We start from the raw sequence: 88,562 nt of genomic DNA, 5'->3' as shown, positions 1-88,562 counted from the left end.
TACAACGCCCAAGAAGCTTTAGGCTTTTGAAGTGTTGTAGACAAGCTAAAGTAAGCAAGTAAGAGTAAAAAGCAGTTACTCACTGATTGAATTAATATTATCTTTCTTAAATTGTTAGTTATTAAGCAACGATGATTAAACATGCTCCTAAGAGTACTGTTGGTCCTCCTTGCGCAGAAGTCATGATAAAAAGCAATCATGATTCTGCACTAAAAGTTTTTCCTGGCAGCCATAGCGATACGGTACCACCTGATTCCATTCCGAACTCAGAAGTGAAACGTATTAGCGCCGATGGTAGTGTGGGGTTTCCCCATGTGAGAGTAGGACACTGCCAGGTCCCATTAAGAAGAACCCGCCTAACGGCGGGTTTTTTGCTTTCTGCAGCAAAGAAAAAGTAATGGGGTCAGAGTACATTAATCCCCACTCTCCCAGTAAAACCTAAAAATAGGGTCAGAGTACTTTATTAGTTTATACATCAGAACATAGTTATTCCCTTATCCCCCAGTGCCTCTAATTTAGAGAAATGTACTCTGACCCCATAATTACAGAATGTTAGGTATTTCAAGCTTGAAAAGGGTATTGTAAGAAACCTCAAATTTATCCAAGACATATTGCTATTACTGGATTAACAGTCCGTCATTTAAAATAGTGATGAACTAAACGCTTTAATAGTTATTAAGAAAGGGAGCTAATTATGTCTGAAAAGATAATTTTAAATGCCACGTTTGACCCAGCGGTAAAAACCTATTGGCTTATAAATTTGTTGTTATTGTCTACGATTACTGTAGTAGGCATTCCTTTTTTGATCATATCTATTCCTCTATTCTTCCTGATAAGTAGCAAAATATTGGCTGCTATGTCAGCAACAGTGACAGAGCGAAAACTTGTCGTTAAACGGGGTGTGTTCCAAAAAGAAGAGAAATCTATCCCTTTAGAAAAGATAACGGATGTTGCTATGGTGCAAGGGCCATTAATGCGATTGTTCAACTTATATAGACTTTCATTTGAAACAGCAGGGCAGTCTGCGCAAGGCGCCTTAGTCTCGCTAATTGGTATCAATGATGCTGAAACATTTAGAGAAACTATCCTGGCACAAAAAGATAAGTTGTTAACGGGTAATAGTGAAGTACCAAAACATGAAAACAATGATTTAAAAACGCTTATCGAGAGCGTTAAGCGAATAGAATTACTGCTTGAGAAAGCGCTAAAAGAGCAATAACGGCAGATACGGGTTGTTGTCAGTATTTCTAGACATTCTTATTCGATAAAAGCCTTAATAGAATCGACTTACTTTTAGCAAAGTGAAGGTTTTTTGGTAAACTCATTGGGTATTTTTTTAGTCGAAGTAAATAGGACGAACTAATGGCCGTATTCGGTACAGTATTTATGCCACAAATGGCACTTGCTACTTTTGTCAACGATAAGTGGACTGACACCGAATTTGTCAGTGCAGATAGTATTCAGCTTCACCCTGGTGCTCACGTGCTTCATTATTCAAGTACTTGTTTTGAAGGCTTGAAGGCATTTAAACATGAAGATGGAAGTATCAATATTTTTAGAATGGACAAAAACATTGAGCGTTTTGCTCAAAGTAGTCGTCTTTTAAATTTGCCTGAAATAGATAAAAAGCAAGTTGAAAAGATGATCATTGATATTGTTGCAAAGTACGCCTCTGAGGTTCCAGAGCCTCCAGGTTCTATGTATATTCGTCCTACTCACATTGGTACAGAAGCGTCTATTGGAAAAGCTGCAGCACCGTCAGCAGATTCGATGCTGTACGTATTATTGTCTCCGGTAGGTGATTACTTTGCGGGCGGAGCAAAGCCGCTTCGCCTGTTACTAGACGAAACAGGGATGCGCTGTGCACCGCATATGGGAATGGTAAAAAGCGGCGGTAATTATGCCAGTGCATTACCACCTATCCTCAAAGCCCGCGCAGAAGTTCAGGCTGATCAAATACTGTTTTGTCCTAATGGTGACGTTCAAGAAACCGGTGCAGCAAACTTCTTACTTATTGACGGTGACGAGGTCATTACAAAAGGGTTGGACTCTAGCTTCTTACACGGAGTAACTCGCGCAACCGTTCTTCAAATTGCTAAAGACCAAGGCATGAAAGTAAGTGAGCGTGATATTACAGTTGAAGAGCTATTAGAACGCTCTGCAAAACCAAATACAGAAGCTGCGCTGTCTGGTACAGCGGCTGTGCTTACGCCAGTGGGTACTTTTATTCATAACGATAAAGAGTATCAGGTTGGAAGCGGCGAAGCTGGCCCGGTGACAATGAAACTTAGACAGGCGTTAAATGATATCCAATGGGGTAAAGCCGAAGATACCCACAACTGGCTAGTCAAGGTGCCAAACTAGTCTAATACCCAAAAAAAAGCCTGCTTAAGCAGGCTTTTTAGTATTTAAAAGGTTTATGCTTATTTCGCTTGGCCTTGTTTAGCAACTGCATCCATCATTGCTTTAATTGCATCAGCATCGCCAAGATACTCTTTAGAGATTGGCTTAAGGTTTTCATCTAGTTCGTAGACTAGTGGCACACCTGTAGGGATGTTAAGACTTAATACTTCTTCGTCTGACATACCATCTAAATACTTAACAAGCGCGCGAAGGCTGTTGCCGTGGGCCGCTATAATTACACGCTTACCAGCTTGGATGTCTGGGCGAATAACATCGTGCCAGTAAGGTAATACACGTTCGATAGTAAGTTTTAGACTTTCACCACGTGGCAAAATATCAGCATCTACATTGTTATAACGTGGGTCGTGACCAGGGAAGTGTTCACTGTCGTCTTCAACTGCCGGAGGTGGAATATCGAAGCTACGACGCCAGATTTTCACTTGCTCTTCGCCGTGCTTAGCAGCAGTTTCCGCTTTGTCTAGACCGGTCAGGGCACCGTAGTGACGCTCGTTTAGGCGCCAGTGACGCTCTACAGGAAGGTAGTGTTGACCCATGTCTTCAAGGGCAATATTAAGCGTTTTGATTGCACGAAGGAGTACAGACGTATATGCCTGATCAAATGTAAATCCAGCATCTTTAAGAAGCTGACCTGCGGTCTTTGCTTGTGCTACACCAGTGTCGGTCAAGTCAACGTCGTGCCAGCCTGTGAAACGGTTTTCCAAGTTCCACTGACTTTCTCCATGACGAATAAGTACCAATTTATACATAGTTGGGTTACCTGCGGCGTTAGAGTGAAATAGTCTGAGATAATTCCAGAAGTTGGACGTTCAGACGTATATTTAAAAAACTGCTGTTATCATCCTTGATTAGCGCTTAAAAATCCAGTTTAAGCGGTTATAAAATCGCAGGTAAGACGTGTATGTAGTAAATGACTTTATCTATATAAATTTAGCGAGATCGGGATGGGCGACCTTTATCCATTCCTGCATTGAAGGTTCTTCAATAAAGCTAAAGTCTTGAAAATCAAAGCCAGGCGCTACCGAGCAACCTACTAAGGAATAATCGCCCATTGTTGTGGCTGCTTGAAAGTTACCTGCATTTACGATTTCAACGTATTCGTGGTTCGGTCCTCCTATGCGGCGCTCTGACACCTGTTGATTCTCAAGTTGAAATAACTGTAGAGGCGCGCCCTCGTAGTGATTCCATACTTCGTCGTGCAACACTCGATGAAAACGACTGACTTGCCCTCTTAATAGCAGGAAATAAATATGTGTCAGTGCAGGTCGACTTTTATTGTGTACATAGGAAGTTGTTTCGTTTTTAGAACGAAAAACCTGGCGATAAAACCCACCTTCAGGATGAGGCTCTAAATTGTATTTTCTAACTAAATGATTCGTCATTCTGGTTTCATTATTATTGTAAAGTCTGATGAGTCACATTATTTGCTATCAGATGAAATATACTTTTTGGGCACTTCTGTTAAGCATAACCGCTGATGATATATAAGAAAATAGAAATGTTGCGTTATTGTAAACGCTAAAGGATGGCCTAGGATTTACAAAATAGAAATATCAGCAATAAAAATGTAATCAATATGCTTAAGTGATTTTGAAACCGGATGATCGACAGTGTGGTTAGTAAAAGTCAGTTTATGACGTCCTGTATAGCTCTTACGTTTAAAGGAATTAGCCTGATTGAAAGCGAAGCTAACAAACCAAGGTGAACTTTTTTTCATGATCACTGCGTACAAATCAGTAAATAAGGGCGAGGTGCAAAAGTATTTCCGATCGCCACTGACGGTAACTCTAAAAACGTCTACATAATCTATGAACAGGCAAATAAGGATGGAGAGCGTATGACTTATAAGTCTTTTTCGCAGCTTGAGGTCAATGGTAAACACTTCAAGGCGGTTAATTTCGACAGCATAGGTAAGCAGTATGCGCTCGACAGGCTACCTTTTTGTATCAAGATTCTTCTAGAGAACCTAATTCGCCATGAAGACGAAGAGTTCGTTTCGAGCAATGATATTGAACAGGTCGCTAAGTGGGATACGGAAAACCATGCAGACCACGAAGTTTCATTCGTGCCTGCACGCGTAATTCTACAAGATTTTACTGGGGTGCCAGCTATTGTAGATTTAGCTGCCATGCGAGATGCAGTTAATCGCTTAGGTGGCGATGCACAAGCAATCAACCCTCTTAATCCTGTAGAACTTGTCATCGACCATTCCGTAATGGTTGATCATTTCGCTGAAGAGAATGCACTAGAAAAGAATACTGATATTGAGATAGAGCGAAATAGGGAACGATATCAGTTCTTAAAGTGGGGGCAGTTGAGTTTTGATAATTTCAAAGTGGTTCCCCCTGGTCGAGGAATAGTTCATCAAGTTAACTTGGAGTACCTTGCTCGCTGTGCTTTTACGAAACAGCAAGATGGTGAAAACCTAGTCTACCCAGATACATTAGTGGGAACCGATTCACACACAACTATGATTAATGGTCTTGGTGTATTAGGTTGGGGTGTAGGTGGTATCGAAGCCGAAGCTGCAATGCTTGGCCAGCCAGTGACAATGCTGTTACCTAAGGTTGTAGGTTTCAGGTTGTCAGGCAAGTTGCCTGCGGGCGTTACCGCCACCGATATGGTACTTACAATTACGCAGCAATTGCGTGAGCACGGTGTTGTAGGGAAGTTTGTAGAGTTCTATGGGCCAGGCCTTAAACACTTAACAACGGCTGATCGTGCAACCATCGCTAATATGGCACCAGAGTATGGAGCTACCTGTGGCATCTTCCCCATTGATGATGTAGCGCTAGATTACCTTCGCTTAACAGGTAGAGAGGAAGAGCAAATCTCTCTTGTGGAAGAGTATGCTAAGTTCAGCCACCTGTGGCATGATGACCATTCAAAAGATGCCCAATATCATGAAACATTAGAGTTAAGTTTAGATGACGTTGTGCCATCTATTGCGGGCCCTAAACGTCCTCAAGATAGAATTGCCTTAGATAAAGCGGCAGAAGCGTTTAACGAATGGCATCGTTCGCAAATCGATGTAAAAGTACTAGATGAAGAAACTGATTTAATTGCCGAGGCCGGGCTGGGCAGTAGTGATGATGTTGATGAAGAGCATGACTCTTTTGTTGAGTTCAGAGGAAACAAGTTCAACTTAGAAGACGGATCAATAGTTATTGCTGCCATCACAAGCTGTACTAATACTTCTAACCCATCAGTACTTGTTGGCGCGGGCTTACTTGCTAAGAAAGCCGCGGAAAAAGGGCTAACCCGTAAGCCGTGGGTTAAAACCTCACTAGCACCTGGTTCTCAGGTTGTTACTCAGTACTTAGAAGATGCCGGCCTTATGGACCCGTTAGAGTCACTAGGTTTTAACTTGGTGGGCTATGGCTGTACAACCTGTATCGGCAACTCTGGGCCTCTCCCGGATGCCATTACTGATGCTATTAGAAAGGCTAAACTTACGGTTACGTCAGTGCTATCTGGTAATCGTAACTTCGAAGGTCGTATTCACCCTGATGTAGCAGCAAACTATCTTGCATCGCCACCGCTAGTAGTCGCGTATGCCCTAGCAGGGAACATGAATGTAGATATCACCAAAGAGCCACTGGGGCAGGCGAGTGACGGTTCCCCAATATACTTAAGAGACATCTGGCCTACCGAAGACGAGATACAGAAATACATCGCGGAAAATGTTACCGGCGATCTGTTTAAAGAAAAGTATGCAGATGTATTCAAAGGTAGCGGTGAATGGAATGAACTGCAGGTCAGTAAAACGTCAGTGTATGATTGGCCGGACTCGACTTATATTAAGCATCCGCCATTTTTCGAAGTGATGGGTGAAGAGCCCGAAGCGCTTACAGCGATTGAAAATGCGCGATGCTTGGTTAAGGTTGGCGATTCAATTACAACCGATCACATTTCACCAGCAGGTGCCATTGCTAACGATAGTCCTGCTGGAGAGTATTTACAGGCTCAAGGCGTTGAGCCTAAAGACTTCAATTCATACGGTTCTCGTCGTGGTAACCACGAGGTAATGATGAGAGGTACGTTTGCTAACGTCCGTCTTCAAAATCAATTGGCGCCAGGCACGAGAGGTAGCGCTACAACCCATTACCCAAGTGGTGATAGTATGTCTATTTTCCACGCTGCTATGCGATATAAGGACGATGGTGTTCCTGCCATTGTCATTGGAGGCAAAGAGTATGGAACTGGGTCAAGTAGAGATTGGGCTGCAAAAGGCCCATCTTTAATGGGCGTAAAAGCTGTATTAGCAGAAAGCTATGAGAGAATTCACCGTTCTAACTTAATTGGTATGGGTATTTTGCCACTTCAGTTTAAGCCGGGTGAAAGTGCTAGTGCTCTAGATTTGAGAGGCAATGAAACTTTTTCAATTGGCGCAGTAGAGCGTGGGCAATCAGAGGTAGAAGTAAATGTGGTTACTGATGAAGGAGAAAGTAAATCCTTCATGATGGATATTAGAATTGACACCTCTAACGAGTTCACTTACTTCGAACATGGTGGCATTCTCCATTACGTCATTAGAGAGTATTTGAAGAAGTAGCATTACAGGTTTCTAACAATGAACCCAAGACTAAGCGACCCTTTAAAAGGGTCGCTTATTTTTTAGAACTAGTAATAACGTTTTTCGCAAATAATTTCTTTAATATTAGAGCCAATAGCGGCGCGCTTTTCACATCGTAAATCTTGCGCTTTTGCGCCATACAGTGAAATGTATTCGTCTACGTAAGGTTTCAAAGCGGTTATGTAGTCGTCAGGAAGCGCGTCTTTAATTTGTCGGTATGAACGATTCCACTCAGCCGTTTTCTGCTCCATAGCTACGCTCAACCATAACCAACCTTCTTCGTAATTTACTGGTGTGCCCCATCCTTGGAAGTACATCTGTGCCAAATAATATTGACCTTCTTTATTTCCCATTTTTGCTGAAGCAGTCAGCTTTTCCATAGCCTTATCGTATTTTTCAGCTTTCAAGGCATGAAGGCCTAACTCTAAAGTTGATAAGTATTCTGATTTCCAGATGTGATTCTTTGTTTTAACCTGGGCTAGTGTAGAAGCCGAAAACGTCAAACATGAAATAGTTAGAACTAAGGTAATAAGTTTTTTCATTTGGTATCCCTTCCTTTTTTTATGTATTTATACGGTACTTTAAGGTGCAAGTGAACCGTTTGAAAGTACAGTTTTGTAAGATTTATAGTTACAGCGTTTAAAGAAACGCCATTATTCTCCTCCTATAATTTGCACTTGTGCTAGGTCGGTGTCTCCTTTTAGCACTTTGAAAATGGCATCTTGAACTAGGGTACGCATTCCATCTTTTGCAGCCTGTTTTTTCATTTCAGCAACACTCGCTTCTTTATAAACCATTGAGCGCAATTCTGGCGTCATACCCAATAATTCGTGAACGCCGGTTCTTCCTTTGTAACCTGTATGGCCGCACTCATTACAGCCGTTAGCTTTGTAAAGCTCTAGGGGGGCTTTAATATCAAGCTCTGACATGAGTTCTTTACCATATTGGCGTTCAATGAATGCCATATCAGTTTCGGTAGCAATATACTTCTCTTTACAGCTTTTGCATAAAGTCCGAATAAGACGCTGTGCTAAAATACCTACACAGGCATCAGAAAAGTTGACAGGATCTAACCCTAAATCAAGTAGGCGGGTAATAGTTTCAGGCGCAGAGTTTGTATGCAGGGTTGAAAGCACCAAGTGACCGGTCAACGATGCCTCTATACCCGCATGCGCAGTTTCTTTATCACGCATCTCACCAATTAGGATAATATCAGGGTCGGCTCGTAAGAATGCCCGTAGTGCTGCGGCAAAGTTAAACCCAATTTTGGGGCTTACCTGAACCTGTTGCAAACCTGGCTGAGTTATCTCAACGGGATCTTCTGCAGTCCAAATTTTCTTCTCTGGTGTGTTTAAATAACCCAAAATGGCATGAAGTGTTGTGGTCTTCCCTGAACCTGTTGGGCCCACAACCAGTAAAATACCATGAGGCTTTTTAATCATGTCTTCTAGCCGGGCACGATTGCTAGGAGCCAAATTCATTTTATCTATTGGCATTGCACCGCCAGATGCAAGAATACGCATGACCACACCTTCACCTGCAACAGTAGGAATGGTAGCAACACGAACTTCAACAAGTTGGCCATTCATTTTAAAGGCGAGTTTCCCATCCTGCGGCACGCGTTTTTCAGCAATGTTCAAATTCGACATGATCTTAATACGCGCAATAACAGCGCTATGATGCGAATTGGGAACTTGATTCATGTCACGGCAAACACCGTCCACGCGCATGCGAACACGGGTAGGCGCATTCTTTTCTGGGTCAATGTGAATATCTGAAGCGTTTAAACGTTTAGCGTCGTGAAGTATTCGGCTTACTAAGCGAACAACCGCTGGTGCATCATCTGAAAGCTCATCAATCTGATCTTCTTTGTCATCTGCAGATGAGCCGATTTCATCGAGGATGTCGCTCATTTCACCAGGGCCGCCACCGCCACTGTTTTCGCCTAAATATTGCAAGATTAAATTTGGCAGGCTGACTGCAATCTCATAGCTATCTATGCCCATAGCGCTTTCAATTTCCATAAGAAGCGCAGCATTGTTGGGTTCAGCCATTAAGACAATAGGTTTATCATGCGCGTCAGCAATGACCGCAACATAGTTTCGTTTTAAATAAGAAACGTTAAGGCGACTTTCGTTTTCAAATCTATGGTACTTATCAGGTAAATAAGGAATAAAAGGTACTTGATAATGAATAGAGAGCGAGTTTCCAATTTCGTCCTCTGAAATACGGTGTTCGGAAACAAGCCGCTGTATAAGTGCTCTTATATCAGGCGTGGTAGATTGAATGTCTTTAAGCGTAGACTCTTCTAGTAGACTTTTGTGAACTAGAAGGTCGAAGGGGTTATGTGTTCCCCCTAACTCAAATCGAAATTTATCACCTAATATAAGCGCTAAAGTATTACCCAGCTTTAAATCATCTTCTGTGAAAGCGCCAGAGGATTTATTAATAATCTGAATGACGCCCATCAAAACGCCCGCGTTCATTATGGGAACACAGAGAATATTGTGCGTTTTGAAGTCATTATCCTTGTCGAACCTATCGGCAAAGCGTAGGCGAGGGTGGATGCTATGCAGTAAAGTCGGGTTATATGGGTCGTCAATAACAACGGATTTTTGAGACAAAGCTACATAGCCTGCAATCGACATGGGGCTAATAGGTACCTTTATTTCAAGGGTTTCCTTGCCTGTCTTGAATCGCGCTACCAAATCTTGATGCTGTCGGCGGCGTTGGAAAATACTCATGCGATTGGCATCGAACAAACCTAAAATGATAGGCTCTAATAGGCCGTAAGCATCTAATAACGTAGAGTGGTTGTTTAGAATGCGTTTTATCTGTGCAAAAGTTTGTTGATTATTCACTACTTCCATATTCTCACTTCTAATAAGCTCTGCACTTATTCCATAATGCTTTAGAATTTATTTTTAGGGTATCAAGATACACATATACCTTGAAAGCAACAATACTACTTATAGACAGATACATACACTGTTATAGCGCAAAAATATGTGTATAAAAACCAAACTACCCCTTGCATTGCGTCTCTCTTTCTGTATAATTCGCGCCCACTGCCCAATTAGGGTAAGAAGTTTTTAGCCGCAACCTCACTGCTTTTAGGGTGGTTGCCGAAGTAACGGATTTGTCATTACTGATTAGCCTGTTGCCGGCGTGCTAGAAAAAAGAACAGGGTTCCGATTGGGAACCATCGGTTTACGCACATCTTTTCTTTCCGGAATTAATGGAAGAGAAAAGGTGAATTTTTTTGTTCTTTCGATTGGAGCTTAATCGATGCCAAATCAAAGAATTCGCATTCGTTTGAAAGCGTTTGATCACAAGTTGATCGATCAGTCTACGGCTGAAATCGTTGAAACTGCGAAACGCACTGGTGCTCAGGTAAGTGGTCCTATTCCTCTACCTACTCGCAAAGAACGCTATACAGTTCTGATTTCTCCGCACGTTAATAAAGACGCGCGTGATCAATATGAAATCCGTACTCACAAGCGTTTGGTAGACATCATCGAACCAACTGATAAAACAGTTGACGCGTTGATGCGTTTGGACTTGGCTGCTGGCGTTGATGTTCAAATCAGCCTGGGCTAATAAGAGAGGGTTATAACAATGGCGATTGGTCTAGTCGGTCGTAAAGTGGGTATGACTCGCATCTTCACTGAAGATGGTACGTCTATCCCTGTGACTGTTATTGAAGCGACCCCAAACCGCGTTACTCAGCTTCGTACTGAGGAAACTGACGGTTATCGCGCTCTTCAGGTTACTGCTGGAACTAAGAAAGCTAACCGCATCAACAAAGCTGAAGCAGGTCATTTTGCTAAAGCTGGTGTTGAAGCTGGACGCACTCTAGTAGAGTTCCGCCTAGAAGATAACGAAGGTGCCGATATTGAAGTAGGCAGTGAAATCACTGTTGAAATCTTTAACGACACTAAAAAGATTGATGTAACTGGTACATCAAAAGGTAAAGGTTTCCAAGGTGCTATCAAACGCTGGAACTTCAGTTCACAGCGCATGACACATGGTAACTCTTTGTCACACCGTGCTCCTGGTTCAATTGGCCAAAACCAATCACCAGGTAAAGTATTCAAAGGCAAGAAAATGGCTGGTCAGCTTGGTAACAAGCAAGTGACTACTCAGTCTTTGGAAGTTGTACGTGTTGACGTAGAGAACGGCCTTATCTTAGTTAAAGGTGCCGTACCTGGCGCAACTGGCAACGATGTAATCGTAAAGCCAGCTGTTAAAGCGTAACGTCTGGGGAGTGAACTGATGGAATTAACATTGAAAGACGCGCAAAGCGCTCTTGAAGTATCCGAAGCGACCTTTGGACGTGAATTCAACGAAGCCTTGGTACACCAGGTAGTTGTAGCTTACGGAGCAGGCGCTCGTCAGGGTACAAAAGCGCAGAAAACTCGCGCTGAAGTTCGTGGTGGCGGTAAGAAGCCATGGCGTCAAAAAGGTACTGGCCGTGCACGTGCTGGTACTATCCGTAGCCCAATTTGGGTTGGCGGTGGCCGTGCTTTCGCAGCAAAGCCTCGTGACTTTGACCAAAAAGTTAACAAGAAAATGTATCGCGGTGCGATTAAGAGCATCCTGTCTGAACTAATCCGTCAAGATCGTTTGATCGTGGTAGAGAAGTTCGGTGTTGACGCACCTAAGACTAAAGCTCTTATTTCTGCACTTAACGAATATGAACTAAATGATGTTCTAATCGTTACTCCAGAAGTTGATGAGAACTTGTTCCTAGCGGCGCGCAACTTGTACAAAGTTGACGTACGTGACGTTGCAGGCATCGACCCAGTGAGCTTGATTGCATTTGAAAAAGTGCTAATTACTGCTGATGCGGTTAAACAACTTGAGGAGGCGTTAGCATGAAAGAAGAACGTCTACTGAAGGTGCTAGTAGCACCTCACGTTTCAGAAAAGTCTACAATGGCTGCTGAAGCGAACAACACAGTTGTATTTAAAGTAGCTAAAGACGCGAACAAAGCTGAAATCAAAGCAGCAGTTGAAAAACTGTTTGAAGTTGAAGTTGAAGGTGTTCGTACTGTGAACGTTAAGGGTAAAACCAAGCGTCACGGCATGTCTTTCGGTAAGCGCAGCGACTGGAAAAAGGCCTACGTGGTTCTTAAAGAAGGTCAGGACATCGACTTTGTCGGTGGTGCTGAGTAAGAAGGGGATTAGAAATGCCATTATTGAAAGCTAAGCCAACTTCTGCCGGTCGTCGTCACGTTGTTCAGGTCGTAAATCCTGACCTGCACAAAGGTGCACCGTACGCACCTTTGCTTGAAAAGAACAGCAAATCTGGCGGTCGTAACAACAATGGTCGTATTACCACTCGTCACATTGGTGGTGGTCATAAGCAACACTACCGTGTAATCGACTTTAAACGCAACAAAGATGGCATTCCAGCCAAAGTTGAGCGTTTAGAATACGATCCAAACCGTTCTGCAAACATTGCACTAGTATTGTATGCAGACGGTGAACGTCGTTACATTCTGGCTCCAAAGGGTATGAAAGCAGGTGATGCAATCCAGTCTGGTTCGGGTTCACCGATCAAGTCTGGTAACACGCTAGCTATGCGTAACATCCCTGTAGGTACTGTTGTACACGCAATTGAAATGAAGCCTGGCAAGGGTGCACAAATCGCACGTTCTGCTGGTGCTTACGCTCAGATCCTAGCACGTGACGGAAACTACGTTACCCTACGTCTACGCTCTGGCGAAATGCGTAAAGTTCTATCTGATTGCCGCGCCACTATCGGTGAAGTTGGTAATGCAGAACACATGCTTCGTTCACTAGGTAAAGCTGGTGCTACACGCTGGCGTGGTATTCGTCCTACCGTTCGTGGTGTTGCCATGAACCCGGTTGATCACCCACACGGTGGTGGTGAAGGTCGTACATCAGGCGGTCGTCACCCAGTAACTCCTTGGGGTGTTCCTACCAAAGGTAAGAAAACCCGAAGCAACAAGCGTACTGATAAGCTTATCGTACGTCGTCGAAACAAGTAATAGCGAGGATTCACCATGCCACGTTCTCTCAAGAAAGGTCCTTTTATTGACCTTCACTTGCTGAAGAAGGTAGAGGCTGCAGTGGAAAAGAACGAACGTAAACCAATCAAAACTTGGTCTCGTCGTTCTATGATCATCCCAGATATGATTGGGTTGACCATTGCGGTCCATAACGGTCGCCAACATGTACCTGTCATTATTAGTGACGAAATGGTCGGCCACAAGTTGGGCGAATTTGCGCCAACGCGTACTTACCGCGGCCATGTCGCGGATAAGAAAGCTAAACGTTAAGGGGTAAGAAGATGGAAGCATTAGCTAAACACCGTTTTGCCCGCACGTCGGCTCAAAAGGCACGCTTGGTTGCGGATCAAATTCGCGGTTTAAACGTTGAGAAAGCTTTAGAAGTTCTTGCGTATAGCCCGAAGAAAAGCGCAGCGCTAGTAAAGAAAGTTTTGGAATCTGCAATTGCTAACGCAGAGCACAACGAAGGCGCGGACATCGACGAGCTAGTCGTTGCCAAGATTTTTGTTGACGAAGGTCCAACTATGAAACGTATCAAGCCACGTGCTAAAGGCCGTGCTGATCGTATCTTTAAGCGCAGCAGTCACATCACTGTGGTTGTAGCGGATAACTAGGAGTAGATAATGGGACAGAAGGTACATCCTACAGGTATACGCCTGGGTATCAGCAAACCATGGACTTCTACCTGGTACGCTAATACTGCAGACTATGCAGACAACCTGTATAACGATCATCAGGTACGTCAGTATCTGACAAAGCAACTTAAGAACGCTTCACTTTCTAAAATCGTGATCGAGCGTCCTGCTAAGAGCATTCGTGTAACTATTCACACTGCTCGTCCAGGCGTAGTAATCGGTAAGAAAGGTGAAGACGTAGAAAAGCTGCGTAACTACGTATCTAAGCTAGCCGGTGTGCCAGCTCAGATCAACATCGCTGAAGTACGTAAGCCAGAGCTAGATGGCCAGTTAGTAGCTGACAGCATCTCTAGCCAGCTAGAGCGTCGTGTTATGTTCCGTCGTGCTATGAAGCGCGCAGTTCAAAACGCAATGCGTCTAGGCGCGAAAGGTATTAAAGTTGAAGTTAGCGGCCGTTTGGGCGGTGCAGAGATTGCACGTTCTGAATGGTACCGTGAAGGTCGCGTTCCTCTGCACACTTTCCGTGCGGACATCGATTACGCAACCTCTGAAGCGTCAACTACTTACGGTATCATCGGCGTTAAAGTATGGATCTTCAAAGGTGAAGTTCTAGGTGGTCTACCTACAACTCAAGAGCAAGCACCAGCTGCTCAACCTAAGAAGAAAGGCCGCAACGCTAAGCGAGAGGGCTAATCATGTTACAACCAAAACGCATGAAGTTCCGTAAGATGCACAAAGGCCGCAACCGCGGCTTCGCAGCGGGTAGCACTGTTGCCTTTGGTACTTACGGCCTTAAAGCAGTTGGCCGTGGTCGAATGACTGCGCGTCAAATCGAAGCAGCGCGTCGTGCTATGACTCGTCACGTTAAGCGTCAAGGTAAAATTTGGATTCGAGTTTTCCCTGACAAGCCAATTACTGAGAAGCCTCTTGAAGTGCGTCAAGGTAAAGGTAAAGGTAACGTTGAGTACTGGGTATGCCAAATTCAGCCTGGTCGTGTTCTTTACGAGATGGAAGGTGTTCCTGAAAATCTTGCACGCGAAGCGTTTGAATTGGCAGCGGCTAAACTGCCATTTAAAACAACCTTTGTAACTCGGACGGTGATGTAATGAAAGCGACTGAACTGAAAGAAAAGAGCGTAGAAGAGCTGAACGCAGAGTTGATTAACCTGCTACGCGAACAGTTCAACCTACGCATGCAGCACACAACAGGTCAGCTTGAAAAAACTGATCAGTTGAGAAAAGTACGTCGTAACATCGCGCGTGTTAAAACCATTCTGACTCAAAAGGCTGATGCGTAATGACTGAGCAAAAAATTCGTACAGTACAAGGTCGTGTGGTTAGCAACAAGATGGATAAAACCATCACTGTTGTAGTTGAACGTTTTGTTAAGCACCCAATCTACGGGAAGTTCATCAAGCGCTCTACTAAGCTTCACGCCCACGACGAAAACAACGTGTGCAATCAAGGTGACGTAGTAACTATCCGTGAATGTCGCCCATTGTCTAAGAACAAAACTTGGGCTCTAGTTGACGTTGTTGAAAAAGCTGGCGTTTAATCGCTAACTTTTTCAAAGTCTTAAAAAAGCCGCTCTCGAGCGGCTTTTTTGTTTTTATTACCCCATGTTAGAGCGCTTTGAAAAACGCGCTTAACGATAGTGTCTTAACAATACCAATAAACCCCAATACCTGTTCTAACTCACCCTTTTGCAATTTTTCTATAAAGTACAGAATACTCATGTGCCATATTCTTAATACTAAAATGTGTTTTTACATGCTGGTGAAGAGCGTCACCTAGCTTTTTTGTTTTCTTGGGTTGAGTTAGTAAAAAGGTTATTGCTTTTGCTATCCCTTCAACATCGCCTGGCGCAACCATTAAACCGGTTTCTTGGTGTTTGATAATTTCCGGTATACCGCCAACAGGACTAGATATAACCGCACATTTGCTCATACCAGCTTGAAGAAGTATCACCCCAAGTCCCTCGGCATAAGCGGGGTGTACTACAACATCTATATTGGGAAGTATGTGAGCAACTTCTTTAGTAAAGCCGCATAGCTTTACATTAGTATCTAGATCGTGGCTTTCTATTAATGACCTATAATTTTTCTCTTGCGATCCCTTCCCGAATAGAAGGCAAGTTACGTTATCAAACTTCGCTATTACATCACGCATAGCGAGTACTAAATCAGCTTGCCCTTTGCGGGGTATGTACTGGGAAAAATTAGCAATAACAAAGTGGTCTTGAGGAATGTTGAACTTGTTATTTAGCCATTGCCGGTTAGTAGCTTGCGCGTACTCGTCTTGGTCTACTGCAGAATGTATAGTTCCTTGGTATTTAACGTTTGTACAATGCTTTGAGACCACCTTGTGAACACCATCCGATATGCTTATTACTGCCTCATACTCTTGGTATTTATAGCGAACAAACCTATTTTCGGTATTGTCTACACGACGGGTGCATACCGCCGGTATTCCAGTAAATTTAGCAGCTAGTGCGCCCCAGATATCAGCACCACGTCGACTATGTACATGAATCAGGTCGGGCTTAATGCGCTTCACCACATCAAACAGCCTTTTTGCGCCCATTAGATCTGTATCTCCACGATAGCGAATAGGATGGGTGGTACAGCGGTCAAATTGATACTCACTGATTTCGCTACCTGTAGCGCAAATAAGGTGTTGGATAAACCCGTTGTCCTTGTCTAGCGCTTCTATTAGATATGTAACTTGCTTCGCGCCACCATATAAGTGTCTTCCTAGCTCTATATGTAACACCTTAAGATTTACGCAATGCTCTTTACTCATACTAGCGACTTATATACGGCTGTTGAGGCATCTTCAGCGCCTACTAAATTGGTGATAGGCAAATTACAGTGTTTGCGTACACTATGAATAAACGTTTGCCAGTATTTCCTTGCCTTTAGCAGAATGGGCCATTCATTTTTGGGCCACGTTATAACGTGAACGACATAGGGATGATTGCGGACTAATGAAACATATGGGCCTTCTACTAGCCAGGCAAATTCAATAGGTGCACCGGTGTGGGAATAACTTCGCTTAGTGCTAGACGGTAAGCCAGAAGCTATTACAATATCTCCTATGGCGCTTAGCCTGATTAAAAGAATTGGTTGTACGTCTTGCTGCATTAGAATAGGCTTTCAAAATTCACGTGAAGCTAACTAAATAGCTATACCATCACAGTTTAACGACACTTTGATGACGTGCATTGTATTAACCGCGATGTATGCGTTTATGTTTACCATTAAGGACAATTTATGTTTGCTGCCGAGCGTAACGGCTACAAACCCACGTTTTTAGAAGATCTATGCCGATGGGCATATTCACTGGTATTAGTTTTCATTATTCCGTTCGCTTTTTTGCAACTGATGCTAAGAGGCACGACTAGAATTAAAGACTACAATCGACGTAGGTTCGAACGGTTTGGTTTCGTTGTACACGCGCCAAGAAAAAACGGGTATTTGTTTCACTGTGTTTCTGTGGGAGAGGTGGTTGCGGCGTCTTGTTTGATTAAGCGTATTATGCAGGAAGACCCCAACTGTCAAATAACGGTTACCACAACCACGCCCACGGGGTCAGCGAGGGTCCGCGCAATCTTCGGTAACAAAGTACATCACTTTTATCTTCCCTACGATTTGCACATGGCTATGGCAGGCATGCTTAAAAGAATACAGCCAAAAGCGGTGCTGATTACCGAGGTAGAATTATGGCCTAATCTTATCCACGCCTGCTGGAAACGAGATATCCCTGTAATGGTAATTAACGCGCGAATGACAGATAGGTCTGCGAGACGCTACAAAAAAATTGGTAAACTGTTCAACCCAATGCTTCGTAAACTTAACCACATTTGTGCTCAAGGAGAGCGCGATTTCGCAAACTACGCTTGGTTAGGCGTTCCTGCTGATAAATTAACACTTACGAATAACATCAAGTTCGATCAGGTTGCGTCAACAGCGGCCCCAGGGCACCCATTTTTAGGTTTAAGTCATACGAGTTATCCCATACTTGTTGCGGGTAGTACGCACGATCTTGAAGAAGAGGCCGTGCTGCAAGCTGCAAAATTATTGTGGCAAAACAACGCTTCACTCAAAGTGATCATTGTTCCCCGCCACCCACAACGCTTTGATGCAGTAGCGAAGCTTATCAAAGCTAATTCGCTAAACTTTGTACGGAGTTCCCAGGTTCAATCCTTGCCTCAAGATGTCAACGTGATTTTGCTAGACGAGATGGGTAAATTAAACGATGCCTACGCCGTTGCTTCGTTCGCCTTTGTTGGAGGTTCAATAGCTAATAAAGGCGGGCACAACGCCCTTGAACCGGCCAGCTTTTCAATTCCTATTATGATGGGCCCTTACACTTATAATAATCCAGTTATTTGTAGTCACTTAGAAGAATGTGGTGCCTTGGTTAAAGTTGAGGGAGGAGAAGCTATGTTTACCACAGTTGATAATTGGCTCCGAAACCCTAGTGACCGGATAAAAGCAGGTCTAGCGGGCCGTAAAGTACTCGAGGATAACAGTGGTGCTCTTGAAGCCACCGTTCAGTGCATTGGGAAATACGTTAACTAGTTGTTTTCTGTATGAAATGTGAACCCCCAAACAGTGCGGCCAGTGCACAAAAATGGTGTATCTTCATAGTGTGGTTATTAAGGAAACTACGTAAATTTTTGTAAGTTATTGTAAAGTAAGGGGTTAGCGACTTTGGTTCGCTCTTTGCTATATAAAGCGCGACAGCGTAACAACAGTAAAATACAAATAAATATGCGTCTTCAAAAAGAGGCACTGAGTTACGCGTTCTCCAGGGAGAAACCTCCTGCCGGTGGGCAGGAGGTTTTCTTACTTTTAAGCCTCTATTTTTTCTTCTATATGCTCTGGTTCTATCAAGCTAATAACACGCCAGCCAGCTTTGGGCTGAATGCTATTTCCATTTATAAAGGTGTAGCTTTTGCCTTCAGCATTAATCGCAATAAGCGGCGTAGCACGCTCGCCATACTGTTTTGTATATTGCACAAACGTGAACTCGTCCGAGAGTCGGGTGGTTTTTACTGTTGACTCACGAGCAATGGCTGACGCTAAGTAACCATAGGTAACACCTTCATCAAACAAGGTAAGCTTTTTGGCATACTGTTCGCTAACTTGATGGCTAGGGCGAGTAGCCTGTTCATTGTTAGTTAACGCCCACACTTTATCTTTACCCATGGTGTATTCAAAGTGATAAGAAATTAATGGGTTTAACTGTTTGTAAGGCGACATTATAAGCACCGTACCAAAAGTGCTTAAGTCGAGGTTTCGCGCGGCGTGATCTGACATGGGATTGCCAAAATATACTGGAATATCCATCATGCGCGCTTCACGAATAGCATCCCAGTTGGTATCTGCAATAGTAACGTCTAGTTTCTGGTTCAACATTTCACACGCCAGTGCGCGGTTAAACTTACTTCCGCCAAAAATTAGATAGCCAGTGGGAGCTGGAGCTCTAACCTTGAGTAGCGAAGCCACGGTGCGTGACGTAAGGCTCTGTACTACTACGGTTGCGATAATCACCATAAACACGATGGGGACAATAATTCCGGCCCCTTCATAGCCAATTTCCTCTAGCTTCAAAGAGAAAAGTGCTGAGACCGCTGCTGCAACAATCCCTCGCGGTGCAATCCAACTAAGCAGCGCCAGCTCGTTGATTTTAAGCCCGGTCCCGATGGACGATGCTAATACCGAAAGTGGACGTGCTACAAACATAATGGCCGCAAGAACTACAATAGAACCCCAACCTACGTCCACTATAGACTGCAAGTTTAGGCGTGTGGCGAGCAAAATAAACAAACCGGAAATAAGCAAAACGCTCAACGTTTCCTTGAATTCAAGAATGTCTTCTACGTCTACATTTTTCATATTCGCCAGTACCATACCCGAGATAGTAACGGCTAAAAGGCCCGATTCATGTGCTACATAGTTTGATGCAGCAAATACACCCAAAATAACGGTAAGCACAGCGGTATTAAGTAGGTAGTGGGGGATCCAGTCTTTACGAATAGATAGGCCAAGTAAATAGCCAGATGCCAATCCTAATACAGAACCAATACCTATAGTTTTTCCAAATGCAATAAGGGTATGAACAATGGCCGTTTCTTGCGATGCTACAATAAATTCAAAAACCAGCACCGCTAACAAAGCACCAATTGGGTCTATAACAATGCCTTCCCAGCGCAGAATATTCGCAAGATTTGTTTTAGGTCGCACGGTTCTGAGCATAGGCACGATGACAGTTGGACCTGTCACGGTAACGATAGCGCCGAATAAGAAAGACAATTGCCAGGTAAGGTCTAGGCTATAGTGGGCAGCAGTTGCCGCGACTAGCCAGGTTACCACCACGCCGATAGAGCATAGATTTCTCACCATATTGCCGTGACCCGCAATATCGCTAAATCTCAGCGTCAGTGACCCTTCAAAAAGAATAATAGCAACGGAAAGAGAAACAACTGGGAATAATAGGTCGCCAAATAGATCATCTGCGTTAAGCACACCAAATACAGGGCCGACTACGATACCAACAATCAATAATGGCAAGATAGCGGGTAGCCTAATTTTATAGGCTAAGTATTGGCAGATAATTGACAGTAATCCTACAGCCACGAGTGAGAGAAGCGGGTCTGACAAAGTAAATCCTTAACGAGTTAGTATTTTTCCATCGTATATCAGCCTAAACATTTGTCATACCGAGACTTTAGACCAAACAAAGTATACAGCGATATACGCTTAGATTAGGAGTTTAGACCAATGGACAATCTTTAGCGCTTTAAAATGCATGTTAGATGCTCAAAAGCTTTGGTATCATCAACATATATAGTTTTTCGGAGCATTTCTTTGAATAGCCTTTCTAAATTCGTGCTTATACCGCTATCGCTTCTGGGTGTATCAGCATGCGCAGTCCAATACCCAACAGCAAGCGACCTTTTGGATGTAACCAGCATTGTCGAATTACCGGAAGAGCTCTCAGAAACCTCAGGTTCATTTTGTGATGTCGATGGTATTTATTCATTAAATGACTCCGGTAACGAACCGACGATTTATCAAATTAGTTATCAAGGTGATATTACGAAGCGGACACGTTTACCGCTTACAAACAAAGACTGGGAAGCAATAACGGCTGACAAATCGTCTTTTTATATTGCGGATGTTGGAAACAACAAAGGTAAGAGAGAAAAAGTTGAAGTCCACAAAGTGAGTCGAAATAATTTGAACGAAATAACAACGTTCACATTAAAATACGCCGGTAATAACGCTAACAGTAATATTCCTTATGCACATGACTTCGATTCAGAGGCTATGGTAAAGCACGGTGACGATCTTCTTCTTTTTTCAAAAAGTTGGAAAACCGGCATAACCCATATTTACAAAGTAAATGAAGGGGAAGCTGAACAAACTATCAGTCCATTTGGCTTTATCGAAGGGCTACCTGGTGTTGTAACAGGCGTTGATTTTGACCAGCATCAAGGACGGTTCGTTATTACGGGCTACAAATCAGACCCGTTTGGCAATTTTTCAACCTTTATAGCACAAGTAACTCAAGACTATGTGCTCTTAAATATATGGCCGCTAGAGCAATATAAACAAGTTGAAGGCGTATGCGTGGATAGTAACGGCACCTATTGGTTTAGTGAAGAAGCAACGGAAGGGCGAAAAGCATCCCTTTCTAGCGCACAGGTGGTTTCAAAATAAGAGACCCCAATGAGCTTGTTCATTTTTATGGACAAGCGCTCGTGGTGTCATCAATAATTCTTCTTATAAAGTTATCTTTTAGCCGATGTTAGTAAAATGGCTAATACCCAACTGTCCACCTTCCTGTCTATACTGAGATTGTGATCAAATAGGTTGTAGTCAACCACAATTTTAGAGGCAGCGAAAATGAGACGTTTACACCAGTCCCTTTTAGCAATAAGTATTTGCCCATGCTTTTTAATGGTGGGTGCTGCTAATGCTTCAGTGGTTGAAAAAGCACAAGAGTGGCTCAACAAATATTCAGACAGCGACGATACCTTCTCTCTTACCCTCACCAAAAATAAAATTAAATTTAAAGGCTGCAAACAAAAACAGTATCAATTAGCTTTCAGCCAGAAAATAGCGCCCATGTTCAATGTTGAAGCTATTGTTCACTACAACAAAGGCTTGCTAGATTACGGCGTGCTTTCACAACGCGTTAGAAGTCATGAGTTTGAGTTAGTCAGCTGGTGGGATAGGGGCGATTATCGCTTAGGGTTAAGCCATAAAGTGCGCCCTCGTCACGAAATGAGTATTCCGGTTGCGGATACGATTAGACTACCAACTAGCACAACGGCTGGCCTATACGTTGAAATTCCATTTAACGAAGACAAGCACCTTCTTACTGTTGGCGCCATGAGAGAATCGTGGGAAAGTGAAGGGGCATCGCTGCGATTGCCATGGCGCTCAAGTCGCGATAACCAAGTGAAAGTAGAATACGCCATCACTTTCTAAGTAATGGCGCACTATAGTTGCGTTAACTCCCAGCCCCACCATGCACGTCATGATTGATATGCTAGCTTACAAATTTACAGTTTAAATCTGCTCACTTCTGACGAGAGTTCTTGAGCTAGCTCGTCAAGCTTGTCGCTTACATTCACTAATATCTTAGTCGCGTTCAGGGTTTTCTCACTTGATGCGCTAATATCATTAATATTGCGACTAATATCCTCAACCACCGTAGCTTGCTCTTCCGTGGCAGTAGCGACTTGCGTATTTACATCATTAATGTGAGCAATTTCTTCGGCGATATCTTGAAGCAATTTGTCGATTTCATTAGTTGCGGTTACCACGTCGGTAGTGCGCGCTCGGCTAGACTCCATTTGCGACACTGCGGATTTAGAGTCTTGCTGGAACTTATCAATCTTAACCTGTATTTCATCAGTCGCTTGGGCGGCACGTTGTGCAAGTGTTCGCACCTCATCGGCAACCACCGAGAAGCCTCGACCATGATCGCCAGCCCGTGCAGCTTCAATTGCAGCGTTAAGTGCAAGTAGGTTAGTTTGCTCCGAAATACCTCTTATCGTGTCAAGGATACCGCCGATGGCTGCAGTGTGTTCATCTAACGACTGAATAACACGCGATACATCTTGAATTTGGTCTGAAAGCCCGTTTATCGCATGTACTGCCCGCTGGGTGATTTCTCGTCCGTACGCTGAGTTTGTGGTTGCTAAATTCGCATTTTGCGCTGCATGAGTAGCAGACTGGGCCACTTCATTTACCGTACTGCCCATCTCTGTTAAGGCTGCTGCCGCCTGCAACGTCTGATCCCGTTGGCTTTTAGTGGAGTTCTCAGTTTGGTGCGACTGCAGTGCTACATCTTCGGCGATGCTTTTAATGCGTGACTCGTTTTCGCAACTTGCGAAATGGTGCCGTGAAGGTGATCAATAAAGTTATTAAACCCTTCTACCAATCGCGCAATTTCTCTTTGTTCTGGCATAGGAATTCGCGAGCGTAGGTCGCCTTGCCCTTTACCGAGCTGTTGGAAAACATCGGCGAGTGATTCAAGCGGTTTGGTAAGCGTGCCCGCAAGCCAGATACCAATTAAGGCAAACGCACCTGCAATTGCCAGCGCCCAAAAAATGATTTGGCGACTGCCTGCATCTAACGATGCGTATAGTTCGTGCTCAGGCACTTGTGCTACCACATACCAACCCGCTTTTTCCACATAGGTACTGGCGAATAGTTGTGTGTCGCCTGCTGAGTCGCTGGTGGCCATGGCGAACCCCTGACGATTTAGTAATTGCCCTGCTGTACTAGCATCGCTGATAGACGCTAATTTAGCTTTGCCTAATAACTCGGTATTGGGGTGAGCGATAATGGTACCGTTACCGTCTACAAGAAAGACAAAGCCGGTTTGCGCAATTTTCACGGCGTTGATGATATCTAGCAGCTCATCAACTGATTTAGCTACACCTGACATACCTCTGCCGTTTACTTGCTGATAATTGGCAAACAGGCGGTAGCCCTGACCTGGTTCGTTGTATAAGCTTAGCGAGATGGGCTCGCCACTATTTTTATAGGCGAAAAACCACCCATCGAATTCATCGTCTTGAAGCACCCGCAAGAAACCGTCTTGGTTCCAATATTTGTAGGTGGTTCTGTCTACAAATGAAGCTACCGTTAAATCGTTAAATTCAACAATATCGTTCAAGTAGCTAAGCAGACGACGCTCGCCTGCACTGTCGGCGCCCGCTGATGACCAAGCAAGAATATCTGGATTTGAGGCAACGCCGTGCGCCACAGTCAGCATTACACTGGCCTCTCGGTCTACGCGGTTACCAACCTGCTTTAGAAGAGAAGGGAGCTGTAGTTCTTCCATGTTTTCTTTAACAAGATCACGGGCAATCCATTGGCTAATTGAACCTACAAGAATAGCTGCAGCAAGTACCGCCAAAATGAGGGAAATAATAAGTTTTTGTTTAATACTGAAAGTCATAACTTTCGACCACGTAAGTTAATGCTGAAATTTATTTTATTAAAGGTGACGTGGCATTGCAGGCACAGCAACGTCTTGTACTCTTTGTCTTTGCGACTAAGTACGGCTACCTGAATCTTGCGCCAGTATTTTTATTATTATTTTATAGCGCTACAATTTTATCGACCTAAATCCGGCAAAGTTTATACTTTTTGCTAATAAGTAGGTCAAAACGATTGTGAAGCATAGTTGACCAACAGGTCAATAGAAAATATTAGCCTTTACACATAAACAAAAAAGCCCTCGGTTTACTCATCAAACCGAGGGCTAGTTGAAGTAATGCTTATTAGAGCATCAGCTAACGGCTACTCTTAGTCTTCTCTAGGAATAGGGAAGCCGCGGTCACGCATTAGTGCATCTACTTTGGCATCACGGCCACGGAATTTGCGATACGCTTCAGCTGGATCCATTGCGTTACGCACAGCGAATAGGTATTTCACTAAGCGGTCGCCCACTTCTTTATCGTAGAAACCGCCCGGCGCTTCCATAAAGGCTTCCGCAGCATCGGCAGTTAATACTTCTGCCCACATGTAGCCATAATAGGCCGCTGCATAACCTTCGCCTGAGAAAACGTGCCCGAAGTGAGGTGAGCGGTGGCGCATAACGATTTCTTCCGGCATGCCTAGCTTCTTAAGTTCTTCACGCTCAAAAGTATCAGGGTCAATCTTGCTAGGATCCGTAGTGTGGTACTTCAGGTCCATAATGGCAGAAGCCATGTACTCGGTAGTTTTAAAGCCTTCGTTGAAGGTTGAAGCTTTTTTAATTTTTTCCACTAGCTCAGCAGGAATAGGCTCACCTGTTTCATGGTGAACTAGGTAGTTGTTGATTACCTCATCGGTGGTTAACCAGCGCTCTAGCAACTGAGACTGAAACTCTGTGTAATCGCGCACGCCAGAATGCGATGACGGGTATTCGACGTCAGACGCTAAGAAGTGAAGTGCATGACCGAATTCGTGAAAATAGGTTTCAGCATCGTCCCACGAAATAAGCGTGGCTTCACCATCAGCGCCTTTTACGAAGTTCGAGTTGTTAGAAGACAATACGGTTTTCTTGCCATCGAAGGTTGTGTAAGAGCGGTATGTGGTTGCCCAAGCGCCAGAGCGCTTACCTTGACGTGAGAATGGGTCAAGATACCAAAGACCAATGTGTTCACCGCTGTCTTTATCTGTTACTTCCCATACTTTCACGTCTTCGTGGAAAACCGGCACTTTGCCTTCTTCAACAGGTGTAAAGTTGAAGTTGAACAAGCGACCTGCAACGTAGAACATCGCTTCGCGAAGCTTATCAAGCTGTAAGTACTGCTTTACTTCGTTTGAGTCTAGGTCGTATTTTGCCTGACGCACTTTCTCTGCATAGAAGCGGTAATCCCAAGGTGCAATAGTGATGTCTGCACCTTCCTCATCGGCTATGGCTTGCATGTCAGCCACTTCTTCTTCAACACGAGCAATGGCGGCAGGCCATACTTTCATCATCAGGTCCATGGCGTTTTCTGGGTTCTTTGCCATGCGATCTTCTAAGCGCCACTGAGCGTAGTTTTCGTAACCTAATAGCTCAACGCGCTCGTCTCGAAGGGTTAAGATACGCTTAATAATGTCGTTGTTATCAAACTCGTCAGCATTGTCACCGCGGTTGTAGTAAGTACGCCATACTTTCTCGCGAAGCTCTCGATTGGTGGAGTACGTTAAAAACGGATCCATTGATGAACGCGTGTTGGTGATAGCGTATTTACCTTCTTCACCTCTAGAATCAGCCGCTGCTTTTGCTGCCTTAACAAATGATGCAGGCAAACCGTCAAGCTGGTCTTCAGTAATATAGGTAACGTAGTTCTCTTCGTCTGCTAGTACATTGTTAGAAAACTTAGTGTGTAGCGTAGCAAGCTCTTGGTTAATTTCAGCGTAGCGCTTTTTCGCTTCGCCATCTAAGGTCGCGCCATTGCGTGCGAAGCTATTGTAAGTCATCCACGTAATACGCTGTTCTTCTGCCGTGAGCGATTTCAGCTCATCAGACTCGTATACCGTTTTTACTCTTTCAAAAAGCTTTTCATTTTGCGTAATTTGAGTGAAGAAAGCCGACAGCTTAGGCGACATCTCTGCCTGAATTTCGCGGAATTCAGGGCTCGACTTGTTTGAACTCCAAATGCCGTAGTAAGTGAACACGCGACCAAGCTCTGCACCGGCACGCTCCATTTCAACAATTACGTTTTCAAACGTTGGTGGCGCTTCATTGTTAGCGATAGCTTCAATTTCTTTAAGATTCAATTCCATGGCTTTTTCTAGCGCAGGCTTTAAATCTTCTAGTTTCATCTTGTCGAAAGCTGGCACTCCGCCATACGGGCCTTTGAACTCTTGAAGTAGCACGTTATCAAACTGTGCTTGTTGAGATGCTGTTGTATTTTGCACGTCTGCGCTAGATGTTTCTGGTGCTTTTTGTTCTGAACATGCACCGAGTGCAACCACAACCGCCATAGCGGTAAGTGATGTTTTAAATTTACCCATGAGTTTTCCTGTCTGTTTTTATCTATAGGTTTTTGACAAAAACCATCTTAAAATAATGTAAAAATAAGTTAAATGCTCTTTAACGTAATTCCTTGCAGTACAGCGGTTTGGAGAGGAAATCGTACTGGTATGCAATTCGTCGAAATTGCACAAATTTTGATTGGCTTTGCGCTGGTTGGAAATTACACTGCGCGCGTTCTGAATTAGCTGTATTCCACAGCGTGTAAACCACTGACTTATTTACTGTGATCACCATGTTTGAATTACTTCTTCACGGGTTTCCCGTAGCATTCGCCTTGGCCTCCTTTTGGTCGAATACTGAACGCAAATTACTGCTGCTGAATTTAGGATTATGTATTGCCATTGGTTCTCTTTTGGCTTTTGAGCAAGCATGGGGAGGAGTTGTAGTTATTACGGTAGCAGGAATGAGTACCAGCTATCGCATAGTAAAAAATAAGCTACTGTCGCCTATTGCAACTTACATTACTTTAATCACTATGATGGTGATTGTACTGGCAGTAAATAATTTAACCGGTAAAACCTCGCTGATTGAGTCTATGCCTGTGTTAACTTTCATGGCTTATCGCTTTGGTGAACTGCACTGTAAAGAAGCGGGCCTTCGAGTATGCATGATTATTGGCTCCATCAACTTCACCGCGTATGGAGTGATTACTCAGACATGGGGGTTAGCTATTACTGAAGCGCTATTTGCAGTATCAAACCTGTGGTATTACATGAAGCTTAGACGTGCCATGCGTACCAGCCCAATTTAGGTCTACGTTTAATCTAATTCATTTGGGCTGAAGGTACGGGTGTTGAATATATCGTCCTTTTGTGATGTATTTATGGTCAAACGGAATTGAATTCACAGGCAAGGTAATGCAACGCAAACCTATCGACAGAGTAATATTTTTTGGCGTACCGGCTCTTCTTCTCGCTCTTTTTATTTTAAACATAAATACAGACGGTGAATTGAAACTTGCGGCTACCCTTGGCAGTGTAGAGCTTTGTGTTAGTTATTATTCTTTTTTAAGAAGCGGCGGGGTCAGCAGAAGATACCCTATCGAGGATTTGATAGAGAAAGATGGTGAGTCCTTGGTCTTTCATTATTTTCACCGTCATGAGCGCGAGCCACTAAAAGTGAACGCTGACACAATTTATGCGCTTAATTTTTCTCACCGATATCTAGGGGTAATTTTAGATAGGAATGGCAGAGGATTTGATTTTCACTATCCACACAAAGAAGCCGTGATAAAAGCTAGGCTTCAAGAGGTACTTGGTGATGACGGGTTTACTAAAGTAAAAAAGAATGTGTAGATAGCGCGAAACCAGACCAAAAAAGCCCGAGAGTAATTTTGAAGTGACCCCCAATAGTTGGACTATCCAATTACTGGGGGTCTTTTTATTAAACAAACGTAAAGGCTTACGCGAATACCACAGTTTTGTTTCTGTGGATTATCACGCGGTCTTCTAAATGGTAGCGCACGCCGTGAGCTAGCGCGGTTACTTCACAATCTTTACCTTTGCGTACCATGTCTGTAGCACTGTCGCTATGACTAATACGCTTCACACTTTGCTCAATGATAGGGCCTTCATCTAAATCTTTAGTGACATAGTGGCAAGTCGCTCCTATGAGTTTTACACCGCGGTCATAGGCTTGCTGATAAGGTTTAGCGCCAGCAAAACTAGGTAAAAAGCTGTGATGAATGTTAATGGCTTTACCTTGTAGCTCTTGGCATAGCGTATCAGGGAGAATCTGCATAAAGCGGGCAAGTACTGTCAAATCGATTTTGTACTCATGCAGTAAGGTAGTTATTTGCGCAAACGCCGCCTCTTTCCCCAACGCTTTAAAGTCTACCCAATGGAAAGGCACTTTATACCAGTCGGCAAACTGTTTCATTTGTGGGTGGTTACCAATAATGACCGGAATATCACAGTGTAGTTCGCCTGTGTGCCATCGATGAAGTAGGTCAACTAAACAGTGAGATTCAAGGCTGGCTAACAGAGCGACGCGCTGTTTTTTATTCGAGTCGCTCAGCTTCCAGTTCATCTGATATTCATTGGCTAGTGGAGTGAACTCTTTAACAAAGCTCTGATGGTCTAACTTTAGCGAGTCGGTGCTTATTTCGTGACGCATGAAGAAGCGGCCGGTTTGTAAATCGGTGTGGTGGCTCGCTTCAACGATAGTAGCGTTGTGGTCGGCTAAAAATTGCGACACGCTGGCCACTAACCCTATTTGGTCTGGGCAGTCTATAACTAATCTAAATGTTTGTTGCATGTGGGCAGAATGATTTAAAAAAACAGGCTATCTTTTTACCCGTGACGCTAGGCGTTGTAAAGGCTATACCCTATTTAAAGCCAGCTTAAATTGCTATAACTCATAATCACAAAACTTGTTCATCAGATATTATCAAGTTTTCAGGCTTTACGATGGCTAAGCACTGAACAGGCACCTCGCAAATCGATAAGGGTCTATCAGATTCTGCATTACGGAATATTCCCCTTATTCGTCGGTTATTCCCCGGCGTAGCTTTTCTCTTACCGACATGTTGTGTTTCAGCGGCCAAGACTGGCGAATAGGGTAGGTAACCCCTTGTGGCGTAAAGACAGATTCGAAAAGGTGAAATGCTGATACGTGAACGTCTACGCTAGGGCTATAAAGTGGCAGAGGCAAAGTGGATGTGGCCTTTCTAACGATGGTGACGTGAGGTTTATACTCTCTACTTTCTACCTCTATTGCCGCTTTACGGGCCGCTTTTCGTGATAATTTGGCGAGTTCGCTGAGTGCCTTAGGCGTATCTGTGGGTGCAGCAAAGAGTATTTTAGGGCCATTCCACAAACCTGTCGCATCAAGTGTTAAAGAAAATGGTTCGCTAACGAGTTGATCGAGTTCATATACGAGGGCTTCGTGCTGGCGGTGATTTATCTCGCCTAAAAAGCTTAGCGTGATATGAAAGTTTGCAGCTGGCACCGCATAAGGTATTGCGGGCCCTTGACTGTTGATGTGGTCGTTACGCTTGTTATTAGACTTTCGGGGCCTGGTAAACTCGCTCTTTACCCATTGACGTGGCATGATTTCAGGCAAAGCCTGTTGACGCCAGCTATCCAGAGCAAGTTTTTCTGTGGCGCTAAGATCTAAACCAATGAAGCTTCGCATAGCTTTCCTCCTTCCAATTTGCCCTTTAATTTGTACATCACTTTATAGTGGCGCCCGCGCTAAGGTTCCCACAAGCTCATACAAATACAAGCTTATCATGGCATTACCTGCGAGTTCCAAAACAAGTCGCTAGTGTTGAGCTAGATACCAAGTTTTAGAAAAATAGTAGTGATGTTCGGGTGCCTCGATCAAATCAGGTACACTATACCCATCAATTTATAACGCCTTTATGCCCTTTATGTTACAGCCGTTTTCTCATTTACCCGCTTATGAACTTGTTTCACCGCTTCAAGAGGCGGTGACAGATAACAATATCATCGTAGGAGCGCCGCCGGGTGCGGGAAAATCTACCGTGCTTCCATTGTCATTATTGCAATCATCGTTTAAGGGCAAAATTTTACTAATGCAACCACGTCGTGTTGTAGTAAGAAATCTTGCCGAATATCTAGCTAGGCAGTTAAACGAAAGTGTTGGAGAAACAGTTGGCTATCGCATTAAAGGCGAATCTAAAGTTTCATCAACTACTAGACTAGAGATTATCACCGAAGGGGTGCTGACTCGCATGATTCAGCAAGACCCAGAGCTAGCAGGTATTGCCGCTATTGTCTTTGATGAATTTCATGAACGCAGTATTCACAGTGACTTTGGTTTGGCACTGGCGCTTGAGGTTCAGTCTGGGCTTCGCGATGATTTACGCTTAATTGTAATGTCGGCTACCTTAGATGTTGCGCCACTTGAAGCATTGCTCAATGCGTTTAGTGTACTGCCAGTGATGAACTTGCATACGCAAGGTCGCATGTTTCCTGTTGATATTCGCTACACCCAAGATGTGCAAGCTTATGAGTTGGTACCGAAAACCTGCAATATCTTAAAACAGGCGGTAAGCGAGCACGAGGGTGATATTTTAGTGTTTCTTCCCGGGCGGGGGAGCATAAATGCTGTTGCCAGAGAAATTAAAACGCTGGCAGAGAATACGGACATTGCTGTTCACATGCTTTATGGCGCCCTAAGTAAATTAGCGCAGCAAGCGGCTATTGCACCTGACCCGCACAACAAGCGAAAAATCATATTGTCTACCAATATTGCAGAGACGAGTTTAACCATTGAAGGCGTGACTGTGGTTATTGATAGTTTGTGGGAGAACAGCGCTCAGTATCATCCATCGAGTGATATTACGGCGCTCACGCAGCAGCGTATTTCACAAGCGTCAGCCATTCAAAGGGCCGGGCGAGCAGGACGGGTAATGGCCGGAACCTGCTATAGATTATGCAGTAAAAGTAGCTTCGAGCGTTTAGCCAAGCACAACGCGGCGCAAATTGAAAAAGAGGATTTAAGCAGCTTCTTGCTTGATACCTTGGCGTGGGGCAGTAGCCCAGGTACGTTGGCGTTGTTGACTAAACCTACACAAGCGCAGCAGCAAGTCGCGCAGCAAAAGCTTCACCGAGTTAATGCTATTTCACACTCGAGCATTACCCCTTATGGAAGAGCGTTGGCCCAATTGCCTTGCCAGCCCCATTTAGCCCATTTATTACTTACGGTTAGAGCAGGCATAGACGGGCTAAGTGCTGATGAAAATAGTGCACTTCGCTACGCCGCACCATTTGTTGTAGCGATGAGCGAAAGTAATATTAATGTGAGTGGTGCGACAAACGTAATGGATGCGCTGCTTCATGTTAATAGCAGCACTCGCAGTCAGCTTTTAAAACAAGCTTCCCGTTATGCACGCTATGTGCAAAGCGATAATGGAAAAGCGCAGAATGTTAAGCCTGACATTAACGCATTAGACGAACGAGCCCTTGGACTCTGTATCGCCATCGCATTTCCTTTGCTGGTGGGCTATAGGCGCAGTGCGTCAGGTAAATCTGGAGAGAGCCCAAGTGCATCAAAAAATGTAGCAGGGGGCGCAACAAGAAACGGTAGCTCTCAGACAAACACAATCGAATACAAACTGGCGAGTGGAAAGGGCGCGGAGCTTACAGCTGCTGGCAGTACCTCTATTTTTAATGAGAGTGACAAAGGCGATGGCCCTTGGCTGGCAGTACTTGATGGACAGCTTATAAAAAGCACAGTGGCAATACGCTTGGCACAGCCTGTACCTGAAACCTGGTTGCGTTTAGCTTTCCCAGACGCATTCAGTGAAAAGCGCAGCGTTATTCTTAATAGCGACACAGGGGTGATGGAAGCCAGAGCAAGTACGGGCTTTTATGACATAACGCTAAATAGTAAGCCAGTATCTGGGCAAGAAAAGAGTCGAGAAAAAGCTTTCTGGGATGAGGCGTTATGCGACGCGTGGTTTGCGTATCTCGATGCACTACCCCTTTCAAGCTGGCCGCTTTCTGATGCGGACTGGCAATGGTGGCGGAGAGTAGAGATGGCTGGGAAACTCAATTTGCCACAAGACAAAGCCTTCGGTGAGCCCGACCCGTGGCCGTTGTCATTAAGTGGCTTAGTACAAAAAGCCAAAGACAGCCTAGCGCCTGTTTTAAAAAACTGTAAAAGCACAAAAGCCCTTAAGCAGTTGCCTTGGAAGACTGCTTTGAATAATGGTTTATCTTGGCCTCAGCAAGACGCACTGGCCACGCTTTTGCCCATTCACGTGACTATTCCGACGGGCAGAGAGGCTAGCCTAGACTTTCGCGAAAATGGGGATGTGGTGCTGCCGGTCAAAATGACAGAGCTGTATTCGCAAAACGCGCCAATAACGCTAGCGGGCGGGCGAGTAACGGTTGTTTGCGAACTGCTGTCGCCAGCAGGTAGACCACTGCAAACCACCAGTGATTTGGCGGCCTTTTGGCAAGGCAGTTATAGGGAAATACAAAAAGAGATGAAGGGGCGCTACCCAAAGCACTTTTGGCCGGATGACCCTGCCAACGCAGTTCCTACTAGCAAAACGAAAAAACATATGTAGCCTCTGTATTGGAATGACTACACTTATTAGTAACTAACACGGTTGCTTGAGAACAACCCATATAACGCTTAAATAAATGATATCACTGCAACCTTGCAGTGATATTAACGATTTTTTACCAAAGGCGTTACGACTGTGTCGCTTTGTCTCGTTCAAGTTTAACATCAAGCGCAGCCATTACTTCAAGACCTGGAAATCCATCCGCAATCATGTTGCTGCTAATTTGGTAGTTGCGAATTCCTTCACGTGTGGCGGGCCCAATGATGCCGTCAGGTTTACCCACATCGAAGCCCAAATTATTTAGTTTTCTTTGAAGAGCGATAATGTCTTTGCGATTGTAGGCAGGTAGGTCGGGTAAGGTCGCTTTTATACCAGATGCACCGGCTATGCGATCGGCCAATACGCCCACGGCAATGGCGTAAAATTCAGAGTTGTTCCAGCGCATAATAACGCGGAAGTTCTTGTAGGCAATAAAGGCCGGGCCGTTGTGGCCTGCAGGCACAATAACATAGGCTGAAGTATCACCTTCGCCCAGTGCCGAACCATCGGCTTGTTTCACGCCTTGGGTGTTCCATTCGCTAAGCGATTTTCTGTTTTTATAGCCAGACTCTTGATAGTCGAAGTTGTCCGGTAATTGCACTTCACGACCCCAGCGGAAGCTACGCTCCCAACCTAGGCTTGCAAGAAAGTTAGCCGCAGAAGATAACGCATCTTCTTCACTTGCCCACAAATTAATTTGCCCGTCGCCGTCGCCATCAATGGCGTAATGGGTATAGGCCGAAGGCATAAACTGAGTGTGGCCCATAGCACCGGCCCAAGAACCAATCATATCTTCTTTTTGAAGCTTTTCTCGCTCCATCAGTTTCACAGCCACAAGAAACTCTTGGGTGAAGTAGGTGCTTCTTCGTTTATCACAAGCCAGTGTGGCAAGTGAATCGAGAACCGGCATTTTGCCTTTGTAAGAACCGAAGTTTGTTTCCAACCCCCAAAAAGCAAGAAGGTAGTGAGGAGGCACACCGTATTTATCACTTAGCTTATGCAAAAGCTGCTCGTGCTTAGCGTACATTTCCTTGCCTTTGTTGGTTCGCCAGTCGGTAACGCGCTTGCTAAAATATCCCGGAAAGGTTTGTACAAATTCAGGTTGGCTTCGGTCTAGCTCAATCACTCTGTCTTGATGAACAAGTCGAGGGAATACATCATCGATCACCTGCTGGCTAACTCCTTCCTGCTTGGCTTTTTCGGCAAGGGTAGCTGTGCAGTTAGCGAATTGTTCGTTTGCTAGCGCCGAGTTCATAGCTGCGCTTGCGAGAAGCAAAGAAAGTGACGTACGAAGAAATGAAACGTAAGGCTTGGGCCTTTTAAGCGAACGAGTAGAGAAAAAAGAAGACTTGAATGAAGCTAAGCGCATAGTACGATTCCTGTGTTACTTGCCAGCATGCTATCGCATTGTGACCGTAAAACGCGAGTAAAATTCACTTTAGCCTATTAGCCGTCGCACACTTCATCCCGTTTAAACAGTATTTTGATTGGAAGTGTGCATATTTGGAAACAGTTGTTGAGAGGCTGCCCGAATGGTAATGTTAATACTATTAAAACTAACGTTTTAAAAGGCGTTCGTTAAATTCTTATCGCAATGAATGCGATGTCATCCTCAACGATCTTCATGGCGTTTTCACGTGGCAAATAGACAGACAAAAAACAATTCATCTTCAAAAAGCAAAGCATCAAGCAACGGTAAAAGCTCAGCCAAGCGCTCATGGTTTTTTAAGCTGTTCTGGCGAGTCACATTAATTGGCTTGGTCGTACTTGGAGCGTACGCGTTCTATCTCGACGCACAAATTAAACACGCGTTCTCTGGCAATAAATGGGAAGTACCTGCGCAGATTTTTGCGCGCCCTTTGGAAGTCAGCAAGGGTGAAGAAATCACGCCACAAGAAGTTATTGATGAACTCAATTTGCTGGGCTATCGCAAAGTCACTTTTGCTGACGGTAGCGGCGAATACAGCTATCAAAATAAAGTACTAACTGTGCAGCGTCGTGCGTTTCAGTTTCCGGAAGGTGCAGAGCCTTTACGCCACTTGGTGATAACGTGGGAAGGGGCACGCATTGGTGAGATTTATGACAAGTCTCAAAGTCGACCTTTCGGGTCCGTTAAGCTTGAGCCTTGGCTAGTTACGCGTATGACAAGTGGTTCGCAAGAAGACCGCATGTTAGTGACTCTAGATACGATTCCTGAAATGTTGCCGAAGGCGCTGACATTAGTGGAGGATCGAAATTTTTATAATCACCATGGTGTAGCGCCGCTTTCAATATTGCGAGCCCTAATGGCAAATATTGCTGCCGGACGAACTGTGCAAGGTGGCAGTACGCTAACGCAACAGCTAGTTAAAAACATGTTTTTAACCCGTGAGCGCTCGATAGTGCGTAAGGCAAAAGAAGCCATTATGGCAGTAATCATTGACGCCCGTTACAGCAAGTCAGAAATTATTGAAGCTTACTTAAATGAAGTGTTTTTAGGTCAAAATGGCGACATGGCGGTGCATGGCTTCGGGCTTGCCAGCTATTTTTATTTCGACCGACCAGCCAACGAACTTAGTACGCCTGAAATAGCTACGCTGGTAGCTATTATTAAAGGTCCATCTTATTACAACCCTCGCAAACATGCAGAGCGCACGAAAGAGCGTCGTGATTTAGTGCTGCGCATGTTGTTTGATGAAAATGAAATTAGCCGTCAAGACTACGAACGCTTCGTAAACATGCCGCTAGGACTTGCTAGCGGCGCAAGTTTAGCAAGCGGTAAACACCCTGCTTTCATGGAGCAAGTTCGCCGAGAACTCAATGAAATTCTAGCAGAGCCTAGCTTAAGAGACTCGGGCGTAAAAGTGTTTACAACACTAGATATCGTGGCCCAGCGCCGCGCTGAAAGTGCATTGTCAGGCACACTAAACGGCTTGCAAAAAGACAGAAAAGTGCCTTTGCAGGGCGCCATGGTAGTAACCGACAGCGCAAGTGGTGAGGTACGTGCGATTGTGGGCGGAAAAGACTTTGCATTTAAAGGTTTCAACCGAGCACTAGACGCTAAACGGCCAATAGGCTCGCTGATTAAGCCCGCGGTTTACTTAACTGCATTAGAAGATCCCACTCAATTTAATTTGGCTACGCCGCTTAAAGACGAGCCAATTACCCTTGAAAGTCAAAATGGGAAAACATGGTCGCCGCAAAACTATGATAAAGAGTTCAGAGGTCAGGTGCCTTTACTTCAAGGGTTAGTCGAGTCTTTAAATGTACCAACGGTTAATTTAGGCATGCAAATAGGCCTCGATGCCTTAGCCGATACGATTGAGCGATTAGGGGTAACCACACCCGTAGATAAAGTGCCGTCTTTAACGCTTGGTGCGTTTGAATTGACCCCCTTTAGTACCAATCAAATGTATCAGACATTATCAAACGATGGGCGATATATACCGCTTCACACGGTGACCTCTGTAGTAACGGCTGACAACGCATTGCTTTGGAGAAAAGCGGAATTCTTTGCTCAGCGTACTGATGAGGCAGCAACCTACTTACTTAATTACGCTTTATACAAGGTAACAACAGAAGGAACAGCCAAACGCATAGGCTGGAATTTTGGTAATGTGAATATGGCCGGTAAAACGGGAACCACAGATGATTATAGAGATAGCTGGTTTAGTGGGTTTGATAGAAACAACGTAGTTACGGTTTGGGTAGGTAACGATGATAATCAGCCTGTTAACTTAACTGGAGCAGGTGGCGCCTTACCCGTCTTTATTAACTACATGAAATCTCAGTCGCCTAAGTCATTATCAAGGCGTTTCCCTAAAGGCTTGGGTATCGCACATTTTGATGCAAAGACTGGCGCGGTTGTTGTTGCTGGGTGCGCTGGTAGTTTAAGTGTACCGGCTATTTTGGATGTGCTTCCTCCGCCTCAGCAAGATTGTTCAGGACGCCCTGTCGATAAGAATAGCGACAAAGAAGAAAAAAGCTGGTGGGAGCGTATATTCGGATAAAAAAACTCCAGTAAGAAGATAGAAAACACAATCACTTGGCTCAATAAACGCATAGCTAGCGTACAGTCCGTGCTTTCTATCTCCCTCTGGAGTAAAAGCCCAGGGAAGGCAAAACGGGTAGTGGTAGTCGGTTAGGCACCTATTTATTCTTATTGCGTTTTCAGTGACTCTTTTGAAAAAATGTGCGTGCTGTTGAAAACACTACGGCACTTACTAAAAACGCAATAACCGGGCCGAGTACCACCATAAAAAGGGTTGCGGCGGTTAACATGAGCATTCTCCTTATGCGTCGTTATCGTCTGAGCTAATAGGCTCAATTGGTGTAATAGTGATGTCTGCAACTAACGAGCTCGCTTCTTCTACTTCTGGCTCAAACGTGTGGCTTGCGGTTAACACGTCATAGGTCACCCCAAGTTCTAGGTTTTGTTTTACGTCTTGCATGGCGCTTTCAACGATAAAATCTGTATGCGAAACAATGTTGTTCTGAGAGTCGTCAGCGAACGCTGATGCGCCCAATACGCTAGTTGCTAAAATTAGTGCAGTGAAAGTTTTGCGACCGATAAACATAGTAATCTCCTAAAAAAATAAGTTAGACACTGCACTTGAACATACTGCGTGGCAGCTATCATGTTGCTAAAGGTTTCGATAATAAGTCGTTATCAATTAACAATTAGTTTATAGCGAGGGATGTGCCAATTCGTAAAAACAATATATATGCATGAATTTTAAGAAGTTTGTTTAATTTAAAAAAATAACGGTAAGAGCGAGAGGTATTAGAAATACTAAAATTTAGCGAATTTAATGTTGAGGTGGTCAAAATGACCAACTCGGTTTTTTTACTTTCACGCAGCGATACAAGCGGTACCGGGAAAAGCCAAATAAACGAGCGCCGGTGCTTAAGAAAGCGCAGCGCCATCGATGTACAATAGAGAGTTATTGGGGCTAGGATGTTTTATTTTTAAATCGTGAAGCTATTGTCACTACCAGCGCAATGATCACGCCAGCAGCAATACCAACCACGCCATCGCCAAGTATAGACATAACCACCGAAGCGTCTGGGATCAGTGCGGTAAACCACTCAGTAAAAATATGCAAAAAACCTATGCTGTGAGTGAGAATGCCACCGCCAACCAAAAACATGGCAACAGTACCCACTACCGCAAGGGTCTTCATAAGCGCAGGAGCTGTAACCAATAAAGCCCTGCCAATAAATCGTTGAAGTGTGTTCATAGACCCTGTTAGCGACTTGCGAAGCATGTAAAGGCCCACATCGTCCATTTTAACCAAGCCCGCTACTAGTCCATATACGCCAAGGGTAATAACTAAGCTTAGTGCCACTAGTACACCAACTTGCGTAGTAAGCGTTGCATCGGTCACGGTACCTAGTGCTATAACAATGATTTCAGCAGATAAAATGAAGTCGGTGCGTATGGCGCCTTTAATTTTATCTTTTTCAAAAGCCACCATATCCACGTCTTCCTGGCTAAGCGCCTCTATTCGGGCTTCTCGTGTTTTTTCTTCATCTTCGTGAGGAAGGTATTTATGCAGCAGTTTCTCTGCACCTTCAAAACATAAATACAATCCGCCCAGCACTAATAAGACCGTAATCAGTGAGGGAACAAAAGCACTTATAGCTAAAGCTGCAGGAACCAATATCGCTTTATTGATAAGTGAGCCTTTTGCTACGGCCCAGACAACAGGGAGCTCTCGGTCTGCTTTAACGCCTTGGACCTGGTCGGCGTTTACTGCTAAGTCGTCGCCTAAAACCCCCGCTGTTTTTTGCGCAGCGACTTTCGACATGGTTGCTATGTCGTCCATTAATGTTGCAATATCATCAAGTAGGGCAAGTAAGTTAGCTGCTGCCACTGTGATTTTCCTTTTATTCGTTGTTATAAAGTGTGCTGTTTTTATGTTTTATCAACATAGCAAATCGGCAAGCGATAAGTAGTTGCGGCTTACAAAGCATACGCGCAGCATCTTACCTTTGGCAACTTATCAATAAATTGACATCAGAAAAAGGCTGGAATCATTGTGAGTAATGACAAAGAAGCAACTGAATTTCCCTCTCTTTCAGTTCGTTCTTATGCCAGAAAAGCACGTAGTCACGCACATCCTTTTTACCAGTTGGTATTGCCTGTAAACGGGCATATAGAAATAGCGCAAGACTACTTTACAGGCAGTGTTGGTGTAGGAGAGGGAGTCTGTATTGCTCCACATGAGGTACATAATTTCAGTGCAAACGAAAATGCAAAGTTTGTAGTAGCTGACTTACTTTCAGTTCCTGCGCAGTTGCAAGACAAACGCACCCCTATTTTTCAGGTTAATACCGCCCTCCAAGCTTTTTTGAGCTTTGTTGAAGTGCAGTTAACGAATTACGCTTTTTACGGACATGATGAAATGGCCGTGTTATTTCAGGTACTTTTGGCGAAAAGCGAAGCAGGTACGGTGACAGATAAGCGAATCACTCGAGTCTTAAGTCATATACATAGCGATTTAGGGGCATCGCATTCGCTGCAGTTGCTTTCAGAAGTTGCCTGTATGGGAACAACACAGTTCAAAACCCGGTTTAAACAAGCTACCGGTCATTGCTTACGTGATTACCTTGTGAAGGTCAGAATGGAGAAGGCCAAAGCGCTGCTCAGAAATACCGATACGCCTATGTCGAGCATAGCTCAAATAACAGGGTATGAAGATGTTGCTTCATTTAGCCGACGGTTTAAAGCGTATTTCGGGCAACCACCTAAGTCTTTCAAAAGAAAGTAGTAGCGCGAGTACTTTTACCTATTATGACGGTAAACCACTTAAAAAACGGGTTAATATCGTCCTTCGTCTTTAGGGAGTTTATTGACTCTGGCGTCTATAAAACGTTTGTGATCGTCCATTTTGGTGCATTCTAAAGTACCGCCTGTTATCCCGCTCAAAATAGCCAGAGTTTTATTGGTGGTGCTGCTACAGTTTACGCGTTTCGAAGGGCGCCGATTTTCGTTAGCTTTTATTTGCTGTGTGCTTGGACCGCTTAGTACTGGGCTGTTTTTACGTTCTTGAAACTCTCTTGCTGCTTGTTCAGCGTCTTGGGCTACTTTGTCGCTGCGATATCTCTCAAAATAGAGCGCAGCGCCGTCTTTTACCGATAAATTTAACGAACCCGCGCGCCGATTTGCATCTTTCGAAATAGTGGGGGACGGCGGCGTATTGTTCGGCCTATGTTCAACTGGTGCTTGTGGTTTATCAGGCTCTACGATTATCTGTTGTTGGGCTTCTATTTTTTCTAGCAGTTTAGCTTTACTATCAGTTGCTTGCATATTCTGAGATATGTCAGGCTTCTGCTCAGTATTTGGTGTGTCTTGGCGGCGTTCTATTCGCCTAACTACTGTAGCTTGAGGTTGAAGCATGGGAGGGTAATACAGGCGGGCTTTTATCTCTGGCGTACGCTTTAAAACGTTTACACGCTCTCTTTGGTTTTCAATACTTAACTGAGAAAGTATAACGACCAAGATCACCCCAAATACATGCACAAACCCTGAAATTAGTAGCGGCCGCCACGCCGTTTTCTTTGAAACGGAATGATGCTTAATACTGCGCTCTGGCGCAAAGAAAGAAGGAGTGATCGTTGTCATAGTAAACAACAGACCATCCGCTCTGTCGAATAGTTCCATCCTAATTTCATCGTACTTTTTAGTCACCTTACCTCAATACTTTATCCTGTCGCTTCATAATTGGGCATTTTTATGTTCATGCACCATTTCTGTGCATTATTTTTGTGCATGGTTTCGCTATTTGTGAGTATGTATCTGATTTATATGGTTAAACATTTGTGGCATGGCTCTTGGTTTATCTTCCCATAGTTGGAAACTCGAACATAAATCACAGAATAACCAAAACAAACTGGGAGCAACTCATGAAACTAGTCACAGCGATCATCAAGCCGTTCAAGCTAGATGATGTTCGTGAAGCCATTTCAGAAATCGGTATTGACGGTTTGACCGTGACCGAAGTGAAAGGCTTTGGACGTCAAAAAGGACACACTGAACTATACCGCGGAGCGGAATATCAGGTGGATTTTCTACCTAAAGTCAAACTGGAAATTGCTGTTCAGGATGATCAAGTAGAACGCCTGGTAGAAGCCATCGTTGGCGCAGCCAAAACAGGCAAAATTGGAGACGGCAAGGTGTTTGTTTACGACCTTGAACACGCCGTTCGTATTCGAACTGGTGAGTCGGACAGCGACGCGCTGTAAGCCACAACGATATATTTGCGGAGAAAACCATAATGGAAATCACTTTTGAACTTGGGTATGCGCTAGATACCTTTTATTTTCTAATCTGCGGTGCACTAGTTATGTGGATGGCTGCAGGTTTTGCAATGCTTGAAGCGGGTCTTGTTCGAGCGAAAAACACCACAGAAATTCTAACTAAAAACGTGGCACTATTTGCTATTGCTTGCACCATGTACATGATTTGCGGCTACGGTATTATGTATGGCGGTGGCGACTGGGGACCATTCCTAAGCGGTATCATGGGTGACGGCGCAACGGGTGTAGCTGAAGATCCAGCAACATACGCACCTTCTGCAGACTTCTTCTTCCAAGTAGTATTTGTTGCTACAGCAATGTCTATCGTATCTGGTGCGGTTGCTGAGCGTATGAAGCTTTGGGCATTCTTAGCGTTCGCAGTTGTTATGACTGGTTTTATTTATCCTATGGAAGGTGCTTGGACATGGGGCGGTGAAGCGGTATTCGGTATGTATACCCTTGGCGACCTTGGTTTCTCTGACTTTGCAGGTTCTGGTATTGTTCACATGGCTGGTGCCGCAGCTGCTCTAGCTGGCGTACTTGTACTAGGTGCTCGTAAAGGTAAATACACTGCTGACGGCAAAGTAAATGCTATCCCAGGCGCTAACCTACCGCTTGCAACTCTAGGTACATTCATCCTTTGGATGGGTTGGTTTGGTTTTAACGGTGGTTCAGTACTGGCTACTGCAACTGTTGAAAGTGCAAACTCAGTAGCAATTGTATTTATGAACACGAATGCTGCAGCTGCAGGTGGTGCCATTGCTGCACTTATCGTAGCACGTATTCTATTCGGTAAAGCTGACCTTACAATGGTACTTAACGGTGCGCTAGCTGGTCTAGTGGCAATTACAGCCGAACCATCTACGCCAACACCTCTACAAGCTACCCTATTTGGCGGCCTAGGCGGTATTTTAGTAGTACTAAGTATTGTTTCTTTAGACAAGGCTAAGATTGATGATCCAGTGGGCGCTATTTCAGTTCACGGTGTTGTAGGTCTACTTGGTCTTATCCTTGTGCCTTTCACAAACGATGGCTCAAGCATCACGGGTCAGCTAATTGGCGCAGCGACTATCTTTGTATGGGTATTCGTAGTGAGCCTTGTTGTATGGCTAGCGATTAAAGCAATAATGGGTGTACGTGTTAGCGAAGAAGAAGAATTCGACGGCGTAGACATGAGCGAGTGTGGTCTAGAAGCATATCCTGACTTCACAAGTGGCCGCTAGTAAGAGAGTCTCGATTAGGCAAATAAACCAACGATAATAATGCCTTATTACTTCGTTTAAGCCCCGCACTTGCGGGGCTTTTTTCGTGATATAGAGTGCACTTTTCATAGTGAGTGGGCTAAGGAAAAGGGCCTAGGCGTAATGTGACAATAAGGCTACACTATGGTGTATTTCGCCATGTTAGATTTTAATTGGCGACGTTTTTAGTAAAAGGAACCTTATGATTGTAAACGTACGACTTCTACCCTTGATACTCATTTTCTTTAGTGTCAGTTGTTTGGGTTATGACAGAATTACGGGGCATCCTTTTGCAAGTCGCTCGGAAGTCATTGCAAAAAATGGTATGGCAGCGACCAGTCAACCTTTGGCCACCCAAGTGGCTTTGGATATTTTAAAACAAGGCGGTAGTGCGGTAGACGCAGCCATTGCTGCCAATGCTATGCTGGGTTTGGTTGAACCCACAGGTAGCGGTATAGGCGGTGATTTGTTTGCCATTGTATGGGATGCGAAAGAAGAGAGCCTAGTAGGTTTAAATGCCTCGGGCCGTTCACCTAGACAGTTAACCAAAGCGGTGTTTGCCGAGCGTGGTTTGCATCAAATCCCCAAATTTGGCCCATTGCCGGTATCTGTACCTGGCGCCGTTGATGGCTGGTTTGCGCTACACGAAAAGTTTGGCAAGCTGCCCATGTCAGCGCTGCTTACGCCATCTATCAAATATGCTCGTGAGGGTTTTCCCGTTTCAGAAGTCATCGCCTACTACTGGCAGATGAATTATGAGCGAATTGGCCATTACGACGGTTTCGCAGAAACTTTCCTTATCGACGGTAAACTACCGCAGAAAGGCGATGTATTCAAAAATCCTGGGTTAGCAGTGACGTATGAAAAAATTGCAACCGGGGGAAGAGATGCTTTTTATAAAGGTGACATCGCGCGCACCATAGATGCCTACATGAAGTCCCAAGGCGGTTTTCTGTCGTACCAAGATTTATCCTCGCACGCGTCTGATTGGGTCGAGCCAGTTTCCGCAAACTATCGCGGATATGACGTTTGGGAGCTTCCACCTAACGGGCAAGGTATAGCTGCACTCCAAATTCTAAACGTGCTAGAACACTACGATATCGAAGGAATGGGCTTTAATTCTGCTGACTACATACATACCTTCGTTGAAGCAAAAAAGCTTGCTTTTGAAGATCGCGCTAAGTTCTATGCTGATCCAGACTTTAATGAGATTCCAGTCGACTGGCTGATTTCGAAAAAGTACGCTGCTAAACGCCAAAAGCTTATTGATAATGAACGTGCAGCAAACCGGGTTGATGCGGGCATCTATGAAGGAGATACTGTTTATCTCACGGTTGCTGATAAAGACGGTAATATGGTGTCTTTAATTCAAAGTAATTATCGCGGAATGGGATCAGGCATGACACCGCCTGGCCTCGGCTTTATCCTCCAAAATAGAGGTGAAATGTTTACCCTTGAAGAAGGGCACTATAATGAGTACCGCCCAGGTAAGCGTCCATTTCATACTATTATTCCGGCTTTTTTAACAAGAAACGGTAAGCCGGTGATGAGTTTTGGCGTTATGGGTGGGGGGACGCAGCCTCAAATGCATGCACAAATTATCGTGAACATTCTTGATTTCGGTATGAACTTGCAGGAAGCGGGAGATGCTCCTCGCATACTACACAGTGGTTCAAGTAGCCCAACTGGGGCGCTTATGACCGATGGCGGCTATGTGAGTTTAGAGTCGGGCTTTAGCGAAACCGTTCAGCGTGAACTTATGGAGCGTGGTCATAGGCTTCAGCGTATCGTTGGCGCGTACGGAGGTTACCAGGCAATCGCTTGGGATGAGCAAAAAGGGGTGTATTTGGGCGCCTCTGAAAGTCGAAAAGATGGACAAGCAGCTGGCTATTAAGCAAACTGGTGCAAATATTGAGCGATGGAATAACGTTTCATCGAACACTGCTTCACTTGAAAAGGGTTTAAGTTTGAAGTAGTTGCTATAGTTAATAGAAAGATTCGCAACACAAAGCGCGGCGAATGGTCGCCAGCAGCGAAACGTCTTAATGAGGCGTTAATAACAACAAGAGCGGCAATGACACAACCACAAAAAGGCCTTTGCGCTGAGCCAAATTTACATGCACAGTATTTATTACTGAACGTGATTGATGATGATAGTCAAGCAGTGCGGGCTAAACTTTCGCGCGTGCTGGATGTTTTTGAGCATTTTGAAAATGAACATTACGAGGCCATGGTAACGGGAGTTGTAGCCATTGGTACTGGCTATTGGGCTGAAGTTTATCCCGGCCTCATTCCTATTGAACTAACCCCTTTCCCAGATATGCAGTGCGAGGATAGAAGTGCCCCGACTATGCCTTGTGATATTTTCATTCAAATTCGCGCAGACCGCTTAGATATATGTCATGCAGTGGGTATCGAAGTGATGGATCTCTTGCGCATTCACGTTGAACTTGTAGAGCAAGTGCGCGGGTTTAGGTACCTAGACGGGCGTGATCTCAATGGATATTTATACGGTGCCGATAACCCTCGCGGTATGAACCGGCGTAAAGTGGGAATAATCGGTGAAGACGACCCCGATTTTAGCGGTGGCAGCTATGTACACGTTCAGCGCTATCGCCATGATTTAAGGCGCTGGAATAGCCTTTCAAGTCGTCAGCAAGAACAAGTGATGGGAACCACACAAGAACACAACTTGGTAAGTAGTGAACAGTCTGAGTCTTCACATTGTGTAAGGGCAAGCTCAGTTGGTCCCGATGGTGATGGTCCAAGACTAATAAAACAAGGTATGCCATACGGCGATCTGGCTTCTCAAGGTTTGTTCTTTGTAAGCTGCAGCGCTAGTGCGCGTCCGTTTAAACAGATGCTACATAGCCAAATATACGGCAACGGTGAGGGCGATTACGACCGCTGGTTAGATTTCACAAGTGCTGAAACAGGCGCCGCGTTTTTTGCGCCATCGGTAACTTTTATTCGCCAGCAGGCAAAGCTCTCAGAAAGCTAAAAGAATGAACCTATACTGCAGTTTTACTGCTAAAGGTAAGTGGTGTCACTGGCAACTAATGCCGATAGATTGTTAGAGAACAAGCGCGCCGTCCCAATCAACTGCAAGGTCTAAATTCCTATAAACTCGGCATACATCAAGATGGTGGTGGGCCAGTGAGTCATCAGGGTTCATAGCAAGTGCAGTTTCAAAAAAAGCAATGGCCTCATCCCACTGTTGATTAATTCTACACGCTACCCCTGCGGCTATTTTAGTTTGTATACTCAGTTTTCTTTCCCGTTCTTCTTCTGGAAGATGGCTTAATACTTCATATATTTCGATTGGCGTTTTACGCCCCTTTACCCTTACCCAATCTAGCAAACGTGTATGAACAGGGTATCCAGGGCCTATAATTTGAAGCACTTGAGCACTAACTATGATGTCGGCTTGATACTTTGGTGTTAGCGCTTCTAAACGTGATGCGATATTTACGCTGTCACCAATTACTGTGGTATCCATTCTATCTTCCGAGCCCACCGTTCCCATAATGACGGGGCCAAAATGAATGCCTATTCCCATGTTGATAGGTTCGTAATCGCAGTTTTTTCTATGCCCATTGTAAACAGTAAGTGCTTTACGTAAATCCAGTGCTGCTTGAATTGCATCTAGTGCTTTTTGTTGAGGAGTGCCTCCTTGGTGGTCGAACAGCGCCATAATGCCGTCGCCCATAAATTTGTCAATAAAACCACGATTTTGGTGAATGGGGTCGTTCATACGTGTGAAGTATGAATTAAGAAAATTCATTAATTCCTGAGGAGTGATGCGCTCGGAGAAACCAGCAAACCCACGAATATCACAAAACATAATAGCGACATCATTTTCAGCTGCATAACCAAGCTCAAGTGACTCGACATCGGTGGTTGCCATATGTTCAACGAATTGCCTAGGGACAAATTTTTGAAAGGTTTGCGTAAGTTTTAAGGCTTCATCGGCTGCTGCTTGAAATTTAGCTTCATCTGCGGCCTGAAGTGTGGCGGCATGCCTACCAGTGTTGCGAGTAAGCGCTTTTTTTAGACGATACTTAAAGCGTCTGCTACGTCTGACATAAAGAACGCTGATAACAACGCTATAAACAATAAGAGCGAGAAGCGCAGTTTTTTGCCAATCCATTGCTAACCAAACCTTTTAAAATCTCAACGAAAAACAGTAAAAAGAGAATAAAAATTGAGCTACCAAGAAAGTATAAAGGAGAATTCGGCGTTAACATATTACTTTTAATTACATTTACAAAATATGCTAGCGCCGAGCTTGAATAAACGATTAAGAGGCAATTAATTTACAAATTTGAGAACACTTTATCTGCTGCTGCCAGTGTTTTTTCAATGACATCAACATCGTGTGCTTTAGAGACAAAACCTGCTTCATAGGATGCGGGGGCTAAATAAACACCTTGCTCTAACATACCGTGATAAAACCTATTGAATTGTTCTGTATTGCAGTTAATCGCCTGCTTATAGTTAGTAACTTTCTCTACGTCAGTAAAGAATATCCCAAACATGCTGCCTGCAATATTAGTAGTTAGACTAATATTGTGTTTGTCTGCCAGAGCTTGGAACCCATCAACTAACATTTGTGTATTCTCAAAGATAGAATCGTAGAGATCAGGCTGTTTAATTTGGGTTAATGCTGCAAGGCCTGCCGCCATGGCCACAGGGTTTCCTGATAAAGTGCCTGCTTGATACACAGGGCCTGTTGGCGCTATATGAGTAATAATATCACGACGTCCTCCAAAACAGCCCACGGGCATACCGCCGCCAATAACTTTACCTAAGCAGGTTAAGTCAGGTTTGATATTATAGCGTTCCTGAGCACCGCCACGAGATACGCGGAAACCAGTCATTACCTCGTCAAATATAAGTACACTGGCGTACTCATCGCAGATTGCACGAAGCCCCTCAAGAAAGCCCTCTACAGGCGGGATGCAGTTCATGTTCCCTGCTACTGGCTCAACAATGATACACGCGATATCGTCACCATGAGCTTCAAAAATTTCTTTTACGCTATCGAGGTTGTTGTATTCCACTGTAAGCGTGTGTTCAGCAACGTTTGCTGGTACACCAGGAGAGCTTGGTACACCAAGGGTTAACGCGCCAGAGCCTGCTTTCACTAACAGTGAGTCAGCGTGCCCGTGGTAACAACCCTCGAACTTAACGATTTTGTTTCGGCTTGTGTAGCCGCGTGCTAAACGAATGGCCGACATGGTGGCTTCTGTGCCAGAGTTCACCATGCGCACCATTTCCATCGACGGAACCAGTTCGCTAACAAGTTCTGCCATGATCACTTCGGCTTCGGTAGGCGCTCCGAAAGAAAGACCGCTATGTGATGCCTCAATCACTGCTTCGCGAATTTTCGCATTGTTGTGACCTAATACCATCGGCCCCCAAGACTGGATATAGTCAATGTATTGTTTACCGTCCGCGTCCCACATATAAGCACCATCAGCTTTGGTAATAAAGCGGGGTGTGCCGCCCACTGCTTTAAAAGCGCGAACAGGTGAGTTTACGCCACCGGGAATGGTTTTCTGGGCGCGGGTAAATAGGGCTTCAGATTTTTGCATGTAATTACTTACTCTTGTTGCTGTACCAAACTACGTCGCGCTCGTACTTGGTGAGAAGGTTCTCCACACCAAGAGTAAGCGCAAACAAGGCCATTCTTACGAGCACACCGTTGTCGGTTTGCCTGAAGATAGCTAAGTTTGGATTAAGGTTTAGATCGTTATCTAGTTCGTTGGCTTCCATACGAGAATCACGGGGAAGTGGATGCATAATAACGGTCTTCGACTGAAAGTGTTTCGTATAAATCGACTGATTTAGGCGGAACTTACCTCGGTATTTGTTCGCTTCTTCTTGAGAAGGGAAGCGCTCTTCTTGAATGCGTGTTTGATAGCATATATCCGCATCCATACTTCCTTCGAGAGTTTCTGTGATAGTAAGCTGGTGTCCTGCGTTCTCAATAGCGTCAATAACTGGTTGAGGCATGGCCAATTCTTTTGGCGATATTAACGTAAAGCGAATATTTTTAAACAAACACAGCAAGCGTGATAAAGAATGCACGGTTCGCCCGTAACGTAAATCGCCAATCATCGCTATGTGCAAACCGTCAATGTTGTGACCGTTATATTCAAGCTCACGCTTAATAGTGAAAAGGTCTAACAGTGCTTGAGTAGGATGTTCGTTTGCGCCGTCGCCCCCATTAATTACAGGAACACGGCTTCCTTCAGAGAACTCGGCAACAGAGCCTGCGGCAGGGTGTCGCATAGCAATAATGTCTGAGTAGCCGCTTAATACCCGAGCTGTGTCATAAAGCGACTCGCCTTTAGCGAGTGCAGAGCTCGACATGCCCGTAGTTTCTCTTACTTCACCGCCTAAAAGATTAAAAGCGGTACCAAAGCTCACGCGAGTACGCGTACTTGGTTCGAAGAAAAGATTTCCGAGAATAGCGCCGTCTAGTACGGTTGTGCGCTTTTGCCGCTTAGCATAAGGCTTCATGGAATTGGCGACTGAGAAAACTTTCTCAATGGCCTCGCGATCGAATTGATTAACCGAAAGAATATGGTTACCGGTAAAGTCAGACATGCGCTTCTCAATCATCAACGAAAACGCCGCTAGTTTATAATACCGCTGTTATTAAGTCATTAGGGCAATTCAAATCTCGCCTTACGTTTTTCTATGATTGACGAATTATTGAAATGGTATTTGCGCTATGTTGAAAAGTATCTTTAATTTACAGCAAACACCGCTTAGCTGTGTTGCTGAGTATAGTGAGTGAAAAGCAGTAGAATTTTTTCAGCGGCGCTATTTACGTGCGCTGTGATCTCTTCGTCTTTCAGCGGGGATTGTATGCCGCAAAGCATCATGGTGTGGTATTCGCCTTTAAGCAACGCGCAAAAATCCACGGCCAGTTGCTGAGCAACATCTGCGTTTAAACTGCCTTGCCCAAATTTTTCAATAACATCGCTTAGCGTAGCGAGTGATGCTTCAGGGCCTGCTTGATAAAACAGTGTAGCCACATGTGGGCTATTTACCGCTTCAGCTATAATTACGCGATATATGGCAATAGCGTCAGGGTCTTGTAATAGGCGAACAAACTGACAGCCTACTTTTTGTAAGCATTCAAACAATGAGAGAGAGCCTGACGTGGCGTCAATAAGTTGCTGAGTATCGAGTTGATATGACCTGCATTTCGAGGAGATTGCCGCTTTAAATAAGGCATCTTTGTTTTCGAAATGAGAGTAAACGGTTTGTTTAGACACCCCGGAAGCTTTTGCCACTGTGTCCATTGACGTATTGGCAAACCCTTCCTTAAGAAATAAGCGGGATGCTGCATGCAATACAAGGTAGTATTTCTCTTCACTCTTTGGACGACCTTGCTTTCTTGTTGTAGCCACGTATGTTCTCACTTTACTACAGAATATTAAATATCAAACTGGACGGTCTAGTATTTATATACTAGCATAGCACAATAAGTATGCAAATATAGCCGAAAGCGCTCGCAAAATTGGTTAAAGGAACTGTTATGACTGCTGTAAATACACCGACGAAAAGTGGCAAATTCACGTTAATAATTTCGATTGCCGTTTTTACAGCAGCATTGGTGATTCTTTTAATGACTGCTGGTTTTGGCAACGCGACCCAAACGCCTGAGGCAAGATTGCCTGTAGCGGTTTCGACAGGCACGGTAGCGATTCAGTCTGGCTTTGAAACGCCTATTAACGTGTTTGGGTTAGTTGAATCTCCCAAAGCAACGTCTGTTTCTTTTGATGTAGCAGGCCAAGTTACGCGAGTACTTGTTGAAGAAGGCGATGTGGTGAGTAAAGGCGACATTCTAGCGCAGCAAGATATTCAACGCCTAAATGCCAGAAAGCGAGAACTTCAAGCGGCGATAGAACGGGCAAATGCGGACCTAGCTCTTGCCAAGGTCAACAGTGATAGAACCACTTCATTGGTAGAAAGAAAGTTAGAGTCGGCGCAACGATTAGATGAAGCAAAAGCGAGCTTAAATGTAGCTAAAGCTCAAGTTAGTGAAATGCAGGCAGCCCTCGAATCTCTAAAAGTAGAGCTGGAAAAAACGACGCTAATTTCGCCTTTTGATGGCGTTGTAAATCGCCGGTTTTTTGATGAAGGTAGCGTGGTTAGCGCAGGAAGCCCTGTGTTTGGTATTACGAGTATCGACAACTATCAAGCTCGCTTTGCTGTGCCCGCTGACGTTGTAGAGCAATTCGACGTAAATGAACCCGTACTTGTGCGTGTAGGAGATATGGACGTGGCAGGTACAGTGTCGCAGCGCCTTCCCATACGTAATGTACAAACACGAACAGTAGATATTCTTGTCACTCTTAATAGTAACGAACGGGTCCGTCCTGGTGATATGGCGATATTGTCTGCTTTCCGCTCTCACTTTGAAACAGGGGCTTGGCTGCCGGTAAACGCACTAAGTAATGGACTTAGAGGCTTATGGCGTGTTTTTGTATTATCCAGTGAGTCAAACGCCTCCTTAGAAGCGCGTGTTGTAGAAGTAGTTTACACTGATGGAAACAAAGCGTTTGTTCGCGGCGCGCTCAAAAATGGAGATATTTACGTTAGCGAAGGCACCCATAAATTAGCGCCGGGGCAAATGGTAGCCCTACCCAGTCAACACCAAGCTGGGGCGTATTAATGAAGTCATTCAATTTCGACACCGATAAATCCTACCCGTGGTACACCCTCTTTTATCGACGCGGTCATTTGCTGGTTTTAAGTTTGTTGATTTTGATTACTGCGGGGTTATCAGCTTTAGGCTCATTGCCGCGAATAGAAGACCCTCGAATTGACACACGAAACGCACTGATCATTACCCAGTATCCTGGTGCATCTGCCGAGCGCGTTGAAGCACTAGTCAGTGACGTACTTGAAGACAGGTTGCGAGAAATATTTGAAATTAAGGAAGTGAAATCGACTTCTCGCGCTGGTATTTCTATTATTTTGATTGAGACGCAGGACTGGATTGATAACACCAGTAATGAACAGCTGTTTAGTGAAATTCGCGATGCAATAGGTGCTGCCGCTGAGTCATTCCCAGAAGGCGCTATGGCACCAATATTTGACGAAAAACGCGGTGCAACTGCTTTTACCTTGTTGCTTTCTGTTCGTGCCGATCATTTTGAAAATACTCCTATTACGCTTACTGCACGATTAGCCCAAGAACTTACCGACCGTCTTCGCAATGTTAACGGCACTGAGTTAGTGCGTGTATATGGCGCACCGCAGGAAGAAATTAGTGTAAACATAGACCCTATAAAACTTGCCGCTACCGGTCTAACACTACAGCAAGTCAGTAATGGAATTAGTCGTGCTGACCCCAAACTGCCAGCTGGTATGTTGAACACCGAACAAAGTAACTTACGTTTTACAGTGGGGGAGGGCTTAAATGGTGTAAACATGATAGCCTCAATTCCCCTTGTCAATGAGCAAGGGCGCTATTTGCGAGTAGAAGATGTCGCCTCGATTGAGCGCAGCTACACTACACCTCGGGGCGAGATAGCCCTTTTAAATGGTGAAGAGTCCATTTTTGTAGCAGCCCGCATGCAGCCTTCACTGCGCTCTGACGTGTGGACCGAAAGTGCTTTAGCAGTGGTAGAGCAATTTAATAAAGATTTCAGCGGAACCCTAACCGCTACTGTGGCATTTGAGCAAAACGAATACACCGCTACTCGCCTTGCCGACTTATCGATGAATTTGTTGATGGGGTGTGCCGTTGTTATGATGGTCATTCTACTTTTCATGGGGTTTCGCGCAGCGTGGATTGTTGGCTTAGCACTTCCATTGTGCGCTGCTTTTGCTCTGTTTTCGTTAAGTTTTTACAATGAGCAAATACACCAAATGTCAATTTTTGGCATGATCATCGCCATTGGCCTGCTGATTGATAACGCCATTGTAATTACCGACGAAATACGCATTAACTTACAAGACCCTAACCTAACGCGGGTGGGCGCCATGGCAAAAAGTGTTTCTCACTTATTTGCGCCACTTTTAGCTTCAACACTTACTACCATTCTCGGCTTTATGCCTATCTTTCTTCTTGATGGAAATATAGGTGATTTTGTAGGACCAATAGCGATAAGCGTGGTCATGGCGCTCATTGGCTCTCTGTTTATTTCACTGACTATTATCGCCGCACTAGCCGCACGATTTTTACCAAAGCACGACAATGCTTCGCAAGGCGAAACCGTATCTAATACGTGGTGGAAGGTAGGGCTTCAAGCGCCGCAGTTGAGTTTAGCCTTCAAGAAGCAGTTGGGGCGCTGGATAAAACAACCCATTCTAGTGCTACCGGTTGTGGCCTTGCTGTGCTTGTCGGGCTTTGTGCTCTCTTCAACTCTCGCTAGCGTGTTTTTTCCAAGTGCAGATAGAGATCAGTTTGAAGTTTATCTGTGGACGAAAGAGGGTAGCAGTATTGATAACACCACTAACTACGTAAAAAAAATTGATGCTGCTATTCGCAGCGCGCAAGGCGTGAAGCAAGTTAGTTGGTTGGTGGGAGGCTCTGCGCCGTCGGTGTACTACAACCAGATGATGACCCGTGACAACATGCCTTACTTTGCGAATGCCGTCGTGTCGACCCAAACGGTAGAAGACGCCGCAGCGCTGGTAGGTAAGTTGCAGCATTCGCTCGATAACGAATACCCAGAGGTACAAATTGTAGTGCGAGCTTTCGGGCAAGGCCCGCCTATTGCCGCGCCAGTCGAGGTAGAAATCTTCGGGCCGGATCTTAATGTACTGAACGACTTGGGCGACAAGGTACGTATGTTGATGTCACAAGTTGACGGCATATCTCAGTCCATCACTAGTATTTCTATGGGCGAGCCCGAGCTTAAAATAAATGCAGACAGCGATAGCCTATCCTACCTCGGCTTAACGCTTTTTGAGCTTGCCAATCAAATGCAGATTAACTTCTCGGGTATTACGGGTGGCTCGGTACTGGAAAGTACTGAAGAAATTCCGGTTAGAGTAAGACTGGAAGAAGCGTACAGACAAAATGTAACGGGTGTCGATGCAATGCCTATTCCTGTAGCTGGTGATAATGCTATTTCGTGGTCACCACTGGCTGCAGTAACCAATTTAACGCTACAGCCTGCAACCAGCAGCATTACTCGTGTGGACGGAGAAAGGCTTAACCGTATACAAGCATTTTTACTTCCTGGGGTTCCTCCGATTGATGCCAGTAACCAGTTAAGAGATTTGCTTGAAAGCCGATTAGTGTTGCCGGAGGGCTATAGGATCCATTTGGCTGGCGATGCTGATGAACAGCAGCAAGCATTAGGTAAGCTTGCCACTTATGCCCCTGTTTTATTGGTACTGATGATAACAACATTGATTCTAACGTTTACAAGCCTGCGTATGGCAGGCGTAATTGCTCTTGTCGCCATACTCTCGGTAGGGCTAGGAATGTTTAGTTTATGGATTTCTGGTTTGCCAGTAGGGTTTAATCCATTGCTTGGTTGTGCAGGACTTATCGGTGTTGCGATTAACGGCTCGATAGTGGTCATTGCCGCAATCAATGCTAATCCAAAAGCAAAACAAGGTGATACCAAGGCTATTGTTGAAGAAACCATGAGCTGTAGCCGTCATATACTTTCGACAACGTTTACGACGGTAGGTGGTTTAATTCCGCTGCTATTATTCAGTGAAGGGAGTTTCTGGCCGCCACTGGCTGTTGTGCTTGCAGGTGGTGTAGGTTTCTCGGTTATCTTGTCTTTAGTATTCACCCCAACTATAGTGGCGACATTTCAACGATATCGTTACAGAAACCACACATTAGCTTAATTTTACGGTTAAACTATCCCTTTCTAATGAGCGTATAAGAGGGGTTATCAGCGTATGCGAAAATCAAATCCAATATTACGCTGGTGGCAAACTGACTGCGTAAAATGTAAACGCGTTAGACTTTATATCGTTTGGGCCGTAATCATGTTGGTGGTGTACTTGTATGTCTGGCACTAGTGTTGAATCTATCTTTATCCGAGCAGCGTCGAAAAGCAATGGCATTACTAGCCTAGTATTGGGCTGTGTCGGGCTATTTGTCGCAGCCTTGTGGCTGGCTTTTTTACCAGATTGGTTGTTTTTAGCAGGTATATTCCTAACAAGCGCTGCACTGGTATGTTTGTTAGTTGGTTATTTTAAAGTACGCGAGCCAGACTACAGCTTGGAAATAGCAAAAGACTATATTACCTATCGCCATCGTCTTGGCAGCTGGCGAATTCATTGGGACAACTTACAGCGTGCAGATTGCCCACGTGTGCGCCATGGTTTAGAACACGTTCCCCTAGAAACCATAGGTTTTAAAATTAAAAGTTACACTGACTTTTTAAATACCATATCACCTAGGCTTGCTACACATTTACTGATGGAGCAGCGACCTCTGCTAATGCAAAATACAGATGAAGGCTGCGCGTCGGGAAGCTGCTACGAGCAATCAATGTTCGATGATAAGCAATATGTTATGGAAGACGGTACCATTATTAAAGGAATAAAAGCCATGTTAGCTCACCGCATGGTAGAGCTACGAAAACGGCTCGGTTTTGATATTTTTATAGCAAGTTCAGAGCTAGATAGGGACGCCAGCGAATTTGCTAGGTTAATTGCCGAGTGCCAGCAAACACGGCAATCTTTTCACGAGGAGAATGCCACGCAATAACCAGTGCTACATGCGCGGCCAATAATTCGTTATACGCTGGGTTTACTCTCCCGTAACACTTTCTCGGCTTCCGCAATAAGTGCAGGTAAGTGCTCATTCACAAGTTTGTGTTGGCCGAGTTTGAGAGCGCTTTCAGTTTCATGCGCCAGATGCTGCATGCGTGGTAGGCCTGTATAACAACACGCGCCATGTAACTTATGTACCTCGTTTTTTAGCTCGTTGTAATTTTGTTTTTCCAAAAGCGTTGATAGTGTATGAATGGTTTCTGGCAGCAGCTCTATAAAGCCTTCTAACATTTCTTTAGCTGTATCTTGATTTTGATTAGCTCGTTTTAGAGCGAGCTGCCAATCAACCGAGGGGATTTCAATTTCTCCTGGCTCAATACTATGGCACCACAACTTAATCAGGTTAATTAATAGCTCTACCTCAATGGGTTTTGGAAGGTAGTCGTCCATGCCTGAAGCGAGTAATCGCTCTTGCTCTTCTTTGAAAGCGTGAGCGGTGACAGCGATGATAGGCGTTCCCATGTTTATGGGAGACTTACGAATCTCTCTGGTGGCTTGAATTCCATCCATCCCCGGCATCTGAACGTCCATTAAAATTAGATCGAATTCTTGTGTCTGACACTGGTTTACCGCATCTTGCCCGCTGATAGTGGTGATGAGCTCTACAGGTGATTGGTCGAGCCAAGTATGCAGAAGCTTAAGGTTCATTTCCATATCATCAACAGCTAATATTTTCACATTAGGCAGGTTGCTAATCTTTTCATGCATAGCTTTTTCGCAGGCGTTGCATGTTGATTTACCAAGCTGTCTAACTTGGTCAACGTAATCGGCATACGTATCTGTGAATGGAAATGTTGCGATAAACTAGGATACTGAGCAAACGGCTCGGGGCCGGAATACCAAAGAATACGCTTTTGGGCAGGGAATTGTACAAACTGGCTCAGGTAAGTATCACGCAATCCCATTTTACTTACCGGTACCGTTGCCATAAAGAAGTCATACTGACCACTTAGCGTAGCCAAATAATCTAAGGACTCCACTGAGGTAATATTCGCGCCTAAAATAGACAACATATTAGCGCTTGAGCGACGTGTTGCTGGAATGGGATCGAAAATAACAACGCTTTTTCCGTTCCAATCATTACTGCTTGCTAGAGAATACTTCTGACTTAGCTGATTCATACGAAGGGAAACGTTAAATGTAGACCCCTGACCGAGCACACTCTTAAGCGTAAGATCCCCGTTCATGAGGCGAACTAACTCTCTGCTAATAACAAGTCCCAACCCTGTACCTTGATAGTTGCGATTAAGTGCATCATCTACCTGTGAAAAAGCATTGAAAAGCTTTTTTCTGTCTTGCCTACTAATTCCAATTCCTGTGTCCTCAACGGTAATATTTAACTCGTGAATACCGTGAGGAAGCGAGCGCCCCCTTACTGAGAATGTAATGGTTCCACTTGAGGTGAACTTAAGCGCGTTACTGAGTAAGTTATTTAGCACTTGCTTAATGCGGAATACATCGCCGATAAGTTTTTCAGGTAAGGGATTTAAGTCAAAAACAAACTCGAGCCGTTTGCTGTGAGAAGATTTAGCCATGATAGTGACCATCTCTTCGAGCAATTTATTCGGTGAAAACGGTTGGTTGTTTATCTGAAGTTTGCCTGCTTCAATCTTTGAAAAGTCTAGTACGTCGTTCACTATAGTGAGCAGGTTCTCAGCTGCAGTATTGACTATTCGTACCTGTTCCTGTTGGTCTGTAGGCAACGGCGCGTTGTTGAGTTCTTTGCTGAAGCCCAATATTGCATTAAGCGGCGTTCGAATCTCATGGCTCATATTCGCAAGGAACTGAGACTTCACGTTACTGGCTTTAATAGCATCTTTACGTGCTATATCTAAGCGTGCATTTTGCTCTTCAATAAGCTCAACATTGTTGCGTAAGTCGTTAGTGGCCTGTTCCACATCACTTTCAAGCTGACTTCTGCTCTTTTCCATAAGCGCAAAAGAGAAGAAACCAGCCTCAAGGAATACGCCAACTTGAAAACAGTAGGTAGTAAAATCGTTTGAGGGCAGCACACCAATAAGGCTTAACATCCCTACAATAGCGCCGGTGGCAAGCATGCTCCAAGCAAAGATAAAATAGCGCGCAGGTTTGAATCTATTGAGAAAGGCCTCAAACCCTGCGTAGATATAGCTTAATATCGCTACCAGTCCAACGCCATATACAAGGTTATTCTTCCATATGGACGGTAAAAGATCGACAAAGCACATCAGCCCAGTTAATGCTTGGCACACCAATAGTAAGTTGATAATAGGGTGGGCTGTGGGCGAGTGCTCTTCGGTTTCTAAAAACGTCATGGTAAACAAGCCAGAACTAATGCCAATAATGACGAATATTAATTCCGAATGACCAACCAGCCACGAGGGGATGCCCTGAGAGAATAAAAGATGTGTATGACCGCCCCATACAAACTGCCACAAAATTACCGCTAATATATATCCTACATAAGCAATCAGGCTCTTTTCTCTAACACCAAAAAACAGTGCCAAATTGTAAATAGCAAGTATGAGTAAGCCGCCGTAAAAAAAGCCCCACAGTAAACTATCCATTTGGAAATAAGTACTATGTAGAGGTTCTGCCTGTACTCGAAGGGGAGCAATTAGACTGGAAGAGTGACTTTCAATACGGATGAAAAGATCAACGGGGTCGCTGTTAGGGAGTTCAACGCGAAAGGAAGGTACACGAAAACGTTGTTCTTTCTGCGCCTTGCCTTGATGGCTTTGACTAATAACCTTGCCATTTTGTACCAAGTAGAAGTCAACGCTATCTAGCTGGCTAAAATTTATTGAAAACACCCAGTTTTTATTGTTTGAAACATTGGTTACTGACGTTAACAACCACATCCCATTATTGCGAAACCCAAAGTTCGGGTTACTATGAGGGTGCATAAGAAAATCATTACGCCGTCTTGATACATCACCAATGGTAAGTTGGTAATCGGTTTCTAATAAAAAGTACAAAGAGTCTGATAAATCTAGCGTTTTTTGTTCTTCGAAAAGCTGCTCAATATGTTGCGCATGGGCATGGGTGGGCAAGAAGCTACCGAACAGAACAAACAGGAAAGAGAATACGCGAAAGATTGCCATATTAATCTGTACTTTAATTACCGTTTAAATAAGGGTTTTATTATATTGAGGGTGAACATAAAAAGGTAAAATTCGCCCTACTCTATTTAAACACTCTATTTACAGAATGACAAAAGAAACGCTTCACACCTTATAAGGCTATAGCAGGGTCGCTCTTTGATGGACAGCCAAGGTCATCTGGGCCTTAATATAATCAAAAGTGCTGACAATTGTTTTCAAGGATTGCACACAAATGCGGTTTACCCCACAATAGTCTTATCGCTCGCGTGCATTCAACAAGTAGTGCGCGTCAATATAACTAACTGCGGCCTTGCTATCACGAGCGCATTGGTATTAATAACAAAACGAAAAAACTATCATGAGTGACGAGATCATCATTAATCGCGATGGGGTAGAGCAACTTCCTCTTCGACGTTTCACCGAAGACGCTTATCTAAACTATTCCATGTACGTCATCATGGACCGTGCCCTGCCACATATTTCCGATGGTTTAAAGCCGGTACAGCGACGCATTATTTATGCAATGTCAGATTTAGGCTTGAGCGCAAACGCAAAGTATAAAAAATCCGCAAGAACTGTAGGTGATGTATTAGGTAAGTTTCACCCTCATGGTGACTCCGCCTGTTATGAAGCTATGGTGCTTATGGCGCAGCCTTTTTCTTACCGTTACCCTTTGGTTGACGGGCAGGGAAACTGGGGAGCGCCGGATGATCCCAAATCGTTTGCCGCCATGCGGTATACCGAGGCTAAGCTCTCGCGCTTTTCAGAGGTGCTGCTGAATGAACTTGGTCAAGGCACTGTAGATTGGGTCCCCAATTTTGACGGTACGTTAGAAGAGCCTAGTAATCTACCTGCGCGCTTACCTCACATTTTACTTAATGGGGTGACTGGTATCGCAGTAGGTATGGCCACCGACATCCCACCTCACAATGTTCGTGAATTAGCCAACGCATGTGCCATGTTGCTCGACAACAGCAAAGCTGAGCTTAGTGACGTTCTAGAGCATGTAAACGGACCAGACTATCCAACTGAAGCTGAAATTATTACGCCAAAGGTCGATATTCAAAAGCTCTATGAGACCGGGCGTGGCTCAATAAAAATGCGTGCAGTGTATGGTGAGGAAAACGGTGATGTTGTCATTACTGCATTACCTCATCAAGCGTCTGGTGCAAAGATTTTAGAGCAAATTGCCGCGCAAATGCAGGCGAAGAAGCTACCAATGGTAAGCGATCTTCGTGATGAATCGGATCATGAAAATCCAACTCGTTTGGTTATCACTCCGCGTTCAAATCGCATTGATGTTACCCAATTAATGCAGCATTTGTTTGCAACGACTGATCTTGAGAAAAATTATCGGGTCAACCTGAACATGATAGGCCTAGACGGTCGTCCACAGGTTAAAGACTTGCGCACCATATTGTCTGAATGGTTACAGTATCGAAAAGACACAGTAACGCGTCGGTTACAGTATCGTTTAGATAAAGTACTAGCACGCCTGCATATTTTAGAAGGCTTGTTAATTGCGTTTTTGAACATCGATGAAGTTATCGAGATCATTCGTACCTATGACAAACCTAAGCCAGAGCTTATGGCGCGTTTTGGGTTAAGTGATAAGCAAGCCGAAGCCATTCTTGAACTGAAGCTTCGTCACTTAGCTAAATTAGAAGAAATGAAAATTAAAGGTGAGCAGGATGAGCTTGCCGCAGAACGCGACAAGCTACAGCAACTATTAGGTTCAGACCGCCGCCTTAAAACCCTAATCAAAAAAGAAATTCTTGCTGATGCTGAAAAATATGGCGACGACAGACGCTCGCCTATCGTAGAGCGTGGTGAAGCCAAAGCTCTGTCTGAAAAAGAACTAGTACCTGCTGAATCTGTGACAGTAGTTCTGTCAGAAAAAGGCTGGGCACGCTGTGCAAAAGGTCACGATATTGATGCTGAGGGCTTAAGCTATAAAGCAGGAGATGCTTACTTGTCTAGCGCCGAAGGCAAAAGTAATCAACCAGCCGTATTTATGGATAGTTCAGGGCGGACCTTCTCTTGCGACGCTCACGGGCTTCCTTCTGCACGAAGTCAGGGCGAACCCCTGACCGGGCGTTTTAGTATTGTTGGTGGAGAATCATTCCAGCACGTCATTATGGCGCAAGATGAAAGTAAGTTCTTGGTAGGCTCTGATGCGGGCTATGGCTTTGTAGGCACGTTTAAAGACATGGTAAGCAAAAATAAGGCGGGCAAAGCATATTTATCATTACCTACTGCGGCAAAGGTAATGAAGCCCACGCCTGTTACAAGCCCAGATTCTGACTGGTGCTTAAGCATTTCAAACGAAGGGCGCATGCTCATGTTTCCGCTTCGCGACTTGCCAAGTTTAGGCAAAGGGAAGGGAAACAAGCTCATCAATATTCCTTCAGCGAAATCACAGTCCCGTGAAGAGTTTGTGAAAGTACTTGCGGTTGTGCCAGATGGCGCCGCCATCAAGGTTGGCGCGGGGAAACGTAATATGACACTGACTGCTGAAGATCTAACGCATTATCAGGGCGAAAGGGGACGAAGAGGGAATAAATTGCCGCGCGGGCTCCAACGAGTTGATACCGTTGAAGTTGTGCAGTCAAGCAAGGATGAAACACCAGAAGATTTGTCATAAAGTTTAAGTTGTTCTTATGCTTAGGTGAACTACACTCAATTAGGGAATATAAGAGGAATTTACATGTTAGGCATAGTTTTTACATCATTTATCGATATGCTCGAGGAGAAAGTTTCCCCTGAGTTCGCTGATGATGTCATCATAGAAGCTGGGTTAGAAAACGACGGTGCTTATACTGCTGTGGGCTATTACCCGTTTGAACAAATGCAACGCCTAGTAGGTGTGCTGGTGGAGAGAACGGGTAAATCTGCTAATGAACTCTTGTATGATTTTGGTTTTTATTTGTTTGGTAAGTTAGGTGCAGTGCACGGAGATGTACTGGCCAACACCGACGGTATGCTAAACATGCTTGAACACCTGGACGGCGACATACATGTCCAAGTAAAAAAGCTCTATCCCGACGCAGACCTTCCTCGTTTTAAAGTGCTATCTCGCACAGACAACACTATGCGTTTACAGTATTACTCTGAAAGAGAACTATACCCTTTAGCTGAGGGCTTAATGGATGCCGCTGCAGCCCACTATAATTGCAAACTTGAAAGGGAAACTCATCAACTAGAAACGCCTTATACGTACGAATTTAGTATCTCTCTGGTTTAACGGGGGGCGCAATGGTTGATGACTCCTCAATTGCTGAGTCCAGTGATAGCAATCGCATACAACTGCTTGAGCGGCGTTTAAAGCGGGAACGCGTAGCCAGAGAACAAGCAGAGGTCTTATTAAGAGAGAAGACGCAAAACTTGTATGTAACGCTTCAAAAAAGCCAAAGTGCCCAAAAGGACTTGGAATTGGCACTTTGGGCGTCGCAAGAGTCGTTTTGGAATTGGGAGGCGCAAAGCGATATAATGGAGATCCGCTCTTTTTCTCTTCACTCTGAAAGCGTATCTACGTGGTCGGGCACCTTAATTCAGCTTCTTGAGCGGGTTCATGAGGACGATTTGGAAGGGCTTCAGTTTCACTGGGCCATGGCGCTTCACGGCAATCGCGACAGGGTTGAGTTTTCTTTTCGCTTAATGTTAGAGAAAAACTACCAATGGATAAGATTGCGTGGGCGCGTGTTAAAACGAGGCAGTGCTGGCGAAGCGCTACAAATAGTAGGAACTACTAAAGACATTACGCAACAGCGCAAAGCTGAACAATCTTTTCATTTGATGGCTTCCGCATTTGCCAGTTCACGAGAGCCAATGTTAGTGCTTTCTCCCGATCTTATTATCACAGAATGTAATGATGCTTTTATTCAGTTAATTGGAGTGTCAGTAAAAGAACAGTGTGTTGGTTTGAATTTTAATCAAATTTTCATTGCGGAGAAAGTAGATAAAGCGCAGTTGGTGCTTGATAAGCAAGTTCGATTTGAGTCAAAGATAAAAAACCAAAGCGGCGAAATAAAAGTAGTAGATATTTCTGTGGCTTTGTTCGAAACCTATCAACAAACCTCGTCTTATTTGATTGCAACTATGCGTGACATCAGCGATAGAAAGCGCAACGAGGACAAGTTGCGGCAACTTGCACTACACGACGAATTGACGGGACTTTCAAATCGTAACTCGTTGCGTGAATCTATCTCGGAATTAGCGGGGAGTAAGCAGCCGTTTTGTCTCGTATTTATCGATCTAGATGGGTTTAAAGCCATAAATGATAACGCGGGGCACGAAAGAGGGGATGTAGAATTGCAGCGTATTGGTGCGCTGCTTACTGCTATGTTCGGTGCTACTGGTAAAGTTGGCAGGTGGGGTGGTGATGAGTTTATTGCCGTAGCGCCTAACCAAAATATTGAAGAGGTTACAGAACGCTCGCAGGAACTCATTAGCCATATCGAAGAAGACGCCATCGTAGTAAAAGGGACGGAGCTTAGACTGTCTGCCAGTATTGGTATAGCGGAGTTTCCAGAGCACAGCGACAATATCGAGAGCTTAGTGCAGTGCGCCGATGCCGCTATGTATCGGGCAAAAGAACTTGGGAAAGGGCAAACTTTTGTTTACCAGCCAGGGCTTTACGAAAGCATGACGCAGCAGGTCAGTATGTTGAACGACTTGCGCAAGGCCGTAGAGAATCATCTTCTTGATTTTTATATTCAGGGTAAATATGACTTAAATGGCGAGTTAAAAGGCGGTGAGGTACTTTGTCGGTGGATTTCTGGCTTGCACGGTGTGGTATCGCCCGCTGTATTTATCCCCATAGCAGAAGAGCAAAACCTAGATAGCGCCATTGGTTTACAAGCGTTAGAAGCGGCATGTGACTATATTTCGATAATGGAGTCGCAACAAGGCGATGCTATACCTTTATCAGTAAATATTAGTGCTAATCAAATGCTTGACCCACAGTTTCCAGATCAAGCGGTGTCCGTTTGTATGGATAATAATGTATCCCCCGAGTTTATTGAATTAGAGCTGACTGAATCAGTATTTATTCGAGATGAAAAGTCAGCACTAAGAGCATTAAACACGTTGAGAGAGCTTGGGTTTAAGTTGTCTTTAGATGACTTTGGCAGTGGCTTTTCGTCGCTTAGCTACCTCAGAAGTTTTCAGTTTGAGGTGGTTAAGGTAGATAAAAGCCTTATTCAAGGTATTCACCAAGATAGTAAAGCCAATGCCTTATTTAATGGCCTAATAACTATGTTGAAGAGTCTGCAAATAGATGTCGTGGCTGAAGGGGTAGAATTAGAGTCTTATTTACCTTTTATGGAGCAAGCAGATATTAAGTTAATGCAAGGGTTTTACTTTGATAAACCTATGCCTTACGACCAGTTTTTAGCAAGGCACACCACTGAATCTAAATGGTAATTTTATGCGCCTTACAAAAAAAGCCCTAACGGGCTTTTTTTAAATGACGAAGTTATTTAGCGTTAGTACTTTCAAAGATTTTATCTGCTGATGCAGCAACAAAGCCTTTATAAAGTTTTCCGTCAGGCATTTCATAGCGTTGCGCAAATTCATAGAAGCAACTTGGGATTGCCACAGTCTGGTCGCTAAAAGCAACGTTAGCACGGTCGGCCATGGTTGATGATTGCGCCAAGAATACGTCTGAACCACCTTTAATCTCGCCGCCCGAAGTGTTCAGCACAAAGCCTGCCTCTTTAAGCAGCGTATTCACGTCAGTCAGCTCATCAGTGCGGGTTAAGTGGTTAACACTTACCGTAAAGTGGTTAGCACGGAAGCCCCATGCAGCCATCCACGCCGCATATTCTGATTCGTTAAGTAGCGTGTCGTATTCTGCTTTAGTTACGTCCCAATGCTTGCCCGAGTATAAGAAGTTATCCGCATCCACGACAGATTCAGGCATTTGCTCTACAAGCTTTTTAATAATGGTTTGCGCTGTCTTAGAAAGCTCGTTCACCCGAAGTTCGCTAATAAACACCTTAGGTTTAGTATCGTCAGGGTGCTCAAAGTGCTTTGCAGTGAGCTTTTTAGCTTCAAAGTCGTAGTCACCTTTCGCTTCATAACCCAATGCTAAGAAGTGTGCAGCAAGCTTGTCTAAGCGAGTTTTATCTAAAGCAAAAGTTCTAAAAGCCACATGGTCGTTAACGATATCATTAGTGTTTTCTTCACCCGCCAAAAGTGCATGAATTTTATGCGCTGAGGGAGTGATGGTAACGTAATCGTCCCACATGTTGCTAAACAACGTATCGATGTTGCTATGCATGGTAGTAGGGTCCTTTCTGTCGTTGACTATTTGCAAACGAATAGTTCGTATAGGGTTGGTACTAAACTGGCCGACACAAATCTTGCGTCGGCCTTTTTGTAACGTGAAAAGCTTGGGTTACATCGACAAGCCTGGGCTTAATTTGCCTGGCATAGTAACTTTATCAAGCTCAACTGACGCAACTGGATAAGCGCAGTAGTCAGCCGCATAAAACGCGCTAGCTCTGTGGTTACCACTATCGCCCACACCGCCAAATGGCGCAGCGCTGCTTGCACCGGTAATAGGTCTATTCCAGTTCACTATGCCCGCGCGAATGCGCGCGAAGAAATAACGATAATCTTCTTCATTGTCACCAAGAAGACCTGCTGACAAGCCAAAGCTGGTGTTATTCGCTTCTGTGATAGCTGCATCGAAGTCGCTGTAACGAATTACTTTAAGTAGTGGACCAAAGTGTTCTTCATCTGGCAGTGAAGCAAGCATATCGGTAACATCAATAATACCTGGGGTAACAAAACCTCTGCTTTCGTCTTTTTGTTCAAGGCGAACCAGTACATTACCACCAAGGTCTTCAAGTTCTTGCTGCGCTTTCACCATAAGAGCGGCGGCGTTGCTTGAGATCATGGCACCCATAAACGGCTGGTCTTCAGCATCGTAATCGCCAACTTTAATGTTTTTGGTTACTTCGATAAGGCGAGCAAGGATCTCGTCGCCTTTGGCATCGGCTGGCAAGAACAAGCGGCGTGCACACGTGCAGCGCTGACCTGAAGTAATGAAAGCAGACTGTACGATATCGTGTACAGCTGCATCAACATCCGCCACGTCTTTCACGATAAGAGGGTTGTTGCCGCCCATTTCAAGGGCCAAGATTTTACCTGGGTGACCTGCAAACTGCTCGTGAAGGATTTTTCCTGTACGTGAACTACCCGTAAAGAACAGACCATCGATATCATTATGCGACGCTAATGCTTTACCCGTTTCAACCTCGCCTTGTACAAGGTTAAGCACGCCTGCCGGCAGACCAGCGGCATCCCATAACTTCATCATTTCCTGAGCAACCATAGGCGTTAAATCGCTTGGCTTAAATACAATGGTGTTGCCAGCAATAAGGGCCGGAACAATGTGACCGTTTGGAAGGTGCCCAGGGAAATTGTAGGGGCCGAATACCGCAACAACGCCGTGAGGTTTATGGCGAATGAATGCTTTACCTACTGGCATTGGGTTTTCTACGTTACCCGTGCGCTCAAAATAAGCTTTTTCAGAAATGCCGATTTTGCCCATCATGGCGCCCACTTCAGTAGCGGTTTCCCATTCTGGTTTGCCCGTTTCTTTTGCCATAACTTTGGCAAGATGCACTTTGGCTTCTTCTAGCTTAGTGCCGTAAACCTTGATGATTTCAAGACGCTCTTCAACGGTTTTCATGCTCCAGGCTACAAGTGCAGCACGAGCGGCGTTAATTGCGTCATCAATTTGAGCGGCAGTCGCAGACTTACCTTCCCAAATCACTTCGTTTTTTGCAGGGTCTACTGACGTTAAGTTGTGACCTTGTCCGGCAACCCATTCACCGTTGATAAAATGTGTATGTAGCATAGTGGGTGTCCTTTTAATCTCTGAATGTAACGGGGGCAAAACGTACGTGCTCACCCTCTTTGACATTCAATGCAGCAGCGGCTTGGCGAGATAGCACGGCAACTTGCTTTTCTTCGCTGACCGTCATCTCGGTGGCTACTGCACGAAAATCAGATACTGATGTGTTAATGATGTAATGCGTTTGCCCTTGGGCAGCAGCGCTATCATCAATGACGACAGGCAGTTTCAAGCTTAATTGAGCCGTGCGAATGTGGCTCAAATTTGCCTCAACCGTTGGGCCTGCGTCGAAAATGTCTACGTAACCGCGACACGAAAAGCCTTCTTCTTCTAAAAGCTGAAGTGCAGGGCGAGTTTTGTCGTGTACTTCGCCAATGACGTCTTGCGCTTCTTTGCTTAGCAGGTTCACGTATATCGGGTACTTTGGCATAAGTTCAGCAATAAACACTTTATTACCGATACCCGTTAGATAGTCGGCAGTAGGGAAATCCATCGAGAAGAAGTGGGTTTCTAACCACTCCCAAAACGGTGAACGTCCTTCCTCGTCACTCACACCACGCATTTCAGCAATCACAGTTTCTGAAAAGCGTTCGCGATGCTCCATCATGAACAAAAATCGAACCTTCGAAAGAAAGCGGCCGTTAATGCCTCCGCGGGCTTGTTCACGAAGAAACAGGGTACATATCTCAGTAACGCCTGTGTAGTCATTACAAAACGTTAGAATGTCTACCGTGTTGTGAATGTTCAGTTCGCGTGAGGCATGCACAACCTTGCTTAGGTGATAATGATAAAACGCATCATCTATGCCTACTGCGGCTTCAATACCTGTCGTGCCCACTACCTGTCCGGTAGTGGTATCTTCCATTACAAACAAGTATGACTCATCGCCAGGTTCTGTTACGTTTGGCTTGTTAAACGCGGTTTCTGCACGGTCAATTTTACGCTGCAGCAACGCGTCGTTGACAGGTAAAGACGTAAAGCCAATACCCGATTCGACGGCGATTTCTTTAAGCGCGTTATAGTCGGCCTTCGTGATAGGGCGAATGATATTCATGTTCGCTACTCGTGTTGTAATTATTCGGCGTTTACAACGGCGGCAACGGCGCGCTCAAAACGTGCAAGACCTTCTTTAATATCTTCGTCAGGAATAACCAGTGAAGGTGCGAAACGAATAACGTTCATGCCAGCAACAAGGCACATAAGGTTCTCTTTGGTCGCTGCCATCATGAAGTCGCGTGCGCGGCCCTGATATTTTTCATTTAACGCACAACCTAACAGCATGCCTTGACCACGTACCTCTTCAAATACGTTGTACTTGTCATTGATAGCGCCAAGTAACTCGCGGAAAAGCGCTTCTTTCTTAAGTACGCCTTCAAGCACTTCTGGTTGATTTACGATATCTAATGCTTTTTCCGCAACAGCACATGCCAGTGGGTTACCGCCGTAAGTGCTACCGTGGGTACCAGGCTTAAGGTGTGCAGCAATTTCATTCGTTGTTAGCATAGCGCCAATTGGGAAGCCACCACCAAGGGATTTAGCTGTAGTTAGGATATCGGGTGTTACGCCAAGGCCCATGTAAGCATAAAGATGACCGGTACGACCAACGCCTGACTGAACTTCATCAAAAATCAGTAGTGCATTGTGTTTGTCACAAAGCTCACGTACACCTTTAACAAAGTCAGCATCTGGTGGAATAATGCCGCCTTCACCTTGAAGCGGTTCCATCATTACAGCACAAGTTTTATCTGAAATTAGGGCTTCAAAGGCAGCTAGGTCATTGTAGTCACAGTGATCAACAGCGCCTGGCTTAGGACCAAAACCATCAGAGTAAGCAGCTTGACCACCTACCGTAACGGTAAAGAAGGTACGACCGTGGAAGCCTTTATTAAAAGCAATGATTTGGTTTTTATCTTCGCCGTGCTTATCAATAGCCCAGCGACGAGCAAGCTTAAGTGCTGCTTCGTTAGCTTCCGCACCAGAGTTGGCAAAGTAAACTTTGTCAGAAAATGTCGCGTCGTTAAGCTTTTTAGCAAGGCGAAGCGCTGGTTCGTTGGTAAATACGTTACTTAGATGCCAAAGCTTGCTACCTTGCTCATTAAGTGCTTTAACTAGCTCAGGGTGGCAGTGACCTAAAACGTTTACTGCAATACCGCCTGCAAAGTCGATGTACTCAGCTCCATCTTGATCCCATACGCGTGAACCTTCACCTCGAACAGGTACCATACCTGCTGGGTTGTAGTTAGGAACCATTACATCATCAAATGTAGCGCGAGTTACGTTCATCTTTGTTACCTCTGCGTTGGGCGCCAATCTCACTGTGTGAGCCTGCTTGTCTAATCGAAGCGCACTTCTTATTCGTGCTGCGTGAGTCGATAAGCGTTAATAGGGCGCATAAAAACTAATCGGATTTGTTTTACAGTATGCCATTTTTTTTAACATTTGTCTTCTATGTAAAGGGCTGCAGCCCTTTATTTATAAGGACTGTGGCTTAATTTGCAGGAAAAGTGAATAACTATTAACTACTGGGCTATATCAATTAGTAATAATCAATTTTTACGTTATGAAAAGCGCTGCGTGGTGGTTTCGTTGTGCTTTAACGGAATAAAAAGGGCCAATGGGCCGTGACGAACTTGCCTGTTTACTTGAGCTAGAATCAGGCGGAGCACTAAGTTACGGCCAATATTTTTGAGTATTAGGCATCAACTACGAGAAAAGTGCATAACCAGTGCATGAATATCCATAAATTATTTCGCGTTTAGCGCCCTGTTTTGTGTGATTTTCGTTCTAAACGGGTAGGGTGTAGCAATAAGTCCTAGTAACTATCTTCATTTTTCACCAACGCAAGAGTAAAGATATCCGTGCTTTTAAGTGCCTCAAGCGCACCAGCAGGGTATTTTTGTTCAGCAAAAAGCGGCTTTACTTCTTTTATGTCCACGAGTTTTAATTGATGCAACATGCGTATTTGCGTATAAGCGCGTGCTTGATGGAGTATTTTGCTCAACGTCTTGGCCTGTACAGGCTGTTTATCAGCACAGGCACGCATTGGCTGTGCAATTGGCAGGCGGGTAAAGTGCATCCACTCCAAAATGTCTGCGCTAACCGCATCAGCAAACTCTTGCTGTAATGCAATGAGGTGATTAGCTGATGGCGCAATTTTTAGTAAAGCCTCGTGACGCTTTTGTTCTTTATCTTTTTGACACTCTTGCAGTAAATGCAGCTGAATTTTATCGAACAGCTTGAAATATAGTCGTGTAACGGCACAGCGCCCTAAATTACTCATCATTGCCAATGTATAGGCTTGGTTTTTATTTAAATCACCCAGCATGGCAAGGCGTTTTGCGGTAAGCGCGACGCCCGTTGAGTAATGCGTTAACTTTTGTTTTATAAGCGGGTATGGGTCGGTAATTTGAGGCATTGCGCGCTTTAAAATCAATGAAGGTATTAGCGTACGTAAGTTTTCAATACCTAAGAAGCTTAAAGCGGTGCGTAACGTTTCAACTACAATGATACGTCCTCGAGAGTCTTTGCGCCTAAACTGAGGCGTGTTTACTGCCACTATAAGTTCGTCATAAAGCCATGGCATAGTGGCCGCTATAGGTTCTAATTTTGAAACAGAAGACGCTTTTACCGACAGTGCATCTAACAGCTCACCAATATTTTCGGGTAAGTTAAGCACGTTTTGAACAAGTTCGTCAGTGTAGCAGAGCTGTTCAGTTAGCTCGCCAAGTAGAACTTCGTGTAGGTGATGGCTAACTGATTCTAAATAAGAAGCTTCCGTTTTTTCTTGAAGACGCTTATTTTCAATCGCCACTTTCTCAACGCGAAGTAATAGTCTGCGCGCGTCACCTTGTTCTGACTGTTCGAAGCTAACTTGACCCACCTTGCGCCTTCCCAGCATTTCAAGGACTCGCTCGGGTGATATGATCATATTTTCGAAACGATCATCTATCGTGGGCGGTGTGTTTGCCCCCATTGTCATATTAAAAGCACTCCTGCTCATAACTTTTTGGTGAACGGCAATATTATCGTACATCAGGGGCCTTTATAATTTTCACTATAGTAATTGTGAAAATGCAGCTACTGCTTGAAAGCTCTGTTATTACCACTAATGATTGGTATCGCTTAATTCGTTCTCAATGTGACGCTTATTTAGCTTGTTGGCTAAACTCAATTATAAAAAGTTAAACGAAAAATCAGTAAATTGCGAATTTTAACGGCCTACAAGTGCGACATTTACACTATGCAAGCTATCGGCACCAAATCCGCATACTTAAACCTTTTTGTAGTGAAGAAAGGCGTCAAGCACACTGTGGCCGTGTTCAGTAAGTAACGACTCGGGATGGTACTGTACGCCCCAGATAGGGAAGTGGCTATGTGAAACCGCCATAATTTCCCTTGTCCCTCGTGTAGTCTCACACCAAGCGTCGACACTTAATGAAGACGGTAAAGTTGCAGGGTCTAAAACCAATGAATGGTAGCGGGTAACGCCGAAGGTACTAGGTAGCCCTTTAAATAAACCAGTATTGCAATGCGATAACACAGACACTTTACCATGCTTAATTTCTTGAGCGCCTACTACTTCGGCACCAAAAACTTGGCCTATGGCCTGATGACCTAAGCAAACCCCCAGTATTGGAATTTTACCAGCAAAATGGTCTATCGCAGCTAAACTAATACCTGCCTCGTTTGGGGTGCATGGACCTGGTGAGATAACAAGTTGTGAAGGCGCTAAACGTGAGATGTCATCAATGCTAAGGGCGTTGTTTCGTACTACTTCAACGTCAGCTCCAAGCTCGGTGAAATATCTAGCGAGATTGTGGGTGAATGAATCAAAGTTATCAATTAACAGCAACACAGCAGTGTTAATCCTTGGTAGGTCTAAAATGCAACGGATAATAAGACATGAAGAGTTCTATGAACTCTTCATGTCTTTTACGTAAGGCATTTAAGCTATGGCTTTGGAATAAAGCCAACTGCTTTGTAAACTTTGGCCAGTGTCTCTGCTGCACGAGCTGACGCTTTCTCTGCGCCTTGGCGCATAACGTCATCTAAGTACGCTCTGTCAGCGCGAATTTCAGCATAGCGAGTTTGAATAGGCTCAAGTAAAGATACCACGGCATCTGCAACATCACCTTTTAAGTGACCGTACATTTTACCTGTATATTCAGGCTCAAGCTCTTTTACCGACTTGCCCGTTGCTAAAGACAGCAGGGTAAGTAAGTTAGATACGCCTGGTTTCTCGGTCGGGTTGAAGTAAATATTAGCCTGCTCGTCAGAGTCGGTCACTGCGCGTTTAATTTTCTTAGCCAGCTTCTTAGGGTCTTCTAACAAGCCAATAAAGTTATTGGGGTTGTTATCTGACTTAGACATTTTCTTTTCTGGCTCTTGCAGGCTCATGATACGCGCACCAAACTCTGGAATATAAGGGTCAGGTAAACGGAATACGTCGCCATATAAGTTATTCACGCGGGTAGCAATGTCGCGTGTTAACTCAAGGTGTTGCTTTTGATCTTCACCCACAGGTACTTTATCCGCTTGATAAAGCAAAATATCTGCCGCTTGAAGCACAGGGTAGCTATACAAGCCCACATTAATATTGTTCTCATTTTTCGCAGATTTATCTTTGAACTGCGTCATGCGGTTAAGCTCGCCCATTTGAGCATAGCAATTTAAAACCCAAGATAGCTGTGCATGCTCTGGCACATGCGATTGCAAAAATAGCGTACTTTTTTGCGGGTCAATGCCGCAGGCTAAATAAAGAGAAAGACCGTCTAAACAAGCCTCGGCAAGCTGCTTTGGATCTTGTCTTACGGTAATCGCATGCAAATCTACAATCATGTATAAACAGTCGTGATCGTCTTGCATGGAAACCCACTGTTTAAGTGCACCCATATAGTTACCAAGGGTAAGTTGTCCGGAAGGCTGACAGCCACTTAATACAACGGGTTTATTACTCATTTCTATTTACCTGTAATACGTTAAATTCTGTTAAAAACTAAGCTTTAGATAGCGATGAAAGTTCATCGCGCATTTGCGCAATCACATCGCTGTAGTCGGGTTGAGAAAAAATGGCTGAACCAGCCACAAACATATCTGCCCCAGCTTCTGCTATTTCGCGAATGTTATCGACTTTTACGCCACCGTCAATTTCAATTCGAATGTCATAACCACTTTCTAATACGCGTTGTTTTACCGCACGTACCTTATCAAGGGTACTCGGAATAAACTTTTGACCGCCAAATCCTGGGTTTACTGACATAATAAGAATGTGGTGCAGCTTATCCATCACATGATCTAGATAATGTAGCGGCGTGGCCGGGTTAAATACCAGACCCGGTTTGCAGCCGGCATCGATTATAAGCTGAAGAGAACGGTCTATGTGCTCAGATGCTTCTGGGTGAAAGCTAATGTAGCTTGCGCCAGCGTTAGCGAATTTCTCAATGAGGTCGTCTACCGGCTTTACCATAAGGTGAACATCAATTGGTGCGGTTATACCGTATTGTTTCAATGCTTCACAAATCATCGGCCCAAACGTAAGGTTTGGCACATAGTGGTTATCCATCACATCGAAATGCACCACATCGGCGCCAGCTTCCAATACTTTTTCTACGTCTTCACCAAGCCTAGCGAAGTCGGCAGAGAGTATTGATGGAGCAATTAAAAATGGTTTCATTGCATGTCCTTTAAATCAAAAACAACAAGGTACGTTGCCACTTACGTTTTAGGTTGCGAAAGTTTACCCAAAACCATCTCTCTTTACTATGCAAAGGGCCCATCAAGGTTAATTTGACAAGAATTTAAGACAAGTAACCGTGATCCATGCTGCTGCCCAACTTTGGTGAGGTTGCATTTAATTGGTGCGTCATTAAACGACTTATGGATTTTTCAGCATACTCTAATTTAAAGAGTGTTTTAAATAAATGCTTTTATTTCAGTATCTTAAAGTTGTTTTTGGTTGCATTCTAAATGAACCATAAATGGGCATCAACTTTGCGTTACCCAGTTCAAAAAGAAAACACAGACAGAAAAAACGAATTACAACAAGTTTGAATTTGACTGGAGAACACATGAAAACATCTACAAAAAGAACACTACTTGCCGCTGCTATTTCTTCAGCGTGTCTACTAACTGCAATGCCAAGCTATGCGGAAGGTGAATTTACTGCCAATGCTAGCGCGACCAGCAACTACATTTGGCGTGGTTTAACACAAACCGTGAACGAAGCGGCTGTTCAAGGCGGTATCGACTATGCGCACGAAAGTGGTTTTTATGCAGGTACTTGGGCGTCGAACGTAAGCTATGAATCAGATGACATCTACTCATACGAGCACGATATGTATTTTGGCTTTTCTGGCGAGTCTGATGGCATTGCGTATGATTTTGGTTACCTATACTACAACTACGACGCAGAAGCGGAATTTGATTTTGCCGAAATTTACGGCTCGGTAGGTATGGGCGGCTTAAGCCTAACTGTATACCTTCTAGCGCACACTGAAGCTGACGAGGGCGAAGGACAGGACTTTGGTTTTGCACAAGCATCGTATACATCGCTTGATTACAGCATGGAAGTCTTAAACGGTACGGAACTGGGTTTCCACGTTGGTTATCACGAAGGTGACTTTGCTGAGGCGTTTAATGGTGTTGAAGGTTATGTAGACTACGGCGTTTCTATTGCGAAAGACGGTTTTAGCTTCGCAATCACTGGTACCGATATTGATGATGTTGGCGCCGACGCATTAGATAACGACGAGCTGAAATTTACAGTAGCTTATTCAGTCGACTTCGAACTTTAAATTATAAAAGAGGCCATCGGATCGGCCTTTTAATTAAAACGTTGAGTAGTAAAAGCCTAATGTCACTCCATTAGGCTTTTCATTTTATAAGCAACGCATTTTTAACTTGTTCGTTACTTACTTTTGATTATAATGAGTTTAAATTTTAAACGAGTGTAAGGGCTATTCAGGATGAAAATTCTTCCATTTTTTGCTATCTGCGGAGTCGGTGCCCTAGTTAGCGTGGCCGTTACAAATCCGCCAAGCTCACGCTCGTCTGTTTGTGAATTTCAACCCGCCACTGAGTTTAACCCAAAGCTACCTGCAAGCCACATTCAAAACCAATGCGCCCGTCACCAAGAGGGAGTGGAAGAGGTTAGTTGGCTGTCGTGGATAGCAGGAAAGTCACCGTCCTTTCAATTTCATTTTTTAGATTTGCTAGAGTTGCTTCATAGCGATGATGGTAATCGCGATTTTACCTCACCTTCAAACGACGCTTAAGGGGGGATTATGCAATCTGGTACTGGTTTCTGGTCAGTTCTAGGCAGTGTAGTGGCAAGTTTGTTTGGTGTTCAAAGCCATAAAAACTATGAACGCGACTTTACTAAAGGTACCTTCATCACCTTTGCTGTTATTGGCGTCATTTTGGTAGGCTTGTTTGTAGTTTCACTTTTCATGTTTGTAAAGTGGTATGCCGGCTACAGTGGGTAATTATTTTACACTTAGTAGCTGTGCTTAGGCGTCCTATCATTCCAACTCGCTGTTCCGTAAGCTACCTTAAGGTTTTGTGATATTTAATAAGCCGAGGAGCGCTGAACCGCTTTTTTCTTACGTGTTTTTCGTTTGGGAACAACTTTCGCAGGTGGAAAATAAGCAAGTATTTCATCTACTGGCTGTCGCTTTGCGCCATTTTGACTTATCGAACGTTTAACCGACAACATGCTAAAGTCTGCACCTTGATATAAGGCTCGTGTTAAAGGTAGGTCGTGATTCGATATCAGCACAGGTATACCACGCTTTTTCGATGCTCGGGTGGCTAACTCTGCTAGCTTTTCTTGTGAGTCCTGACCAAAACTTCGTGCTGCATAACTTGTAAACGCTGCTGTCTTGCTAATAGGTGCATAGGGGGGATCGCAATAAATAACATTGTTTTGCCTAGCCCTTGAAAAAACCTTCTCAAACGGCAGACAAGTAAACGTGGCTTTTTGTGACTTTTCAGAAAACACAAACATTTCGTCTTCTGGGAAATAGGGCTTTTTGTAACGCCCAAACGGCACATTAAATCGACCTTGAAGGCTATAGCGACACAAACCATTATAACCGTGGCGGTTTAAGTAAAGAAAAAGAATAGCGCGATAGTATTCGTCTTGTGTGCCGTTGAACTCTTCTCGCAAGTCATAATACATCTTCTCTTCATTGCGGCTCCCGTCAAAAAATGAGCGCGCATCGTTAATAAGCGCATCTGGTTGCGCTTTTAAGAAGTTGTACAAGTTAATGAGGTCAGGGTTGATGTCATTAAGCAAGTAGCGTTTGTAGTGCGTATTCAGAAATACAGAGCCGGCACCAACAAACGGTTCTATTAGTTTGTTAGCTTGCGGTAATCTGGCCTGAATGTGCTCAACCAAGCTGTATTTGCCACCGGCCCACTTTAAAAAGGCACGGTTCTTTTTCTGCATCATGCTTAAACGTTACTACCTAGACGGAATGAAGACGGTGGTTTTTCCTTGCGCCGCCGTTCCAAGGGAAAGGGTCGTCTTTATACTTTTATGCTGATCAGTATCAGATATCACCACGCTAAAGGTAGATTGTAACTTTCATCAGTAAAACGGACAACCAACAAGTGTCGCAAGAAGGTAATTTTGGCAAATTAACCAAATTATTAAGAGAGTAGGGCAACAAAACGGCTTAATTTTGTGCTTTATTTAATTCGGAGATAATTTGATTTCCACGCTTAATAAAAGCATTTTGTTTACCTGCGTACTCAGGTAGTGCTGCACGTGCTTGTTGTGCTTCAGATAGCGAGGGGTAAACCGCTCGAAAAACAACGACAAACCAATCTCCACCGTAGCGTTCAGTTTTGTAAATACGGGTCTGCTCAACGAGGTCGTTCTCACGCAAAAATGCATTGAGTACCGATTCACTTTTCATCGCTAGCATTTGTATGGCGTAATCGTTATCGCTAATCCATGGAGCTTGGTTCACATTTTCATCACTAGAAGCTGTATCGGCGCTAGCTAGGTTCGTTAGTGCTGCTTGGGTATTATCTGCAGTCCTTTGCTCAAAGTCCTCATTCTCAATAGTATCCACATTAGTATCGACGGAAAGTGAGTTTCTGCTTTGTGCGCTTGAAGTAGTGCCTTTGTTAACGTCTGCTCGTGCGGGCAACGAACCAGCTTCTGGCAATGACGATACTGCGCTTTCCCAGTTGGTAATTAACGAGTCATTCTCTACTGTTTCATTTTCCGCTGGCGTATCAAGGGTTGGTTGCCCCTTCGACTTAGGTGTTGCACTTGGTATCGAGACAATTTCCACATTACCGGTTTGTGCACTTACGTCATTTGGCATTCCAGCAGTTGTGGCTTCTCCGCTTTTCTCAACGGCGACGTTGAGCCCTTCTTCACCATCACTGCCAGCAATTAGCTTGTTATAGGCTGAGCCTGGTTCAATCTGTGTTTCGTTAGGTTCAAGAGTTTGTTGGTTAATAGGAGAAAAAATCGAGGCAAGCTTTTCACCGTACTGCCAATAGATAAGACCAGAGAATGTGGCCAGAAACACTAGAGCTACACCAGCGTAAAACCATTTTGTTTTAAGCGGGTTAGTGAATGATTTGGTGTTTTCACGTTGTCTATTTTCTAAGTGAGCCTGAAACGCTTCCCTACGGGAAGCTATCATTTTATCGAGGTCCGACTCGTAACTAGGCTGCTCGCTAATTACAGACTGGCTGCTAATAATGAGTGGTGTTTCAGTATTTTTAGCTGGAAGCCATTGCTTAGCGCGCTCTGCCCATGCGTTATTTGCAAACAAAAGCACATTTAAATGCTGTTTATTACCCGCAAATCGGCTTTGTAAGACCAAATCCCACAGCTCTTGTAACAGCGCATCAGGAAGGCTATGGGCTTGGGTAATGGCGATAAGAATTGGGCCATCGTGGCTATTTAAGTCGGAAAGTAATTCATTGAGGGGGCGAACAAAGCTCCCCACTACTTGACCGAGTAGCTGCCGACAAAGCTGTCTACGATAGTCAGACGGCTCCATATTATCTTGCGCAGTCAAATACGCAATTTCAGTATCGTCGTGCTGCTGGAAGACAAAGGCTTCAAGGGTTTTTTGTTGTTGAGCAATAGACTCACCGCTGACAAAGATCAGCTGAGAGGAGTAATTAACCAGATATTCCAAACGTTCATGCAGTTCACTTTGCATGGGAGTTTGCCCTTATTCACCGTTGCTTTAAAACTAGTCTAGCAACGCACCTCATTGTTAGCTCCCCAAGTCTCAGGGTTGATGAAAGGGCACGCTGCCAATTTGTCGCGAACGCGAATGGCTAAGAGAGGATGTCAGTAAGAATGGCGTCTGTGACGTCCTTAGTAACAACCGCTTTACCAATGCCTTGAGGAAGTACAAATCGAATACTGCCAGCTTCCACTTTCTTATCGCGTTTCATGTGCTTAACATAGTCGTCTTTCGTCATGCTACTAGGACCTGCAATAGGCAACGCAAACGCTTCAAATAGCGCTGACACGCGACGTGTTTCTGACGCTTCAAACCATGATAATGCTTCAGCAGCTTTACAAGCAATTATAGTACCAGCGGCTACCGCTTCGCCGTGTAGCCAATTGCCGTAACCTTGCTCGGCCTCAATAGCGTGACCAAACGTGTGACCTAAGTTAAGAATTGCGCGCAAGCCACCTTCCCGTTCGTCTTTCGCAACAACGTCTGCTTTGATGTCGCAGCAGCGGGAAATGGCGTAGGTAAGGATTTCAGTATCAAGAGACGTAAGTGAATCAACGTTTTCTTCAAGCCACTTAAAAAACGGTGCGTCGTAAATGATGCCGTATTTAATAACTTCTGCCATACCAGCCGCGAACTCTTTGGCAGGTAATGTAGCCAAAGAATCGGTATCGATAGCAACATAAACCGGTTGGTAAAAAGCACCAATCATGTTTTTACCTAGTGGGTGGTTTACCGCCGTTTTTCCACCCACCGAGGAATCTACCTGAGAAAGCAGGGTAGTGGGTACTTGAATAAAAGGCACGCCGCGCTGGTACGTTGCTGCAACAAAACCAGTGAGATCACCTATCACACCACCACCAAGAGCAACTAATGTTGTATCTCTTGCCGCATTTAGTTCCAGAAGACGGGTCATGACTACTTCGAATTGTTCTAAATTCTTGTACTGCTCGCCGTCTGGCAAAATGATGGTTTCAACCTGAACGTCACCACATGCTGCTTTAGCGGTTTCTAAGTAAAGTGGCGCAACGGTCTCGTTCGTTACAATAACCGCCAGCGGCCCTTTTATGTAGGCACTAAAAAGGCCAGGTTGCGACAGCAACCCAGCCTCTATCTGTATAGGATAGCTACGTTCTCCAAGTTCCACAGTTAAGGTTGACATTGGCGTAGCACCTCCTATTACATATTTAATTTATAGACCGATTTTACTGATAATTTGATTTGCTACAGCACGCGCGCTTTGGTCGTCTGTATCAACAATGTAATCAGCAACTTCTTCGTAAAGCGGGTTGCGCATTTCTGCAAGATCGCGAAGTACTTGTTCCGGATCTTCGTTTTGTAGCAAAGGGCGACGTTTGTCGCGTTGTGTACGGGCAACTTGCTTATCGATTGTCGTTTGTAGATAAACAACAATGCCACGGGCAGATAAACGATTACGCACAGCTTTAGTTACAATAGAACCGCCGCCTGTGGCAAGTACAATACCTTGCTTATCTGTCAAATCGTTAATGACGGTTTCTTCACGCTTGCGGAATCCATCTTCGCCTTCAAGGTCAAAAATCCAGGCGATATCAGCACCAGTACGGCGCTCAATTTCCTGATCCGAATCAAAAAAATCTAGGTGAAGTTCGTCTGCCAGATGTCTACCGATGGTACTTTTGCCAGCACCCATTGGGCCAACTAAAAAGATATTACGTTTTTCAGCCATATTTGCTTATATCACAACTTAATCATGTTAGGGGCAGTGCACTGTTGCCTTACCAGCCTACCCATTGACTCGTGCCTATTTAGGTTCCAATAAGCACCACTCCTTAAACCTCGCTTAAATTTCGAGGCGGGGATTATCTCAGTTTCATGCAAGGCGATGCAAGTTTTGTTACTAACAAATAGCGTATACCTGTAAATTTAGTTACAAAAAAGGCATAAAAACAAAAAAAGCGCATCTAGATGCGCGTTTTTTGAAGGTGAAACTTTGCTTAGGGTCTTTCAGTTACAATTTTTGGTGTAACAAAGATGAGTAGTTCTCGTTTCTGTTGGAGCTGCGATGTATTTCTGAACAAAGCGCCAACAAAGGGTAAATCACCAAACAAAGGTACTTTTGATACACCATCAGTACTGGTTTGTTGAAAAATTCCGCCTAGTACAATGGTCTCCCCGTTTTCAACAAGCACTTGTGTTTTAATTTCTTGGGTATCGATAGCCACGGCATCACCTGTAGAGGTAGATACGGTCTCGCCTCGAGTATCTTGGGTTACAACTAAGTCCAAGATAATACGATTGTCTGGCGTGATGTGCGGAGTAACTTTAAGCGACAGTACTGCTTTTTTGAACTCAACCGATGTGGCACCGCTAGACGTTGCTTGAACGTAAGGAATTTCTGTCCCCTGTTCTATATACGCTTCATGTTGATTAGCAACGGTGATACGAGGGCTTGCAATGATCTCGCCCTTGTTCTCTGATTCCAACGCAGAAAGTTCAAGATCTAATATGGTGCCATCAACTAAGCTCGCAATTTGAAAACCAATACTTCCCGCTGCACTGGATACGGGAAGATTCACATTGAGGCGATTATCAATGCTAGGCACTACGCCACCGGCAATGGTATCTGCCCCTTCAATGCTGCCCGATACGCCGTTATCATCTTGGCGGTCGCTGAACCCCCACCGAACGCCAAGCTGCTCGTCAACATCGTCAAGTACAGTAACCATGCGACTTTCAATCAGTACTTGCTTAACTGGAATATCTAACGCATTGATGGTTTTTCGAGCTTCATCAATAGACGCTAAAGTATCGCGAATAAGTAATGTATTGGTTCGTTCGTCCACGGTGACGCCGCCACGATCCGAAAGAATTCCACCCTCGGTAGATTTCAAGATGGTGGCTAACGCTGTGGCTTTAGCATAGTTAACCGAAATATTTACCGTGTGCAGTGGGGCTAAATCTGATACTTGCTTTTTAGACTGAAGCGCTTGAGTTTCACGTGCAGACAATTCATCGGCAGGCGCAATTAATAAAATGTTGCCTTCTAAACGCTTGTCTAAGCCTTTAACGCGTAAAATCATGTCTAGAGCTTGGTCCCAAGGAACACCAGATAAGCTAATGGTGACATTTCCTGAAACTGTGTCCGTTGTGACCAAGTTAAAACCATTTACCTGCGCGATAATTTGTAGAACCTGCCTTACAGGAACATCTTGAAAGTCGAGAGAAATTGGATCGCCAGTGTATTTCTTCTCAGCTTCTAACGCTTCCTGTTGTTCGCTGTCCATAGGCGAAATCGCTACGCGTAACACGCTATCTTTCACAGTACTTTTTACGGTAACTTGATCTGAGTATTTTATTTCAATTCGAGCGCCGTTTTTATCTTCAAAGGTTTCTATAGTCGAAACGGTAGTGCCGAAGTCAGCAACGTTAAGCTCTACTAGCTGGTCTTCAGCTAGTGCGGTGTTAGCAAGCGTTAGCGTCACCTTGCCCCGTGATTCAATGAGCTGCAATTTTGGCGAAGCTCCCACGAACTCCACTAAGGTAACTGCGGTTTTATTCGCTGCTTGAGTGAAATCTATATTCGTTATAGTGGTAGTGGGAGCCGCTTCATTTTGCTTGGCGCTCGGGTCTACCAATAAGGGCTCTTGTGCTTTGGCAGAGGGAGTCATCAATAAACTAAAAGAAAATATTGTAGCGACAGCGAAAGCCAGCCAATACCATTTAGGCGCTCTACGATTGAGAGATTTATTAAAAATGTATCGTTCGGCCATGCTTACTCTCCCGCCTTCGATGCTGTAGTCATTGTTGTTGTTTTCCTTTGCCAGCAGCCTGCACCATCAGGTAATAACTGTTCAATAATAATTGAGTCGGTGTTAATTTGCATAATTTTGCCATAAAACAAGCCGATACGGCTCCCTACTTTAGCTTTATGGAGTGCCCCGTCGTTGCTTTTTAATAACGCCCACTTCTTTCCTTTAACCGTAAAGTTTCCGGTAAGTGCGAGAGCATCTACACCGTATGCCTCTAACGCTTCTTTGGAGCGCTGAAAGTTAGGCTGTAAACAGTTGTCTACCCGCGCTTTAGCTACCGGCGCAGTGTTGTTTCGCGGAAACTCGAAAGGACTTCTAACCGAGCTTGCAGTATATCTAAATGGAGGATAAGTTTTAAATTCATGATAGGGCTCAATTTGAGGCTGAGCACGTTCTTTTACACTTTGGGTATAGGATTGAAGATCGTCTAGTTTTGGTGTGCAACCCGTTATCATCAGTATGATTAAAAGAGATAAAAACGAACGGATCATTGCTTATCTCCTTCAAAATCTGAAGAGTTTTCAGAGCGATAAGTTTTGGCTTGAAGCTTTAGTGATAGACCATTTACTTCGCGTTTAATATCAAAATCATGAAGTGTGACGATACGAGGTAGGTCTGCAACCTTAGACACAAACTCGCCAAAGTTGTGGTAACCCCCGCTGACTTCCATTTCTATAGGTAGCTCAGTGTAAAACTCTTTTGGCACTTCTTGTTGCCATTTAAGTAGCTCAAATGTCAGGCCAGATGAGGTGCCGACGTACGTGATGTCATCAAGCAAGCCTGGTGTCTCGTTGCTGGTGGGTAAACTTTTAAGCATGGAAGAGAAGTCGTCTTTAATTTTAGCTAGCTGTTCTTCATATGCATCTAAGTTAGCAGCGATACGATATTTGGCTTCAAACTGCAGTTTTAGCTCTTGCTCTTTTAATTGTGCTGCATCCTTTATTGGAAGTTTGGGGCTTATCAGCATGTAATAGCTTAGCGCGCCTACCAATATCGCAACGAACGCAGCAACAACAATACGCACTTCATTCGGCCAAATAGCAATTTGTTCAAAGTCGAGTTCGTTGAGTTCTTTTAGTTTTGAAACGTCAAACTTCATAGTCATTGCGCCTCGCTACTTTCAATTTCTAGGGGAGCAACATTGTGGTTTATCGAAAACGTTAGGGTGAAGTTGCTAATTGCTCTCGCTGCACTACTATCTGATTTAATGGTAGAAAGCTCTGCGCCGACGAATACTTTCGAGTTGTCTAAAGCGCGCATAAAGTCTGACAAGCGGTTGTTTGAATCGCTTATCCCCTCTATTGTTATGGTGTTATTGCTTCTAGTCATTGATTCGAAAGCCACTCCTTGGGGGACTAGTTTGGCAAGTTCATCAAAGACGATAGGTGCAACATTTCGGCTGGCCTGAAGTTGTTCGATTAGGGCCATGCGTTGTTCGATAGCGCTCTTTCGGTCTTTTACTTCTTTGATTTCACCTATTTGCGCGTCAAGAAGGGCAATTTCTCGCTCAAGATATTGGTTACGTGAGTTCTGGTTATTGATTTGTTGGTCGATAGCTTGGCCAATAAACCAAAAAATTAACCCTACAATTGCTGCAACGGCAACTAAGCCTGCTAAGTATTGTTGTTTTTGATGTTGGCGCTGTTTTTCTCGCCAAGGCAGTAAATTTACATGTGCCATGGCGTAAAGCTCCTGCTCGCCAAACCTGCAGCTATGGCAAGCTGGGGCGCTATTTTGTTAAGTCGTGCAGTATCTAATTTAGGATTAACAGTCATGTTGCTAAAAGGGTTAAAGCAATTTACCTCGAGCCCTAAATCTTGGTTTAAAATTTCAACAAGTGGGTCGATGGTGGCAGCGCCGCCACTGAAAAGTATCTTTGTTGGACGTTCAGCGTGTAGCGTACTCATGTACATTTGAATTGCGCGATTAATATTCTGCTGTAGATTTGCTGCAAAAATGGGAAGAGTATCTTCTACCCAATTGCCCGAAAGCGTGCCATCTAATAGCTGACGTTCGGCAGTTTCGCGCTCTACCATATGAATGGCGCTGATATCACTGATTAATTGGTTAAGACCGAAAGCATGCTCTTTCGTGTAAATCACATCGCCATTTTCAATAATACATATTTGAAGAAGTGAGGCGCCCACGTTAATGCAACAAAGCGGCTCATTTTCAGTTTGAGGCGTGTGGAAAAAATCTAACGCATTACCAATGGCGTAATTTTCCATATCAACAATTTTAGGCTCAAAGTTAGCTTCTCTTGCTAGCAACAAGCGGCTGTCTACTAAGTCTTTATGAGCGGCAGTAAGCAGCACGTTTACTTTGCCCGTGTGTGTTGTGCTAGGGCCCATTTCTTCAAAATCTAAATATACTTCTTCAAGTGGATAAGGAATTAGGCTGTCTGCTTCTATTTCAATTTGGTTTTCCAAATCGTAATCGTTTTGTTCTGGATCCATATAAACAATTTTGCTAATTACAGACGTGCCCGCCACCGCAACATTCGCTAACTTTAATTTTGTTTTTAATGATTTGCGAATTTTTTTGAGGGCAATGCTTACCGACTCGTAGTCTTTAATGTCTCGCTCAGAAAAAGCGATCTTAGTTATGGGCTCGCAGGCATACCCTTGAAGTACGAACCCGTCTTTTGATTGTTCTAGCCATACCGCTTTTATTTGACGCGTGCCTATGTCTAAGCCCACAATGGGCGGCAGCTTTTTTTTAAACAGCGATTTCATTTGCAAGTGTCCAGTTTCAAAGGTAGTTGCTCTAAAGTACAATATTACTCTATTAGTATTGTGCGTATGGTTCTACAGATAACACATACGTATAGAATATACGTCATTTCAACAAAAAGTCTTGGTATCCGTTACAGTGAAGTACATTAAACCACTTATTTTATTTAGTTTCCTATCAGGCCTTATTGGTTTTGCAGCACTGGTTGGTATCTACTTTTATATCAAACCTGACCTACCAAGTGTTACTGTACTTAAGGATGTACGTCTGCAAACGCCTATGCAGATATACACCAAAGACGGAAAACTTATTTCGCAATATGGAGTTAAACGGCGGATCCCGGTAAAACTTGAGGAAGTTCCGCAAGAATTAATTGATGCCATACTTGCTACAGAAGATAGCCGTTTTTTCGAACACCATGGTATTGACCCTATCGGTATTGTTCGTGCAGCGGTTAGTTTAGTCTTAACCGGCGAGAAACGTCAGGGGGCAAGTACGTTAACGATGCAGCTCGCTAGGGGCTTTTTCCTTACAAGAGAAAAAACCTACGTACGAAAAGTGAAAGAAATATTTATCGCTTTGCATATGGAGCAGGAGCTTTCCAAAAAAGAAATATTAGAGTTGTACCTCAATAAAATAGAGTTGGGGCACAGAGCGTTTGGTTTTGGTGCTGCAGCGCAGGTTTACTATGGAAAGCCTCTTAATGAACTTACGTTAGCGCAAATCGCCACTATAGCTGGTCTTCCTAAAGCGCCGTCTGTGTTGAACCCTGTAAGTGGGCCACAGCGTTCTGTTGAGCGTCGACGTGTTGTACTTCTTCGAATGTTAGATGAAGAATACATAACTAAAGCCCAGTTCGATGAAGCGGCTAGTGCTCCGGTGACAGCGAAGAAACACGGCGCAGAAATTGAAGTAGATGCCCCTTATCTTGCTGATACCATTTATAACGAAATGGTAGAAATTTATGGCAAGGAAGAAGCAGAAACAGGTGGGTACCAAGTATATGCTACGGCCACTTCAGATCTTCAGTTAGCTGCTCAACGGGCCGTAGTTAGAAACCTTCACGATTATGACGAACGTCATGGATACAAGGGGGCTCTTGGCTACTTGTGGAATATTCCTAAATCAGAAGGAAAGGATGATGCGATTCCACAACTGTCCTTAAGTTTTGATGTAAGTAATACAACAACACGAGAAGAGTGGGACAACGAATCACTCATGCGCGTGCTAGTAGAAATCCCCCATATCAAGCCCTTGTTACCGTCTGTAGTTACAAAGGTTAATGAACAGTCGATAGATGTGCTGACCGTTGATGGTAGAACGATAACTGTCGAGTGGGACGGACTTGATTGGGCTCGCCGATACATTACCGACTTTAGACAAGGCAGCGATCCTAAAACCGCATCAGATGTTACGCAAGAAGGCGCGGTAATTTATGTCAGGCAGCAAGAAGGGCAGTGGCGTATTTCGCAACTACCAGAAGTTAGCGGTGCCTTTATTGCACTTAATCCTGAAAATGGTGCGGTTGAAGCTGTGGTAGGGGGCTATAGCTTTTATCAAAGTCAATTTAATAGGGCAACGCAAGCCAAGCGTCAAGTTGGCTCTAATATTAAACCCTTCGTTTATTCAGCAGCGTTAGACAGTGGTTATACACTCGCATCTATTATCAACGATGCGCCTATCAATCAGTGGAATGCCGCTACAGGTGTGGCATGGCGGCCACAAAATTCACCAGCTGAATATGACGGCCCGATTAGAATGCGTAAAGCCCTTGGTAAATCGAAAAACGTGGTGTCGGTTCGACTACTTCGCGGTGTAGGGCTTAGAGAAACGGCTGATTACTTAACTCGCTTTGGTTTTAATAAAGACGATATCCCGCTTGATGAAACCGTATCCCTTGGGTCCAGTTCGCATACGCCACTTGAAGTGGTAAGAGGTATGTCGGTCATCGCGAACGGTGGTTACTTGGTTAACCCTCACTTTATCAGCAAGGTGCTTGATGAAAACGGTGATGAACTTTGGAAAGCAAACCCAGTTTGGGCATGTAATCGTTGCGAAGAAACCAGTGAACCAGAAATGCTGACCGAGAACGAAGATGCTGATATTGAAGCCTTGCTAGCCGCTGAACTGAATCAAGATATACTTCTTGGTGATACCCACGATGATGAAAGTGTTCAAAAGGTGATAGCGCCTCAGGTAATTACTGCCCAAAACGCCTTTTTAATGTCAGAGATGATGCGCACTGCGGTTCGAGCAAACGGTAATTGGAATAAGAAAACCTATTGGTTAGGCACAGGCTGGCGTGCACGTAATATTCTACAGCGCACCGACATAGCAGGTAAGACGGGTACAACGAACGACTCGCGAGACACTTGGTTTAGTGGTTTTCATAAAGACCTAGTAGCCACAACCTGGGTGGGCTTTGACAATATGGGTCGTCAATTAGGCCGTGCTACGCGCAACCAAAACCTTATCAATAAGAACCCTGAGAAGTTTAACTGGATTGGAAACGCTTTGATTGGCATTGAAGATGGTGCTAAAGCGGCAGAGCCAGCATGGATCAGATTTATGCAACACGCACTTGAAGGTAAACCACATACGCCTATGCCCGTACCAGAAAATATTGTACGTGTTCGCATTGATCGTACCAGTGGGAAGTTGACCAAACGTACAGACCATACGACACTATTCGAATATTTCCTGCAAGGAACTGAGCCAGTGACTTACGTTCGCGATGACGAAGTACTAGACCCAGCCACACAGGATAAAACTACTGCGCCAGAGCCAGAAGAGATATTCTAATTATAAAAATGGCACGCCATAGGTGTGCCGCTTTAGGCTTTAGGCGATATATTTGCCTGAACACATATCGGAAAACCAATGTCAGAAGATTCACAGCGATATCTTTATATTCCTCATGCCGGCCCCTCGTTGCTGGAAACCCCCCTACTGAACAAAGGTAGTGCCTTTACTGCACGCGAGCGAGCAGCGTTTAACTTAACTGGTTTGGTGCCTCCAAGGTATGAAACTATCGAAGAACAGGTTGAACGTGCCTATATGCAATACAGCAGCTTCGATGAAGCTTTAAATAAGCATATTTACTTACGCGCTATTCAAGACAACAACGAAACCTTGTTTTATCGCCTTATTCAAAAGCATATCGACGAAATGATGCCAATCATCTACACCCCAACGGTAGGTGATGCATGTGAGCAATTCTCTGATATTTATCGCAGCTCACGTGGCTTATTTGTGTCGTATGAAGAGCGTCATCAGCTTGATGATATCGTTCGCAATGCCACCAAGCGCAAAGTGAAAGTGATTGTTGTGACTGACGGTGAGCGTATTCTTGGCCTTGGAGACCAAGGTATTGGCGGCATGGGAATACCGATTGGTAAGCTATCGCTTTACACGGCTTGTGGTGGTATTAGCCCTGCATATACCTTGCCTGTCATGCTAGATGTCGGTACTAATAATGAAAAGCTGTTGAATGACCCTATGTATATGGGGGCGCGCCATCCGCGTATTGAACAAGAAGAGTACGACGAATTCGTAGATATGTTCATCAATGCAGTGAAAAAGCGCTGGCCTGATGTCATGATTCAGTTCGAAGACTTTGCACAGCCAAATGCGATGCCGTTGTTGAATCGTTATCGCAACGATGTGTGCTGTTTTAACGACGATATTCAAGGTACTGCCGCAGTTACATTGGGAACAATAATCGCTGCTTGCCAAACCAAGCAGCAGAAGCTATCCGATATGAAAGTTGTTTTCGTAGGTGCTGGTTCGGCTGGTTGCGGTATTGCCGAAATGCTTATTCAGCAAATGGTATTTGAAGGGCTGACTGACGAACAAGCGCGTAAACAAGTATTCATGATTGATCGTTTTGGCTTGGTAACCGAAGGCATGGAAGGTTTGCGTGACTTTCAGCAAAAGCTTCAGCAGAAAAACGAAGACTTGGCTGATTGGACGTTTAGTGGCGATTACGCGTCTTTGTTAGACGTAATGCATTGTGCGAAGCCAGATGTACTTATAGGTGTCTCAGGTCAGCCTGGCCTGTTTACTGAACAAGTTATTCGTGCGATGAAGCAAGGTTGTGAGCTGCCTATCATCTTTCCGTTAAGTAACCCATCTCGTCAAGTTGAAGCACGTCCTGAGCAAGTTATTGAGTGGACTGACGGTGAGGTAATTATTGCAACAGGCAGCCCGTTCAAGCCTGTAGAGTATAACGGCAAGATAATCCCTATTGCTCAATGCAATAACTCTTATATCTTCCCTGGCATTGGCCTAGGCGTGGTTGCATCTAAAGCGAAGCTTATTAGCGATGAAATGCTAATGGCAGCAAGTAACGCTCTTGCGGCAGCGTCGCCATTAGTCAACACAGGCCAAGGTTCACTGTTGCCACCACTCGCTGCAATTGCACAAATTAGCCGAGAGATCGCTTTTGAAGTGGGTAAAGTTGCTATGGAGCAGGGTTTAGCCCTTGAAATGTCTGACGACGCACTGCGCGCCAGCATTGAGCGCAACTTCTGGAAGGCGGAATACCGTCCTTACAAACGCGTCAGCATCTAATCGAAAAAACTCTTTAAAAAGCAGGCTGAGCCTGCTTTTTTTATATATTCAAAAAATTTTTATTTCTATTTTGAATAATCAATTTAACTGATTACGGCAAACTTGTTTGAATACCGCTCGTTTAGTTTATTCAAATCCGCTTTATACAAAAAAGGTGTTGCCTATGCGCAACATTTCCCTCTTTACTCTTTCACTTAATATGATT

Annotated in this window: 75 protein-coding genes, 1 rRNA gene and 1 pseudogene; 38 read left to right on the top strand and 39 right to left on the bottom strand. The window is 44.4% G+C overall.

The window, feature by feature from the left end; translation table 11 throughout:
- Nucleotides 1–221 precede the first annotated feature (221 nt).
- The 3 genes from rrf (at nt 222) to KL866_RS11840 (ending at nt 2,364) form a co-directional block, all read left to right on the top strand.
- Nucleotides 222–337, top strand: a 5S ribosomal RNA gene (rrf, locus tag KL866_RS11850).
- Nucleotides 338–694: 357 nt separating this feature from the next.
- Nucleotides 695–1,219 (top strand): PH domain-containing protein, encoded by a 525-nt coding sequence (locus KL866_RS11845; protein ID WP_025256857.1) that lies wholly within the window; start codon nt 695–697, stop codon nt 1,217–1,219.
- 143 nt (nt 1,220–1,362) lie between these two features.
- Nucleotides 1,363–2,364, top strand: a complete 1,002-nt coding sequence (locus KL866_RS11840) for a branched-chain amino acid aminotransferase (protein WP_025256856.1) — start codon at nt 1,363–1,365, stop codon at nt 2,362–2,364.
- 59 nt (nt 2,365–2,423) lie between these two features.
- Here the strand turns inward: KL866_RS11840 and gpmA are convergent, their stop codons facing one another.
- The 3 genes from gpmA to KL866_RS11825 all read right to left on the bottom strand — a co-directional run bounded on the left by gpmA (nt 2,424) and on the right by KL866_RS11825 (nt 4,138).
- A complete protein-coding gene (gpmA, locus tag KL866_RS11835; protein ID WP_025256855.1) occupies nt 2,424–3,170 on the bottom strand; it encodes a 2,3-diphosphoglycerate-dependent phosphoglycerate mutase in 747 nt (248 codons plus the stop codon).
- 171 nt (nt 3,171–3,341) lie between these two features.
- Nucleotides 3,342–3,803, bottom strand: coding sequence for a cupin domain-containing protein (locus tag KL866_RS11830; protein WP_025256854.1), 462 nt, complete (start codon nt 3,801–3,803; stop codon nt 3,342–3,344).
- A gap of 155 nt (nt 3,804–3,958) precedes the next feature.
- Entirely contained in the window at nt 3,959–4,138 is a 180-nt protein-coding gene (locus KL866_RS11825) for a hypothetical protein (protein WP_155852460.1), read from the bottom strand.
- Between the two features lie 120 nt (nt 4,139–4,258).
- Between KL866_RS11825 and acnA the strand changes: the two genes are divergently transcribed.
- Nucleotides 4,259–6,976 (top strand): aconitate hydratase AcnA, encoded by a 2,718-nt coding sequence (gene acnA / locus KL866_RS11820; RefSeq protein WP_214995177.1) that lies wholly within the window; start codon nt 4,259–4,261, stop codon nt 6,974–6,976.
- A gap of 68 nt (nt 6,977–7,044) precedes the next feature.
- On the opposite strand, the gene KL866_RS11815 is transcribed toward acnA, so the two are convergent.
- Nucleotides 7,045–7,539: a sel1 repeat family protein gene (locus KL866_RS11815; RefSeq protein ID WP_025256852.1), complete on the bottom strand. Its 495-nt coding sequence runs from the start codon at nt 7,537–7,539 to the stop codon at nt 7,045–7,047.
- A 111-nt stretch (nt 7,540–7,650) separates the two neighbouring features.
- Complete coding sequence (locus KL866_RS11810; RefSeq protein ID WP_214995175.1) at nt 7,651–9,867, bottom strand: GspE/PulE family protein; 2,217 nt, start codon at nt 9,865–9,867, stop codon at nt 7,651–7,653.
- Between the two features lie 418 nt (nt 9,868–10,285).
- Between KL866_RS11810 and rpsJ the strand changes: the two genes are divergently transcribed.
- From rpsJ to rpsQ, 11 genes are read left to right on the top strand one after another with little or no spacing between them, the layout of a single operon-like run.
- Nucleotides 10,286–10,597 carry a 30S ribosomal protein S10 gene (rpsJ, locus tag KL866_RS11805; RefSeq protein ID WP_010179497.1) on the top strand — a complete coding sequence of 104 codons (312 nt, stop codon included), beginning with the start codon at nt 10,286–10,288 and terminating at the stop codon, nt 10,595–10,597.
- An 18-nt stretch (nt 10,598–10,615) separates the two neighbouring features.
- Nucleotides 10,616–11,254, top strand: coding sequence for a 50S ribosomal protein L3 (gene rplC, locus KL866_RS11800; protein ID WP_025256850.1), 639 nt, complete (start codon nt 10,616–10,618; stop codon nt 11,252–11,254).
- A gap of 18 nt (nt 11,255–11,272) precedes the next feature.
- Nucleotides 11,273–11,878, top strand: a complete 606-nt coding sequence (gene rplD, locus KL866_RS11795; protein WP_025256849.1) for a 50S ribosomal protein L4 — start codon at nt 11,273–11,275, stop codon at nt 11,876–11,878.
- Complete coding sequence (gene rplW / locus KL866_RS11790) at nt 11,875–12,174, top strand: 50S ribosomal protein L23 (RefSeq protein WP_012516959.1); 300 nt, start codon at nt 11,875–11,877, stop codon at nt 12,172–12,174. Before rplD ends, rplW begins: the two co-directional genes overlap by 4 nt.
- A gap of 14 nt (nt 12,175–12,188) precedes the next feature.
- Nucleotides 12,189–13,013, top strand: coding sequence for a 50S ribosomal protein L2 (gene rplB / locus KL866_RS11785; protein WP_025256848.1), 825 nt, complete (start codon nt 12,189–12,191; stop codon nt 13,011–13,013).
- 15 nt (nt 13,014–13,028) lie between these two features.
- Nucleotides 13,029–13,304 (top strand): 30S ribosomal protein S19, encoded by a 276-nt coding sequence (gene rpsS / locus KL866_RS11780; RefSeq protein ID WP_012516961.1) that lies wholly within the window; start codon nt 13,029–13,031, stop codon nt 13,302–13,304.
- 11 nt (nt 13,305–13,315) lie between these two features.
- Nucleotides 13,316–13,648: a 50S ribosomal protein L22 gene (rplV, locus tag KL866_RS11775; RefSeq protein WP_025256847.1), complete on the top strand. Its 333-nt coding sequence runs from the start codon at nt 13,316–13,318 to the stop codon at nt 13,646–13,648.
- Nucleotides 13,649–13,657: 9 nt separating this feature from the next.
- A complete protein-coding gene (rpsC, locus tag KL866_RS11770; RefSeq protein ID WP_014947978.1) occupies nt 13,658–14,362 on the top strand; it encodes a 30S ribosomal protein S3 in 705 nt (234 codons plus the stop codon).
- Between the two features lie 2 nt (nt 14,363–14,364).
- On the top strand, nt 14,365–14,775 hold the full coding sequence (gene rplP / locus KL866_RS11765) for a 50S ribosomal protein L16 (protein ID WP_012516964.1): 411 nt from the start codon (nt 14,365–14,367) through the stop codon (nt 14,773–14,775).
- A complete protein-coding gene (gene rpmC, locus KL866_RS11760) occupies nt 14,775–14,966 on the top strand; it encodes a 50S ribosomal protein L29 (protein ID WP_014947980.1) in 192 nt (63 codons plus the stop codon). Before rplP ends, rpmC begins: the two co-directional genes overlap by 1 nt.
- On the top strand, nt 14,966–15,223 hold the full coding sequence (gene rpsQ, locus KL866_RS11755; protein WP_025256846.1) for a 30S ribosomal protein S17: 258 nt from the start codon (nt 14,966–14,968) through the stop codon (nt 15,221–15,223). The genes rpmC and rpsQ overlap by 1 nt, the downstream gene beginning before the upstream one ends.
- Nucleotides 15,224–15,363: 140 nt before the next feature.
- Here rpsQ and KL866_RS11750 read toward each other — a convergent pair whose 3' ends face one another.
- Together KL866_RS11750 and KL866_RS11745 are read right to left on the bottom strand one after the other, a co-directional pair.
- The gene (locus KL866_RS11750; RefSeq protein ID WP_214995173.1) at nt 15,364–16,470 is read right to left on the bottom strand and encodes a glycosyltransferase family 4 protein; all 1,107 of its coding nucleotides are present in this window, start codon (nt 16,468–16,470) and stop codon (nt 15,364–15,366) included.
- A complete protein-coding gene (locus KL866_RS11745) occupies nt 16,467–16,811 on the bottom strand; it encodes a glycosyltransferase family 9 protein (protein WP_214995171.1) in 345 nt (114 codons plus the stop codon). Before KL866_RS11745 ends, KL866_RS11750 begins: the two co-directional genes overlap by 4 nt.
- Nucleotides 16,812–16,940: 129 nt before the next feature.
- Between KL866_RS11745 and KL866_RS11740 the strand changes: the two genes are divergently transcribed.
- The gene (locus KL866_RS11740) at nt 16,941–18,251 is read left to right on the top strand and encodes a 3-deoxy-D-manno-octulosonic acid transferase (RefSeq protein ID WP_214995168.1); all 1,311 of its coding nucleotides are present in this window, start codon (nt 16,941–16,943) and stop codon (nt 18,249–18,251) included.
- A gap of 273 nt (nt 18,252–18,524) precedes the next feature.
- Here KL866_RS11740 and KL866_RS11735 read toward each other — a convergent pair whose 3' ends face one another.
- Nucleotides 18,525–20,336: a sodium:proton antiporter gene (locus tag KL866_RS11735; RefSeq protein WP_214995166.1), complete on the bottom strand. Its 1,812-nt coding sequence runs from the start codon at nt 20,334–20,336 to the stop codon at nt 18,525–18,527.
- Between the two features lie 207 nt (nt 20,337–20,543).
- Here KL866_RS11735 and KL866_RS11730 point away from each other — a divergent pair, with 207 nt between their 5' ends.
- Nucleotides 20,544–21,398 carry a hypothetical protein gene (locus tag KL866_RS11730; protein WP_214995164.1) on the top strand — a complete coding sequence of 285 codons (855 nt, stop codon included), beginning with the start codon at nt 20,544–20,546 and terminating at the stop codon, nt 21,396–21,398.
- Nucleotides 21,399–21,584: 186 nt separating this feature from the next.
- Nucleotides 21,585–22,172, top strand: a complete 588-nt coding sequence (locus tag KL866_RS11725; protein ID WP_025256841.1) for a hypothetical protein — start codon at nt 21,585–21,587, stop codon at nt 22,170–22,172.
- A gap of 74 nt (nt 22,173–22,246) precedes the next feature.
- Here KL866_RS11725 and KL866_RS20260 read toward each other — a convergent pair whose 3' ends face one another.
- From KL866_RS20260 to KL866_RS11715, 3 genes are all read right to left on the bottom strand, one after another.
- Nucleotides 22,247–22,978, bottom strand: a complete 732-nt coding sequence (locus tag KL866_RS20260) for a methyl-accepting chemotaxis protein (protein ID WP_251139995.1) — start codon at nt 22,976–22,978, stop codon at nt 22,247–22,249.
- 53 nt (nt 22,979–23,031) lie between these two features.
- Nucleotides 23,032–24,156 carry a cache domain-containing protein gene (locus KL866_RS20255; protein ID WP_251139994.1) on the bottom strand — a complete coding sequence of 375 codons (1,125 nt, stop codon included), beginning with the start codon at nt 24,154–24,156 and terminating at the stop codon, nt 23,032–23,034.
- Between the two features lie 350 nt (nt 24,157–24,506).
- Nucleotides 24,507–26,690, bottom strand: a complete 2,184-nt coding sequence (locus KL866_RS11715) for a M3 family metallopeptidase (RefSeq protein ID WP_214995162.1) — start codon at nt 26,688–26,690, stop codon at nt 24,507–24,509.
- Between the two features lie 254 nt (nt 26,691–26,944).
- Here KL866_RS11715 and KL866_RS11710 point away from each other — a divergent pair, with 254 nt between their 5' ends.
- The gene (locus KL866_RS11710; RefSeq protein ID WP_025256839.1) at nt 26,945–27,463 is read left to right on the top strand and encodes a YgjV family protein; all 519 of its coding nucleotides are present in this window, start codon (nt 26,945–26,947) and stop codon (nt 27,461–27,463) included.
- A gap of 106 nt (nt 27,464–27,569) precedes the next feature.
- Nucleotides 27,570–28,007: a hypothetical protein gene (locus KL866_RS11705; RefSeq protein WP_214995160.1), complete on the top strand. Its 438-nt coding sequence runs from the start codon at nt 27,570–27,572 to the stop codon at nt 28,005–28,007.
- A 106-nt stretch (nt 28,008–28,113) separates the two neighbouring features.
- Here the strand turns inward: KL866_RS11705 and purU are convergent, their stop codons facing one another.
- Together purU and thpR are read right to left on the bottom strand one after the other, a co-directional pair.
- Nucleotides 28,114–28,968, bottom strand: a complete 855-nt coding sequence (gene purU / locus KL866_RS11700) for a formyltetrahydrofolate deformylase (protein ID WP_025256837.1) — start codon at nt 28,966–28,968, stop codon at nt 28,114–28,116.
- Between the two features lie 225 nt (nt 28,969–29,193).
- The gene (gene thpR, locus KL866_RS11695; protein WP_025256836.1) at nt 29,194–29,847 is read right to left on the bottom strand and encodes an RNA 2',3'-cyclic phosphodiesterase; all 654 of its coding nucleotides are present in this window, start codon (nt 29,845–29,847) and stop codon (nt 29,194–29,196) included.
- A 229-nt stretch (nt 29,848–30,076) separates the two neighbouring features.
- Between thpR and KL866_RS11690 the strand changes: the two genes are divergently transcribed.
- Nucleotides 30,077–32,755 carry an ATP-dependent RNA helicase gene (locus KL866_RS11690; RefSeq protein WP_214995158.1) on the top strand — a complete coding sequence of 893 codons (2,679 nt, stop codon included), beginning with the start codon at nt 30,077–30,079 and terminating at the stop codon, nt 32,753–32,755.
- Nucleotides 32,756–32,882: 127 nt separating this feature from the next.
- Here the strand turns inward: KL866_RS11690 and KL866_RS11685 are convergent, their stop codons facing one another.
- On the bottom strand, nt 32,883–34,163 hold the full coding sequence (locus tag KL866_RS11685; protein WP_214995156.1) for a lytic murein transglycosylase: 1,281 nt from the start codon (nt 34,161–34,163) through the stop codon (nt 32,883–32,885).
- Between the two features lie 268 nt (nt 34,164–34,431).
- Between KL866_RS11685 and mrcB the strand changes: the two genes are divergently transcribed.
- Nucleotides 34,432–36,783, top strand: coding sequence for a penicillin-binding protein 1B (gene mrcB, locus KL866_RS11680; protein ID WP_025256833.1), 2,352 nt, complete (start codon nt 34,432–34,434; stop codon nt 36,781–36,783).
- 282 nt (nt 36,784–37,065) lie between these two features.
- Here the strand turns inward: mrcB and KL866_RS11675 are convergent, their stop codons facing one another.
- A complete protein-coding gene (locus tag KL866_RS11675) occupies nt 37,066–37,350 on the bottom strand; it encodes a hypothetical protein (protein WP_025256832.1) in 285 nt (94 codons plus the stop codon).
- A 375-nt stretch (nt 37,351–37,725) separates the two neighbouring features.
- Nucleotides 37,726–38,649 carry a DUF808 domain-containing protein gene (locus tag KL866_RS11670; protein ID WP_025256831.1) on the bottom strand — a complete coding sequence of 308 codons (924 nt, stop codon included), beginning with the start codon at nt 38,647–38,649 and terminating at the stop codon, nt 37,726–37,728.
- 165 nt (nt 38,650–38,814) lie between these two features.
- Here KL866_RS11670 and KL866_RS20580 point away from each other — a divergent pair, with 165 nt between their 5' ends.
- The gene (locus KL866_RS20580) at nt 38,815–39,546 is read left to right on the top strand and encodes an AraC family transcriptional regulator (RefSeq protein ID WP_214995154.1); all 732 of its coding nucleotides are present in this window, start codon (nt 38,815–38,817) and stop codon (nt 39,544–39,546) included.
- A 50-nt stretch (nt 39,547–39,596) separates the two neighbouring features.
- Here KL866_RS20580 and KL866_RS11660 read toward each other — a convergent pair whose 3' ends face one another.
- The gene (locus KL866_RS11660; protein ID WP_214995180.1) at nt 39,597–40,439 is read right to left on the bottom strand and encodes a hypothetical protein; all 843 of its coding nucleotides are present in this window, start codon (nt 40,437–40,439) and stop codon (nt 39,597–39,599) included.
- Nucleotides 40,440–40,681: 242 nt separating this feature from the next.
- On the opposite strand from KL866_RS11660, the gene glnK reads away from it, so the two are divergent.
- The 4 genes from glnK to KL866_RS11640 all read left to right on the top strand — a co-directional run bounded on the left by glnK (nt 40,682) and on the right by KL866_RS11640 (nt 45,316).
- A complete protein-coding gene (glnK, locus tag KL866_RS11655) occupies nt 40,682–41,020 on the top strand; it encodes a P-II family nitrogen regulator (RefSeq protein WP_012516988.1) in 339 nt (112 codons plus the stop codon).
- A 32-nt stretch (nt 41,021–41,052) separates the two neighbouring features.
- Entirely contained in the window at nt 41,053–42,297 is a 1,245-nt protein-coding gene (locus tag KL866_RS11650) for an ammonium transporter (protein WP_025256828.1), read from the top strand.
- 220 nt (nt 42,298–42,517) lie between these two features.
- Complete coding sequence (gene ggt, locus KL866_RS11645; RefSeq protein ID WP_025256827.1) at nt 42,518–44,209, top strand: gamma-glutamyltransferase; 1,692 nt, start codon at nt 42,518–42,520, stop codon at nt 44,207–44,209.
- Between the two features lie 180 nt (nt 44,210–44,389).
- Nucleotides 44,390–45,316 (top strand): Dyp-type peroxidase, encoded by a 927-nt coding sequence (locus tag KL866_RS11640; protein WP_025256826.1) that lies wholly within the window; start codon nt 44,390–44,392, stop codon nt 45,314–45,316.
- A gap of 72 nt (nt 45,317–45,388) precedes the next feature.
- Here the strand turns inward: KL866_RS11640 and KL866_RS11635 are convergent, their stop codons facing one another.
- The 4 genes from KL866_RS11635 to KL866_RS11620 all read right to left on the bottom strand — a co-directional run bounded on the left by KL866_RS11635 (nt 45,389) and on the right by KL866_RS11620 (nt 49,742).
- On the bottom strand, nt 45,389–46,465 hold the full coding sequence (locus tag KL866_RS11635; protein WP_025256825.1) for an adenylate/guanylate cyclase domain-containing protein: 1,077 nt from the start codon (nt 46,463–46,465) through the stop codon (nt 45,389–45,391).
- A gap of 166 nt (nt 46,466–46,631) precedes the next feature.
- Nucleotides 46,632–47,912 carry a glutamate-1-semialdehyde 2,1-aminomutase gene (gene hemL / locus KL866_RS11630; protein WP_025256824.1) on the bottom strand — a complete coding sequence of 427 codons (1,281 nt, stop codon included), beginning with the start codon at nt 47,910–47,912 and terminating at the stop codon, nt 46,632–46,634.
- 4 nt (nt 47,913–47,916) lie between these two features.
- Nucleotides 47,917–48,930: an aspartate carbamoyltransferase gene (locus tag KL866_RS11625; protein WP_214995179.1), complete on the bottom strand. Its 1,014-nt coding sequence runs from the start codon at nt 48,928–48,930 to the stop codon at nt 47,917–47,919.
- A 164-nt stretch (nt 48,931–49,094) separates the two neighbouring features.
- Nucleotides 49,095–49,742: a TetR/AcrR family transcriptional regulator gene (locus tag KL866_RS11620; RefSeq protein ID WP_214995152.1), complete on the bottom strand. Its 648-nt coding sequence runs from the start codon at nt 49,740–49,742 to the stop codon at nt 49,095–49,097.
- 128 nt (nt 49,743–49,870) lie between these two features.
- On the opposite strand from KL866_RS11620, the gene KL866_RS11615 reads away from it, so the two are divergent.
- From KL866_RS11615 to KL866_RS11605, 3 genes are all read left to right on the top strand, one after another.
- A complete protein-coding gene (locus tag KL866_RS11615; protein ID WP_214995151.1) occupies nt 49,871–51,010 on the top strand; it encodes an efflux RND transporter periplasmic adaptor subunit in 1,140 nt (379 codons plus the stop codon).
- Nucleotides 51,010–54,156, top strand: a complete 3,147-nt coding sequence (locus tag KL866_RS11610) for an efflux RND transporter permease subunit (RefSeq protein ID WP_214995149.1) — start codon at nt 51,010–51,012, stop codon at nt 54,154–54,156. Before KL866_RS11615 ends, KL866_RS11610 begins: the two co-directional genes overlap by 1 nt.
- Nucleotides 54,157–54,319: 163 nt before the next feature.
- On the top strand, nt 54,320–55,027 hold the full coding sequence (locus KL866_RS11605; protein WP_025256819.1) for a DUF2982 domain-containing protein: 708 nt from the start codon (nt 54,320–54,322) through the stop codon (nt 55,025–55,027).
- Nucleotides 55,028–55,056: 29 nt separating this feature from the next.
- Here the strand turns inward: KL866_RS11605 and KL866_RS11600 are convergent.
- Nucleotides 55,057–58,175: pseudogene (locus KL866_RS11600) on the bottom strand (7TM diverse intracellular signaling domain-containing protein).
- Nucleotides 58,176–58,533: 358 nt separating this feature from the next.
- Between KL866_RS11600 and parC the strand changes: the two are divergent.
- From parC to KL866_RS11585, 3 genes are all read left to right on the top strand, one after another.
- A complete protein-coding gene (gene parC / locus KL866_RS11595) occupies nt 58,534–60,819 on the top strand; it encodes a DNA topoisomerase IV subunit A (protein WP_025256817.1) in 2,286 nt (761 codons plus the stop codon).
- A gap of 63 nt (nt 60,820–60,882) precedes the next feature.
- On the top strand, nt 60,883–61,419 hold the full coding sequence (locus tag KL866_RS11590; RefSeq protein WP_025256816.1) for a heme NO-binding domain-containing protein: 537 nt from the start codon (nt 60,883–60,885) through the stop codon (nt 61,417–61,419).
- Between the two features lie 11 nt (nt 61,420–61,430).
- Nucleotides 61,431–63,599 (top strand): bifunctional diguanylate cyclase/phosphodiesterase, encoded by a 2,169-nt coding sequence (locus KL866_RS11585; protein ID WP_214995147.1) that lies wholly within the window; start codon nt 61,431–61,433, stop codon nt 63,597–63,599.
- A 52-nt stretch (nt 63,600–63,651) separates the two neighbouring features.
- Here the strand turns inward: KL866_RS11585 and KL866_RS11580 are convergent, their stop codons facing one another.
- From KL866_RS11580 to rpe, 8 genes are all read right to left on the bottom strand, one after another.
- A complete protein-coding gene (locus KL866_RS11580; RefSeq protein ID WP_214995145.1) occupies nt 63,652–64,458 on the bottom strand; it encodes a DUF1338 domain-containing protein in 807 nt (268 codons plus the stop codon).
- Between the two features lie 117 nt (nt 64,459–64,575).
- Nucleotides 64,576–66,045: a succinylglutamate-semialdehyde dehydrogenase gene (astD, locus tag KL866_RS11575; RefSeq protein ID WP_214995143.1), complete on the bottom strand. Its 1,470-nt coding sequence runs from the start codon at nt 66,043–66,045 to the stop codon at nt 64,576–64,578.
- A gap of 13 nt (nt 66,046–66,058) precedes the next feature.
- Nucleotides 66,059–67,096 (bottom strand): arginine N-succinyltransferase, encoded by a 1,038-nt coding sequence (gene astA / locus KL866_RS11570; protein WP_025256812.1) that lies wholly within the window; start codon nt 67,094–67,096, stop codon nt 66,059–66,061.
- Between the two features lie 20 nt (nt 67,097–67,116).
- Entirely contained in the window at nt 67,117–68,325 is a 1,209-nt protein-coding gene (locus KL866_RS11565) for an aspartate aminotransferase family protein (RefSeq protein ID WP_025256811.1), read from the bottom strand.
- A gap of 529 nt (nt 68,326–68,854) precedes the next feature.
- On the bottom strand, nt 68,855–70,021 hold the full coding sequence (locus KL866_RS11560; RefSeq protein ID WP_214995141.1) for an HDOD domain-containing protein: 1,167 nt from the start codon (nt 70,019–70,021) through the stop codon (nt 68,855–68,857).
- Between the two features lie 291 nt (nt 70,022–70,312).
- Nucleotides 70,313–70,897, bottom strand: coding sequence for an aminodeoxychorismate/anthranilate synthase component II (locus tag KL866_RS11555; RefSeq protein WP_025256809.1), 585 nt, complete (start codon nt 70,895–70,897; stop codon nt 70,313–70,315).
- A 95-nt stretch (nt 70,898–70,992) separates the two neighbouring features.
- Nucleotides 70,993–72,000 (bottom strand): tryptophan--tRNA ligase, encoded by a 1,008-nt coding sequence (gene trpS / locus KL866_RS11550; RefSeq protein WP_214995139.1) that lies wholly within the window; start codon nt 71,998–72,000, stop codon nt 70,993–70,995.
- Nucleotides 72,001–72,037: 37 nt separating this feature from the next.
- Nucleotides 72,038–72,715, bottom strand: coding sequence for a ribulose-phosphate 3-epimerase (gene rpe / locus KL866_RS11545; protein ID WP_025256807.1), 678 nt, complete (start codon nt 72,713–72,715; stop codon nt 72,038–72,040).
- A gap of 394 nt (nt 72,716–73,109) precedes the next feature.
- On the opposite strand from rpe, the gene KL866_RS11540 reads away from it, so the two are divergent.
- The 3 genes from KL866_RS11540 to KL866_RS11530 all read left to right on the top strand — a co-directional run bounded on the left by KL866_RS11540 (nt 73,110) and on the right by KL866_RS11530 (nt 74,525).
- Nucleotides 73,110–73,835 carry a TorF family putative porin gene (locus KL866_RS11540; protein WP_025256806.1) on the top strand — a complete coding sequence of 242 codons (726 nt, stop codon included), beginning with the start codon at nt 73,110–73,112 and terminating at the stop codon, nt 73,833–73,835.
- Between the two features lie 171 nt (nt 73,836–74,006).
- Complete coding sequence (locus KL866_RS11535) at nt 74,007–74,315, top strand: hypothetical protein (RefSeq protein WP_025256805.1); 309 nt, start codon at nt 74,007–74,009, stop codon at nt 74,313–74,315.
- Nucleotides 74,316–74,324: 9 nt separating this feature from the next.
- The gene (locus KL866_RS11530; protein ID WP_025256804.1) at nt 74,325–74,525 is read left to right on the top strand and encodes a DUF2970 domain-containing protein; all 201 of its coding nucleotides are present in this window, start codon (nt 74,325–74,327) and stop codon (nt 74,523–74,525) included.
- An 83-nt stretch (nt 74,526–74,608) separates the two neighbouring features.
- Here the strand turns inward: KL866_RS11530 and KL866_RS11525 are convergent, their stop codons facing one another.
- The 9 genes from KL866_RS11525 to pilM all read right to left on the bottom strand — a co-directional run bounded on the left by KL866_RS11525 (nt 74,609) and on the right by pilM (nt 83,787).
- Nucleotides 74,609–75,493 (bottom strand): Dam family site-specific DNA-(adenine-N6)-methyltransferase, encoded by an 885-nt coding sequence (locus tag KL866_RS11525; RefSeq protein WP_214995137.1) that lies wholly within the window; start codon nt 75,491–75,493, stop codon nt 74,609–74,611.
- A 226-nt stretch (nt 75,494–75,719) separates the two neighbouring features.
- Nucleotides 75,720–77,234, bottom strand: a complete 1,515-nt coding sequence (locus KL866_RS11520) for an SPOR domain-containing protein (RefSeq protein ID WP_025256802.1) — start codon at nt 77,232–77,234, stop codon at nt 75,720–75,722.
- A gap of 121 nt (nt 77,235–77,355) precedes the next feature.
- Nucleotides 77,356–78,423, bottom strand: a complete 1,068-nt coding sequence (aroB, locus tag KL866_RS11515; RefSeq protein ID WP_025256801.1) for a 3-dehydroquinate synthase — start codon at nt 78,421–78,423, stop codon at nt 77,356–77,358.
- Between the two features lie 30 nt (nt 78,424–78,453).
- Complete coding sequence (gene aroK / locus KL866_RS11510) at nt 78,454–78,969, bottom strand: shikimate kinase AroK (protein ID WP_025256800.1); 516 nt, start codon at nt 78,967–78,969, stop codon at nt 78,454–78,456.
- A gap of 268 nt (nt 78,970–79,237) precedes the next feature.
- Nucleotides 79,238–81,013, bottom strand: coding sequence for a type IV pilus secretin PilQ (locus KL866_RS11505; protein WP_025256799.1), 1,776 nt, complete (start codon nt 81,011–81,013; stop codon nt 79,238–79,240).
- 2 nt (nt 81,014–81,015) lie between these two features.
- The gene (locus KL866_RS11500; protein WP_025256798.1) at nt 81,016–81,543 is read right to left on the bottom strand and encodes a pilus assembly protein PilP; all 528 of its coding nucleotides are present in this window, start codon (nt 81,541–81,543) and stop codon (nt 81,016–81,018) included.
- Nucleotides 81,540–82,151, bottom strand: a complete 612-nt coding sequence (locus KL866_RS11495; protein ID WP_025256797.1) for a type 4a pilus biogenesis protein PilO — start codon at nt 82,149–82,151, stop codon at nt 81,540–81,542. The genes KL866_RS11500 and KL866_RS11495 overlap by 4 nt, the downstream gene beginning before the upstream one ends.
- Nucleotides 82,152–82,153: 2 nt before the next feature.
- Nucleotides 82,154–82,732, bottom strand: coding sequence for a PilN domain-containing protein (locus KL866_RS11490; RefSeq protein WP_025256796.1), 579 nt, complete (start codon nt 82,730–82,732; stop codon nt 82,154–82,156).
- Complete coding sequence (gene pilM / locus KL866_RS11485) at nt 82,720–83,787, bottom strand: type IV pilus assembly protein PilM (protein WP_025256795.1); 1,068 nt, start codon at nt 83,785–83,787, stop codon at nt 82,720–82,722. The genes KL866_RS11490 and pilM overlap by 13 nt, the downstream gene beginning before the upstream one ends.
- A gap of 136 nt (nt 83,788–83,923) precedes the next feature.
- Between pilM and KL866_RS11480 the strand changes: the two genes are divergently transcribed.
- Nucleotides 83,924–86,587: a penicillin-binding protein 1A gene (locus tag KL866_RS11480; protein WP_025256794.1), complete on the top strand. Its 2,664-nt coding sequence runs from the start codon at nt 83,924–83,926 to the stop codon at nt 86,585–86,587.
- 78 nt (nt 86,588–86,665) lie between these two features.
- Complete coding sequence (locus tag KL866_RS11475) at nt 86,666–88,357, top strand: NAD-dependent malic enzyme (protein ID WP_025256793.1); 1,692 nt, start codon at nt 86,666–86,668, stop codon at nt 88,355–88,357.
- Nucleotides 88,358–88,562 lie beyond the last annotated feature (205 nt).

The organism is Alteromonas sp. ALT199 (genome assembly GCF_018619335.1).
In the GTDB taxonomy this organism is placed as follows: Bacteria; Pseudomonadota; Gammaproteobacteria; order Enterobacterales; family Alteromonadaceae; genus Alteromonas.
The sequence above is the reverse complement of the archived record's forward strand: the minus strand, read 5'-3'. Positions and strand labels throughout refer to the sequence as shown.

Coding starts and splice junctions, on each gene's coding strand:
- KL866_RS11845 (WP_025256857.1), top strand. CDS start 695: ATGTCTGAAAAGATAATTTTAAATGCCACGTTTGACCCAGCGGTAAAA.
- KL866_RS11840 (WP_025256856.1), top strand. CDS start 1,363: ATGGCCGTATTCGGTACAGTATTTATGCCACAAATGGCACTTGCTACT.
- gpmA (WP_025256855.1), bottom strand. CDS start 3,170: ATGTATAAATTGGTACTTATTCGTCATGGAGAAAGTCAGTGGAACTTG.
- KL866_RS11830 (WP_025256854.1), bottom strand. CDS start 3,803: ATGACGAATCATTTAGTTAGAAAATACAATTTAGAGCCTCATCCTGAA.
- KL866_RS11825 (WP_155852460.1), bottom strand. CDS start 4,138: ATGAAAAAAAGTTCACCTTGGTTTGTTAGCTTCGCTTTCAATCAGGCT.
- acnA (WP_214995177.1), top strand. CDS start 4,259: ATGACTTATAAGTCTTTTTCGCAGCTTGAGGTCAATGGTAAACACTTC.
- KL866_RS11815 (WP_025256852.1), bottom strand. CDS start 7,539: ATGAAAAAACTTATTACCTTAGTTCTAACTATTTCATGTTTGACGTTT.
- KL866_RS11810 (WP_214995175.1), bottom strand. CDS start 9,867: ATGGAAGTAGTGAATAATCAACAAACTTTTGCACAGATAAAACGCATT.
- rpsJ (WP_010179497.1), top strand. CDS start 10,286: ATGCCAAATCAAAGAATTCGCATTCGTTTGAAAGCGTTTGATCACAAG.
- rplC (WP_025256850.1), top strand. CDS start 10,616: ATGGCGATTGGTCTAGTCGGTCGTAAAGTGGGTATGACTCGCATCTTC.
- rplD (WP_025256849.1), top strand. CDS start 11,273: ATGGAATTAACATTGAAAGACGCGCAAAGCGCTCTTGAAGTATCCGAA.
- rplW (WP_012516959.1), top strand. CDS start 11,875: ATGAAAGAAGAACGTCTACTGAAGGTGCTAGTAGCACCTCACGTTTCA.
- rplB (WP_025256848.1), top strand. CDS start 12,189: ATGCCATTATTGAAAGCTAAGCCAACTTCTGCCGGTCGTCGTCACGTT.
- rpsS (WP_012516961.1), top strand. CDS start 13,029: ATGCCACGTTCTCTCAAGAAAGGTCCTTTTATTGACCTTCACTTGCTG.
- rplV (WP_025256847.1), top strand. CDS start 13,316: ATGGAAGCATTAGCTAAACACCGTTTTGCCCGCACGTCGGCTCAAAAG.
- rpsC (WP_014947978.1), top strand. CDS start 13,658: ATGGGACAGAAGGTACATCCTACAGGTATACGCCTGGGTATCAGCAAA.
- rplP (WP_012516964.1), top strand. CDS start 14,365: ATGTTACAACCAAAACGCATGAAGTTCCGTAAGATGCACAAAGGCCGC.
- rpmC (WP_014947980.1), top strand. CDS start 14,775: ATGAAAGCGACTGAACTGAAAGAAAAGAGCGTAGAAGAGCTGAACGCA.
- rpsQ (WP_025256846.1), top strand. CDS start 14,966: ATGACTGAGCAAAAAATTCGTACAGTACAAGGTCGTGTGGTTAGCAAC.
- KL866_RS11750 (WP_214995173.1), bottom strand. CDS start 16,470: ATGAGTAAAGAGCATTGCGTAAATCTTAAGGTGTTACATATAGAGCTA.
- KL866_RS11745 (WP_214995171.1), bottom strand. CDS start 16,811: ATGCAGCAAGACGTACAACCAATTCTTTTAATCAGGCTAAGCGCCATA.
- KL866_RS11740 (WP_214995168.1), top strand. CDS start 16,941: ATGTTTGCTGCCGAGCGTAACGGCTACAAACCCACGTTTTTAGAAGAT.
- KL866_RS11725 (WP_025256841.1), top strand. CDS start 21,585: ATGAGACGTTTACACCAGTCCCTTTTAGCAATAAGTATTTGCCCATGC.
- KL866_RS20255 (WP_251139994.1), bottom strand. CDS start 24,156: ATGACTTTCAGTATTAAACAAAAACTTATTATTTCCCTCATTTTGGCG.
- KL866_RS11715 (WP_214995162.1), bottom strand. CDS start 26,690: ATGGGTAAATTTAAAACATCACTTACCGCTATGGCGGTTGTGGTTGCA.
- KL866_RS11710 (WP_025256839.1), top strand. CDS start 26,945: ATGTTTGAATTACTTCTTCACGGGTTTCCCGTAGCATTCGCCTTGGCC.
- KL866_RS11705 (WP_214995160.1), top strand. CDS start 27,570: ATGCAACGCAAACCTATCGACAGAGTAATATTTTTTGGCGTACCGGCT.
- purU (WP_025256837.1), bottom strand. CDS start 28,968: ATGCAACAAACATTTAGATTAGTTATAGACTGCCCAGACCAAATAGGG.
- thpR (WP_025256836.1), bottom strand. CDS start 29,847: ATGCGAAGCTTCATTGGTTTAGATCTTAGCGCCACAGAAAAACTTGCT.
- KL866_RS11690 (WP_214995158.1), top strand. CDS start 30,077: ATGCCCTTTATGTTACAGCCGTTTTCTCATTTACCCGCTTATGAACTT.
- KL866_RS11685 (WP_214995156.1), bottom strand. CDS start 34,163: ATGCGCTTAGCTTCATTCAAGTCTTCTTTTTTCTCTACTCGTTCGCTT.
- KL866_RS11675 (WP_025256832.1), bottom strand. CDS start 37,350: ATGTTTATCGGTCGCAAAACTTTCACTGCACTAATTTTAGCAACTAGC.
- KL866_RS11660 (WP_214995180.1), bottom strand. CDS start 40,439: ATGGAACTATTCGACAGAGCGGATGGTCTGTTGTTTACTATGACAACG.
- glnK (WP_012516988.1), top strand. CDS start 40,682: ATGAAACTAGTCACAGCGATCATCAAGCCGTTCAAGCTAGATGATGTT.
- KL866_RS11650 (WP_025256828.1), top strand. CDS start 41,053: ATGGAAATCACTTTTGAACTTGGGTATGCGCTAGATACCTTTTATTTT.
- ggt (WP_025256827.1), top strand. CDS start 42,518: ATGATTGTAAACGTACGACTTCTACCCTTGATACTCATTTTCTTTAGT.
- KL866_RS11640 (WP_025256826.1), top strand. CDS start 44,390: ATGACACAACCACAAAAAGGCCTTTGCGCTGAGCCAAATTTACATGCA.
- KL866_RS11635 (WP_025256825.1), bottom strand. CDS start 46,465: ATGGATTGGCAAAAAACTGCGCTTCTCGCTCTTATTGTTTATAGCGTT.
- hemL (WP_025256824.1), bottom strand. CDS start 47,912: ATGCAAAAATCTGAAGCCCTATTTACCCGCGCCCAGAAAACCATTCCC.
- KL866_RS11625 (WP_214995179.1), bottom strand. CDS start 48,930: ATGTCTGACTTTACCGGTAACCATATTCTTTCGGTTAATCAATTCGAT.
- KL866_RS11615 (WP_214995151.1), top strand. CDS start 49,871: ATGACTGCTGTAAATACACCGACGAAAAGTGGCAAATTCACGTTAATA.
- KL866_RS11610 (WP_214995149.1), top strand. CDS start 51,010: ATGAAGTCATTCAATTTCGACACCGATAAATCCTACCCGTGGTACACC.
- KL866_RS11605 (WP_025256819.1), top strand. CDS start 54,320: ATGTCTGGCACTAGTGTTGAATCTATCTTTATCCGAGCAGCGTCGAAA.
- parC (WP_025256817.1), top strand. CDS start 58,534: ATGAGTGACGAGATCATCATTAATCGCGATGGGGTAGAGCAACTTCCT.
- KL866_RS11590 (WP_025256816.1), top strand. CDS start 60,883: ATGTTAGGCATAGTTTTTACATCATTTATCGATATGCTCGAGGAGAAA.
- KL866_RS11585 (WP_214995147.1), top strand. CDS start 61,431: ATGGTTGATGACTCCTCAATTGCTGAGTCCAGTGATAGCAATCGCATA.
- KL866_RS11580 (WP_214995145.1), bottom strand. CDS start 64,458: ATGCATAGCAACATCGATACGTTGTTTAGCAACATGTGGGACGATTAC.
- astD (WP_214995143.1), bottom strand. CDS start 66,045: ATGCTACATACACATTTTATCAACGGTGAATGGGTTGCCGGACAAGGT.
- astA (WP_025256812.1), bottom strand. CDS start 67,096: ATGAATATCATTCGCCCTATCACGAAGGCCGACTATAACGCGCTTAAA.
- KL866_RS11565 (WP_025256811.1), bottom strand. CDS start 68,325: ATGAACGTAACTCGCGCTACATTTGATGATGTAATGGTTCCTAACTAC.
- KL866_RS11560 (WP_214995141.1), bottom strand. CDS start 70,021: ATGACAATGGGGGCAAACACACCGCCCACGATAGATGATCGTTTCGAA.
- trpS (WP_214995139.1), bottom strand. CDS start 72,000: ATGAGTAATAAACCCGTTGTATTAAGTGGCTGTCAGCCTTCCGGACAA.
- rpe (WP_025256807.1), bottom strand. CDS start 72,715: ATGAAACCATTTTTAATTGCTCCATCAATACTCTCTGCCGACTTCGCT.
- KL866_RS11540 (WP_025256806.1), top strand. CDS start 73,110: ATGAAAACATCTACAAAAAGAACACTACTTGCCGCTGCTATTTCTTCA.
- KL866_RS11535 (WP_025256805.1), top strand. CDS start 74,007: ATGAAAATTCTTCCATTTTTTGCTATCTGCGGAGTCGGTGCCCTAGTT.
- KL866_RS11530 (WP_025256804.1), top strand. CDS start 74,325: ATGCAATCTGGTACTGGTTTCTGGTCAGTTCTAGGCAGTGTAGTGGCA.
- KL866_RS11525 (WP_214995137.1), bottom strand. CDS start 75,493: ATGATGCAGAAAAAGAACCGTGCCTTTTTAAAGTGGGCCGGTGGCAAA.
- KL866_RS11520 (WP_025256802.1), bottom strand. CDS start 77,234: ATGCAAAGTGAACTGCATGAACGTTTGGAATATCTGGTTAATTACTCC.
- aroB (WP_025256801.1), bottom strand. CDS start 78,423: ATGTCAACCTTAACTGTGGAACTTGGAGAACGTAGCTATCCTATACAG.
- aroK (WP_025256800.1), bottom strand. CDS start 78,969: ATGGCTGAAAAACGTAATATCTTTTTAGTTGGCCCAATGGGTGCTGGC.
- KL866_RS11505 (WP_025256799.1), bottom strand. CDS start 81,013: ATGGCCGAACGATACATTTTTAATAAATCTCTCAATCGTAGAGCGCCT.
- KL866_RS11500 (WP_025256798.1), bottom strand. CDS start 81,543: ATGATCCGTTCGTTTTTATCTCTTTTAATCATACTGATGATAACGGGT.
- KL866_RS11495 (WP_025256797.1), bottom strand. CDS start 82,151: ATGAAGTTTGACGTTTCAAAACTAAAAGAACTCAACGAACTCGACTTT.
- KL866_RS11490 (WP_025256796.1), bottom strand. CDS start 82,732: ATGGCACATGTAAATTTACTGCCTTGGCGAGAAAAACAGCGCCAACAT.
- pilM (WP_025256795.1), bottom strand. CDS start 83,787: ATGAAATCGCTGTTTAAAAAAAAGCTGCCGCCCATTGTGGGCTTAGAC.
- KL866_RS11475 (WP_025256793.1), top strand. CDS start 86,666: ATGTCAGAAGATTCACAGCGATATCTTTATATTCCTCATGCCGGCCCC.